Genomic DNA, 109,396 nt, shown 5'->3' on the forward strand with positions numbered 1-109,396 from the left:
GCCGGATACTGAGGCCCGCGCGGGCCTCAGTATCCGGCCGGGCGGACGAGTCCCGTCTCGTAGGCGTGGACCGCTGCCTGGGTGCGGTCGCGCAGGGACAGCTTGACGAGGATCCGGCTCACATGGGTCTTCACCGTCTGTTCGGCGACCACCAGGCGTACCGCGATCTCCGCGTTCGACAGTCCGTGCGCTATCAGGGACAGCACCTCCGTCTCGCGCTGCGTCAGGTCCCCGACCCGGTCCTTGAGGGGCGCGCGCGGGGCGTCGGTCAGCCGGGAGAACTCCGCTATCAGCCGCTTGGTGATGTTCGGGGCGAGCAGCGCCTCGCCGGCCGCCACGACCCGTACCGCATGCGCCAGTTCGGCCGCCGACGCGTCCTTCAGGAGGAAGCCGGACGCGCCCGCGCGCAGCGCCTCGTACACGTACTCGTCCAGGTCGAAGGTGGTCAGGACGAGGACCTTGACGGTGGCGCCGGGCTGCGCGGTGACGCGGCGGGTCGCCTCGATGCCGCCGAGTCCGGGCATCCGGATGTCCATCAGCACGATGTCGGGGGCCAGTTCGGCGACCTTGGCGACGGCGTCGAGGCCGTCCACGGCCTGACCCACGACCTCGATGCCGGGCTCGGCGTCGAGCAGCACGGTGAAGCCCTGGCGGACCATCATCTGGTCGTCTGCGATCAGTACGCGGATGGTCATGCGGGGTCCTCCAGGGGAAGCGTGGCGACCACTTCGTAACCGCCGTCGGCGGTGGGCCCGTTGGCGAAGTCTCCGCCCAGCATGACGGTACGTTCCCGCATGCCGAGCAGTCCGTGGCCGGCCCCCCGCGAGCGGGCGGCAGGGCGGTCGGGGGCGGTGTTGATGACGCGGACGGTGAGCGCCGCCGAGTGGTAGCCGGTCTCCACCCGCACGCGGGCTCCGGGCGCGTGACGCATCACGTTGCTCAGCGCCTCCTGGACGATGCGGAACGCCGAGAGTTCGACGCCCGGGGAGAGGGGCCGCCGCTCCCCCGTCGATTCGCTGACGACCGTGATCCCGGCGCCCCGTACGGTGCCGACCAGTTCGTCCAGCCGGTCGAGCGTGGGCTGCGGTGCGTGCCGCACGCCGTCGGCGAGACTGTCCTCCGTGCGCAGCACTCCCAGTACCCGGCGCAGTTCGGTGAGCGCGTCCACGGCGTTCTCCCGGATGGAGGCGAGGTTCTCCCGCAGCGCGTCGGGCGGGTCCTCGACCAGGTGCGGGGCGACCTGCGCCTGGATGGAGATCACGGTCATGTGATGGGCGACCACGTCGTGCAGTTCGCGGGCGATCCGGTTGCGCTCCTCCAGCAGGGTGCGCCGGGCACGTTCCTCCGCGGTCAGTTCCTCCTGGACGACCAACTGGCCGCGCGCCACCCGCATTCCGCGCAGCGAGGCGCCGAGCACCGTCGCGACGACGAAGAAGGGGACGGCCCGCTCGACGTCGTAGTTGTGCGCCTGGGTGGTGAAGGGGAGACAGGCCACTCCTGCCAGGAAGGTGATCAGCAGCGCCCGTACCGCGGTCCAGGGCCGCACCCGCGAGGCCACCAGGAACAGCACCGCGCTGTGCAGCGCGATGGCGGGGATGCTCCACGGGTAGAGCCTGTCCCGGCTGATCAGGGGCTCCCAGACGATGGCTCCGACGAGCATCAGGACGATCGAGGCCCACCAGGCCGGCATGGGCCGGGACATCGTCGCGACGAGCGCCGCCGACTGGAGCCCGGCGAGCAACAGGGCGTGCCAGGTGACCGCTTGGCCGTCCCCGCCGTTCACATTCATCACGGCAATGGTCGCCGCGAGCACCACCAGCACCATCCAGGCCACCGGCCGCCAGACCGGCCAGCCCGGATCTCCCATGCGCGGCAGCGGATCGGCGGCCCTCGTCCACATGTCCTCGCGCAGGGTGCGCGGCAGTCTCCGCACCGCGGTCACCAGTCGCTTACCGCTTACCGCCCCCGTCAGCTTCACCTGATCAAGCCTAGGCACTGCGCACCTCCGTTGTTCGGTCGGGGCGGGCCTCGCGGACCACCGTGGAGCGGCCGGGCCGCCCTTGTTCGTACGTACGGAAGGCCGCCCAGCACACCAGCAGGGCCACCGCGAACACCGGAAGCCAGACCAGTCTGGCGAGCACCCAGGCCGCCCCGTCCGGGACGGTGTGCAGTCCCGGCAGCGGCTCGTCGGCGAGCAGGCCGCTCGCGGTGACGGCCATCATGGCGGTCTGGTGCCAGAGGAAGACGGTCATCGCGGAGAGGTTGGCCAGGGCCACCACCGTCCACACGGCGGGCCGCGCGAGCACCCGCCGCAGGGGGCCGAGCATCAGGAGGGCCGCGCCGCACTGGGCGAGACCGAAGGTCACGGCGGCGAGCGTGGGCGGGTCGAGGTTGGAGACGGCGGCGCCGGGCACGCCGACCATGGACGCCGGGTAGCCGGCGAACAGGACGAGGAGCACGGTGGCGACGGCGCCCCCGGCCAGCAGCACCCAGCCCGTCGTACGTCCCCGAAGGCCGCCCCTGGCCCAGGCGGCGCCCAGGCAGTACGGGACCAGCCAGCCGGCGGCCACATTGATCCAGCCGAGCGCGGCGGGCGCGTCCGTACCGAATCTCAGCAGGTCGACGTGGAGCACGACCACGAGCGGCCACAGCGGGTGGATCCTCGCCACCAGCGGGGGGGCGGCGGTGAGGGCCGCGAAGACCAGCAGGAACCACAGCGGCGAGAGCACCAGCTTGCAGAGCGTGTACAGGGTGGAGTGGCCGACGCCGGCCGCCGTCATCGCGCCCGCCACCACCGCCCATACGGCCAGCAGTGCGGCGACCGGCCGGAACAGCCGGGCCAGCCGGGCGCCGAGCCACCGCCGGTAGGGCGTGCCACGGTCGCGGGCGGTTGCCCACCCCTGCGCGCCCATGCGTCCGCCGACCAGGAAGAACACGGCGAGGGTCTGGAACACCCAGGAGACGGGGATCAGTTGGGGCATGTACTGGAGCGGGCTCGCGGCCCGCACCGTGCCGCTGTCGGCGACCAGGGCGGTCACCAGCCAGTGTCCTGCGACCACTCCGAGGATGGCGAGGGCCCGCAGGGCGTCGACCGCGCGGTCGCGGCCGGGCGGGGTGGCGGCTTCGACGGTCCGTACGAGGTCACGCATGGCTGCGGTCCTCGCTCACGGCGCTCCCGTTCACGATCCCGGCCATGTTCCGCAGCGGTACGGAACCGGGCCTGAGGTAGTCGCTGTGGCCGCCGGAACCCGCGTCGAAGACCCTGGCCCCGAAGACGGGCGACACCGGGTCGGGCCCGAAGCCGAGGGTCACGAAGCCGAGGCCGAGCCGCACATGCGGGACGTCGGCGATCCAGTCGTCGGCGCTCCGGCCCGCCCAGACGGTGGCCGTGGTCCGCAGGCTGCCCGCGGTGTCGGCGCCGGTGCCCGGGCTGCCGTACAGGACGATGTCGGCGACCGGCAGGTCCGCCGCGGCGCGGGCGCAGACGACCGAACCGTAGGAGTGGCAGAGCAGCGTCGTGCGGGAAGTGGGACTGGCCGCGCTCAACTCCCGTACGAAGGAGGCAAGTCGGGGAGCAGCGCCGGCCGCGCTCCCGTCGCTGAGGATCTCGTGGCTCACCGTGCCCGGGGTCCGGTAGCCGAGCCAGGCGACGACCGCGGCGCCGTCGCCCAGTTCACGCAGGAGCGCTTCGGCGCCGGCTCGCAGTCGTCCGTACGAGTCGAGGCTCGTGTCCGAACCCGGCACGAGCACCGCGATGCGTCCGGCACGGGAGAGGTCGCCGAACACCTCGGTGGTCCGGCCCCCGTCGCGGCCGTCGAAGGAGAGGAACCGGCGGTCGGGCTCCGCCATGGTGCGCAGGACGGCGGCCCGTCGCCGGTCGCCGTGACCGGCCGCCGCCCGCTCGGCAGCCCGGATGCCTTCGCGCGTGGCGGCGTACCGCTCGTCGAGGGCCGCCGGGCCCACGGACCCGAGGGGGCCGAGGTCGGCCGGGGCGGGCGCGGGGACTGCCGCGGGCCCTGCCGCACCCGACACCGGCACCGCCACCGAGGCGGCGACGAGGGCGGCGAGGAGAGTGCGGCGCAGTCGGCTGGTGCGCGGGCGGCTCGACATGGAGGGTGGTCCTTCCGTACCGGATGCGGTGTGTGCTTCCGTTACCGAAGTTATGGATCACCCCTCGTGGTCGGCGTCCCGCTGGAGGGTGCACCTGCCAAGTAGCTCTCAGGTACTACGAGTAGGGGCCGGTCCGGCGGCTTCGCGTCCCGCCGCGTTCAGGGCCGTGCCCGTGCGGTAGAGCTCGACGAGCAGGGGCCGGAGCGCCGATCCGGCGGGCGTGAGGCGGTAACGGGAACGGACGGGGAAGCCGTTGAGCCGGTCGTGGGCCACCAGGCCACGCTGTTCGAGTACGCGCAGCCGCTCGGCGAGCACCTTGGCGCTGATCCGCGGCAGTCGCTCGCGCAGGCCGCCGAAGGAGTGCGGGCCGTGCATCAGTTCGCGCAGGACGAGTGTGGTCCAGCGGCCGGAGACCGCGGCCAGCGCGGTCTCCACCGGGCAGTCGGGGTCGGGTTCCCCGGTCCGTCCGGCCTCGTCGGGCACCAGCTCCTCGTCCCACACGGTGCGGGGCGCGGGGCCGGCCGCGTGGGTTTCCGTTTGGTGAGCCACGGAGCCGCCGGGTTGGCTGAGGTCATGAACATCGCATCGGACATCGGTGGTAGCCATGCCCCCACTGTTTCGCTGACCTCGCTCGCCGGGCAACACCCGGCGGTCTTCGCCGAGGCGTTCAACTCGGGCAGCGCGGAGGCGGTGACGCAGGTGTACGAGACGGGGGCGGCCTTCGTCCCGCTGCCCGGCGTACAGGTATCCGGCGACGAACTGCTGGCCGCCAACCGGGAGTTCCTGCGGCTCGGTCTGCCGATCAGCGTCCGCCCGCGCCATACGTACGTCGCCGACGACATCGCCCTGCTCATCGTCGACTGGACCATCGAAGGGCCGGGTCCCGACGGCGAGCCGGTGCGCATCGAGGGCACGGCGACGGACGTGGCCCGGCGCGGACCCGACGGGAAATGGCGCTATGTCATCGACAATCCCTTCGGTACGGCTCCGGCGGCCTGAGTACCCCGTTGTGGGGTGCTTACAGCGCCGCGTACACCGCGTCGACCAGTGCCATCTTGCGCGGGTCGTCGGCGATCCCAGGGCCCATCCGGTTCATGACGTAGCCGATCGCGACCCCGGCTTCGGGGTCGGCCATGCCGCAGGAGCCGCCCGCGCCGTCGTGGCCGAAGGCCCGCGGGTTGGGGCCGTAGGAGCGGTTCGGGCCGCTGAGCCAGAGACCGAGTCCGATCTCGGTGTCGTGGGCGAAGCCCGCACCCAGGACCAGGTCCCGGCAGCTCCCCTGGCCCTCGCGTACCCGCTCGGCCGCCTCCTCGGACAGGATGCGCCTGCCGTCGAGGCTGCCTCGCCCGGCGAGGATCCCGTACAGGGCGGCCACGGCGCGGGCCGTTCCGTGGCCGTTGGCCGCGGGGATCTCGGCGGCCCGCCACTCGCGGGTGTTCGCGGCTGCCGCGCCCGACGGCGGGTTGGCCAGTGAGGCGATGGCGAGCGGCTCCATCTGCGCGAAGAACGCGGACGCCGCACCCGTCACCGCCTTCGACTGGACCAGCTCGGCGACCCGGCCCTCCTCCTTCTCAGGGAGCCCGACGGTGAAGTCGATGCCGAGCGGTCCTGTGACCTCCTGGTGCAGGAAGGCGCCGGGCAGGAGTCCGGTGATCCGGCGGACGACCTCGCCGACCAGGAAGCCGTAGGTGAGCGCGTGATAGCCGGACCGGGCCCCCGGCTCCCACCAAGGCTCGGTCGCGGCCAGCCGGGCGGTGGTCAGCTCCCAGTCGTAGAGCTCGGCCAGGGTGTGCGGCTCCCGGAGTCCCGCCAGGCCCGCGCGGTGCGAGAGCAGGTCCCGTACGCGGACGGATTCCTTGCCCGCTGCGGCGAATTCCGGCCAGTACGCGGCGACCGGGGCATCGAGGTCGAGCAGGCCCCGGTCGACGAGGATGTGGGCGCAGAGCGCGGTCGGGCCCTTGGTCGTGGACCAGACGTTGACCAGGGTGTCCCGCTCCCAGGGGCGGGTACGGGCCTGGTCGGCCCAGCCTGCCCACAGGTCGGCCACGGGGGCGCCGTCGACGAGGACGGTGACGGCCGCGCCCAGCTCGTCGCGCTCCGCGAAGTTCTCCTCGAAGGCGGCACGCACGGCGGCGAATCCGTCCTGGCAGTGACCTTGGATCTGCGGCACGTCGGGCTCCTCGTCTCGCGCACAGCCTGCCGGCCTGAGTGAACCGCAACATACCGACTGGTCGGACCGACCGGAAGAGGCCGGCGCACTTTTCCGCTCAGCGTGACGCCGCTTCCAGGCTCAGGCTCCAGCGCCCCGCCACGCCGGTGAGCGTGACCGTGGACAGCGGACGGACGTCCACGTTCCAGTACGTGGCGGGCGGGGCCTTGAGCGCGTAGACGAGGGCGGCCCGCACGACCGAGGGTTCGGCGACCGCGACGATGAATCCGTCGCAGGCGGGACGGGTGTCGAGCCAGCCCCCTATCCGCGAGATGAAGGCCATCAGGGGCTCGCCGCCGTGCGGGGCCGAGCGCGGATCGGAGAGCCAGGCGTCGACCGCCGCCGGTTCCCGTGCGGTGACCTCGGCCAGGGTCCAGCCCCGCCAGCGGCCCATGTCGCAGTCGCGCAGCGCGGGCTGCGCCATCGGCGCGAAGCCGAGCGCGTCACCGGTGGCACGGCTGCGCGGGGTCGGCGAGCAGTAGCGCAGTTCGGCGGCGCCGAGCGGCAGGAGAGTGTGCGCGGCGAGCTGGATCTCGTGCCAGCCGGCGTGGTCGAGCGGACGGTCGTCGTCGAAGCGCTCGGCGAGCAGGGCGGAGCTGCGGGCCGCAGCGACCAGAGAGACTCGAACACTCATGGCCGCGATCGTGGAGCCGAACGCCACGCCGGTCAAGGGGGCGCCTCGCACGGCCCGGATCAGCTGGGCCGGACGAACATCCACTTCTCCAGGTCCGCGAGCGGCCGGAAACCGGCCTTCTCGTACACCCCGTGGGCATCGTCGGTGGCCAGCATCAGCCGGTGGACACCGGCCGCCGCGAGATGGTCGCGCACCGCGGTGGTGAGCCGGACACCGAGGCCGTGACCGCGGGCGGCGCGGTCGACGTACACGTCGCAGAGCCACCCGAAGGTGGCCTCGTCGGTCACCACCCGGGCGTAGGCGGCCTGCTCGCCCGAGCCGATCTCGTACGCACCGAAGTTGAGGGAACCCGCGATGGCACGGTCCTGGTGTGCGCGGGTGCGTCCGAGCGCCCAGTAGGCATCGGTGGAGAGCCAGTGGTGGACACGGGCGTGGTCCAGTCTGGCCGGGTCGGACGAGATCTCGTACTGGTGCTCGGAAACGCCGGTCATGGAGGGAGGCTATCGCCCGTCTCGCGGGCGATCGAGGAGTTCGTCGCAGGCGGTACGCAGCCTCCGTACGCCCTCGGTGATCTCTGCAGGACCCGAGACCGCCGCGAAGCTCAGCCGGATGCGGCCGGCCGGCGCCTCGGCGCAGAAGTAAGGGCGTCCGGGTGCGACAGCGACGCCCGCGCGCAGCGCCGCGGAGACGACCGCGGACTCCTCGGCGCCGGTCCAGGTGTCGGGGAGCCCGAGCCAGAGACTGCCGCCGCCGGACGGGATGCGCGGCAGGGCCAGTTCGGGCAGTTCCAGCCGGAGCGCCGCCGTCATCGCGGTGCGGCGGTCCTTGAGCGCGCTCGCGACGGCGCGCAGGTGGCGGCCCCAGGACGGGGAGCCGACGAGTTCGAGCGCGGCCTCCTGGAGCGGCCGGGGGACGAAGAAGCTGTCGACGACCTGGATGGCGCGCAGGCGTTCCAGTACGGGCCCGCGGGCGGCCAGGGCGCCGACGCGGAGGCTGGGCGATGTGACCTTGGTGAGGGAGCAGACATGGATGACGACGCCGTCCTCGTCCTGCGCCATGAGCGGCGCGGGCAGCGGTCCCGCGTCCTCGTGGACGAGGCGGCGGGCGAAGTCGTCCTCGACGACGAAGGCGCCCGCCTCGCGGGCGATCCGGACGACTTCGCCGCGGCGGTCGGGAGCCAGTACGGCGCCGGTCGGGTTCTGGAACAGCGGCTGGCAGACGAAGACGCGGGCGCCGGTCGCCCGGAAAGCGGCGGCGAGCAGGTCGGGGCGTACGCCGTCGGCGTCGCCGGGCACCGGCACGGGGCGCAGGCCGGTGGCGCGGGCCGCCGCCAGCATCCCCGGGTAGGTGGGCGACTCGACGAGGATGGGCGCGCCGGGCGGGGCGAGCGCCCGCAGGGCGGTGGAGAGGGCGCTCTGGCCGCCCGCGGTGATCAGTACGTCGGCCCCTGTCACCGTGGGGCCGATCTCGCGGGCGAACCAGGACCGCAGCTCGGGAAGCCCGTCCGTGGGCGGTCGGCCCCAGGCGCCGGGGCGGCGGCCGGCACGGGCCAGCGCGGCGGCCATGGCGCGCTCGGGCTGGAGCGAGGGGTGGAGGTAGCCGCCGTTGAACTCGATGACGCCGGGCGGCGGCGCGGCGAGCGTGACCAGGACACCGGAGGCGTCGACGGTGCGCGGCACCACCTCGGGGCCGTCGTCGGCGCTGAGCGACACCTCCTGCCAGGAGGTGTCGCCGGGCGGGCGTACGTCGGTACGGGGCTGCGCCCGGAAGGCGCCGGCACCGGGGCGTGTGACGACGAGCCCTTCGGCGGCGAGCTGCGCGATGGCCCGGGAGACGGTCACCGGGCTCACCCGGAAGCGCTCCACCAGAGCCCTACTCGACGGCAGCTTTCCACCTGGGGAGTAGCGGTTGACTTCACCGCGAAGAGATTCTGCCAGGTCGGCCACACTGCTACGCTCTTGCATGACAGTAGAGAATAGCGCTACTCACCGCACAGCGATAGCAGTTGGCTCCCCGGTCGACGATCCCGCAGGATCCGGAGCCGGAGCCGGCACGGGCCTCGCGGAGGACCGCGCCGCAGCCGCCGCGGACGGTCCGGCCGTCGGCGGCAGTGGGACCCTTCTCGCCGTGCTCGGCGTGGTCGCCTTCTCGCTGACCTTCCCCTCCACCGCCTGGGGCCTGGAAAGCTTCGGCCCGTGGTCGCTGGTCGCCCTGCGCAGCCTGCTCGCCGCGGCCATCGCGGGCGCCTTTCTGCTGGCCGGCCGCGTGCCGGTGCCCGAGCGCCGGCACTGGGCCGGCATCGCCGTCGTAGCGGGCGGTGTGGTGGTCGGCTTCCCGCTGCTGACCACGCTGGCGCTCCAGACCACCACCTCCTCGCACGCGGCCGTGGTGGTGGGCCTGCTGCCGCTGACCACTGCCGTGTTCTCCTCGCTGCGCACCGGCTCGCGCCCTCCGCGCGCGTTCTGGGCCGCCGCCCTGGCCGGCGCGGCCGTCGTCATCGCGTTCACCGTGCAGCAGAGCGGCGGGGCGCTCTCCGCCGGTGACCTCTATCTGTTCGGCGCCCTGCTCGTGTGCGCCGCGGGATACACCGAGGGCGGCAGGCTGGCCCGGGTCATGCCCGGGTGGCAGGTGATCGGCTGGGCCCTGATCCTCGCCCTGCCGCTCATGGTGGCGGGCGCCGCGATCGCCCTGCCCTTCGAACCGGTGCACCTGACGGCGCACGGCGTCATCGGCCTCGTCTGGGTGGCCGCGGGCTCCACCTTCGTCGGCCTGTACGTCTGGTACCGGGGCATGGCCGAGATCGGGGTGGCACGGGCCAGCCAGCTCCAGCTGGCGCAGCCGCTGCTGACCCTGGCGTGGTCGGCCCTGCTGCTCGGCGAGGAGATCCCGGCAGCCGCTCCGGTGGCCGCGGTGGCCGTGCTCGTCTGCATCGCGGTCACCCAGCGCGCAGGAGTCAAAGCCGCTCCGCGGTCATAGACTTGTCGATATGGCCAGCCACCCGTGAGGAGGCCACTCCCGATGGAGGCACACACCGGCGACCGGCTCCTGATCCACGGCAGGACCGTGGGACAGCACGACAGAGTCGCAGAGATCATCGAAGTGCTGGGTCCCGGGGGCGCGCCTCCGTACCGGCTTCGCTACGACGACGGACACGAATCGATCAAGTCCCCCGGCCCGGACTGTGTCGTGCGGCACACACCCCCGCAGGACGAGAAGCGGTAGAGCCGGGAAGAGACGCCGGGGACCTCCGAGTGGGGTCCCCGGCCCATGCCATGCCCGCGGTACGACCCCCAGGTCACGGGTCCCGGACCACGGAGTAACGTCGTGGGGTCGAGGCGGGCACCGGAACCGTACGGAAACCTGCGACACAGGGATCAGCGAAAGGCACGAGGTGACGGACTCTATGGCCGACATTGCACGCGTCGGAGTGGTGGGCTGTGGCCAGATGGGCGCGGGCATCGCGGAGGTGTGCGCCCGCAGCGGCCTTCAGGTCATGGTGGCCGAGACCACCGGCGAGGCGCTGGAGATCGGCCGCACCCGGCTGCACAACTCCCTCTCGAAGGCCGCCGAACGCGGCAAGATCACCGAGGAGGAGCGGGACGAGACGCTCGGCCGCCTCAGCTTCACCACCGACCTCGGTGAGTTCGCCGACCGCGATCTCGTCATCGAGGCGGTCGTCGAGAACGAGCAGGTCAAGACCGAGATCTTCCAGGTGCTCGACCAGGTGGTGACCCGGCAGGACGCGATCCTCGCCTCCAACACCTCGTCCATCCCCCTGGTGAAGCTGGCCGTCGCGACCTCGCGCCCGGACCAGGTCATCGGCATCCACTTCTTCAATCCGGCACCGGTGCAGAAGCTCGTCGAGCTGATCCCCGCGCTGACCACGTCCGACGAGACGGTGAAGCGCGCCGAGGCGCTGGTCCAGGACGTCCTGGGCAAGCACCCCATCCGCGCGCAGGACCGTTCCGGTTTCGTCGTCAACGCCCTGCTGATCCCGTATCTGCTCTCCGCGATCCGGATGTTCGAGTCGGGCATCGCCAGCCGCGAGGACATCGACAACGGCATGGAGATGGGCTGCGCCCACCCGATGGGCCCGCTCAAGCTCGCCGACCTGATCGGCCTGGACACCGTGGCCTCGGTCGCCGACTCGATGTACGCCGAATACAAGGAGCCGCTGTACGCCGCTCCGCCGCTGCTCCAGCGGATGGTGGACGCGGGCCGGCTCGGCCGCAAGACGAGCTCGGGCTTCTACCCGTACTCCTGAACGCAGCGCGTAACTCCTGAACGCGGCGCGTCCGTGAAGGGCCGGCCGGGACCTCCCGGCCGGCCCTTCGCGCGTTCCGTTTCCCCTCAGCCCAGCCGCATGTGATGAAGCATCAGCAGTCCGGCGGCCATGTTGGCCGCGGGGATCTCGCCGCGGGCGATCATGTCGGGCACCAGCTTGAGGGGGATCCATTCGCGGCGCGAGGACTCGAAGTCGTCCTGGGGATGACCGGTGTACGTGGCCTCCCGGGACCAGTAGAGATGGTGCCGGGCATCGATGAGCCCGTTGGCGGGCTCCACCGTCATCAGCGGCTCCAGCTCACCCGGGCGCCAGCCGGTCTCCTCCTCCATCTCGCGGGCGGCGGCGGATGCGAGGTCCTCGCCGTCCTCGACCACGCCCGCCGCGAGTTCCCAGCCCCAGCTGTCCGTGATGAAGCGATGGCGCCACAGCAGCAGCACCTCGTTGGCCTCGTTGACGACGGTCGCCGCCGCGACCGGGCGGAGCCGGATGACGAAGTGGTCGAGGTGCCGCCCGTCGGGGAGAGCGACATCTGCCAGATTGACCCGGAACCAACGGTTCTCGTACACCGTGTGCTCATTTAAGTTCATCCACTGCACAGTTCTGCCACCTTCCGACAAGTCCATGGCAATATCGGAGCAGGGACAGGCCGTCAGGGGAACCGACGGAGGGCCGTCGGGCGGAGCTCACAGAGGCACGCGGAGCGCTCCGTCGATGATCCCGGCCGCCTCTTCGGCATCGGCGCAGCCGCTCGCCACCAGGTGCTCACGGACCGCGCGGAGCCGGTCGCGCAGCCTTCGGGACTCCATGCCCCTGGCCCGTTCGGCCATTTCCGAGGCCGTGTGCGCCGCCCGGTCCGCCTCACCCTGAAGCAGCTCGATATGGGTGAGCATCGCCAGCCGGTGCACCTGCCCCCGGTCGTGCGCCGGGGAGCGTACGGCCGCCGCCGCGTGCTCCCGGGCACCCGCCAGATCCCCGAGGCCCAGAAGCGCTTCGGCCACCTGCACATTGACCAGGCCCGGCTGGACGTACCCCGTCTCGTCCGGTTCCCGGCCCGGGAGGATGCGGTCGGCCTCGGACTCCGCACGCCGGATGCAGGTGCGGGCGTTGTTCCCGTCGCCGAGATGCGCGTACGCCTTGGCCTGCATCGCGTACAGATCGGCCGCCAGCGCCGGTGTGATGTGGGTGCCCGCCGCCCGCAGCGCGGCCTCCGCGAAGGCGACGGACCGGCGGTATTCGGCCAGGAACAGGGACTGGTTGACCAGCAGGGCGATCACATAGCCGCCCAGCCCCCGGTCGCCGCTGGCCTTGGCGAGGCGCAGTGCCTGGTGGAAGTAGCGCTGGGCGAGACCGTGGGCGTCGGAGTCGTACGCACAGATGCCGGCGACGGCCACGAGTCCCCCGGTCGCGCGGTGCAGCTGGCGTCCCACCGGATCGCTGTAGCCGCTGCGCAGCAGCGGAGCCGTCTCCGCGTTGAGGAAGCCGACGATGCGCGAGCGGGTCGCGATGCCGCCGGCCTTCCGGTACATCTGCTCGTAGTGGGCGCGGGCCGCGCGGAGCATCACTATGTCCGCGGGGCTCACGCGCGCCGGGCCCGGCCGGGAGACATCGGCGTCCTCGGGCGGGTTCTCCCACTCCCAGACCGGCATCACCGCCGTCGTACCGGTGACCGCGGGAGCGGTGACGACGTGCGCGCGCTGCTGTTCGTCGGAGCGCCACAGCGCGGTGGCCCGCTCGACGAAGCCGGAGAGGGTGGAGCCGTGCACCACCGTGTTCCCGCCGGAGGGGCCCATGCCGATGTCGTCGAGGGTGAGCGCGCGGTGAAGCCGCGCCCCGAGGACGTCGCAGATCAGGTCGGGCACCTGCCCGCGCGGGCGCTGTCCCTTGAGCCAGCGGGCCACCGCGGTGTGCTCGTACCGCAGGTCCAGACCCCGGGACCGGCCGGCCTGATTGACATGACCGGCCAGACCGGCCCGGGACACGCCGGCCTCGTCGATCAGGGATTCGAGCAGGATGTTGGGCTCCATTGCCCCCCCAGTTACGCGTCGCACTGAGCCTAGTGCAGCACGATTCACACGGGGTGTGAACGGAATGCCCGAACCATCCTGCTGTGCGCTCTGTCGCGCCGTGGGGCGAATCGGTTGACTTGGCCGTCTCGCAAGAGGCGGCCGGGTCGTCGGCTCCCCCTCGTACAGTTCGACGACCCGCACCCGCGCCGTCCGCTCTGCCGACCTGCCCAACACTCCGTGGCAGCGCGGACGGCGCCGGATCGCACGACCCACTGCCCACGGGATCGGAGGGTGGCTGCGGGTCGGCCCGCAACCGGGTTCCCCCGGACCGGGCCAGGGCCCGTGTGCGGTCCCCCGCCTCTTGGCGAGCACAGAGGAGGGGCGTATCCGGTGGCCGGATACGCCCCTCCTGCTCACTGCCTGGTCCCGTCAGGGCACTACGCGCCGCGCAGCACCGCTCCGGTCCGCTCGGCGGCCAGGGCGACCGCCGCGTCGCGGGCCCGCGAGGCCTGATCGACGGTCAGCGTGCGGTCCGCGGCACGGAACCGCAGCGCGTACGCCAGGGACTTCTTGCCCTCACCGATCTGGTCGCCGGTGAAGACGTCGAACAGCCGCACCGATTCGAGGAGCTTGCCCGCGCCTTCGCGCAGCGCCCCCTCCACCTCGGCGGCGGTGACGTCCTGCCCGACGATCAGCGCGACGTCCTGGGTCGCCACCGGGAAGGTGGAGATCCGCGGCGCCTGGAGAGCGCCGTCGACGGCCTGCTCCAGGACGTCGAGCTCGACCTCCATGGCGCAGGTGCGCTCGGGCACGTGGAACTCCTTGACGACGCGCGGGTGGAGCTCACCCGCGTGCCCGAAGAGCGTCTCCTCGCCGTTCACCGTGACGTACAGCGCGGCGCAGCGGCCGGGGTGGAACGGCGCGTGCTGGTCGCTCCGGACGGTCAGCTCGACGCCCGCCTCGCGGGCGATCGTGCGGGCCGCCTCGATGGAGTCCGCCCAGTCGGCCGGGCGGCCCTTGCCCCACCAGCCGGCCTGCTCGCGGGCGCCCGCGAGGACGACGGCGGCGCGGCGCGGCTGACGCGGGAGCGCCGCGTCGAGTCCGGCGATCTCCTCGTCGGTGGGCCGACGGTCGACGGGCAGCCGGACGGCCTGCGTCTCGTGGCCGGTGGGCCGGAAGACCAGACCGGTCTCGAAGAGCGCGAGGTCGTGGCTGCCGCGGCCGTCGTTGCGCCGCAGTGCGCCGAGGAGACCGGGCAGCAGCGTGGTGCGCAGCGCCGGCTCCTCGTCGGAGATCGGGTTGACGAGCTTGACCGTACGGCGGCGGGCGTCGTCCTTGTCCAGGCCGAGCTGGTCGAGGACGGCGTCGCCGATGAACGGGTAGCTCAGCGCCTCGACGTAACCGGCGCCCGCGAGCGCCCGGCCGATGCGGCGGTGCAGCCGCTGACGGTCGGTGAGCCCGCGGCCCGACGGCGGCGTCGGCAGGGTCGACGGGAGGTTCTCGTAACCCTCCAGCCGGATGACCTCTTCGGCGAGGTCGTTCGGCTCGCCGAGGTCGGGGCGCCAGGACGGCACCGTGACGATCAGCTCGTCCTGCCCGTAGACGTCGCAGCCGACCTGCTGGAGGCGGCGTACGACGGTCTCGCGGCCGTAGCCGACACCGGCCACCCGGTCGGGGTGGTCGGCGGGCATGGCGATGGTGCGGGGCGCGGACGGGGCGCTGATCTCGGTGACGCCCGACTCGGCCGTGCCTCCGGCGAGGAGGACCAGCAGGTCGACGGTGCGCTGCGCCGCAGCGGCGGCGGCGGCCGGGTCGACACCGCGCTCGAAGCGCTTGGACGCCTCGGACGACAGCTTGTGGCGGCGCGCGGTGCGGGCGATCGAGATCGCGTCGAAGTGCGCGGCCTCGATGACGACCGAGGTGGTGGTGTGCTCACCGGCCGCCGCGTCGGCGATCTCGGTGTTGGCGCCGCCCATGACGCCCGCGAGGCCGATCGGCCCACGGTTGTCGGTGATGACGAGGTCCTCGGCGTCCAGGACCCGCACGGTGCCGTCGAGGGTCGTGAGCTTCTCGCCCTGCTGGGCGCGGCGCACCCCGATCGGCCCGTCGACGAGCGTCCGGTCGTAGGCGTGCAGCGGCTGGCCGACTTCGAGCATCACGTAGTTGGTGACGTCGACGGCGAGCGAGATCGGGCGCATCCCGGCCTTCTGCAGCCGGCGCTGCATCCAGATCGGGGAGCGGGCCTCGGGCTCCAGGCCGACGACGGTGCGTGCGGTGAAGCGGTCGCAGCCGATCGGGTCGGACACCTGCACCGCGTAGCCGAACGCGTTCGGCGCGGGTACGTCGAGGAGGGCCGGGTCGCGCAGCGGCAGCCCGTACGCGATGGCCGCCTCACGGGCGACACCGCGCATGGAGAGGCAGTAGCCCCGGTCCGGCGTGACGGCGATGTCGAGGACCTCGTCGACGAGCTCCAGGAGCTCGATCGCGTCGGTGCCGGCCTCGTGCTCCGGCGGCAGCACGATGATGCCGTGCGTTCCGTCGTCGCCCATGCCGAGCTCGTCGGTGGAGCAGATCATCCCGTGGGAGGTCTTGCCGTACGTCTCACGTGCGGCGATCGCGAAGTCGCCGGGCAGCACGGCGCCCGGGAGGACCACGACGACCTTGTCGCCGACGGAGAAGTTACGGGCTCCGCAGACGATCTCCTGCGGTTCACCGGTGCCGTTGGCCATGCCGACGTCGACCGTGCAGAAGCGGATGGGCTTCTTGAAGCCCTCCAGCTCCTCGATGGTCAGGACCTGTCCGACGGCCAGCGGGCCCTTGAGGCCGGCGCCGATCTGCTCGACGGTCTCGACCTCCAGACCCACGGCGACGAGCTTGGCCTGTACATCTCGGCCGGTCTCCGTCGCCGGCAGGTCGACGTACTCCCGCAGCCAGGAAAGCGGGACGCGCATCAGATCTCCATCCCGAACGGCCGGGTGAACCGGACGTCACCCTCGACCATGTCTCGCATGTCTTCGACGTTGTGGCGGAACATCAGCATCCGCTCGATGCCGAACCCGAAGGCGAATCCGCTGTACTTCTGGGGGTCGACACCGCAGGCGACGAGCACCTTGGGGTTGACCATGCCGCAGCCGCCGAGCTCGATCCAGCCCTCGCTGCCGCAGGTGCGGCAGGGGCGGTCCGGGTTGCCGACGGACTCGCCGCGGCAGACGTAGCAGACCATGTCCATCTCGGCGGACGGCTCGGTGAACGGGAAGAAGTTCGGCCGCAGCCGGGTCTTCATGTCCGGGCCGAAGAGCGCCTGGACCATGTGGTCGAGGGTGCCCTTGAGGTCGGCCATGGTGAGGCCCTCGTCGACGGCGAGCAGCTCGATCTGGTGGAAGACCGGGGTGTGCGTCGCGTCGAGCTCGTCGGTGCGGTAGACCCTGCCCGGGCAGACCACGTAGACGGGGGGCTTGCGGCTGAGCAGGGAGCGGGCCTGGACCGGCGAGGTGTGCGTACGCAGCACGATGCCGGACTCGTCACCCGTGGTCGCCTTGCCGTCGGGCGTGGTGCCCTGGACGAAGAAGGTGTCCTGCATCTGCCGGGCCGGGTGGTCGGGCACGAAGTTCAGGGCGTCGAAGTTGAACCACTCCGCCTCGACCTCGGGGCCTTCGGCGATCTCGTAGCCCATCCCCACGAAGACGTCGGCGACGCGCTCCATGATGGTGGTCAGCGGGTGGCGGGCGCCCGCCGGGGTGCGGTCGTACGGCAGCGTGACGTCGACTGCCTCCTCGACCAGGACCCGGGCGTCGCGCTCGGCCTCCAGCTCCGTCTGACGGGCGGCGAGCGCCTTGGAGACGGCGCCGCGGGCCTGGCCCACGCGCTTGCCCGCCTCGGCCTTGGCCTGCGGCGGCAGCGCGCCGATCTCGCGGTTGGCGAGCGACAGGGGTGAGGTACCACCGGTGTGCGCGGTCTTCGCCTGGGCGAGCGCGTCGAGGTCGCCCGCGGCGGCGAAGGCGGCGAACGCCTCGTCCCGCATGCGCTCGATCTCTTCCGGTTTCAGTGCCTCGACCTCGACTGGGTCGTACGACTTGTTCGGTGCCGACATCTCTTCCCGTGCTTCCGATTGGCTGATGGCGCGGCCCCGCTCGACGACTGGAGGACGCAAAGGTGCCAAAGGTCGAGTCTAAGGGGCCGCAGGAGGCGAAGAAGCCTGTGGGCTGCTCAGGCCAGGTAGGCCGGGGCGCTCACAGGCAGGATAAATCGGAACTCGGCGCCGCCGCCGGGCCCGCGGTCGACGGTGATCGTGCCGCCGTGCGCCTCGACGATGCCCTTGACGATGTACAGGCCCAGGCCGGTGCCGCCGCGCTTGCTCCCCCGCCAGAAGCGGGTGAAGACACGGCCCATCGACTCCTCGGGGATGCCGGGACCTTCGTCGCTCACGGTGACTGCCGTTCCTGTCTCGTCGCTCTTCGCCGGTGCGGGGGCGATCTCAATGGTGACGGTTCCCTCGCCGTGGCGCACCGCGTTTTCCAGGAGGTTGCCCAGGACCTGGTCGACCTTGTCGGGGTCGGCCCACAGCGCGGGCAACGGCTGCCGGGTGCGTACGAGGAAGCGCTCGGGCGCCTGGCCGTTCGCGGTGAGGGCGTGGATGTGGCGCTCGACGGCGGCGGCGATGTCCACGGGCTGGCGGCGCAGCTCCAGGCGGCCGGAGTCGATCCGGGAGATGTCGAGGAGTTCGGCGATGAGCCGGGTGACGCGGTTGGCGTCGGCGTCGACCGTCTCCAGCATCAGCCGCTTCTGGTCGTCGGTGAACCGTTCCCACTTGGCGAGCAGCGTCGCGGTGAAGCCCTTGACCGAGGTCAGCGGGGAGCGCAGCTCATGGGCGACGGTGGCGATCAGCTCGGCGTGGCTGAGCTCGGTACGGCGGCGGGCCTCGGTGCCCCGCAGGGAGACCACCAGGCGGCGCACCGGTCCGGTCGGGCTCTCCCGTACGTAGCGTGCGGAGACCAGGACCTCGCGCCCGCCGGGCAGGAGCAGGTTCCGTTCGGGCTGGCCGACGCGGATGGCGAGGCCGCCGTACGGGTCGGTCATGGTCCACCAGCGCCGGCCCTTGAGGTCTTCGAGCGGCAGCGCCTGTTCCAGCGGGCGGCCGAGTGCGGCGGCCCGCGGAGTGGCGGTGATCCGGGCCGCGGCGGCGTTGAAGCAGATGACCCTACCGGTCTCGTCGGCGACGACGAGACCGTCGGGCAGGTCGTCCGGGTCGATGGGTTCGCCGGTACCGATGACGGACTCGTCCTTCGTGGCGGGTTCTGCGGGTTCGGCGCGCACGACGGCCGTGTGTGTCTCCCGCGGCCTGCTCATGCCGACAGCCATATTCCCGTACCCCACCTCTCGAACCGGTGCAGTGGGCCCCCGAGTTCGTCACCCTACTAGTCGTCGGTGAACGAGCGACACCCTGCGGGGGCGCACTGCGTGGGTCCGCCGGTCGGCGGGGTACGGGACGGCCTGATTCAGCCGGTGACGGGCCGTCGGCTCAGACGGCTTCCTTCACGCGTTCCGCGGACGGGGCGGCTGCCTTGTCGCGCCGGTCCAGCGATCCGGCGGCGAAGGAACCGACGGTCGTGCAGGCGGCGATCGCCACCAGGAGCAGGGCCGCTCCCCAGGAGGCGCCGTTCGCCGCGCCGGTGAGGGACGTGGCGAGGAGCGGCACGAAGCCGGCCAGGACGCCCGCGAGGTTGTACGACATGGCCACGGCGCTGTAGCGGAACGCCTCGGGGAACATGCCGGAAACGACGGCGCCGATGGGGGCGTACGGAATCGAGAGCGCGCCGATCCCCAGTCCGACGCCGAGGTAGACCAGCCCCGGCTGCCCGGTGTCGACGAGCCAGAAGGCCGGGAAGGCGACGGCCATCGAGACGATGCCGCCGATGGCGCACACCTTCCAGGCGCCGATCCGGTCGGCGATGCGCCCGGCCACGACGAGCACGGCGATCTCGACGACCGAGCCGATGACGGTGGCGTTGAGCATCACGGACTTGTCGATGCCGAGCTCTTCGGTGCCGTACGAGATGATGAAGGTGGTCATCAGGAAGAAGCCGCCCACACCCAGCAGCGCGGCGCCGATGCCGACGATCATGCGGCCCCAGGTGCGGCGGAACGCCTCGATGAGCGGTGCGGGCTTGGGACCGTTCTTCTCCGCGTCGGCGAGCATGGCGTGGAAGACCGGGGACTCCTCGATGCGCAGCCGCATGTAGAGGGCGATGCCGAGCAGCGGGAACGCGGCGAGGAACGGCAGGCGCCAGCCCCAGGAGTAGAAGTCGTCGTCGGGCAGCATGCCGACGAGGGCGAAGGCGCCGGACGAGACCAGGGTGCCGACGGGCGAGCCGAGCTGCGGGATCGAGGAGTAGCTGCCGTGCTTCTCCTTCGGCGTGTGCTCCAGCGTGAGCAGCATGGCGCCGCTCCACTCGCCGCCGACCGAGATGCCCTGGAGGAAGCGGAGGAGGGCCAGGAGTACCGGGGCCCAGATGCCGATGGTGCCGTAGCTGGGCAGCAGGCCGATGCAGCCGGTGGTGACGCCCATCATCACGACGGTGATGATCAGGGCGACCTTGCGGCCGTAGCGGTCACCGATGTGGCCGAAAACGGCTGCTCCGATGGGCCGGGCGACGAAGCCCACCGCGAAGGTCACGAAGGAGGCGATGGTGCCCACGGCCGGGTCGAGCTCAGGGAAGAAGAGCCGGTTGAAGACCAGGGCTGCGGCGGTGCCGTACAGGAAGTAGTCGTACCACTCCAGGGCGGTACCGGTGAAGGCGGCGGTCAGCAGCCGCCGGATGTCCTTGATGTCGGGCGAGCTCACGCGTTCTCCTGGGGACGGAGGGCCTGGTGGCCTTGAGGGGACGGGGGAACTGGCTGTGCGTAGGGCCTGTCGTCGAACTGCCGTCGTCCGGCCGGAGGCCGGGCCGCCCGGCGTCTGGTGCGTGCGATCCCAAGGCGCCGGGATGTCCTCGTAGCGGAGCTACTAGGGCATTTCGGCAACGCCGGGAGCGTGCGTGCCAGGCGCCGGGCGGCAGGCGGCAGGTCGACGACAGGCCCTAGCGGGGGTCGTGAGGCCGTGCGGGTCGTGGACGGGATCGCCGCCGACGACGGTCGCGAGGACCTGGATGGCGCCGATCCGGTCCGGATCGGTGCGCAGCGGATCGGCGTCGAGAACGGTGAGGTCGGCGAGGTATCCGGGGGCGAGGCGTCCCTTGCGGTCGCCGAAGCCGGTGGCCCGGGCCGAGCCCTCGGTCCAGGCGCGCAGTGCGTCGAGCGCCGGGACGCGCTCGTCGGGGCCGTACGGCGCACCCGAGGCGGTGAGCCGCTGGACCATCGCCTGGATGGCGGGAAGCGGTGCGCCGGGGGCGACGGGCCGGTCGGAACTGCCGGGGACGGGCAGACCGAGGTCGAGGAGCGAGCGCAGCCGGTAGGACCAGGCGGTGCGCTCGGGGCCCAGCGAAGCGGCCATCGCGTCGCCGAACGCCGGCAGGAAGTTGTGCTGCGGTACGGGGACGGCGCCCAGCGAGGCGAACCGGTGGAGCTGGTCGGGGCGGACCACTCCGGCGTGCTCGACGCGGTGGTGGACTCCCGGGCGCGGAAGCTCCCGGTGGGCGCGCTCGAAGGCGTCGAGGGCCAGGTCGACCGCGCGGTCGCCGATGGCGTGGGCGGCGACGGTCCAGCCGGCCCGGTGGGCGGCCACGACGGTTTCGGTCATCGCGTCGGCGTCGCTCTGGAAGTAGCCGTTGGGGTTCCGCGCCTCGGCCTCGTTGTGCGGGCAGCCGCAGAAGGGTTCGCTGACCGCGGCGGTACGGCCGAGCAGCGAACCGTCGAGGAAGATCTTGACGGGTCCCAGGGAGAGCCGGTCGTCGCCGAATCCCGTACGTATCCCGAGGTCGAGGCCGAAGTCGATGGTGTCGTCGGCGTGCGAGACGAGCGGGTGCAGGACGTCGGACGCGGCCATCAGCTGGGCGCGGGTGTGCAGTCTGCCGGTGTCGCGCGCCAGCTGGTAGGCGGCGATCTCCACCGGGGTGTGGCCGATCCAGCCGCCGCCGATACCGGCCTCGGTGAAGCTGGTGATCCCCTCGGTGAGGTAGTGCCGGGTCGCCGCGTCCACCGCGTCGGCGACGGTCTCCACCGGGTACGGCAGGACGTGCCGCTGCACGAGGCGCTGGGCGGTCTCCTCCAGCAGCCCGTCGGGCCGCCCCTGCTCGTCCCGCGAGACCACTCCGCCGTCCGGGTCGGTGAAGAAGGGGTCCAGGACGCCCGCGAGACGCAGGACCGTGGTGTTGACGACGCAGGCGTGCCCGGAGGTGTGCTTCAGCCAGACGGGGCGCCCGCCCGCGGCCCGGTCGAGGGCGTCGCGGTGCGGGTAGTGCCCGCCGGTCCGGGTGTGGTCGAGTCCGGCGCCGATCACCCAGGCGTCGTCCGGCAGCGTGGCGGCGTACGCGGCGACGGCGTCGTACACCTCGTCGACGGTGCGGGCCGTGGAGACGTCGAGCTGGGTGAGGGTGAGGCCGAACCACGCGGTGTGGCAGTGGGCGTCGTTGAAGCCGGGCACCACCGTGGCTCCGCCCGCGTCGATGACCCGGTGGGCCGGGAGGTGCTCGACCTCCTCGTCGAGTCCGACGATCCGGCCGTGCAGCGCGCCGAGCGCGTGGGCGGTGGGCCGGGTGTCGTCGAGGGTCAGGATGCGGGCGTCGCGGATCAGCAGGTCGAGTTTCACGGGGCGGCTCTCAGGCGAGGTGGTGCAGCTGGGCCAGCGGCACGGCGTTGGCGGGTGCGGTACCGGTGGGGACACCGTCGACGAGGACGGGCGCCGGTTCGCGGGGCACCACGACCCGCGGCGTCGCGGTGTTGTGGAGCATGTCGGCCCGGGTGAGGCCGCGGGAGCCACGGATCGGTGCGTAGGTGAGCCCCTTGGGCAGCGCCGCGCGGGCGGCCCGGTCCTCCAGTGCGGCCTCTGCGACGAAGATACGGGAGAGCCTCGCGGGGGCCTGTCCGAGTGCGCCGAAGTAGGGCTTGTACGTACGCGGCTGCGTCAGCCGGGTCGATCCGGAGCCCGATCCGCTGTTGCCGTACGCCACGAATCCGGCCTTGATGACCAGCTCGGGCTTCGATCCGAAGTACGCGGGGTGCCAGAGCACCAGGTCGGCGAGGCGCCCCACCTGGGCGGTGCCGACCTCGTGGGAGAGGCCGTGGGCGATCGCCGGATTGAGGGTGATCTTGGCGAGGTAGCGCAGCGCCCGTTCGTTGGCGGAGTGCTCGACGCCGCCCTGTCCGTTGGCGAGCGCCTGGAGGTGGGCGAGCTGCCAGGTGCGGCGTACCGTCTCGGCGATGCGGCCCATGCCCATGGAGTCGGAGTTGACGATGGAGATCGCGCCGAGGTCGTGCAGGGCGTTCTCGGCGGCGATGGCATGGGCCCGGATGCGGCCCTTGGAGATCTCCACGTCGCTGGCGGAGTGGTGGTTCTGCCGGTGCACGGTCATCGTCATCGGGAAGAGCTCGCCGACGGTGTTCGGGGTGTACGGGATCGTCGGCGTCGTCGAGGACGGCAGGATGTTCGGCTCGGAGAGGATCTCCAGCAGATCGGGGTGCCCGCCGCCGCCCTCCACGTGGTAGGCGTGCACGGTCCGGCCCCGGGTGGAGCCGATGGTGTCGCGCAGATAGCCGGACTCGTTCATCGAGTCGGTGTGCAGGGCGACCGGCAGATCGGCGGCCTCGGCGGTGTCGAGGCAGTTGTCGATGATGCGCGGGGTGGCCCCGAAGTCCTCGTGGATCTTGAAGCCGCCGGCTCCGGCGAGCACGGACTCGTCGAGCAGCGTGCGGGAGCTGGAGGAGCCGCGCGCCAGGAACGCGATGTTGAGCGGGGTGCCCGTCCAGGAGCTCATCAGCGTGTGCAGGTTGTGGGCCGGGTTGCAGCCGATCTCCCAGACCCCGCCGAGGCCCATGCCGACGAGCGTGGTCACTCCGGCGGCGAGCGCGGCGGGCGCCACCTCGGGCGAGGAGAGGTGGACGTGGCTGTCGACGATGCCGGGGGTGGCGATCAGGCCCTCGCCGGGGACGACGGAGGTGTGCGAGTCGATGGCGTACTCGACGGGCATGATGTCCGGGTTCCCGACGCCGCCGACCGCGACGATCCGGCCGTCCTTGATGCCGATGTCGGTCTTGCGGATGCCGAGGACCGGGTCCATGAGGACGACCCCGGCGACCACCATGTCCAGGGCGGAGTCGCGGTCGGAGCGGGGCGAGGCCAGCAGCCCGTCGCGCACGGTCTTGCCGCAGCCGCCGAGCAGTTCGTCACCGGGCGTGCCGTCGTCGGCCTCCACCTCGACCCACAGCTCGGTGTCGCCGAGCCGGATGCGGTCGCCGGTGGTGGGTCCGTACAGAGCGTTGTACGTACGTCGGTCGATGCTGGTCATGCGCGCTCCTCGGACGGTGCGTGGTGCGGGTGGCGGGAGAGGGGGATCAGCGAGACCTCGCGGGACTCCCCCGGCTCGAAGGCGAGCGCGGTACCGGCCGCGACGTCCAGCCGCAGGCCCCGCGCCGCGACGCGGTCGAGCTCCAGGGCCTTGTTCACCTCGTGCAGCGGGTAGTGCGAGGAGACGAACACCGTGCGGTCACCGGTGTTGCGGACGGTGAGTGTGGTGCGGGGGCGCCCCTCGTTGATCAGCACCGGGTCGGGGGCGGTCCGTACGGCTCCGGGGGCGGTCGCCGGGGTACCCGGGCCGATCGGCCGGTCGACGGCGACGAGTGCGGTGCCGCTCGGGAAGAGCGCCTCGACCTGCACGGTGGTGACGATGTCGGGGACCCCGTCCATCACCTCCGCCTCGGTGAGCACGGAGCGGCCCACCTCGATGACCTCGTCCAGCGAGAGGCCGTCCCAGGCGGCTTCCAGCACCTCGTCGCAGATCAGGGCGATGGCCTCCGGAGTGTTGAGCCGTCGTCCACGGTCCCTGCGGCGGCGGGCCAGCTCGGCGACGGTGAACAGCTGGAGACGCTCCTGCTCGCGCGGCGTCAGATGCACTGCCAGGACCTCCTGGAGGGGACGGGCCCGCATGCGGTGTGCGGGATCGCCCCAGCTTCAAGGGCAACGAGCACAAATCCAACGTCGAAACATCACCCGTACAGCCCCCTACATTGGTCACATGCACACTCCGGTGACCAATTTCCCTCCACCGTCGCGTCGGATCGCGGAGCTGGCGGGCCAGTGCCTGGACAACATCGACGGTCTGATCGGCCAGTGGATGGAGGTGATCAACCCGGTACGCAGCGCCTATGCGGACCGGGTCCCCGACGCCGATTTCCGCAGCTCGGCCTGGCAGGCGTTCGAGCTGCTGCTGCGCACGGTCGCGCAGCTGCCCGTCCCCGCGCACATCGCCGGGGTCTCGGAACGGGTCGGTGAACAGCGCGCCCGCCAGGGCGTCCCGCTGGATTCGCTGCTGGAGGCGGCCCGGCTGGACTTCCGTGTGGTGTGGGCGGCGCTGGTGCAGCGGGCCGACGACACGGACATGGCGGATCTCGTGACGTCCGCGTACCACGTGTGGGAGGCCGTCGAGAGCCATGTCACCGGCATCATGACCGCGTACCAGCGCACGGTCCTGGAGATGGGCCGGCGTCAGGAGGACGAACGGCGGATGTGGTTCTCCCGGCTGCTGGAGAGCGAGGGCCGCCATCCGACGGTCGTACGCAACGCGGCACTGGCCCTGGGCTTCGACGCCGCCGGCAGCTTCCTCTGCGCGGCAGCCCCCGCGGCGGAGGGCTCAGGACTGCACCGGGCGGCGACGGCGCTGCGGGCGGCGGGCGCACCGGTCCAGTACCAGGCGGTCGGCGGGAACGCGGTGCTGGTGGTGGAGCTGGGCGGGCGGACGACCTGGCAGGCGGTGCTGGTACGTCTCGCGTCCACGCCCTGCGGGGTGTCGCCGCAGGCGGGCGGGCTGGCGGCGGTGCCGAGGGCCACGGTGCTGGCCATCGCGACGGCCCAGATGCTGCCGCCGGACGCGATGGCCCCGCGGCTGCTGGAGGACAGCTGGCTCGATGTGCTGGTGCGGCGGGCCGGGGATTTCGGCACGGACCTCGCCGCCGATGTCCTGGGCGGACTCGACTCCCCCGGAGTCTCAGCGGCGGAGACGGCACGCCTGCTGGAGACCGTCCGGGTCCATCTGCACGGCAGCGGCTCCATCGCGGACACGGCCACCGCGCTGTACTGCCACCGCAACACGGTCCAGCACCGGTTCGCCCGCTTCCACGAGCTGACCGGCCGCGATGTGCGGCGCCCGGACGACGCGGCGCTGGTGGCGGTCGCCCTGCGGGCGCGTGCCGTCGCGGCCGGCCAGGACGCCGGGCCTAGAGGTCCGTACGCCGGGGACGCTGGGCCCGCGCGGACGCGTACAGGCACACAGCCGCCGCCGTCGCGAGGTTGAGGCTCTCCGCCTTGCCGTGGATCGGCACCCGGACCACCGCGTCGGCCAGTGCCCGCGTCTCCTCGGGCAGCCCCCACGCCTCGTTGCCGAAGACCCAGGCGGTCGGCCCGCCCATGGTGCCGGCGTCCAGCTCGTCGTCGAGGTCGTCGTCGCCCGCACCGTCCGCGGCGAGAATGCGCACGCCCGCGTCCCGCAGTCCCCGCACCGCCTGCTCGACGGGCACACCCACGGCGACCGGCAGGTGGAACAGCGAACCGACGGACGCCCGCACCGACTTGGGGTTGTAGAGGTCCACGGACGCGTCGGTCAGCACGACCGCGTCGGCGCCCGCCGCGTCGGCGCAGCGCAGCACCGTACCGGCGTTCCCGGGGTCGCGGACGTTGGCGAGCACGGCGACCAGCTTCGGCTTCGCGGCGAGGATGTCCTCGAACGGCGAGTCGAGGAAGCGGCAGACGCCGATGAGGCCCTGCGGGGTGACGGTCTGCGACACATCGGCGAGTACGTCGCCGTCGGCGAGGTGGACCCGGGCCCCTGCGGCATGTGCGGCGTCGATGATGTCGGCGTACCGCTCGGCGGCCTCGACGGTGGCGAAGAGCTCGATCAGTGTCGGCTCACCGTCGCCGCCCCGGTGCTCCGCGGCCTCGCGCACGGCCTGCGGCCCCTCGGCGATGAACCTGCGCTCCTTGCCGCGGAAGTTTCGCTTGGCCAGCCGTCGGGCGGCCGTGACGCGCGGCGATCGCGAGGAGATCAGTTCGGGGGTGCCCATGGTCGGCGGCGAGCCTCTCTGCGTACGAGGGACGAAAAGCGGGGGTGCAACGCACCGGACCCGCAGACGGCTTGCGCCTGCGGGTCCGGCTCACATACCTGGAAGGACTGCCTGGATCAGGCGGCCTTCGGGGCGTTGACGTCGCTCGGGAGGGCCTTCTGGGCAACCTCGACGAGGGCGGCGAACGCGTTGGCGTCGTTGACCGCGAGCTCGGCCAGGATCTTGCGGTCCACCTCGATGTTGGCGGCCTTCAGACCCTGGATGAGGCGGTTGTACGTCATGCCGTTCTGGCGGGCAGCGGCGTTGATGCGCTGGATCCACAGCTGACGGAAGTCGCCCTTGCGCTTCTTGCGGTCGTTGTAGTTGTAGACCAGGGAGTGGGTGACCTGCTCCTTGGCCTTGCGGTACAGGCGCGAACGCTGACCGCGGTAACCCTTGGCGGCCTCGAGGATCGCCCGGCGCTTCTTGTGGGCGTTTACTGCCCGCTTGACGCGTGCCACTTGTTAACTCCTTGTAGCGGGGCCGTGGTTGTACTCACACGGCCCGGAAACGAATTGGTCCCGGTCGGATCGAGATCGCGCCCCCGGATCACCGGGGGCAGCGACTCACTTGCCGAGAAGCTTCTTGATCTTCTTGGCGTCGGCCGGAGCCACGACGACCGTGCCGGACAGCGAGCGGGTCTTCTTGGACGACTTGTGCTCGAGCAGGTGGCGCTTGCCGGCCTTCTCGCGGAGCACCTTGCCGGAGCCGGTGATCTTGAAGCGCTTGCTGGCACCGCTGTGCGTCTTGTTCTTCGGCATCGCGCCGTTCTCTCCTCGTCAGTGGCGCCCCTCTCGGTGCGGGCACCGGACTGCAGGGGCGTCAGATCTTTGGTGGATATTCCCGGGGGGACCTGGGGGCGCCTGGATGGCGGCCCCCAGAGGTCACGCCTCGGAAGGTGTCTCGGCCGGAGCCTCGGCCGCTTCGGCCGGAGCCTCGGCAGCACCCTCGGACTCGGCGTCGTGGGCGTAACCCTGACGCTCCGCCTTGCGGGCGGCCTGGGCCTCACGGGCCTCGGCCATCGCTTCGGTCTTCTTCTTGTGCGGGCCAAGAACCATGATCATGTTCCGGCCGTCCTGCTTCGGGTTGGACTCGATGAAACCGAGGTCCTCGACATCCGAAGCGAGACGCTGGAGCAGTCGGAAGCCCAGCTCGGGGCGGGACTGCTCACGACCACGGAACATGATCGTGATCTTGACCTTGTCACCCTGCTTGAGGAACCGGACGACGTGACCCTTTTTGGTGTCGTAGTCGTGCGGGTCGATCTTCGGCCGGAGCTTCATTTCCTTGATGACCGTGTGCGCCTGGTTCTTGCGCGCCTCACGGGCCTTCATGGCCGACTCGTACTTGAACTTCCCGTAGTCCATGAGCTTGCACACGGGGGGACGGGCTGTCGCCGCCACCTCGACCAGGTCGAGGTCATACTCCTGTGCGAGCTCCAGGGCCTTGGCAAGCGGAACAATCCCGACCTGCTCGCCGCTGGGACCGACAAGTCGCACCTCGGGAACGCGAATCCGGTCGTTGATGCGGGGCTCGGCGCTGATGGATCCTCCTCGGTAGCACCACGCGGACCGCCTGGCGGACAGCCGCGTAACGTTTTTCGAAAAGACCAACCGTGCCGGGATACGAAAAATGCCCCGGACGGGACACAGGCGGGGCTCCTGGAAATACCGGAACACCGCCGCGGTCAACCGCGGGGCGCATCGAGCGGCTCCATCGTCCGTACGGAACGATGGGCGCCACCTGACCGGTGACCCGCCGTCCCGGAGGACAGTCGGGTGGGAGATCGGAGCCTCCACTTGTGGGCCGAGCACATAGGTGTCCGGCCGGTCGTTACACAAGGTTAGCAGCTCCGGCGGGGTGCCGCTAACCCGTGAGGCGCCGCGGGCCCGGGGCGCCTCGGAGAGCGTCTCCCGCAGTCGGGTGCGCCGGAGCATGGCCTTATCGTGTGGGTCATGAGTGACGCGACCCCCCGCAGTGAATCCCCCGGCTTCGACGACATGGCCCGCGACATCGCGGAGGTCCCCGCGGTCGAGGTGATCGTGACGGTCGCCGTCAACCTGATGAGCGCCGCCGCCGTGAAGCTCGGTCTCACCGAGGACGGCGACCAGCACAAGGACCTCGACGAGGCCCGCAAGCTGGTGCACGCCCTGGCCGGCCTGCTGGACGCGAGCACCACCGAGATCAGCACCTTCCACGCGTCCCCGCTGCGTGACGGCCTGAAGTCGCTGCAGCTGGCGTTCCGCGAGGCTTCGTTCGTACCGGACGAGCCCGGCCAGGGCCCGGGTGAGAAGTACACGGGCCCGGTGTACGGCTAGTCCTTTACGGTCAGCCGCTTTTCCGAACGATCGACGACGCGAGCCCGCAGCCTGGTGACAGGCTGCGGGCTCGCGTCGCGTATGTCCGGGGTGCGCGCGGGTGGTCAGCGCGTGAACAGAGGGTCGCCCGGCGCGACGGCGCCGTCGGGCAGCAGCGCCAGGTCCAGTCCCCGCACCAGCCTGGCCCGCAGGTCCTCGCTGGCGGCCAGGGCTCCGGCCAGCCGCTGCGCGGCTTCGGCGGGAACGGCGTCCGGGGCGAGGACCACCGCGACGATACCGTCGGCCGGGCCGGGGCCGAGATGGGCGCGGATCACCGCGGGCTCGGCGGCGACGACGTCACGTACCGCCGCGACGACGGCCGGATCGTCGAGCGGGTCCGCGCTGGCGCGGTTCTCGGCGACGGCGCGCAGCGCGGAGCCGGTCAGTTCGAAGGCGACGGGGCCCGCGAGGTCGAGGACCACGGTGTCCGCCTTCTCGTGCGCGGCGGCCTGCAACGCCTGGTGCAGGGGTACGGCGACGGGGCGGGCCTCCGGGTCCCAGAGAGCCAGCGAGGCCGTCGAGGTGAAGGCGGGCAGAGCACGGCGGTCGCCCGCCTGCAGGGTGGGAACCGCCATGTCGCTGGTCTTCTCGCGCCGCAGCCCGTTCTCGTCCTCCTCCACCTCGCCGAGCACGGCGACGACAGGGACGAGGAGCCGGGCACCCAGGAGCGCTTCGAGGACCGGGCCGACGGCCTTCCGGTCCTGTGACCAGGCGGCGAGTGCCGCGGTCAGCTCGGGAGCGGCCGTGCCGTCGTCGTCGGAGAAACCGGAGTCCGGAATGTTCTTGAGTGCCACGTGACGAGCGTAGAGGGTCGGCCTTCCCGCCTCGGCCACAGGGCGTCCGTATCGTTCGCTTCGAGTCCGCCGGCCGGGGCGGCGACGAGCGAGGAGGCCGAGGTGGATCTCGACGCGGTGCTGGCCGAGGCGGTGGCGCCGCTCACCGGCGACGCCTCCCTGTCCGTGGCGGTGCTGGGCGGCGACACCATCGCGGCGTACGGGGACTCGACGACGTACGACACCGCGAGCATCGTCAAGGTGGATGTGCTGGCCGCCCTGCTGCTCCTGGCCCAGGACGAGGGGCGTGAGCTGAACGGCGCCGAGCTCGGGTACGCGGACGCGATGATCCGGCGCAGCGACAACACCTCGGCCACCAGGTTGTGGCAGGTGATCGGCGGTGCTGAAGGGCTCGACGCGGCCAACGCCCGGCTCGGGCTGAGCGGGACGACCGCCGCGCGGGCGTGGGGGCTGACGCAGACCACGGCCGCCGATCAGGTGCGGCTGCTCCGCGCGGTCTTCGGCCGGGATGGGGGTTCCGCGCTCTCGGCGGATTCGCGTGCGTACGTTCAGGAGCTGATGGGGGAGGTCGAGGCGGACCAGCAGTGGGGGGTCTCCGCCGCGGGTACCGGCTGGTCGCTGAAGAACGGCTGGATGCCGCGGACCACGACGGGGCTGTGGGACATCAACAGCATCGGACGGGTCTTCGCCGGTGGCCGCCCGTATCTGATCGCGGTGCTCTCCGAGGGGCACGCCACCAAGGAGGCGGGCATCACGCTCGTCGAGTCGGTGGCCGTCGCCGCCGTCGCGGCGGTCTGCGCGGTCAGCGACGCCCGCTGAGGCCCCGGCCTTCCCTGCTCCTCCACAGGACGACGGCCAGTGCCAGCAGCACCGCGCCGAGTCCGCCGGCGGTCGGGGCCAGCCAGTTCGCCGGGGCGTCGTCCTTCGGCTGTGGGGTGGGGCCGGCGCCGAAGTACTTCTTGCCGTAGCCGTTCGCGGCGGAGCCGGGGTTCCCCGCGGTACGGATGCGTGATCCGGCCTCGATCGCGGCGGCCGGGTCGACGAGGCCGTAGCCCCGGGCGTCGTCACGGCCGTCCGGCGGGGAGTTGCGTGCGGTGTCCGCGAGCAGCTTCTTGATCTGGGCGGGATTCAGCTCCGGGTGGGCCGCGCGGACCAGGGCGACGGCCCCGGAGACGAACGCGGAGGCGGCGGATGTGCCCCACTCGATGTAGTAGTGGCGGTCGGGGTTGGCGACGACGACGTCGACGCCGGGCGCGCTGACGGTGGCGTACCAGCGGCGGGTGGAGAACGCTGCGTGCGTGCCGTATTTGTCGACGGCCGCGACCGCGATCACGCCGGGGTAGGCGGCCGGGTACGAGACGCGGTCGCCCTTCTCGCCGCTGTTGCCCGCCGAGGCGACGACGGAGACGCCCTTGGCCAGGGCGTACTGGACGGCCGCGTCCTCGCTGGGCTCGGGGTGGGCGGACTTGCTGTCGTCGCCGAGCGAGAGGTTGATGACGTCGGCGCCCTGGTCGGCGGCCCAGCGGATGCCTTCCGCGAGGGCGGTGCCGCGTGATTCGCGGGCCTTGGTACGGGAGGGGTCGTTGGACTCAAGGATCACCCGGCCGGGCAGGATCTTCGCTCCGGGTGCGATACCGAGGACGCCGTTGCCCCGGCCGGGACCACTGCCCCGGCCCGCGATGATCCCTGCCATCGCGGTGCCGTGCAGGGCCCAGGCCTTGTCGCCGCGCTCGGCGCCGAAGCCGATCAGGTCCTTGCCGGGCAGGACCTGGCCCGCGAGGTCCGGGTGGCCGCCGTCGACGCCCGTGTCGAGGACGGCGACCGTGATGCCTTCGCCCTTGGTGGTCTGCCAGGCCCGGTCGGTGTGCAGCGCCGCGAGGCCCCATTGCTGGTCCCGGATGCCGTCGGCGTGGGCGGGCGCCGCGGGGAGCAGGGTGAACGCGGTCGCCGCGCAGACCACCGCGAGGGCCCGGCTGCGGTGTCCTGACGAGTGCCGGAGGCGGCGTGGGCGGCTCATTCCGGCCGCTCCACGCGTGCGGTGACGGTCCTGCGCAGACCGCGTTCCACGCGGTCCGCGACGCCCTTCGCCTCGTGGCCGAGCCCGGCCTGCGCGACGGCCGTGGCCGCGCCGGTGGCCATGGCCTCGGCGGCGGGCTGGGGTGCGGTGACCTGGCGCCCGTCGGCGAAGCCGGAGACGGCGAAGACGACGACCGGCACCTCGGTCAGTACGTGGACGGTCCAGCTGGCACGCTGCCGGTCGCCGAACCCGGCGGCGACGGTGCCCTCGGGGGCGTACGTGCGCGGCATCAGGTCGGCGCGCCTGTCGAGGCGCTGGCCGGTGAACCGGGCGTCCAGGGCGCGCATCCCCTCGGCGTCGGCCTCGGTGAAGACCATCCCGACGGTGACGACGCTGCTGTTGGTCGCGTCGGTGTAGGTGGCCCGCAGCATGCGTGTGCAGCCGACGGGGCGCAGCGTCTTCAGCAGCAGCGGATCGAGGCCCTTGGCGCAGCTGCTGTCCGGGGCGACGGCGACCCGGGTCCAGGACCGGTCCGTGGCGCCGGGTCCCGCGCCGTCGCCCTGGAGCGTGGCCGGGAAGAGGGTGCGGACGGGCACGCTGTGCCAGGCGGCGGCGCCCTCGCTGTACGCGGTACGGGCGCCGGGGTCGGCGGAGGAGTCGCCGGTCAGCCAGGTCCCGGTCACCGCGCCTCCGATCAGCCCGAGTCCGAGCACGACGCAGGCCGCGGCGCCCGCGGTCCGCGCGGGGTGGCGGGGCCGGACGGGACGCAGCCGGGTCGTGGTCTCCACGGGCGTCTCGGCGAAGGCGTACCGGTGCGGCGCGTACGCGTAGGGGTACGGGGAGGATCCGGGCGCGGCGGTGAGGTCCACGGCGCCGACGGGCCTGCGCCGCGTCACGGCGGGCGGCGGGCCACCGGGCATCGCGGGGCGCGGTCCGGCCGCCGGCTCGGCGGGAGGCACCCGGCGCAGCCGCGCGGTCGTCTCGGCGGGCGAGGGCCGAACGGGTGGAACCTGCCCGGGCGGCGGCTGGTTCGGGGGCAGGTGGGCGGGCGGCAGATGCGTGGGCGGCTGCTGCGCGGGGGGCTGCTGCGTGGAGGGCTGCCGCATGGGCGGCTGCTGAACGGGCGGCAGATGCGTGGGCGGCTGCTGCTCCAGCGGGGGCCGCGCAGAGGGCTGCTGCTCCAGCGGGGGCCGCGCGGGTGCGGCGGGCTGCCGGTGTACGGGGGTGGGCGGCGCGTTCCGGGGTGACGGGGGTTCCGGTGGCTGCGGCTGCGGCGGCGTGTCGCGGCGGGCCGCGGCCGGTGGGGGCGGGGCCATGGGCGGCGGGGTGGCCGGGCGGGGCGGCACGGGAGCGCGTTGCGCTTCGGTACTCATCCGGCCCCCTGGTTCGCGTCCTCGTACCGCCCGCGGACCGCCCTCACGGGCGGGCCCGTTGGTCAGCGCGTGACGGTCACTCTACGGGTTGGCGGCGGGCCGTTGGGAATGGACGCCGCTGCTCGGGGGATCTGCCCCGATCGTCCCCCTACCCAGCGGTACGACGGTCTGGCAAGCTGCGGCCATGACTGCCCGCGCCGCTGACCGGACCCGCTACAACCGGGCCACCGCCCACCTCGACGCCCCGCTCGCCGTGGTCGATCTGGAGGCGTTCGACGCCAACGCCGACGATCTGGTCGGCCGAGCGGCGGGGAAGCCGATCCGGGTGGCGAGCAAGTCGGTGCGCTGCCGGGCCCTCCTTGAGCGGGTCCTCGCGCGGCCCGGATTCGCCGGGATCATGTCGTTCACGCTGGCTGAGTCACTGTGGCTGGCGCGGGCCGGTTTCGAGGACGTACTGCTGGCCTATCCGTCCGCCGACCGGGCCGCCTTCGCCGAGCTGGCCGCTGATCCGAAGCTCGCCGGGGCCGTGACCGTGATGGTCGACGACCAGTCCCAGCTGGAGCTGATCGACGCGGCGCGGGCCGGCGGGCGGGAGGAGATCCGGGTCTGTCTGGAGCTGGACACCTCGCTGCGGCTGCTGGGCGGCCGGGTCAGGATCGGGGCGCTGCGCTCCCCTCTGCGCTCCCCCGCCCAACTGGCGGAGCTGGCCCGTTCAGTGGCCCGCAGGCCGGGTTTCCGGCTGGTGGGCCTGATGGCGTACGAGGGTCATGTCGCCGGGGTCGGCGACTCCGTCGCGGGACAGCCGCTGCGGTCACGGGCGGTGCGGCTGATGCAGTCCGCGGCCCGCAAGGAGCTCGCGGCGCGGCGGGCCGAGGTGGTGCGGGCGGTGCGTGCGGTCGCACCGGACCTGGAGTTCGTGAACGGCGGCGGCACCGGCAGCGTGCAGCACACGGCCGCCGAGTCCGCGGTGACCGAGATCGCGGCCGGGTCAGGGCTGTACGTGCCGCGGCTGTTCGACAACTACACGTCGTTCACGGGCCGTCCGGCGGCCCTGTTCGCGCAGCCGGTGGTCAGGCGGCCGGGTGTGGGCGTGGTGACGGTGCTCGGCGGCGGCTACCCGGCGTCCGGGGCGGCCGGCCGTGACCGGCTGCCCGTCCCGTATCTGCCGGAAGGGCTGCGCTACGACCCGCAGGAGGGTCCGGGCGAGGTGCAGACGCCGCTGCTGGGCTCCCCCGCCGACGATCTGCTGATCGGGGACAAGGTGTGGTTCCGGCACGCGAAGGCCGGTGAGCTGTGCGAGCGCTTCGACGAGCTCCAGCTGATCGAGGGCGACCGGATCACGGCGACCGTACCGACGTACCGCGGTGAGGGCCTGACCTTCCTCTGAGCCTGGGTCCCCGGTGGTTCAGGGGCCTACTGAGCTGCCCACTCCGCCGCTCGTCGCGCTGTCGCCGACCGGGCGGATGCCCTTGGTGATGGTGTCCATGAGCGTGACCGGCAGCTTGTCCTGGCCGGCGTCGAAGGCGAAGCGCACGATGACCGGCGTCTCACTGCCCACGGCCGAGGGGAAGACGAGCGACTGCACATAGCCGCCGGGTCCCTTGCCCGTGGTGACCTGCCAGCGAACGAGATAGCCGGTGCGTCCGGCCACGCTCACCGATGTGGACGCCAGTTCCTTGTGCGAGGTGATGCCGCCGTGGATGAGGTCGCCGAGGGAGTCCTCCTCGTACGCGTTGTCTGCGGCGGTCTTGATGTCCTCCTTGGCCAGCGCCTCGACGGAGGTGAGATCGGTGGAGCTCGCCGTACGGCTGGTGACCGTGCCGTGGTAGCAGAGGTTTCCCGAGTCGCCGGGGCACCGGTAGGAGAGGGACGTACGCATCGTCGTCGCGCCGTCGAGGGTGTTGTCGGGCTTCTCCCAGCCCTCGGGAACGGGCAGGGTGATCCCGTTGAGCTGGTCGACGAGCACCTTCGGGTCGTCCGACGGGGAGTCGCTCGGCGAGGGGCTGTCCTGGGTGGGGGAAGCCGGTCCGGAGGTGGTGGGCGCGGTCTGCGGCTCCGTATCGCCGCCGTCCCTGCCGAGCAGGACGGCCCCGGCGACTGCCGCACCGACGACGACCAGACCGGCCATGATCACGAGGGCGGTTTTGGTACTTCCGCCGGAGCGCCGCGGGGCTGATCCGAACTCCTGCGTGGCGTACGTCTGGTGCAGGGCGGGCGCGACGGCGCCGAGCGGGCGGGTGTGCGCGGTCCAGGCCGTGCCGTCCCACCAGCGCTCGGTGCCGGGTATCCCCGCGTCCGGATACCAGCCGGGCGGTGTCGCGTTGCTCATCCCCCCACTTTAGAGTCCGGGCTCCGGGGGCCTCCCGCTAGGCCGGAGTGACGTAGGCGCCGGAGATTCCGCCGTCGACGAGGAAGTCGGTGGCGTTGACGAACGAGGAGTCGTCGCTCGCCAGGAAGGCGACGGCTGCGGCGATCTCGGTCGCCTCGGCGAACCGGCCGAGGGGGATGTGGACGAGCCGTCGCGCCGCTCGCTCCGGGTCCTTGGCGAACAGCTCCTGGAGCAGCGGGGTGTTGACCGGGCCCGGGCACAGCGCGTTGACCCGGATGCCCTCGCGGGCGAACTGCACGCCGAGTTCGCGGGACATGGCGAGGACGCCGCCCTTGGACGCGGTGTACGAGATCTGGCTGGTCGCGGCCCCCATCCGGGCCACGAAGGACGCGGTGTTGATGATCGAGCCCCGGCCCTGGCGGCGCATGTAGGGAAGGGCGGCCTTGCAGCAGAGGTAGACGGAGGTGAGGTTGACGTCCTGGACGCGCTTCCAGGCGTCGAGGCCCGTGGTGAGGATGGAGTCGTCGTCGGGCGGGGAGATGCCCGCGTTGTTGAAGGCGATGTCGACGGAACCGTAGGTGTCGTACGCGGCCTTGAAGAGCGCCTCGACCTGCTCGGGGTCGGTGACGTCCACGCGTACGAACAGACCGCCGACCTCTTCGGCCGCCGCCTTGCCCGCCGTTTCGTCGATGTCGCCGCAGACGACGTGCGCGCCCTCCGATGCCAGTCGGCGGGCGGTGGCGAGGCCGATGCCGCTGCCCGCGCCGGTGATGACTGCCGTGCGGCCGACCAGACGGCGGCAGACAGGGGTGGTGTCGGTCATGGGTTCATGCCTCCGTGTTGATGAAGACGTTCTTGGTCTCGGTGAATGCGGCGAGGGCGTCGGGGCCGAGTTCGCGGCCGATGCCGGACTGGCGGTAGCCGCCGAAGGGGGTCGAGTAGCGGACGCTGGAGTGGGAGTTGACGGAGAGGTTGCCCGCCCGGACCCCCTGCGAGACGCGCAGCGCGCGGCCGATGTCGCGGGTCCAGATCGAGCCGGAGAGGCCGTACTCGGTGGCGTTGGCGAGGCGGATCGCGTGGTCCTCGTCGTCGAAGGGGAGGACGACGGCGACCGGGCCGAAGATCTCCTCCGTCGCGGCGGGCGAGTCGGGGGCGGCGCCGGTGAGGACGGTCGGCGGGAACCAGAAGCCGGGGCCGGAGGGTGCGCTGCCCCGGACGGCCGGTGCGCCGTCGGGGACGTAGGACCGTACGCGGTCCAGCTGGGCCCTGGAGATCAGCGGGCCCATCTGGGTCTTCTCGTCCGACGGATCGCCGACGACGACCGACTCGACGGCGGGAGTGAGCAGGGCGAGGAAGCGGTCGTACGCGTCGCGCTGGACGAGGATGCGGGTGCGGGCGCAGCAGTCCTGGCCGGAGTTGTCGAGGAAGGACATGGGCGCGGCGGCGGCTGCCGCTTCGAGGTCGGCGTCGGCGAAGACGATGTTGGGGCTCTTGCCGCCGAGTTCGAGGGTGACCTGCTTCACCTGGGCGGCGCAGCTCGCCATGATCTGTCTGCCGACACGGGTGGAGCCCGTGAAGACGATCTTCGCGACGTCGGGGTGCTCGACCAGGGCTGCTCCCGTCACGTCACCGGCGCCGGGCAGCACCTGGAAGAGGTGCTCGGGAAGTCCTGCTTCCAGGGCGAGTTCGGCGAGGCGCAGGGCGGTGAGGGGGGTGGTCTCGGCGGGCTTGAGGAGTACGGCGTTGCCCGCGGCGAGGGCGGGGGCCGTGCCCCATGCGGCGATCGGCATGGGGAAGTTCCAGGGGGCGATCACGCCGATGACGCCGAGGGGTTCGAGGAGGGTGATGTCGAGGCCGCCGGCGACGGGGATCTGACGGCCGGTGAGGCGCTCCACTCCCCCGGCCGCGTAGTCGAGCAGGTCGCGGACGTTGCCCGCCTCCCAGCGGGCGTTGCCGAGGGTGTGCCCGGCCTCGCGGACCTCCAGCCGGGCCAGCTCCTCGATGTGTCCGTCGACGACGGTGGCGAACCGCCGCAGCAGCCGGGCCCGGTCGGCGGGGGCGGCGGCCGCCCATCCGCGCTGCGCCCGCCGGGCCCGTACGACCGCCGCGTCGACCTGGACGTGGCTGGTGGTGGGGATGGTGGCGATGACTTCTTCGGTCGCCGGGTTGAGGATGTCGAGCACGCTAGGGCCTTTCGTTTGGATCAGGTCGGATCAGGGAGCGGGGTCTGGTGCGTGCAGCTGCAAGGCGGAGGATTGAGGCAACGCGGAGCGTTGGTGATTGACGACAACGCCGCAGATGCGCGTGCCAGACCCCGCGAGCCCGACATGATCCAAACGAAAGGCCCTAGAGCCTTTCGAACGACCTGCGGAGTTCCCAGTCGGTGACGGCGGCGTCGAAGGCTTCCAGTTCGACGCGGGCCATGTTGCGGTAGTGGTCGACGACCTCGTCGCCGAACGCGGCCCGGGCTGCTTCGCTGCCCTCCCAGAGTGCGGCGGCGTCGCGGAGGGTGGTGGGTACGTGCTCGTAGTCGCCCGTGTAGGCGTTGCCGTCGCAGGCGTCGGGGAGTTCGAGCTTCCGCTCGATTCCGTGGAGGCCGGCGGCGACGAGTCCTGCGACTGCGAGGTACGGGTTGACGTCGCCGCCGGGCAGCCGGTTCTCGAACCGCATCGAGCGGCCGTGTCCGACGACGCGCAGGGAGCAGGTGCGGTTGTCGTGGCCCCAGGCGACGGCGGTCGGGGCGAAGGAGCCCGGCTGGAAGCGCTTGTACGAGTTGATGTTCGGCGCGTAGAGGAGGGAGAACTCGCGCAGGGCGGCGAGCTGCCCGGCGAGGAAGTGGCGCATGAGCGGAGACATGTCCCCGTTCTCGCCCGCCATGACGCTCCGGCCGTCCGCGTCCTGGAGGGAGAGGTGGATGTGGCAGGAGTTGCCCTCGCGCTCGTTGAACTTGGCCATGAAGGTGAGCGCGACCCCTTCCTGGGCGGCGATCTCCTTGGAGCCGGTCTTGTAGATGGCGTGCTGGTCGCAGGTGACCAGGGCCTCGTCGTACCGGAATACGATCTCGTGCTGGCCGGGGTTGCACTCGCCCTTGGCGGACTCGACGGTCAGGCCCGCGGCTGCCATCTCGTTACGGATGCGGCGCAGGAGGGGCTCGATGCGGCCGGTGCCGAGGACGGAGTAGTCGACGTTGTACTGGTTGACCGGCGTCAGGTCGCGGTAGTTGCGGTCCCAGGCCTGCTCGTAGGTGTCCTTGAAGACGATGAATTCGAGCTCGGTGCCGACGTGGGCGGTGAGGCCGTGGCCGGCGAGGCGTTCCAGCTGGCGGCGGAGGATCTGGCGCGGCGCGGCGACGACGGGTGAGCCGTCCTCCCAGGCGAGGTCGGCCATGACCATGGCGGTGCCCTCGTTCCAGGGGACTCTGCGCAGTGTGGTGAGGTCGGGGCGCATGGCGAAGTCGCCGTACCCGTTGTCCCAGGAGGCCATGGCGTATCCGTCGACGGTGTTCATGTCGGGGTCGACGGCGAGCAGGTAGTTGCAGCCCTCGGTGCCGTGTTCGGCGACCTCGTCGAGGAAGAAGTGGGCGGCGAACCGCTTGCCCTGCAGCCTTCCCTGCATGTCGGGGAAGGCCAGGACGACGGTGTCGATCTCACCGCTCCTGACGAGGACGCGCAGCTCCTCGATGCCGAGCGGGGGTGTTCGGTCTGCCACTGGGAACTCTCCTCCTTGGGTCAGCCGGAAGACTTAAGGTATGGGAATGAACCATTGATGGGAAGGGAATCGGGACGTGGCCGAGGAAACCGGCGGGAACGGATCCATCGACCGGCTGACACCCGTGCTGCGGCCGGTCCGCGCGGGCAACGGGTTCGAGGAGGCGCTGGAGCAGATCCTCCAGGTGGTCAGGCTCGGCCTGGTGTCCGGCGGCGAGCGGCTGCCCGCGGAGCGAGAACTGGCCGAACTGCTCGGGATCAGCCGGGTCACCCTGCGCGAGGTGCTGAAGGTCCTCCAGGACCAGGGCCTGGTGGAGAGCCGGCGCGGGAGGTACGGAGGCACGTTCGTACTGCCCCGCACCGGCGCGGCGGGCGAGGACGAGCTGCGCCGCAGGGTGGCGGCGGTCGACATCGAGGACGTGCTGCGCTTCCGGGAGGTGCTGGAGTCCGGGGCGGCCGGGCTGTGCGCCACGCGCGGGCTCGACGACGAGGGCGCGGAGCGGCTGCGTACGGCTCTGAAGGCGACCCACGAAGCACCTCTGCCCGACTACCGCAGGCGCGACACCCTGCTCCACCTGACGCTTGCCGAACTTTCCGGCTCCCCCTCGCTCACCGCGCAGTACGCGGCGGTCCGCGCCACGGTGAACGACCTGCTGGACTGCATACCCCTGCTCGTACGCAATCTGGAGCACGCGCAGCATCAGCACACGGCCCTCGTCGAGGCCGTGCTCGACGGGGACGAGGAGGCCGCGCGGGCGGTGATGCGCGAGCACTGCGCGGGCACCGCGGCGCTGCTGCGGGGATTCCTGACCTGACCGCGACACCACCTTGCGCGGCGCCCCATGAACCGCAAAGGTATGCCTCAACACCATTGAACTGGGCCGCTGCGGAGTCGGCGGGCCGGAGGGACCGCATCATGTCCGAACCTCTCATCGGCGTCACGACCTATCTGGAGCCCGCGGCCCGCTGGGGCGTCTGGGAGCTGCCAGCGGCCCTGCTCCCCGCCGCGTATCCGCGGCTGGTCCAGCGCTGCGGCGCGCTGGCCGTCCTGCTCCCGCCGGACGCGCCCGCGAGGGCAGCGAGCACCGTGGCCCGGCTGGACGGCCTGGTCATCGCGGGCGGCGCGGACGTCGAACCCGGGCTGTACGGCGCGGAGCGCGACGCCAGGACCGGCCCCGCGGCCCGCGAACGCGACGCCTGGGAACTGGCCCTGCTGCGTGCCGCGCTGGAGTCCGGCACCCCGGTGCTGGGGATCTGCCGCGGCATGCAACTGCTGAACGTGGCGCTGGGCGGCACCCTGATCCAGCACATCGACGGACACACCGGCCCGCCCGGTACGACCGGCGTCCTGGGCGAGCACACGGTGAAGCCGGTGCCGGGGACCCGGTACGCGTCGGTCGTGACCGAGGAGTCCGCGGTGCCCACCTACCACCACCAGGCCGTGGACCGGCTCGCTCCGGGTCTCGTGGTGTCCGCGTACGCGGCTGACGGCACGGTCGAGGCGGTCGAACTACCTGGTGAGCAGTGGGTGCTCGGGGTGCAGTGGCACCCCGAGATGGGCACGGACCCGCGGGTGATGCGGGCGCTGGTGGCCGCCGCTTCGGCGGCCGCTACGACTCCAGAGGACACCGTCGCGCGGGCCGGCGGCGGCCTGCGCTGAAGCGGCGCCCTACGCCTGGTGCCCCGTCAGCGAGAGCAGGTCGCGGGCCGGGCCCGTGGGGCGGTGGCCTGTGGGCCAGACCGCGCGGAGCTGGCGCCGCAGCCGTACGCCCGCGATGGGGACAGGGACCAGGCGGCGGGCGGACAGCTCCTCGCCGAGCGCCAGTTCGCTCAGTACGCAGGGGCCCGCGCCGCTCTCCGCCGCACCCTTCACCGCCGTGGTCGAGGAGAGTTCGAGGAGCGGCTGCGCCAGGCCGCCGTGGGCGGCGAGTGCGGCGTCGAGGACCTGGCGGGTGCCGGAGCCGTACTCGCGCAGGATGAGCGGGGTCGCGGCCAGTTCCCCGGCGGTCAGAGGGGTGCGGCGGCGGGCCCAGGGGTGGCTGGGGGCGACCACGACGACGAGGCGGTCGTGGGCGATGACCGTACCGTCGAGACCTTCCGGTATCGAGAGGCCCTCCACGAATCCCAGATCGGCCTCGCCGCCGAGCAGGCGCTGCGCGACGGCTGCGGAGTTGCCGGCCAGCAGCGACACCGCCGTATCAGGACGTTCGGCGCGCAGTGCGATCAGCCAGCCCGGGAGCAGGTACTCGGCGATGGTCATGCTGGCCGCGACCCGCAGCCGGGAGTCCCGCCGGTCGCGCAGCGCCTGCGCGCCCGCGTCGAACGCCTCCGCCGCCTCGACGATCCTGCGGGCCCAGTCCGTGACGAGTGCCCCCGCGTCGGTCAGCCGGGAGCCGCGGGGCGAGCGGTCCAGGAGGGCGACCCCGAGCTGCCGCTCCATCGTGCGGACGCGGCTGGAGGCCGCGGGCTGGGTGATACCGACGTCGCGTGCCGCGCGCCCGAGGCTGCCGTGGCGGGCGACGGCGAGAAGCAGTTCCAGCGCGCCCAGGTCGGGAACCCGGTGGGACAGGGGTGTGTGCTGATCGCTGGACATAAAGGCAGCTTATGACCTCATAGGGCAGGACTCCCTGGTGGGGGACGCCGTACACCACCAGAATCGTGGCATGGCCATCTATCCGCAGACCCAGTCCCGCGCCGGTGTGTACCGCCCGGCCGCCCTCCGGCTCCCGGCCCTGCGGCACTTCGGCCCCAACTGGTACGCGACCGTCATGGGCACCGCGATCGTGGCGAGCGCGGGCGTCGCTCTGCCGGTGGACATCCCCGGGCTGCGGGCCGCCTGCACGGTCGTGTGGGCGCTCTCGGCGGTGCTGCTCGCCGTCGTCCTCGTGGCCCGCGCGGGCCACTGGCTGCTCCACCGCGACCAGGCACGCGCCCACCTCCTGGACCCGGCGGTCGCGCCGTTCTACGGCTGTCTCTCCATGGCGCTGCTCGCGGTCGGCGGAGCCACGATGGTGGTCGGCCAGGATGTGATCGGGCACGGGGCCGCCGTCGCCGTGGACACGGTGCTGTTCGTCCTCGGCACGGTGATCGGGCTCGTCACCGCGGTCGCGATCCCGTATCTGATGGTCGTACGCCACCGGCCTGCCCCCGGTACGGCCTCGCCGGTCTGGCTGCTTCCGCTGGTGGCGCCCATGGTCTCGGCGGCGCTCGGTCCGCTGCTGGTGCCAGAGCTGCCCGCCGGACAGTGGCGTGAGGCGCTGCTGCTGGCCTGCTACGCGATGTTCGGTCTTTCCCTGCTGGCGACGCTGGTGGTGCTGCCGCTGGTGTTCGGCCGACTGCTGCACCACGGGCCGCTGCCCCTCGCCCTGACGCCCACGCTGTTCCTGGTGCTCGGCCCGCTGGGGCAGTCGACGACCGCGGTCAATCAGCTAGCCGATGCGGCGCCGGGGGCGATCGGGGCCCCGTACGCCTCCGCCTTCGCCGCGTTCGCCGTGCTGTACGGGGTGCCCGTGATGGGGTTCGCGCTGTTGTGGCTGGCGCTGGCCGGGGCGATGGTCGTGCGGGCGGTGCGGGGCGGGATGACGTTCACGATGACCTGGTGGGGCTTCACCTTCCCGGTCGGTACGTGTGTCACCGGCGCCGCCGGGCTGGCCAGGCACACCGGGCTCGCGGCCTTCACCTGGCTGGCCGTCGCGCTGTACGTGTTCCTCGTGGTGGCCTGGGCGGTGGCCGCGGTCCGGACGCTGCGGGGGCTGGCCGGCGGAACGCTGCTGCCGGTGGCGGTCCGTACCGCGTAAGGGACGTGTCGTCAGCGGCGGGGGTCGAAGGTGGCGTCCACATGCTCCGCGACCGCGACGACGAGCAGTCTCGTGCCGGGTACGGTCGCGCGCCAGCGGTGCCGCACCCCGCCGGAGAGGAACAGCGTGTCGCCTCGGTCGAGCCGGTACGCCTGCCCCTCGGCCTCCACCTCGGCGGCGCCCTCCACCACGTACATCACCTCGTCGTTGCGGTGCTGGAACTCGCGCCCGAGGTCCTGCTCGCCGGTGAACTCCAGGGCGCTGAGCTGATGTCGGCCGCGCACCACTCTGCGTACCCCGTCGCCCTCGCCCGCGCGTACGACGTCCACGGCGCGCGCCGAGTCGGCGGCGGCCCGCAGCCGGGCGGTCGTGGTCTCCAGGGCTTCCGCGACGCGGTCCAGGGACTTGGCGCTCGGCCGGGCCCGTTCGTTCTCGATCTGGCTCAGAAAGGGCACGGACAGTCCGCTGCGCCCGGCGACCGCGGACAGCGTGAGCCCGAGGCTCCTGCGCCGTCGGCGGACCGCGGCACCTACCCGCGGTGTGTCCTTGTCGTCCATGTCCGGCTCCCTCCCGCCTGGCCATCCTCCCGGCTGCCAGCACCCTACGCATGTCGTTCACGGTATGGCGCCGAAGCGAATGGAGGGAAACCTACCGGGGAGTGACCGGGAGTACACCGAAAGGGACGGCCCCGGTGCGATACCGGGGCCGTCCCTTTCGTGTACTGCGGGGCGCGATCAGCTGCCGACGGGCGTCAGCTCGTCGATCACTTCCGGATTGGCATCCATCCAGTTACGGGCGGATTCCTTCTCCTTGCCCGCACCGCCCTTCTGGATCTCCACCTCGAGCGAGGCGAGCTGCGCCTCGCTGAGCTTGAACTCCTTGAGCCAGCCGGTCAGCTCGGGGAAGTCCTTGGCGAAGTCCTTCTTGGCGACCGTGTGGATCTGCTCGCCCTCGCCCCAGGCACCCTTCGGGTCCTTGAGCTTCTTCAGGTCGTGCTTGCCGTAGGCCCAGTGCGGCGACCACAGGGTCACCACGACGGGCTCCTTCTTCTTGATCGACCGGTTGAGCTCGGCCAGCATCGAGGAGGTGCTTGAGGAGACGACCTCGTACTCGCCCTCGATCCCGTACTCCTTGAGGACCTTCTTGTTCAGCGTGCCCATCATCCCGGCGCTCGACTCGATGCCGATGATCTTGCCGTTGAACTTCTTGCCCTGGCCCTTGAGGTCGTCGAGCGAGTCGATGCCCTTCACGTACGAGGGGACGCTCAGTTCCAGCGAGGTCGGCCCGTACCAGGAACCGAGATCGGTGAGGTTGTCCTTGTACCGGTCCCAGTAGTCCTTGTGCGTGGTCGGCAGCCAGGAGTCGAACTGGACGTCCATCTGCCCCTGCGCGAGACCCGTGTACAGGGGGCCGGGGTCGAGCTGCTTGACCGTCGTCCTGTAGCCGCGGTCCTCCAGCATGTTCTGCCAGAGGTACGTGCTGGCGATGGCCTCGTCCCACGGGAAGTAGCCCATGTTGACCGTCTTGCCCGCGTCCTTGCCCTGCGCCGAGCCTCCGGCACCGGCGGGGAGCGGGGCGAGCTTGTCGACGAGGCCCGGGTTCTTCTTCAGCCAGGCGCGGACGCCGTCCTGCTCCTTGCCCTGGCCCGCTGCCTGGATCTCGTTCTCCAGGCCGGTGAGCTGCTCCTCGGTGAGCTTGAACTTCTTCAGCCAGTCGGCGACCGCGGGTGCCTTCTTGGCGAAGCCCTTGTGCGCGACGGTGTGGATGTTCTCGCCCTTGCCCCAGGCACCCTTGGGGTCCTTGAGCTTCTTCAGGTCGTGCTTGCCGTAGGCCCAGTGCGGCGACCACAGGGTCACCACGACGGGCTCCTTCTTCTTGATGGAGGCGTTCAGCTCGGCCAGCATCGAGGAGGTGCTCGAGGAGACGACCTCGTACTCGCCGTCGATCCCGTACTCCTTGAGGACCTTCTCGTTCAGCGTGCCCATCATCCCGGCACTGGCCTCGATGCCGATGATCTTGCCGTTGAACTTCTTGCCCTGGCCCTTGAGGTCATCGAGCGAGTCGATGCCCTTCACGTACGAGGGAACCGTCAGCTCCAGCGAAGTGGGGCCGTACCAGGAACCGAGGTCGTCCAGCTGGTCGCTGTACTTGTCCCAGTAGTCCTTGTGCGTGGTCGGCAGCCAGGAGTCCGTCTGGAAGTCGACGTCGCCGCGGGCGACACCGGAGTAGAGCGGACCGGCGTCGAGCTGCTTGATGCCGGTCGTGTAGCCGCGCTGCTCCAGGAGTTCCTTCCAGAGGAAGGTGGAGGCGATGCCCTCGTCCCAGGGGATGTAGCCCAGGTTGATCTTCTGGCCCTGGCCGACGTTCGTACCGGCCGCCTGAGCGGTCTTCCCCTTGTCGGAGCCCACGAAGTTCAGGCCGCCCGCGACGAGCGCCAGGACGACCACGCCGACCGTCGCGACCGCGGTACCCGGCTTGTAGTGCGCGAACGCGAGACGTCGCGCACCGGCCGCCGCCTTGGCCGCGGCACGGCGGCCGAGCGGGGAGACCCGCTCGTTGAGCGCTCCGGTCATCCGGTCCAGGTACATGGCGAGGATGACGACGGCGATACCGCTCTCGGCGGCCAGGCCGACCTGGAGCTGGGTGATCGCGGCGTACACCTTCTCGCCGAGACCGCCGGCTCCGGCCATACCGCCGATGACGACCATCGACAGCGCCAGCATGATGACCTGGTTGATACCGGCCATGATCGTCGGCAGGGCGAGGGGCAGCTGCACCCGGGTCAGGGTGTGCTTGGGCGAGGTGCCGAACGCCTCGGCCGCCTCGACCAGTTCGCTGTCCACCTGGCGGATGCCGAGCTCGGTCATGCGTACGCCCGGGGGCATCGCGAACACGATGGTGGCGATCACGCCGGGGGTGACGCCGACGCCGAAGAACATGACGCCGGGGATCAGATAGACGAAGGCCGGCATCGTCTGCATGACGTCGAGCACGGGCCGCAGAGTGGCGCTGACCTTGTTGTTGCGCGCGGCCCAGATACCCATGGGCACGGCGATCACGATGGTGATGACCGCTGCCACGACGACCAGCGACAGCGTGGCCATCGCCTCGTCCCAGAGGGCGAGGGAGTCGATCAGGGCGAAGCCCACGAAGGTGAGCACCGCCGGGATCACACCGCGCAGCCAGAAGGCTATGACGGCGAAGATGCCCGCCATGAGCAGCGGTTCACCGCCGCTGAGCACCGCGTTGACGCCGTCGTACATGCCGCCGAGGACGGCCTTGATGGCGTCGAAGATCCAGGTGAGGTTCGACTGGAGCCAGTCGACCGCGTTCTCGACCCATTCGCCGAAGGTGAACCTAGGCACCGGCGGTCACCTTCTTGACGTCACGCGGAGCGGGGAGCACCGTCTCGATCTGCGGTTCCTCGCCGAGGGCGGCGAGGAGCCGGTTGCGGGGTACGACGCCGATGACGTCGCCCTCCGCGTCGGTGACCGCGACCGCGACACCACTGGTGGAGCAGGGGGTGAAGAGCTCGGCGATCGGCGTCTCGGCGGACACCGTCGCGGGCGCCTCGGCCAGCAGGTCCTCGTCGGAGCGGCCCGCTTCGGGCTTCTCCATGATCGAACCGGCGGTGAGCACGCGCGAGCGGTCGACGTCCTGGATGAACGACGCGACGTAGTCGTTGGCCGGACGGACCAGGATGTCCTCGGCGGTGCCCTGCTGGACGATCTTCCCGTCACGCATCACGGCGATCCGGTCACCGAGGCGCATGGCCTCGTTGAGGTCGTGCGTGATGAAGACGATGGTCTTCTTGAGCCGCTTCTGCAGTTCGAGGAGCTGGGACTGCATATCGCGGCGGATCAGCGGGTCCAGGGCGCTGAAGGACTCGTCCATCAGCAGCAGGTCCGCGTCCGTGGCGAGCGCGCGGGCCAGGCCGACCCGCTGCTGCATACCGCCGGACAGCTCGTCGGGCCAGGACTTCTCCCAGCCGGCGAGGCCGGTCATCTCCAGCGCCTCGGCTGCGCGCTTCTCACGCTCGGCGCGCGGCACACCCTGGACTTCCAGGCCGTACGCGGCGTTCTCCAGGACGCTCCTGTGCGGGAAAAGCGCGAAGTGCTGGAACACCATGCTGATCTTGGAGGAGCGGACCTTGCGCAGCTCTCGGGGGCTCAGGGCGGTCAGGTCCTGACCGTCGAAGAGCACACGTCCGGCTGTGGGGTCGAGCAGTCCGTTGAGCATCCGCAGCAACGTGGACTTGCCGGACCCGGACAGACCCATCACGACAAAGATCTGGCCCGGTTCCACGGTGAACGATGCGTCGATCACCGCTGCGGTCGTTCCGTCGGCGCGCAGCTCGTCGCGGTCCGTGCCGCTCTCGAGCTTCTGCACGGCTTGATCGGGTCGTCTGCCGAACACCTTGTACAGGTGCTCAGCTTGCAGCCTTGACACATACACCTCACGCGTTGAACCGAAAACGGTCTGCCACCCCCGCCGGCAGACCGTGGAGCGGTGCGGATTCGGTCCGCACTGCACGTGCACTAGGGCCTGTCCGGCCCTAGTTGAAAATGCGACGTGGTCCGCTCCGATGGCGCGCCTGCCCGCACTTACGTAACCCAAACACGAGAGTGACCCAGTTCACTTTTAATCCCGGTTCATCCGGGAACCGCACAGCACCGGCCGCTCACCGCGCGTGTCAGTGGTGTGCGGCATCATCGGGGTGTGACGCGACGCCTGATGCTCCTCGACACCGCTTCCCTCTACTACCGCGCCTATTTCGGTGTACCGGACTCGGTGCGCGCACCGGACGGCACCCCGGTGAACGCCGTGCGCGGGCTGCTCGACTTCATCGGACGCCTGGTGCAGGACCACCGGCCGGACGAGCTGGTCGCCTGCATGGACGCCGACTGGCGGCCTCACTGGCGCGTCGAGCTGATCCCCACGTACAAGGCGCACCGGGTGGCCGTGGAGACCCCCGCGGGCCTGGCCGACGAGGAGGACACCCCCGACACGCTGGCCCCGCAGGTCCCGATCATCGAGGACGTCCTCGACGCCCTCGGGATCGCCCGGGTCGGCGTCGCTCCGTACGAGGCGGACGACGTGATCGGCACGCTGACCGGCCTGGCGAAGGGCCCCGTGGACATCGTCACGGGCGACCGGGACCTCTACCAGCTGGTCGACGACGCCCGGGAGGTGCGGGTGCTCTACCCGCTCAAGGGCGTCGGCTCGCTCCAGATCACCGACGAGGCGTGGCTGCGCGAGAAGTACGGCGTGGACGGCGCCGGCTATGTCGATCTGGCCCTGCTGCGGGGCGACCCGAGCGACGGCCTGCCGGGCGTCCCCGGCATCGGCGAGAAGACGGCCGCCAAGCTGCTCGACGCCTTCGGCGACCTGGCCGGGATCATGGCCGCGGTCGACGACCCCGCCGCCAGGCTGACCCCCTCGCAGCGCAAGCGGCTGGACGAGGCGCGGGAGTACGTGGCGGTCGCGCCGAAGGTCGTCCGGGTCGCCGGGGACGTACCCCTGCCCTCGTTCGATCCGGCGCTGCCGCGCGAGCCGCACGACCCGGCCGCCCTCGAAGCACTCGCGGAGCAGTGGGGGCTCGGCGGCGCACTGATGCGCCTGCTCTCCACACTGCGGAGCTGAGGTGCTAACTTAGGTAAGCCTAAGTATTCGGAACCCAGGGAGACCCTCGTGGCAGAACGACCGGCACGCCAGGCACCCAAGGCGCAAGGGGCCCAGGTCCTGCGCACCGAGCAGATCACTCCGCACATGGTGCGCGTGGTGCTCGGTGGTGACGGTCTTGCCGACTTCGCACTCTCCGGGTTCACCGACCACTACATCAAGCTGTGCTTCGCACCCGAGGGCGCGGAGTACGCACACCCCTTCGACATGGCCGCGATCCGCGAGGAGTTCCCCCGCGAGCTGTGGCCGACCACCCGCACCTACACGGTGCGCACCTGGGACCCGGCCACGCGCGAGCTGACGGTCGACTTCGTGGTGCATGGCGACGAGGGCCTCGCGGGACCGTGGGCGATGCGCGCCGCACCGGGCGACCAGGTGACGTTCCTGGGCCCCGGCGGGGGCTACGGACCGGACCCGTCGGCGGACTGGCACCTGCTGGCAGGTGACGAGAGCGCCCTGCCGGCGATCGCCGCGACCCTGGAGCAGATGCCGGCGGGCGCGGTGGTCCACGCGTTCGTCGAGGTGACGGACGCCTCGGAGGAGCAGAAGATCGTCACGCCCGACGGTGTCTCCGTCACCTGGCTGCACCGCGGTGACCGCCCGGTCGGCGAGGCCCTGACGGCGGCGGTGAAGTCCCTGGACTTCCCCGCGGGCGAGGTCAGTGCGTTCGTGCACGGTGAGGCGGGGTTCGTGAAGGACATCCGCCGCCATCTGCGCCTGGAGCGGCAGATCCCGCTCCCGCAGCTGTCGATCTCCGGTTACTGGCGCGCGGGCCAGAGCGACGACGCCTGGCGCGCGGTCAAGCGCGAGTGGAACGAGCAGGTGGAGCGCGAGCAGGAGAGCGCCGCGTAACACGCAGACACAGGAACCCCGGTCACCGTCCTCGACGGTGACCGGGGTTCAGCCGTTCCCGGGCCCCTTCTCCCCACCGAACGCCCGCGCCGACGCGTCCACGTGTGCGAGCCGTCGCAGCGCGCTGAACATCGCCTCGCCCAGCACCGTGCCGACGACCACGCTCTCCACCAGTTCCTCCCGCGCCACCCGCCGCCCGACGTAGTCCAGGTCGGCACGGGCGACCGGCTCGGCGGCGTCGGCGTAGGCGTCGAGCAGTTCGACGAATCCCCCGTGCCCGGCCCGCCGCAGCGCGGCCAGCACCGCGGCGAGGGTCTCAGCGGCGGGGCTCGCCGCATCGACGTGCCAGCCGCGCCGCTCCAGCAGTTCGGCCACGTCCTCGCGCGCGTCCTCCAGCTCGGGCCCCGGATCGCCCCCTTCCAGCGCCGCGATCCGCCTCGCCGCGACACCCAGCACCTTGTGCACGGGCTGCTCGGGGTCGTCGATCGAGTGGAGTACGTCCCCGATCGCGGAGAGCGAGAGTCCGCCGACATCGAGCAGGGCACGGATCAGCTTCAGCCTGCGCTCGTGCCCCGAGTCGTACGTCGCCTGATTCGGGCTGGTCAACTGCCCCGCGGGCAGCAGCCCTTCCCGTACATAGAACTTGATCGTCGGTACCGGAACGCCCGACCTGCGACTCAACTCACCGATGCGCACAGCGTGTTCTTCCTTCCGCCCTTGCCAACTACGGAGCCCATAGTAGATAGTTCCACTACCGGATAGCAGACAGTTCCACTATCCATAGTGACTCTTGATCCTCAACGGGGGTATCCCTATGACGTCCTGGCGTTCCTGGCACCGTTCCTTAGTCCTCTTCGCCGCGGCGATGGCCGTGATGGCGTTCGTCTCCGGCATAGGACTCCTCGTCGACGACCGGGTCCTCGCGGGCTCGGCGATCTGGGCCAAGCCCTTCAAATTCGCCATCTCGTTGGCGGTGTACGCGCTCTCGCTCGCCTGGATGCTGACTCTGCTCACGCGCGGCCGTCGCATCGGCCGGTGGGCCGGGAACGTGGTCGCGCTGACCAGCCTGGTGGAGATGGTGCTCATCACCGTCCAGGTGGTCCGCGGAAGGCGCATCCACTTCAACCACGCCACCCCGTTCGACTCCTCCCTGTACGACGCCATGGCCGTCACCGTCGTCATCCTCTGGACCGGCACCCTCGTCATCGCGATCCTGCTGATGCGCTCCCGGATCGCGGACCGTGCCTCGGCCTGGGCGATCCGTGCGGGCGTCGTCCTCGCCCTCATCGGAGCCGGCCTCGGCTTCCTGATGACGCAGCCGACCGCCGAGCAGAAGGCGGCGGGCGACCTCGACACGGCGGATGTGATCGGCGCCCACGCGGTCGGCGTACCGGACGGCGGACCCTCGATGCCCCTCACCGGCTGGTCGACGACCGGCGGCGACCTGCGCATCCCGCACTTCGTCGGCATGCACGCACTCCAGCTGCTCCCGCTCCTCGTACTGGTGCTGGTCGCGTCGGCGACCCGCCTCCCCCGGCTGGCCGACCCACGGGTCCGGCTGCGCCTGGTGCTCGTCGCCTCCGGTGCGTACGCGGCCGTCGTCGCCCTGCTCACCTGGCAGGCGCTGCGCGGTCAGCCGCTGATCCACCCGGACGGAGCGACGCTCACCGCGGCGGCCCTGATCCTCGGCGTCACCGCCGGGGGCGTGTACGCGGCGCTGCGCCCGTCGCCCGCGACTTCCGCGGGCGATCCCACCCCCGCCGACAAGGAGTTCGTGGCATGACCGGTGCACTCTTCGAAATCACGTTCCTGCTGGCCGCCCCCTTCTGGCTGCTCATGATCTTCGCGCCCCACCGGCGCGTCACCGCGCGTATCGCCGCCTCCCCGCTGACGGTCCTGCCGGTGCTGGCCGTCTACATCGCGATGGCTGTGCCGGTCTTCCCCGAACTGTGGACCGCGGTGCGCAGCCCCGATATCGACACGTTCCGCGATCTGACGGCCCTCGCGAACGGCGCCGGCGCGATCTGGGCGCAGGTCATCGCCTGGGACCTGCTGCTGGGGCAGTGGATGTACCTGGAAGGGCGGCGACTGAACATCTCTCCGCTGGTGATGGGCCCGCTGCTGGTACTGACGATTCTGCTCTCGCCGTTCGGCCTCCTGGTCTACCTGACCCTGCGTGCGGCCAGGACCCGGGCAGGGAATCGGCTCCCCGGCAGTGAGCCGGTCGCGCACGGCCTCGCGGATTCTCCGGTGCGTGGAAGAATTTCCACCGATTGACCAATCCACGTGGCCGACGGCTCCGAATCACGTGTGCGAACTGTTGTGCCGTCTTGGAGGAAGCCCGCGTGAAAGAAGCAGTGCACATCAGCGGAGCCCCTGAGGCGGGGCCCGATCTGCAAGAGCTCCTGGTGATGGCCGCCCGCGGAGACCAGAATGCCTTCGCCTCGGTGTACGACGCCGTCTGCGGACCCGTGCTCGGGCTGGTGCGCAGTGTGCTCCGCGACCCCGCGCAGTCCGAAGAGGTGGCGCAGGAGGTCCTGGTGGAGGTGTGGCGCACGGCGCCCCGCTTCCGGCCCGACCGCGGCAGCGCCATGAACTGGGTACTGACGCTCGCGCACCGCCGTGCCGTCGACCGGGTCCGCTCGGCGCAGGCCTCGGCGGCCCGCGAGCACAAGGCCGCTCTGCTGGACCGTACGCCCGACTTCGACGAGGTCGCGGAACAGGTCGAGACCCGGCTCGAACGCGAGCAGGTCCGGCGCTGTCTGCGGACCCTCTCCGAACTGCAACGTCAGTCCGTGACCCTGGCCTACTACCAGGGCCTCACCTACCGCGAGGTGTCGGAGCTGCTCTCCGTACCTCTCGGAACGATCAAGACACGACTGCGTGACGGGCTGATCCGGCTGCGCGACTGCCTGGGGGTGAACGCATGAGCACGCCCGAGCTGCACACGCTGACCGGGGCCTACGCCCTGCACGCACTGCCGGACGACGAACGGCACGAGTTCGAAAGGCACCTGGTGGTCTGCGAGGCATGCGCCCAGGAGGTACGGGAGCTGTCCGCGACCGCCGCCCGGCTGGGTCTCGCGGTGTCCCGGACGCCGTCCGCCGGAATGCGCGCCCGGGTGCTGGGCGAGATCACGACGGTACGCCAGGAGCCGCCGCCGCACGGCCGGCTCGCCCGCTCCACCGGGGCCGGCGACCGGGTCCGCCGCCGGACCCAGTTCGTGCTCGCGGCCTGCATCGCCGCCGCCGCGGCGTTCGGCGGGGTCGCGGTGTGGCAGAACCAGGTGGCCCAGGACGCCCGCCAGGAGGCGAACCAGGCCGAGCAGCGGAGCGAACAGCTGGTCCAGGTGCTCGCGGCTCCGGACGCGAAGACCACTTCGGGCGCGCTGAAGGACGGTGCGCGGGGCACCGTCGTCGTCTCGCAGAGCGCGAACCGGGCGGTGTTCCTCGCTTCGGGGATGGAGCGGCCACCGGCCGGCTCGGTGTACCAGCTGTGGTTCGACGAGGGCGGCACCATGCGGTCCGCGGGTCTGATGAACCCGTCCCAAACGGACGAGGCGGTCCTGATGGAGGGACCGGTCGACCAGGCGTCCGGCATGGGCATCACCGTCGAACCCGCCGGGGGGTCCGAGCAGCCGACCACGGCGCCGCTGGCTCTGATGAGCCTGCCGGCCTGAGGTCGTCACTCGATCGGCTGACTGACCAATCCGCGCGCCGAGCGGGACCGAATCACCTGTGTGAGAACAGATCGGGACGATTCGCAGCCGCACGGGGCCTCCGGGTCCCGGCGATCCCGCTGGGCACGCGCAGCCTTCGCCGCGCTCAGCGGTCTGATCGCCGGGTTCAGCGCCCTGTGCGTCGCGGAACTGGTCGCGGCTGTCGTACGTCCCGAGGCGGGTCCGGTCACCGCGGTGGGCGGTGCGGTCATCGACCGCACTCCCTCGGCGGTCAAGGACTTCGCCATCCGCAACTTCGGGACCAACGACAAGCTGGTGCTCCAGCTCGGCATCGTCGCGCTGCTGGCGGTCTTCGCCATGACGGTGGGGGTACTGGCGCTGCGGCACCGGCGGCTCGGCTCTGCGGCCGTACTGATCTTCGGTGTGGTCGGGGCAGTGGCGGCGGTAGGACGGCCCGAGGGCCGGCCCGCCGACGCCCTGCCGTCGGTGGTGGGTGCCCTGGTTGCCGCAGGAGTGCTGTATCTCCTGGTCGGACGGCTTGCCCCGAAGGCCCTTCCGTCTCCCGCGGCTGGGGAGACGGAGGTCCGGGCGTACCAGGGCACCTTCGATCGTCGAGGCTTCATCATCGCGGCGACCGCCGCCGCGGCGGCCTCGGCGGGTGCCGGATACCTGGGGCGCCGGGTCACCGCGTCCGTACAGGCGGGGGCGTCGGCCTCACGTGGCGCGATCACCCTTCCGGTTCCCGGTTCTGCGGCGCCCGCCGTACCCCGCGGCGCCGATCTCGGCATCCGGGGGCTGAGCTCCTTCGTCACGTCGAACAAGAGCTTCTACCGGGTGGACACCGCCCTGGTCGTGCCGCGCGTCGACGCCCGCAGGTGGCGGCTGCGCATCCACGGCAAGGGCGTGAGCAACCCCCTCACCGTCGACTTCGAGGACCTGCTCCAACGGGAGCTGATCGAGCGTGACATCACGCTGACCTGCGTCTCCAACGAGGTCGGCGGTCCCTACATCGGCAACGCCCGCTGGATCGGCGTACGACTGGCCGATCTGCTGCGCGAGGCCGGGGTGAAGCCCCCGTCGAAGGGCGGGAGGGCCGACCAGATCGTGGCCCGGTCGGTCGACGGCATGACGATCGGCACACCGGTCGAGGACGTCATGGACGGCCGCGACGCGATGCTCGCCCTCGGGATGAACGGCGAGCCGCTTCCCTTCAGCCACGGCTTCCCCGTCCGGATGCTCGTACCCGGTCTGTACGGCTATGTGTCCGCCTGCAAATGGATCAAGGACATCGAGCTGACGACCTTCGACTCGTACGACGCGTACTGGGTCAAGCGGAGCTGGTCGCGCCGGGCCCCGGTCAAGACCCAGTCGCGGATCGACACCCCGCGCCCCTTCGCCTCCCCCAAGCCGGGCACGGTGCCCGTCGCCGGGGTCGCCTGGGCCCAGCACCGGGGCATCGCCCGGGTGGAGGTGCGCGTCGACCGGGGCGAGTGGAACACCGCCCGGCTGGCCGCCGAGGACAGCAGGGACACCTGGCGCCAGTGGGTGTGGGAGTGGCCGGCCACGTCCGGCAACCACACCCTCGAAGTCCGCGCGACGGACCGCACGGGCGCCACCCAGACCGACAAGCGGGTCAGCACCGTGCCCAACGGCGCGACCGGCTGGCATTCGGTGGTGGTCGACGTGTCCTGAATCTCCGTCACCCTCATCCGCACTGTGCACGCCCCAGCAACGCAAACAACAGAATCCGAACCAGGAGAACGTCATGAACACCCTCCACTTCCGCCGTGCAGCCGTCGCCGTGTCCGCCGCAGCCGTGCTGCCGCTCGCTCTGACGGCCTGCTCCAGCGACACGAAGGACTCGGCGGCCGGCTCCACGCCCGCCGCGGCAGCGTCGTCCGCCACGGCCAACACGGACGAACCGTTCGGCCCGGGCTGCGCGTCCGTGCCGGCGGACGGGGCGGGCTCGTTCGACGGCATGGCGAAGGACCCGGTCGCGACGGCCGCGTCGAACAACCCGGAGCTCTCCACGCTGGTCACCGCCGTCAAGCAGGCGGGCCTGGTCGACACCCTGAACAACGCGGAGAACATCACGGTGTTCGCGCCGACCAACGACGCCTTCGCCAAGATCCCGAAGGCCGACCTCGACAAGGTCCTCGCCGACAAGGCGATGCTCACCAAGATCCTCACCTACCACGTCGTGGGCGAGAAGCTGACGCCGAAGCAGCTGGAGAAGGGCTCCTTCGACACGCTGGAGAAGAGCACCCTCACCACCTCCGGCTCGGGCGTGAAGTACACCGTCAACGACTCGGCGAAGGTGGTCTGCGGCAATGTCCCGACGGCCAACGCCACGGTCTACATCATCGACTCCGTGCTGATGCCCCCGAAGTAGCCCACCACCGCTTCCGCCCGGGACCTGACGACGACCTCCGGCCCCGGGCGGAGCCACGTGAGCACTTCGGTGCCGCGCGGACACGGCCGCGTGACGCCCGCGAAACAGCCCGTCCCTAATTTCTGTCGCCCGACAGGAAATCGGCGACAGGGGCTCATATGACTGCCACCGCACCACCAGGAGTACGGCAGGACGAGGCAGGGACCGGCCGGCGCGACTCGGGCGCGCTGGCCGGTTTCGGCTACCAGCAGGAGTTGCACCGGACCATGGGGCGGTACGCCTCGTTCGCCGCCGGGTTCTCCTTCATCTCCGTCCTCACCACGGTCTTCCAGTTCTTCGCGTTCGGCTTCTCGTTCGGCGGCGCCGCCTTCTTCTGGACCTGGCCCGCGGTACTCGCCGGGCAGCTCCTGGTCGCCGCCTGTTTCGCCGAACTCGCCGCCCGCTACCCGTTGTCGGGCGCGATCTACCAGTGGGCGACGCGGCTGAGCAATCCCGCGTTCGGCTGGTTCGCGGGCTGGATCATGGTGATCGGGCAGATCGTCGTGGTCGCCGCCGCGGCGCTGGCACTCCAGGTGGTGCTCCCCGCGATCTGGCCGGGCTTCCAGTTGCTGGGCGGCGACCCGGCACCGACCACCCCGACAGGCGCGGCCAACGCCGCCCTCCTCGCCGTGGTCATGCTCGCGCTCACCACCACGGTGAATCTGCTCGACAACCGGATCATGTCGGCCGTCAACCGGATCGGGGTCACGGCCGAGATCATCGGAGCCGTACTCATCGTCATACTCCTGTTCACACACGCCGAGCGAGACCCCGGCATCACGCTGCACACCGGCGGCGAGGGCGGCGCGATCGGTGCGCTGCTGGTCGGTTCGTTCACGGCGGCGTACGTCCTGATCGGATTCGACAGCGCGGGCGAGATGAGCGAGGAGACCCGCTCCCCGCGCCGCACAGCCCCCCGCACGATCCTGCTCGCCCTGGCGGCGGCGGGCGTTCTCGGCGGACTGCTGGTCCTGGGCGGGATCCTGGCAGCGCCGGACCTCACCGACGGCAGGCTGGCCACGGAGGGACTCCCCTACGTGCTGACCAGCAGCCTCGGCGACGGAGTCGGCCGCGCACTGCTCGCCGATGTCGCGGTGGCCATCGCCGTGGCCACCCTCGCCATCCAGACATCCGGGTCCCGGATGCTCTTCTCGATGGCGCGGGACGGCGTACTGCCCTGCTCGGCGCTGCTGTCAAAGGTCTCTCCCCGCACCGGCATGCCCGCCGCGCCCGCCCTGCTGGTCGGTGCGGCGGCTGCCGCGCTCGGCCTGCTCAACCTCGCGTCACCGGAGGCGTTCCTCGCGATCGGCACCACCTGCATCGCGATGCTCTATCTCGCGTACACGATGGTCACGGGCCCGATGCTGTGGCGAAGACTGCGCAACACCCCCCTCGCCCCGCCGGACGCCCCGCTCCACGACGAGACGGGCCGCCCGCTCTTCTCCCTGGGCCGCTGGGGCCTGCCGGTCAACGCACTGGCCTTCCTGTACGGAGTCGGCATGACGGTCAACCTGGCCTGGCCAAGAGCAGCGGTGTACGACCCGGCGGGCGGCCACTGGTACTTCCAGTGGTTCACGGTGCTGTTCCTGACGGTGACCGTGGCCCTCGGGGCGGTCTGGCGGACCTTTCGGGGGCGGAAGGATGACCCGGCTCAGCGGTGACGAGGTCACGGCAGTGGATTCGAATCCATAGGTCGACTCAATATCTACACATAAGGGAAAAGTAAGCGCAGAATGGGCAACATAGGCGCCCACCGCGCACACTCATCCGGCGGTCGGGCCCGCAGGACCGAAGGGACGAATCTCATGAGCAACGTCTCGCACACCGGGAGTGACATTCGCGCTCACCCCGATGTCTCCGAAATGCAAGCACGGTACGACCGCATGCTCGGCGGCCGTGACGTGGCCCTCGTGGACGCACCGGTACTCCTGGTCGGTCTGTACTGCGCCGTCTCGCCATGGGTGCTCCACTTCACGGCGAGCCAGCCCGCTCTGGTGGCGCACAACCTCGTCCTGGGCATCGCGATCGCGGTGCTGGCACTCGGGTTCACCGTGATGCCGGAGCGGATGTACGGACTGAGCTGGGCGATCTGCGCGATCGGTGCCTGGCTCATCGTGTCGACGTGGATCGTGGGCACCAGCCCAGACGCCGGGGTCGTGCTCAACAACGTCATCGTCGGCGCTCTGACCGTCCTGCTGGGCATGGCCTGCGCAGGCACGGCGATGAGAAGCAACAACAAGAAGACCTGATCGAGGAGGGTCGCCGGACAGCTGAACAGGTGTGGCCGCGGACCGGACACGGGATGTCAGGACCGCGGCCACAGCCCTGTCAGGCCCGGCGGCCCGCGCTACCGCCCGCGGCTCCGGCGATGCGCAGCGCCGCGTCCGCCGTCGCCTCGGCGAACGCCGCCACCGGACGCTCCGGGTCCGAGCGGTGCACCAGGATCACGCCCTCGATCAGGCCGAAGACCAGATCGGTGCGCAGTTCGGCCTCTCCCCTGTCGAACGCCGCGCCCGCCTCCGTGGCCGCCAGCAACTGCCCGTACGCCTCCTTCAGTTCCGCCCGCACCCGGTGGAAGCCGGCGAACCGCTCGGCACGCACCTCGGGCAGTACGTACAGCGCGCCCAGGTTGTACGGGCCTCCGCACAGCAGCGCCACGTCCGAGCGGCACAGCTCCCACAGGCGCGCCTCCGCGGACGCTTCGTCATCGGCGAGAAGCCGCCGGGCCAGCGCGAGCGACGGAGTGACCGTCGACTCCAGGAGTTCCGCGAGCAGATCCTCCTTGCCCGCCACGTAGTGGTACATCGTGGCCTGCCGCATGCCCGCCCGTTCGGCCACGGCCCTGGTGGTGGTCGCCGCGTAACCGCGCGTGGTGAACAGTTCGGCGGCGGCGGTCAGCAGTTCCTCGCGCGGGGACAGCCCGCTGTCGGGCCGCTGCTGTGCGCGCGGCCGGCCGACGCGTCTCCCGGTGGTGGACATGGGGCGATCGTCGCACATCCCCCTCCCCGCCCGATCTTGGTGAGCAGGCGGTAACTCCCCCGCAACGGACGGGCAATGGCCTCGACTCCACCGCGCCCTAATTTCTGTCGGGCGACAGAAACCATCGGAGGTCAGCCATGGCGACAGCGACGACATACGGGGCCCGGGACCACGCCCGCGCCCAGCACGGCACCCGGACCGAGGCCATGCCCGTGGTCCCCGCGGGCGACTGGCCCGCGGTGCTTCCCGGCACACCGGTCTGGGCCGAGACCGTCGCGGGCGGCAACTACACCCACCGCGTCCTCGCCCGCGGTACGGAACTGCGGCTCACCGACCTCGCGGGCGACGCCTGCGCACACCTGCTCCTCTTCGTCGACGGGCGCCCCTGGGAACGGCTCAACACCGCCGACACGGTCAAGGTGCAGTGGAACGCCTACCTGGGCGCCGGCCGGCTGCTCCTCTCCGACCAGGGACGCGTGCTCGCCTCGGTGACCGCCGACTCCTCGGGCCGCCACGACGCGCTGTGCGGCACCTCGTCGCTGCGGCGCAACACCGCGCGGTACGGCGACGGGACGCCGCAGTCGGACTCCCCCGCCGGACGGGAGCTCCTGAAGCTCGCCGCCGCCAAGCACGGCCTGGAGCCGCGCGATCTGCCGCCCTCGCTCTCCTTCTTCCAGGGCGTGGAGGTACGGGAGGACGGCGCCCTGGACTTCACCGGCTCGGCCGGACCCGGTACGGCGGTGACCCTCCGCGCGGAGCAGGACCTGACCGTACTGATCGCGAACGTGCCCCACCCGCTGGACCCGCGCCCCGCCTACACCAGCACCCCGCTGGAGGTGCTGGCCTGGCGGGCCCGGCCCACGGAGCCGGGCGACCCCCTCTGGGACGCCACCCCGGAGGGCCACCGGGCCTTCCTGAACACCCTCGACTTCCTCACCGCCAGGGGGCTCGCATGACCACCGTCCGTTCCACGACCGTCATTCCGGCCCGCGCCGCCTGGTCCTCGGTCGTCCGCGCCGGCGAGGCGCTCACCCTCACCGACCTCCACGGCAACCAGGCCGTCGACTTCCTCGTGTACGACGCCCACGACACGGCCGTCCGCTACAGCGCCCCGGACACGATCCACGCCCAGGGCGGCATCTTCCTCACGACCGGCAGCGTCCTCATGTCCGGTGAGCACACCCCGCTGATGACGGTCACCGAGGACACCTGCGGACGCCACGACACGCTCGGCGGCGCCTGTTCCAAGGAGTCCAACACCCTGCGCTACGGCCACCACACCTGGTCGCAGCACGCCTGCGTGGACAACTTCCTGGCGGAGGGCGCCCGGCACGGCCTCGGCAAGCGCGACCTCGTGTCCAACATCAACTGGTACATGAACGTGCCGGTGGAGAAGGACGGCACGCTCGGCATCGTGGACGGCCTCTCGGCCCCCGGGCTGAAGGTCACCCTGCGCGCCGAGACGGACGTCCTGGTCCTGGTCTCCAACTGCCCGCAGATCAACAACCCGTGCAACGGCTTCGAGCCCACAGCGGTCGAGGCCACCATCACCGGCGGGGCGGCCCGATGACCACCTTCGACACCCTGCTGGTCGCCAATCGCGGCGAGATCGCGGTCCGCATCATCCGCACCGCCCGGCGCCTCGGCCTGCGTACCGTCGCCGTCTACTCCGACGCCGACCGCGCCGCACCCCACGTACGCCTCGCCGACGAGGCCGTACGCCTGGGTCCCGCGCCCGCCAAGGAGTCGTACCTCGACGCCGATCTGGTGCTCAAGGCCGCCAAGGACACCGGGGCCGGAGCCATCCACCCCGGCTACGGATTCCTCTCCGAGGACGCGGAGTTCGCCCGGCGCTGCGAGGACGCGGGCATCGTCTTCGTCGGCCCGACCGCCGCGCAGCTGGAACTGTTCGGTGCCAAGCACACCGCTCGCGCCGCCGCCCAGGAAGCGGGTGTTCCGCTCGCCCCCGGGACGGGTCTGCTGTCCGGTCCCGAGCCGGCACTCGCCGCGGCGGAGACCATCGGCTACCCGGTGATGCTCAAGGCGACCGGAGGCGGTGGCGGTATCGGTATGTCGGCATGCCGGTCCGCCGCCGAACTGACCGACGCCTGGGAGCGGGTACAGCGCGTGGCGGCGGCCTCCTTCTCCTCCGCCGGCGTCTTCCTGGAGCGGCTCGTCGAGCACGCCCGCCATGTCGAGGTCCAGGTCTTCGGAGACGGGCAGGGCAGGGTCGTCACCTTCGGCGACCGCGACTGCTCCCTCCAGCGCCGCAACCAGAAGGTCCTGGAGGAGGCCCCGGCCCCCGGCCTCCCCGACCACATCCGCACTCAACTCGCCGCCTCCGCCCGCGAGCTGTGCGCCTCGGTCGGCTACCGCTCGGCCGGCACGGTGGAGTTCGTGTACGACGCCACACGCGAGGAGGCGTACTTCCTGGAGGTCAACACCCGCCTCCAGGTGGAGCACCCGGTCACCGAGGAGATCTTCGGCGTCGACCTCGTCGAGTGGATGCTGCGGCTGGCCCAGGGCGACACGGATGTCGTACGGGAGCCGGGCGCCCAGCGCGGCCATGCCGTCGAGGCACGCGTCTACGCCGAGGACCCCTCCCGTGACCACCGGCCCGGCGCGGGTCTGCTGACCCGGGTCGCGTTCCCCGATGGCGGTGGCGTACGTGTGGACACCTGGGTCGAGACGGGTACGGAGGTGACGACGTCGTACGACCCGATGCTGGCCAAGGTCATCGTGCACGGCGACGACCGCGCCGATGCGCTCGCCCGCCTCGACTCCGCGCTCGCGGCGACCCGGATCGACGGCATCGAGACGAATCTGGGCCTGGTCAGGGCCGCACTCGCCGACGACCGGGTCCGGGCCGCCACCCACTCCACGGCCACGCTCGCCACGGTCACCGACCCGACGCCGCGGATCGAGGTGGTGTCCGGCGGCACCCTCACAACGGTGCAGGACTGGCCGGGCCGCACCGGCTACTGGCAGGTCGGCGTACCGCCGTCGGGCCCGATGGACGACCTCTCCTTCCGGCTCGGCAACACGGCCCTCGGCAACGAAGCGGGCGCGCCCGGCCTCGAATGCACCCTCCAGGGCCCCACCCTGCGCTTCACCCACCCGACGACGGTCTGCGTCACCGGCGCCCCCGCCCCGGTGACGGTCGACGGTGAGCCGGTGGCGCAGTGGGAGCCGCTGACCGTCCCGGCGGGCGCCACTCTCGCCATCGGCACACCTGCCGAGCACGGCCTGCGTACGTACGTCCTGTTCGCGGGCGGCGGCCTGAACGTGCCTGATTTCCTGGGCAGTTCGGCGACCTTCACCCTCGGCGGCTTCGGTGGTCACGGCGGCCGGGCCCTGCGCACGGGCGACGTCCTGCACGGCGGCACTGCGGACCGCACCGGCACTCCCGTCGCGCCCGCCGACCGCCCGTGCATCGGCTCCGCGTGGCGGATCGGCGCGGCCGAAGGCCCGCACGCCGCACCGGAGTTCTTCACCGAGCAGGACATCCTCGACTTCTACGCCGCCGACTGGAAGGTCCACTTCAACTCAGCCAGGACCGGCGTCCGGCTGATCGGCCCCAAGCCGCGCTGGGCCCGCACCGACGGCGGCGAGGCGGGCCTCCACCCCTCCAACATCCACGACACCCCGTATTCGGTGGGCGCCGTCGACTACACGGGCGACATGCCGGTCCTGCTCGGCCCCGACGGCCCGTCGCTCGGCGGCTTCGTCTGCCCGGCCACGGTGGTGACGGGCGAGCGCTGGAAGCTGGGCCAGCTGCGCCCTGGCGACACGGTCCGCTTCGCACCGGTGACCGTCACGGGCGCGCCCCGCCCCGAGATCGTCGACGGCGGCATCCTCTTCCAGGACGCCACCCGCACGTACCGCCGCAGCGGCGACGACAACGTCCTGGTCGAGTACGGCCCGATGCAGCTGGACCTCGCCCTGCGCATGCGGGTCCACGCGCTCATGGAGGCGCTGACGGCGAAGTCCGTTCCCGGCATCACCGGCCTCACCCCCGGTATCCGCTCCCTCCAGATCCAGACGGACCCGAAGGTCCTGTCCCAGGACCATCTTCTGGACCTGCTGCACCGAGTCGAGGCGGCCCTTCCGCCCACCGACGCCCTGGTGGTCCCTTCCCGCACCGTGCATCTCCCGCTGTCCTGGGACGATCCGGCGACCCGCGAGGCCATCGCCCGCTACATGGCGGGCGTCAGGGACGACGCGCCCTGGTGCCCGTGGAACATCGAGTTCATCCGCCGGGTCAACGGCCTGGACACGGTCGACGACGTGTACCGCACGGTCTTCGACGCGGAGTATCTGGTGCTCGGCCTCGGCGACGTGTACCTGGGCGCACCGGTCGCGACCCCCCTGGACCCACGCCACCGGCTCGTCACCACCAAGTACAACCCGGCCCGCACCTGGACCGCCGAGAACTCGGTGGGCATCGGCGGCGCCTACCTCTGCGTCTACGGGATGGAGGGCCCGGGCGGCTACCAGTTCGTGGGCCGTACGACGCAGGTGTGGTCGGGCTGGCAGCAGCGCGGTGCCTTCGAGGCGGGCTCTCCGTGGCTGCTGCGGTTCTTCGACCGCATCAAGTGGTATCCGGTCGAGGCCGACGAACTGCTGGAGCTGCGCGCGGACATCATCTCCGGCCGTTTCGTACCGAAGATCGAGGAGGGCGAGTTCTCGCTTGCGGAGTACGAGGCGTTCCTCGCCGGGAACGCCGCGTCGATCGCCGCGTTCCGCGCCACGCAGAGCACGGCGTTCTCGGCCGAGCGGTCGGCCTGGGAAGCGGCGGGCGAATTCACCCGCGCCGATGCGGCGTCCGAACCGGCACCCCCACCGGCCGAAGTGACCGTGCCCCCCGGCAGCCACCTGCTGGAGGCCGAATTCGCCGCATCCGTATGGCAGCTGAACGTGGCTCAAGGAGACACGGTGACGGCGGGGCAGCCGCTCCTGGCCCTGGAGGCGATGAAGATGGAATCCCGCGTGCACGCCCCGGCGGCGGGCACGGTCACCCGGATCCTCACCCGGCCGGGCGCCCAGGTCGAGCCCGGCACCCCACTCCTCATCCTCACGCCCTGACACACCCCTCCCCCGGAAGGAGCACGATGCACCACGCCACACTCAGCCGCGTCCGCACGGCGTACGCCCGCATCGAGGCGGTGGACCGCCCCGAGATCTGGATCGGTCTGCGCCCGCTCGCCGACGTGGAGGCGGAAGCCGTCACGATCGACGCCCTTCTGGCCACCGGCGAACAACTTCCCCTCGCCGGGCGGCTCCTGGCGGTGAAGGGCAACATCGACGTGGCCGGCCTGCCGACCACCGCGGGCTGCCCGTCCTACGCCTACGAGCCCACCGTCGACGCTCCCGCCGTGGCGCGGCTGCGCGCCGCCGGAGCACTGGTGATCGGCACGACGAACCTCGACCAGTTCGCCACCGGCCTGGTCGGGACCCGCTCCCCGTACGGCGCGGTCCGCAGCGCCCACGATCCCGACCGGATCAGCGGCGGCTCCAGCTCCGGTTCGGCGGTGGCGGTCGCCCTCGGCATCGCGGACCTCGCGCTCGGCACGGACACGGCGGGCTCGGGCCGTGTCCCCGCCGCGTTCAACGGCATCGTCGGCCTGAAGCCGACCCCCGGCCTGGTCCCCACCGACGGCGTGGTCCCCGCCTGCGCGAGCCTGGACTGCGTGACCGTCTTCGCCCGTACGCTCTCTGAGGCCGAACAGGCCCTGGCGCTGATGGCCACCCCCGTCCCCCGCCTCATCCCCGCCCCCGCCCGAACACCGGGCCCTTGGCGCATCGCCGTCCCGCCCACCGCTCAGCTCGGCGACCTGGCCCCCGGCTGGGCGGAGGCGTACGAGGCTGCGGCCGACCGGCTACGGGCAGCGGGCGCGACCCTCCAACCCCTGGACCTGGCCCCGTTCCTGGAAGCCGCCGCCATGCTCTACGAGGGGGCATTCGTCGCCGAGCGCTACACCGCGGTGGGCGCGTTCATCGACCGCACGCCGACAGCCCCCGACCTCGACCCCACGGTGGCGGGCATCATCACAGCGGCCCGCGACATCCCGGCCCACCGCCTCTTCGCCGACCAGGCGAAACTGGCACGCCTCCGGACCGCCGCCACGGCCGCCTTCTCCGACGCGGACGCGCTCCTGCTCCCCACCACGACCACCCATCCGACGATCGCCGAGGTGTCCGCCGACCCCCTGGGCACGAACGCCGCACTGGGCCGCTTCACCAACTCCACCAACCTGTTCGGCCAGTGCGCGGTGGCCGTACCGTCCGGCGAGGTCGACGGCCTCCCCTTCGGCGTGATGCTGATCGGCCCTGCCCACACCGACGAACGCCTGGCCCGCCTGGCCGCACTCCTCACCCCACGGGTCCGCCTGGCAGTGGTCGGCGCACACCTGACGGGCGAACCCCTCAACCCCCAACTGCTCGCCCTCGGGGCCCGCTTGATCCGCACAACAACAACAGCCCCGCTCTACCGCCTGCACGCCCTGCCCACCACCCCGCCCAAGCCGGGCCTGGAGTACGTGGGCGAGGGCGGCTCCCCCATCGAAACGGAACTCTGGGAACTCCCAGCCGAGGGCCTGGGCCACCTGACGGCCGCGCTCCCCCACCCCATGACCCTGGGCTGCGTGGACCTGACGGACGGCACATCGGCGGCAGGCTTCCTGTGCGAGCCGTACGCGGTGCGGGAAGCGAAGGACATCACGTCGTACGGGGGCTGGCGCGCGTATCGTGCGCATTGACCGCCAGCGCACTTCAGCCCGCCAGACCGCGATCCCCCAGCCGTCCGGCGTTTGAGGACCGGGGTCCGGGGCAGAGCCCCGGTTTCGGGAAGGGGCGGGTAGGGGAACAGGCCCGCCGCAGGCGCCCCCGCCCCGCACCCTTCCCCTCTCACCCCACCGAGCTGTAAGCCACCACACCCCGCAACACCGCATCAACGGCCTTGTGCGCGTTCTTGGCCACCGACGTCCCACCCTCACGCGGCGCCGCAGCAGCAATCTGCCCCAGCACATCGATCACCTGCTTGCACCACCGCACGAAATCGCCCGCAGGCATCCCCGCCTCGCCCAGCACCTCGTCCAACGTCCGCCCGGAGGCCCACATATAGACCGCCCAGGCGAACCCGAGGTCAGGTTCACGCTGTCCGACCCCCTCCGCCTGATTGATCTTGAAGTCTTCCTCCAGGGCGTCGAGACGGCCCCAGATCCGGACCATCTCGGCCATCGCCGTCTTCGCCGGCCCACTCGGCAGCTTCGGGGCCACCGCGTCGTCCGCCTGCCGCGACTCGTACACCAACGCCGATACGCACGCCGCGAGTTCGGCCGGGTTCAGCCCTTCCCAGACGCCGTCCCGCAGGCACTCGCTGGCGAGCAGATCGAGCTCACCGTAGAGGCGGGCCAGCCTGCGGCCGTTCGGCGTGACCTCGTTGCCCCGCAGATAGTCCAGCTCGGTGAGGAGCGCCACGATCCGGTCGAAGGTCCGGGCGATCGTGTTCGTCCGCCCCTCGATCCGGTTCTCCAACTGCTTCGTGTCACGCTGCAGCCGGTGATACCGCTCCGCCCACCGCGCATGGTCCTCACGCTCGTCGCACCCATGACAAGGGTGCGCGCGCAGTGCCGTCCGCAGCCGGGCGATCTCGCGGTCGTCGGCAGCGGCGGCCCGCTCCTTGCGGTGCCGGTCGGGCACCAGATGCCCGGCCTTCGTGCGCAGCGCGGACGCCAGATCGCGCCGGGACTGGGGCGAGCGCGGGTTGAACGACTTCGGCACCCGCATCCGGTCCAGTGCCTCCACCGGCACCGGAAAGTCGATCGAGGCCAGCCGCTTGACCTGCCGTTCGGCGGTCAGCACCAGCGGCCGGGGCCCGTCGTGGTACTCCAGCCCCCGGTGCCCGTTGGCCCGCCCGGCGGGCAGCCCCGGATCGAGGACGAGTGCCAGCCCGGCGAACTTGCCGGTCGGCACATGAATCACGTCGCCCGGCTTCAGCTTCTCCAGGGACGATGCCGCGGCGACCCGCCGCTGTGCCGCACCCTGCTTGGCCAGTTCCGTCTCGCGGTCCTTGAGGTCGCGCCGCATTCGCGCGTACTCCTCGAAGTCACCGAGGTGGCACGTCATGCCCTCCCGATAACCCTCCAGGCCCTCCTCGTTGCGCTGGACCTGCCGGGAGATCCCGACGACCGACCGGTCGGCCTGGAACTGCGCGAACGAGGTCTCCAGCAGCTCACGCGACCGGTGCCGCCCGAACTGGTGCACAAGGTTCACAGCCATGTTGTACGAGGGCCGGAAGCTGGACCGGAGCGGATACGTACGCGTACCCGCGAGCCCGGCGAGGCCGCCCGGGTCCATGCCGCGCTGCCACAGCACCACCGCATGACCCTCGACGTCGATCCCGCGCCGCCCGGCCCGGCCGGTCAGCTGCGTGTACTCACCGGGGGTGATGTCGGCGTGCTGCTCGCCGTTCCACTTGACCAGCTTCTCCAGGATCACCGAACGCGCCGGCATGTTGATCCCCAGCGCCAGCGTCTCCGTCGCGAAGACCGCCTTGACGAGCCCGCGTACGAACAGCTCCTCGACGACCTCCTTGAACGTCGGCAGCATGCCCGCGTGGTGCGCGGCGATGCCCCGCTCCAGCCCTTCGATCCATTCGTAGTAGCCGAGGACATGAAGGTCCTCACCCGGGATGGAAGCGGTCCGCTCCTCGACGATCTCCCGGACCAGCCGGCGCTTGTTCTCGTCGTTCAGCCGCAGCCCGGCCTGCATGCACTGCTGCACGGCGGCCTCGCAGCCCGCCCGGCTGAAGATGAAGGTGATGGCCGGAAGTAGCCCCTCGTGGTCCAGCCGGTCGATGACCTCGGGCCTCGACGGGGTCCAGATCCGGCTGCGCTGACGCCGCTCGCGCTCCCGGTCCGCCTCGCGCACCATCTTGCCGCGGCGCCGGTCGCGGGGGTTGTACCCCGACTGGTTCTCCAAGCGCGCGAGCCGGACGAGGTCCGGGTTGACCTCGCGTCGGCCCGTGCCCCGGCCGCCGTGATCGGTCTCCTCCTCGAAGAGGTCGTACATCCGGCGCCCGGCCAGCACGTGCTGCCAGAGCGGCACGGGGCGGTGCTCGGAGACGATCACCTCGGTGTCGCCGCGGACGGTGTCCAGCCAGTCACCGAACTCCTCGGCGTTGGACACGGTCGCCGAGAGGGACACCAGAGTCACGGACTCCGGCAGATGGATGATCACTTCCTCCCACACCGCGCCGCGGAAGCGGTCGGAGAGGTAGTGCACCTCGTCCATCACGACATAGCCGAGGCCGGTCAGGGACTGCGAGCCCGCGTACAGCATGTTCCGCAGGACCTCGGTGGTCATGACGACCACGGGTGCCTCGGAATTGACGCTGTTGTCGCCGGTCAGCAGGCCGACCTTGTCCGCCCCGTAGCGCCGGACGAGGTCGGCGAACTTCTGGTTGGACAGCGCCTTGATCGGGGTGGTGTAGAAGCACTTGCGGCCCTGCTGGAGCGCGAGATGCACGGCGAACTCGCCGACGATCGTCTTGCCCGAACCGGTGGGCGCCGCGACCAGCACCCCCTTGCCCGCCTCCAGGGCTTCGCACGCCTCGACCTGATAGGGGTCGAGACCGAATTCGTACATCTCGCGGAAGGGCCCGAGGGCCGTGGCCTGCTCGGCCGCACGAACGCGAGAAGCCTGGTATCGCTCAGCTGGTGAGAGGTCCTCTGTCATCTTGATACGAGCCTACCCGCCACCTCTGACAGTCAGGCGATCTTTATTTCACCGGGCAGAGAACCCTCACCGCGCCGGGCACACAGGTCGCCGTGAGCGGCAGTGCGCCCATCGGTTCACCGTCCGCGTAGGCGGTGACACCCGCCGCCACCAGCTCGATCGAGGAGACCCGGTGCACGGTGACCTTGGGATGGCTGAGGTGCGTTCCCTTGTACACCCTGGGAAACACCTTCAGCAGGGTGGCCCGGCTGCAGTCCCCGACCACGGTCACGTCGAACAGCCCGTCGTCCATGACCGCGTCCGCGCAGATCCGCATGCCACCGCCGTACGTGGACCCGTTGCCGACCGCGATGAGCGTCGCCTCGATCTCCCGCACGTCGCCCCCGTCCAGCCGCATGCGGTACGGGATCGGCTTGAACGCCGCCAGTTCGGCGAGGATCGCCAGGTCGTACTTGAACCGGCCGCCGACCCACCGCATCCGGTTGCCCCGGTCGTTCACCCGTGAGTCGAAGCCTGAGGCGAGCACGGACCCGAACCACCGCTCGCCGACCCGCCCGAGGTCGATGTCCCGGACGTGGTTCTCCTTGAGCGCCCGCGCCGCGAGCCGCCCCGCGGCGGCCGGGTCGCGAATCGGCAGCCCGAGCGCCCGCGCGAAGTCGTTCCCGGTACCGACGGCGACGACGCCGAGCGGAGTCGTGGTCCCGGCGACGGCCTGAAGGGCGAGGGACACCATCCCGTCCCCGCCGACGGCGATGACGGCCCCGGTTCCCGCAGCCACGGCCTCGCGCGCCCGGCACAGTGCGTCGTCGGCGTCCTCACCGAGGACCGTACGGACGGAGAATCCGGCGTCCCGCAACGCGGAAGCGGCCGGCTGCGCGGCATGCGCGCCCCGGCCGCGTCCTGCGGTGGGATTGACGAAAAGGGTGATCTCGCTGGTCACCCGCCGGACCTTACAAGGTCAGGTGATGTCGTCGTAACCGTTGAGCCGCTGCGACCGCGCACCGTCCGTCTCCCCGGTGGCCTGCTCCGGCAACGGGGTACGGGAGGCGGACACCACTTCGGGAGTGAGGTCAAGCTTCGACGCCTCGTCGTCGTCGAGCTCGGCGTCGGGGTTGTTCCGGCGCTTGCGCTTGTCGTTGAGGAGGGAGAAGCCGGTCGCGATGAAGTAAAGGACGGCCAGCGGTCCCGCGAGGAGCAGCATGGACAGCGGTTCACCACCGGGGGTGGCGATGGCAGCGAAACCGGTGAGGCCGATGATCATTCCCCGCCACCAGCCGAGCATCCGCTTGCCGGAGACGATGCCCGTCATGTTCAACGCGATGAGGAGAAGGGGAAGCTCGAAGGCCAGACCGAAGACGATCACCATGCGGGTGAGAAGGTCCAGGTAGCTGTCGAGCCCGATCTGGTTCTGAACGTCGCTCGGGGTGAAACCGAGCATGATCTCGGCAGTCTGCGGCAGGATCGAGTACGCCAGGTATCCACCGGCGAGGAACAGCGGTGCCCCGATGACCGCGAAGCCGTAGGCGTACCGCTTCTCACCCTTGTGCAACCCGGGGGCCACGAAGGCCCACAGCTGGTACAGCCAGACCGGGGCGGCCAGCAGCACACCCGACATCAGGGCGACCTTCAGCGCGTTGGTGAAGGGGCCCATCAGGGTGTCGGTCTTGAGCAGCGCGCACGGATTGCCGTTCTTGGCAACGACCACCGCACCTTCACAGCCCACCGAGCTGATGAGGGGTCGCAGCAGGAAGTCGTAAATCTCCTTCTGGAAGAACGCAGCCACGATCGTCACCGCGACAATCGCCAGTACGGCCTTCAGCAGCCGGTTACGCAGCTCACGCAGGTGATCGAGGAGGGGCATGCGCCCCTCTTCGTCCTTCTCCTGCTTGCGGGCAGACTTGAGCAACCCACTTCCCTCGTCTCGTGCGGCAGCTGTCGGTGGAGCCCGTCAGCTGTCAGCTCTGGGTGGTGGGCTTGGCCTCGCTGACCGGGCGGGAGCTGGTGACATCTCCGGGAGCGGCCTGAATGGTGCGCGCGGGGGTCGCCGCCTGCGGAGTCTGGTCCGCGACGGTCTCCGTCGTGGGCGCCGCGGGATCCGCGTCGTCCTTCTTCATCGCCTTGGCCTCGCTCTTGAGGATGCGAGCGGACTTGCCGAGCGAACGCGCCATGTCAGGAAGCTTCTTGGCACCGAAGAGAAGCAGGATGACAGCGATGATCAGAACGATCTCGAGGGGCTTCAGATTGCCGATCATGTGCGACTTCCTTCTCACTGAGGCGACTGGAGGCTGGGCTCGCTACCCGTTCGATCGGACATAGGTCCGATCTGTGCGCTGGGAGCGATCGTATCCCGCAGGGGTAAACGTGAGGCAATGCCCGTGCATACTCCCTGTTGCGACCCGCACCTCCCTGCCTGGGCCGACACCAGCAGCGTACCCTCCGAACTTCCGAAACAGGAGGCCGCGCCCGTTCTATCGCAGGGCCTCACCGGTCGCGGCGAGACCGTCTGCCGCACGTTCGAGATCCTCTGCCGCGCGATTGATCCGCTGCGTGGTGGCGGAGACCTGGCGGCCCAGCCGCTGGGCCTCGATGAAGACCTTGACGGCCAGTACGCCGAGAACGGCGATCCCCAGAAACCCCAGGGCGATGGCGAGCATGGGCCAGAACATGCGGCGGTGCCTCGATGTCGTCGTGTTCTACAGGGCGGTATGGAGGCGCAGCGTACGCACCCCTCCACCGGTGAGGAGTTCGATGATGCGCTCCCCCGCGGGCTTACGGACGGCGGTGCCGCACTCGGGGCAGGTGAACGAGTAGAACGTGGTGCGGCTGCTGGCGCCGATCGCGAGACGCAGTGCGCCCGCCGCGAGCTCGAAGCGCTCGCGGCAGTCGGGGCAGGCGGCCCTGAACCGGACGGCGGCGGGCACCGGTACCGGGACCGGCGCGGTGACCGGCCCGGTCGCCACATTCGACAGCACGGACATCTGCTCCATTTTCTCTCCGCCCGCCGCTCAGGCCACGTCTTCGTACGCGGCGAGGGCGTCCCGGGCGGCCTCGCGGGCACTCCGTGCGAGCTCCGGCGGTGACACGATGCGCCCTTCCCCGCCGAGTCGCAGTGCGAGCCGGCGCAACGAGGCCGGGTCGGGGGTGCGCAGCACGATCCGCAGACCACCGTCGGCAAGCTCGTCCGCGCTGTCGTGCGGGTAGTACTCGGCGACCCACCGGCCGCCGGGCCCCACCTCGATCACGACCTCCGGGTCCTCGGCCGCCGGCTGCACAAGGCCCTCCGAGAGGTCCCGCAGTTCCAGCTCCGGCGGGGCGGCCGGGGCGTCCAGGAGGCGGATCTCGGCGACCCGGTCCAGCCGGAACGTACGCCGGGCCTCGGAGAGCCTGCACCACCCCTCCATGTACGTGTGGCCTACGGCGAACAGCCGGATCGGGTCCACCTCGCGCTCGGTGAGCTCGTCGCGGGCCGGGGAGTAGTAGCGCAGCCAGAGCCGCCGCCGCTCGGAGATCGCCCGGTCCACATCGGCGAAGACCCCGCCCTCGGCCTCGAAGGTGACCGAGAGCCGCGAGCTGGCGGCACCCACCTCACCGGCCGCGGTCTCCAGCTTTGCCGTAGCGCGGACCAGCGCGAGCCGGTCGCTCTCGCGCAGCCCCGGCAGGGTGGCCACGGCGCGCGCCGCGACCAGCAGGGCGGTGGCCTCGTCCGAGGCGAGGCGCAGGGGCTCGGCGACGTCGTCCGGGTTGTGCCACCAGATCCGGTCGCCGTCGGTGTCGATGTCGAGGAGGTCCCCGCCCCGGAAGCTCGTCCCGCACATGGGGAGCACGTCCAGGTCGGAGATCAGCTCGTCCTCGGTGATACCGAAGGCCCTGGCGACGTCCTGGACGTGGGCGCCGGGGCGCTCACGCAGATAGGTCACCAGGGAGAGCATCCGGCGGGTCTGGTCGATCGCGTTCGTGGCCATGAGCTACGGGTCCCCCTCAGTCCTTGGCCACGGCGCGCAGCCGGTCCACCACATCGGCCCGCAGATCGGCGGGTTCCGTCACGACGACGTCCGGTCCGAATTCGACGAGCCAGGCATCGAGCCCGTGTCCGTACGGAATCTCCAACTCGTCCCAGCCGTTCCCGAGTTCCCGGACCGATATCGCCCGGGAGCGCAGCGGATAGCCGGAGCCGGCCCGCAGCCTGATCATCGCGGTCCTGGTGGCGGTCTCGCCCGCCCAGCTCTCCACGGTCTCCCGTACGGTCACCACGTCCGGCACCTGGGCGGTGAACGCCCCGGCGCGCGAGCGGACCCGGCCGGTGATCCGGGAGAGCCGGAAGACCCGCTCGGCACCGCGGTCACGGTCCCAGCCGGCCAGATACCAGTGGCCGCGCCAGCACTCCAGGGTCCAGGGCTCGACCTGGCGCTGCTCGTGGCGGGCGGCGTTGCCCTTGCGGTAGTCGAAGGTGACCGGGCGGCGGTCACGGCAGGCGAGCATCAGCGGCTCGAACGCGGCCTCATGAACCGGAATACGGGGTTCGAGGGCGCTGTGCACCTCATAGGCGTCCTCGGCCTCCGGCATGCCCGCGGCCCGCAGCTTCTGCAGGGCGCCGCTGGCCGCTCCGGCGAGGCGGGCCTGCTGCCACACCTTGGCTGCCAGGCCGAGGGCCGCGGCCTCCTCGGCGTCCAGGGTGATGGGAGGCAGCCGGTTGCTGTCACGCCGGGCGAGATAGCCCGTCTCGGCGTCCAGGTTCTCCACGGTCTCGATGACCAGACCGAGTTCGCGCAGATCGTCCTTGTCGCGCTCGAACATCCGGTTGAAGGAGTCGTCGGTACCCGCTTCCAGATACGCCTCGATGGACTCGCGGAGCTCGCGCTTGCTGAGCGGGCGCCGGGTACCCAGCAGGCACAGCGCCAGGTTCATCAATCGCTCGGCCTTGGCAATCGCCATCGACGCCCTTTCTCTACGTGCTCTCCGACCCTCGACCGTACCGCCCCGGGGTGTCCGGACAAAAGCGAGGGCCCGTGCCTCACGGCACGGGCCCTCGATCACGCACGACTGTGGATCAGACGCCCATCAGGTCGCAGACGAAGATCAGCGTCTCGCCCGGGGCGATGGCGCCGCCGCCGGCGCCGCGGTCACCGTACGCGAGGTGCGCGGGGATGATCAGCTGGCGACGGCCGCCGACCTTCATGCCCTGCACGCCCTGGTCCCAGCCCGCGATGACCTGACCGGCACCGAGCTGGAACTTGAGCGGAGTCCCGCGGTTCCACGAAGCGTCGAACTCCTCGCCGGTGGAGTAGGCCACGCCCACGTAGTGGACGGAGACGGTCTGGCCGGCCTGGGCCACCGCGCCCTCGCCCTCCCAGATGTCCTTGATCTCCAGGTCGACCGGCGGCTCGCCACCCGGGAAGTCGATCTCGGGCTTCTCGATGCTCACTGAATTGCTCCTCTAAATGATGAACTGGGCAACCGGGACAGTCTTACATCTTCGCCAGGATGTCGACTGCGAACACCAGCGTCGAATTGGCGGGGATGCTCTGCTGCGCCTTGTCACCGAACGCCTGGTCCGGCGGGATGACGAGCAGCACGCGGCTGCCGACCTTCTTGTCGATCAGACCGTCCTTGAGCCCATTGAGCATGATCTGGGCCAGCGGGAAGGTCTGCGTCTTGCCCTGGTCGTAGGTGCTGTCGAACTTCTTGCCGCCCTTCCACAGCAGACCCACGTAGTTCACGACGACGCTGTCGGTCTCCTTGATGACCTCGCCGTCCGACTCCAGGATGTAGTTGGAGACGAGCTTCTTGGGCGGGTCGCTCTTGGGGACCGTGACGGTCGGCGCCTTGCCGTCGGTCTTGGTGCCCACCTTCGGCAGATCGATGTTGTCCTGCGCGACCTCGGAGCCCTTGGCGGAGGCCGGGATCTGCGTCGCCTTCAGGATGTCGATGACGAAGACGAGGGTGGAGTTGGGCTTGATGTCGCCCTGGCCCTGCGCGCCGTAACCGAGCTCCGGCGGGATGACCAGCTCGACGCGGCTGCCGACCTTCTGACCGACCAGGCCCTTGTCCCAGCCCTGGATGACCATGCCCGCACCGAGCGTCAGATCGAACGGCTGCTTGCGGTCGAAGCTGTTGTCGAACGGCTTGGTGGAGTCCCACGACTGTCCGAGGTAGTTGACCTGGATCGCGTCGCCGTTCTTGAGCTTCGCGCCGTCACCCTCACTGATGACCTCGGTCTGCAGCTCCTTGGGCGGGTCGCCCTCGCCCTTCGCGAGAGTGGGCTTCTCGCCGAACTTCGCGCCTGCGGTGATCGCGGGCATTCCGTTCTTGGACGAGGCGGAATCGGAGCCCTTTTCGTCGCCACAGGCCGCTGTCGACAGCAGCAGGAGGGGGACGACCAGAAGGCCGGCAAGTCGGCGCACAAGTTCCTCAGATCTCAGACGGCACGTTTGGTTGAGTCCCCGACACTCTAGGGCGTACACAGGGCCCCGTACGAGGAACGTACGGGGCCCTGTCGTCACCATGAATGCCCGGGTGTCCTGCGCCCGGTCACATACCCGCGATCAGTTTCTCCACGCGGTCGTCCACGGACCGGAAGGGGTCCTTGCACAACACAGTGCGCTGCGCCTGGTCGTTGAGCTTGAGGTGGACCCAGTCGACGGTGAAGTCCCGTCGCTGCTCCTGGGCCCTGCGGATGAAGTCCCCGCGCAGCCGCGCCCTGGTGGTCTGCGGGGGCACGGACTTGCCCTCGAAGATCTTCAGGTCGTTGCAGATGCGGGCCACCTGCCCCTTGCGTTCGAGCAGGTAGTAGAGGCCTCGGCGGCGGTGGATGTCGTGGTAGGCGAGGTCTATCTGAGCGACCCGCGGATTCGACATGGTCATGTTGTGCTTGGCCCGGTACCGCTCGATGAGCTTGTACTTCATCACCCAGTCGATCTCGGTGCCGATCCGGTCGAGGTCCTCGGCCTCGATCGCGTCGAGGGTGCGGCCCCACAGTTCGAGTACCTGGTCGACGGTGCCGGTGCGGATGCCCCGGCGCTCGACGAAGTCGACCGCCTTCTCGTAGTACTCGCGCTGCACCTCGATGGCCGAGGCCTCACGGCCGCTGGCCAGGCGCACCTTGCGCTGTCCGGTGATGTCGTGGCTGACCTCGCGGATCGCCCGGATCGGGTTCTCCAGGGTCAGGTCGCGCATCACGGTGCCCGCTTCGATCATGCGGAGCACCAGGTCGGTCGCGCCGACCTTGAGCAGCATGGTCGTCTCGGACATGTTGGAGTCGCCGACGATGACGTGGAGGCGGCGGTACCGCTCGGCGTCGGCGTGCGGTTCGTCCCTGGTGTTGATGATCGGCCGCGAGCGGGTCGTCGCGGAACTGACACCCTCCCAGATGTGCTCGGCACGCTGGCTCACGCAGTAGACCGCCCCGCGCGGAGTCTGCAGCACCTTGCCGGCACCACAGATCAACTGCCTGGTGACGAGGAACGGAATGAGGATGTCCGCGAGCCGGGAGAATTCTCCGTGCCGGGCCACGAGGTAGTTCTCGTGGCACCCGTAGGAGTTTCCCGCAGAGTCGGTGTTGTTCTTGAAGAGATAGACGTCGCCCGCGATTCCCTCCTCGTGCAGGCGGCGTTCGGCGTCGACGAGCAGGCCTTCGAGAATGCGCTCGCCTGCCTTGTCGTGCGTGACCAGCTCGGTCACGTTGTCGCATTCGGGGGTTGCATATTCCGGATGCGATCCCACGTCGAGGTAGAGGCGGGCGCCGTTCCGCAGGAAGACATTGCTGCTGCGGCCCCATGACACAACACGGCGGAAGAGGTAGCGCGCCACTTCGTCAGGTGACAGCCGGCGCTGTCCCCTGAACGTGCACGTGACGCCGTACTCGTTCTCCAGCCCGAAAATGCGGCGGTCCATGACTGAACATTACGCCTTATGGCCTGAGCTGAAACCGGGTTCGGCAGCACCGTTTCGATCATTTTCCGATCCCGCCACAACCGTGGGCCTGCGCACGGGAACTGCGAGGACCCTTCCGGTGGCCAGCAGAACCGCCAGCGCGGCCACTCCGCCCGCCCCGGCGACGGCGAAACTCCACGCCGTCCCGCCGAGCTCGACGGCCGGTCCCGCCACCGCCGTTCCGGCCGCCGCGCCTACGCCGAACGTGGTGACGAGCCAGGAGAACGCCTCCGTGACCGTGCCGCGCGGCGCGTGCCGGTCGACGACGATGAACGAGCACGCGATCGCGGGCGCGAGGAACACCCCGGCGAGTGCGGCGAGACCGGTCATGGCGGGTACGCCCGGGGTGAGCATCAACGGCAGGTAGCCCAGCGCGAGAAGGGCGACGATGACGCGCAGCCGCCGCTCGGGGGCGCCGGCCCACTGCCGGGCCCCGTAGGCCACGCCGCCGATCAGCGCCCCGAGGCCGAGGGCCGCCATCAGCCAGCCGTACACGGACGCGTTGCCGTGGTCGTCGGCGTACGCGACACCCGCCACCGTGATCGAGCCGAGGGCCAGCCCCACGAAGAAGAAGGAACCGAGCAGGGCGAGCAGTCCCGGCGAGCGCAGCGCGCCGAGCCAGTGCGCCTCGCGGGGCGCCGAGCGCCATGTACGGGAGGGCTCCGAAAGGACGACGGACAGGGCTCCGAGCACTCCTATCGCGTTGATGACGAGGAGTGCCACGGAGGGCGACCAGAGCGCGACGAGCACCGTCACGAGCAGCGGGCCCACGGTGAACATCACTTCCTGGGCCACGGCGTCCATGGCGTACGCCCGGTGCACCCGGTCCTCGCGCCCCAGGACCGTGGGCCACAGGGCACGCAGACCGCCTTCCAGCGGCGGTGTGAAGACTCCGGCGATGACCACGGCCAGGTAGGCCAGTGGGAGCGGGTCGAGGCCCACGAGAGCGAACAGGGCCATGCCGAGCGCGGAGAGCACGGCGGCGGGGAGCTGGATGCGCGGCTGGCCGTGGAGGTCGACGGCACGGCCGAGCAGGGGCTGCCCGACGGCGGTGGCGAGCCCGTAGGCGGCGGCGAGCGCTCCGGCCAGCGTGTAGCTGCCGCCCTCGGCGCGGGTGAACAGGACGATCGCGATATGGGCGGTGCCGCTCGGCAGCCGCCCCACGAGGGTCCCCGTCAGCAGCCGCGTCGCGTGCCGCGCCCGGAGGACGTCCAGATATCCCGCGGCCATTCCTGCCCCTCTCCCTCGGACGGGCTTTCGACCCGCCAGAGGTTTTACGTATAACGTCGAGGCTCATACGTACCATGTGCTCAGTCCCAGGTCCACCACGCGGTACCCGGGCACCACGGCACCACCATGAGCACGGAGGCCCGAGTGACCAGCGCGCAGCAGCCCGCCCCGGCGCGTCCCACCAGCCGGGACGTGGCACGGGCGGCGGGCGTCTCCCAGGCCACCGTCTCCCTGGTGCTCGGCGACAAGTGGCGCGGCAGAGTGTCGGAGACCACAGCCGGGCGGGTACGGGACAGCGCGGCGGAGCTCGGCTACCGGCCGAACCTCGCGGCCCGCAGCCTCCGCCTCGGCAGCACCCGGACCGCGCTCCTCGTGGTCCCGGCCCTCACCAACGAGTTCTTCGCCCGGGTCTACACGGGCGCGGCCGGTGTCGCCGCCGCGCACGACTTCGGGGTCGTGCTCTATCCGTCACCCGACGGCACCGGGCCCGCCAGGGACCCCTTCGCCTCGGCCCGCGCCTCCCTCGACGGCGTGATCGCCTCGTCCATGGCCGCGGAGGCCGTGGGCGCGCTCCGCGGGGCCGGACTGCCGCTGGTGATGCTGGACAGCGACCCGGCCGGTCCGGGCGCCGCCGCGCACGTGAACCTCGATATCGCGGACGGCATGCGCCAGGTGACGGAACATCTGCTGGGCCTCGGCCACCGCAGGTTCGTCCATCTCGCTTCGGCCGTGGACACCTGGACCTTCGCGATCCGCGCGCGGGCGCTGCACGACACCCTGCGTGGTGTGCCCGACGCGGCCGTACGCACCGTCCCGGCCGCGCTGGACGTCACGGCCGGCCGGGAAGCCGTGGAGCAGGCCCTGGCGGCCCCCGGAGACCGGCCCACGGCCATCATCTGCGACGACGACATCCTGGCCGCCGGTGCCTGCAAGGCGGTCCGCAGACGCGGGCTGCGGGTGCCCGACGACATCTCCGTGACCGGCTTCGACGACCTCGCGCTGGCGACCGCCGTGGAGCCGGAGCTCACCACGGTGCGGCTGCCCGCCGAGCAGGTGGGCGAGCGAGGCATGACGGCGCTGCTGGCCGTCCTGGACGGCCGGGCGGCGGAGCCGGGCAGTCTGCCCGTGCACCTGGTGGTGCGCGGCTCCACCGCCCGGGCCGCAGGCACCCGCTCATGACCGTGCCCCGCACCGCCTGTCGTGGCGGTACGGGGCACGGAAACGGAGCCTGGTGCGGGGCGGGCTAGTCCTCGGCGGGCGGTTCCGTGGTCCCGCCGGAGCCCTTGGTCCCGGTGGCACCGTCGGTCCCGGTCGCCGTGCCGGTGGAGTCGGCGCCTTCGTCGTCGGAGGGAGCGTCCGTCGGAGCCCCGGCACCGTCCGCGTCCAGCAGGCGCTTCAGTTGCCGTCCGACGATCCGCTTGAACTTGCGCTGCTGCGGCCTCGTACGGTCCAGGACCGCGACCTCCAGCCGTTCCGCGGGGATCTCCCGCTCGCCGCCGTTGGGCTCACGTGAGAGCGCCTGGACGGCCAGCTTGAGCGCCTCGGCGAGCGTCATACCCTCGCGGTGGCGCTGGTCCAGGAAGCTGCTGATCTGTTCCGAGTTCCCGCCGACCGCGACCGAGCCGTGCTCGTCCACGATCGAGCCGTCGTGCGGCAGCCGGTAGATCTGATCGCCCTCGGGCAGCGCGCCGACCTCGGCGACCACCAGCTCCACCTCGTACGGCTTCTCGGCCGCGCTGGAGAAGATGGTGCCCAGCGTCTGCGCGTAGACGTTGGCCAGACCACGAGCCGTCACATCGTCGCGGTCGTAGGTGTATCCACGCAGATCCGCGTAGCGCACACCCCCGATGCGGAGGTTCTCGTACTCGTTGTACTTACCGGCGGCGGCGAAACCGATCCGGTCATAGATCTCGCTGAACTTGTGCAGTGCACGGGACGGGTTCTCGCCGACGAACACAATGCCGTCGGCGTACTGCAGCACAACCAGGCTGCGACCACGGGCGATGCCCTTCCGGGCGTATTCCGCCCGGTCGGCCATGGCCTGCTGAGGTGAGACATAGAACGGCGTCGACACCGGCTATCCGTCCCTTTCTGTCAGTGACGAGTGCATCGAAGAAGCTGGGAGGCCGGTCAGAGCAGCGCGGCGCGCGGCCCGTCGGGCTGTTCCATGCGGCGCTCCAGGACCGCGCGGGCGATCTCGGCGGATTCCACGTCGGTCAGCCTCCGGAATCCCTCGTCGGTGATGACGGTGACGATCGGATAGATCCGGCGTGCCACATCCGGTCCCCCGGTCGCCGAGTCGTCGTCCGCCGCGTCGTACAGCGCCTGGACCACCAGGGTCAGCGTCTGCTGCTCCGTCAGGTCGTCGCGGTAGAGCTTCTTCATCGATCCCCGGGCGAAGATCGAGCCGGAGCCGGTGGCCGCGTAGCCCGATTCCTCGGAACGGCCGCCCGTGACGTCGTACGAGAAGATCCGGCCCTTCTCGCGGTCGACGTCGAAGCCCGCGAAGAGCGGGACGACGGCGAGGCCCTGCATGGCCATCGCCAGATTGCTGCGGATCATCGTGGAGAGGCGGTTGGCCTTGCCCTCCAGGGAGAGCGTGGCGCCCTCGACCTTCTCGAAGTGCTCCAGCTCCAGCTGGAACAGCTTGACCATCTCCACGGCCAGACCCGCCGTACCGGCGATGCCCACCGCCGAGTACTCGTCGGCCGGGAAGACCTTCTCGATATCGCGCTGCGCGATCATGTTCCCCATGGTCGCCCGCCGGTCACCGGCGAGCACCACGCCACCGGGGAACGACGCCGCGACGATGGTCGTCCCGTGCGGCGCCTGGACGGCCCCCTGGAGGGGCGGCAGGCTCCGCTTGCCGGGCAGCATGTCGGGTGAGTGGTCGGACAGGAAGTCCATGAACGAGGACGAACCCGGCGTCAGGAAGGCAGCTGGTAGACGCCCGGTGCTACGAGTGTTGGCTTCCACGCGTTTCCCTCCAGGTATGCGATGGCCCTGCGCAAGGAGTCAGGATCATCCCCCAACTTGCCGATGGCCGAATTGCAGTTGAAGCAGTACGTCCCGGACCCTACCCGTCCTGTGGTGGTGATCCACATGGAGTTGCAGTCCGGGACGCACTTTCCACCCCGTTCACATGCGTGGACTACTGTCCACCCTTCTGAACGAAGGAGCGGACGAAGTCCTCCGCGTTCTCCTCGAGAACGTCGTCGATCTCGTCCAGTACCGAGTCGACGTCGTCGCTCAGCTTCTCCTGTCGCTCCGCGAGGTCCTCGGAGACCTGCGCGTCCTGCGCCTGCTCCTCGGTCTCCTCTGTGGAGCGCGTCGCCTTCTGCTGTCCGCCGCCGGTGTCCTTGGTCGCCATATAGCTCACCCCGCTCGGTTCGAAGCACTTGATCAGACCCTACCCATGGGGTCCGACATTGGCCCGGTACTTGTCTCAACGTCCGGAGGTCATCGGAATGATTCCCAGCCTGCGGCCCTTTCAGCCGCCCGAAAGCACCCGGACCAGCTCTTCCGCGGTACGGCAGCGGTCCAGGAGGTCCTTGACGTGTTCGCGCGTCCCGCGCAGCGGCTCCATGGTGGGCACCCGCTGCAGGGAGTCGTGGTCGGGAAGGTCGAAGATGACCGAGTCCCAGGAGGCCGCGGCGACGTCGTCCGCGTACTGCTCCAGGCACCGGCCCCGGAAATACGCCCTGGTGTCCTCGGGCGGCTTCGTACGGGCCCTCTCGACGTCGCTCTCGTCCAGGAGGCGCTTCATCTTCCCGCGGGCCGCCAGACGGTTGTAGAGGCCCTTGTCGGCCCGTACGTCGGCGTACTGGAGGTCCACCAGGTGCAGGCGCGGCGCGTCCCAGTCGAGGCTGTCGCGGCGCCGGTAGCCCTCCATGAGCTCCTTCTTCGCGACCCAGTCCAGCTCGCCGGAGAGGCTCATCGGATCGTTCTCCAGCCGGTTGAGCGTGTCCTCCCAGCGGATCAGGACGTCCTTGGTCTGCTCGTCGGCGTCCGCGCCGTACCTCTCGTCGACGTACTTGCGGCCCAGCTCGAAGTACTCCATCTGGAGCTGGACAGCGGTGAGTGTCCGGCCGCTGCGCAGCGTGATCAGCTGTTTCAGCGAGGGGTCGTGGGAGACCTGGTGCAGGGTGCGCACCGGCTGGTCGACGGCGAGGTCGACGTTGATGAAGCCGTCCTCGATCATCGACAGGATCAGCGCCGTGGTGCCGAGCTTCAGATACGTCGAGATCTCCGACAGGTTCGCGTCGCCGATGATCACGTGCAGCCGGCGGTACTTCTCGGCGTCGGAGTGGGGTTCGTCGCGGGTGTTGATGATGGGGCGCTTGAGCGTGGTCTCCAGGCCCACCTCGACCTCGAAGTAGTCGGCACGCTGGCTGAGCTGGAAGCCGTGCTCATGGCCGTCCTGGCCGATGCCGACCCGGCCCGCGCCCGTGACGACCTGCCGGGAGACGAAGAAGGGGGTGAGGTGGCGCACGATGTCCGAGAACGGGGTCTCCCGCTTCATCAGGTAGTTCTCGTGCGTGCCGTACGAGGCGCCCTTGTTGTCGGTGTTGTTCTTGTAGAGGTGGATCGGCTGGGCGCCCGGGATCGCGGCGGCCCGCTCGGCGGCCTCCGCCATGATCCGTTCGCCGGCCTTGTCCCAGAGCACCGCGTCGCGCGGGTTGGTGATCTCGGGTGAGCTGTATTCGGGGTGCGCGTGGTCGACGTACAGCCGGGCACCGTTGGTGAGGATGACATTGGCGAGGCCGATGTCCTCGTCGGTGAGCTGGCTCGAGTCGGCCGTCTCGCGGGCGAGGTCGAAGCCTCGCGCGTCGCGCAGCGGATTCTCCTCCTCGAAGTCCCAGCGGGCGCGGCGCGCCCGGTGCATCGCCGCCGCGTACGCGTTGACGATCTGGGACGAGGTGAGCATGGCATTGGCGTTGGGATGGCCGGGGACGGAGATCCCGTACTCGGTCTCGATGCCCATTACTCGCCGTACGGTCATGCGGCCCTCCTTGCCCGGCGGCGCTCCCCTCCGGGAGCGGCGCTCAAGTACCGCTGCTTGTCCGGTGGGTGTGCGGTGCCCGTCCCCGCACTGCGCGACTCGGCGGTACGGCAGAGCCTAGAGCGCCATTGCGCCGGTGGGGAGATCAATTACGTCATTGCTCCGATACGGCCGGAGCCGCCGGTAAAACAACCGGCTGCGGATGCCCGGCCGGGCATCCGCAGCCGGTCTGCGTTTTACAGGTACTGCCCGGTATTTGCCACTGTGTCGATGGAGCGTCCGGTGTCCGCGCCCTGCTTTCCGGTGACAAGTGTGCGGATGAAGACGATCCGCTCACCCTTCTTTCCGGAAATCCTGGCCCAGTCGTCGGGGTTGGTCGTGTTGGGCAGGTCCTCGTTCTCCTTGAACTCGTCCACGCATGCCTGGAGGAGATGGGAGACCCGAAGGCCCTTTTGGCCGTGTTCGAGGAATGCCTTGATGGCCATCTTCTTTGCCCGGTCGACGATGTTCTGAATCATCGCTCCGGAGTTGAAGTCCTTGAAGTACAGGACTTCCTTGTCACCGTTGGCATAGGTGACCTCGAGGAAGCGGTTCTCCTCGGACTCGGTGTACATCCTCTCCACGACGGACTGGATCATGGCGTGGGCAGCGGCCGGCTTGGAGCCGGTGTGCTCGGCCAGATCGTCCGCGTGGAGCGGCAGCGAAGGCGTCAGGTACTTCGCGAAGATGTCCCTCGCGGCCTCCGCGTCCGGACGCTCGATCTTGATCTTCACATCGAGACGGCCGGGCCGCAGGATGGCGGGGTCGATCATGTCCTCGCGGTTGGAGGCGCCGATGACGATGACGTTCTCCAGACCCTCCACACCGTCGATCTCGGCGAGCAGCTGGGGGACGATGGTGTTCTCCACGTCCGAGCTGACACCGGAACCACGGGTGCGGAAGAGGGATTCCATCTCGTCGAAGAAGACGATGACGGGGGTGCCCTCGCTCGCCTTCTCCCGGGCACGCTGGAAGACCAGGCGGATGTGCCGCTCGGTCTCGCCGACGTACTTGTTGAGGAGCTCGGGGCCCTTGATATTGAGGAAGTAGCTCTTCCCCGTGGGCTGTCCGGTGACCTCGGCGACCTTCTTGGCCAGGGAGTTGGCCACGGCCTTGGCGATCAGAGTCTTGCCGCAGCCGGGCGGACCGTAGAGCAGGATGCCCTTCGGCGGACGGAGTTCGTGCTCCTTGAAGAGGTCGGGGTGGAGGTACGGAAGCTCGACCGCGTCGCGGATCAGCTCGATCTGGTCGCCCAGGCCGCCGATCTTGTCGTAGTCGATGTCCGGGACCTCTTCGAGGACCAGCTCCTCGACCTCGCTCTTCGGGACCACCTCGTAGACGTACCCGGACCTGGGTTCCAGCAGCAGGGCGTCGCCGGGCCGGATGGTGATGTCCAGCAGAGGCTCGGCGAGCCGCACCACCCGTTCCTCGTCGGTGTGCCCGACCACCAGGGCCCGTTCGCCGTCCTCGAGGATTTCCTTGAGGGTGACGATGTCCCCGGCACGCTCGTACGCCATGGCCTCGACCACGTTGAGCGCTTCGTTGAGCATGACTTCCTGACCTCGTCTGAGGTCGTCGAGTTCGACACTGGGGCTGACGTTCACCCGGAGCTTGCGGCCCCCGGTGAAGATGTCGCAGGTGTCGTCCTCGTTGGACTGCAGGAAGACACCGAAGCCGGCCGGCGGCTGTGCGAGCCGGTCGACCTCCTCCTTGAGAGCCACGATCTGGTCTCGGGCCTCGCGGAGCGTATTGGCGAGCCGCTCGTTCTGTGCGGACACGCCGGCCAGATTGGTCTGCAACTCGACGATCCGCTCTTCGAGAATCCTCGTATGACGCGGAGAGTCGGCGAGCTTACGTCGCAGGACGGCGATTTCCTGCTCGAGATAGGCAACCTGGCCGGCTGGGTCTTCTGACCCCCGCCCGGGCCGGATGCCGCGGTTGATGTCGTCGTCGTGGGCTGCCACGGTCCTCACCTCCTCCAAGGGGAGCTGGACGCTTCCTGACCCTACCTGGGTGGGTGATGATTGAAACCCCTAGATCACAAAGACTGCGGGGCGTGTCCGATCTTCACCCTTGCGCTCTCCCTCACGCCAAGGGAATACCCACTTTGAGCACCGGAAAGCGGCCGGTTGTATCGTCGAAGCGTTCAACACCCGTCAGGGCTGGCTCCATTTGGTTCAGATACGCAGGGAACGGCAGGACACATGACCGTGCAGCAGGACGTCCCGGGCGACAGCGGGAAGCAGGATCTGGAGGTCTGGATCGACCAGGACCTCTGCACGGGCGACGGCATCTGTGTGCAGTACGCACCCGAGGTGTTCGAGCTGGACATCGATGGTCTGGCGTACGTGAAGAGCGGGGAGGACGAGCTCCTCCAGGACAAGGGCGCCACGACGCCGGTGCCGCTGCCGCTCCTCCAGGACGTGGTGGATTCGGCCAAGGAGTGCCCCGGCGACTGTATTCATGTACGACGCGTTTCGGACAACGTCGAAGTTTTTGGTCCGGACGCGGAGTAACCGCTCAGACACTGTGGGCGAGGTCCTGGCCGGACCTCACGAAGGCGTTGCCCTTCCACTGCCAGCTGGCCTTCTCCTCCTGGTCGGGGCAGCAGCGCGGCACGGCCATCGAGGAGTATCCGAGCAGCGTCGCCGAGACGATTCCGTCGCGCACGGCGAAGCCGGTGACCGTCGTCCTTTCAGCGGGGTCCACCAGGGTCGCGACGACCCTGGGTGCGGCCCCGCTTCCCTGTGTCAGGACGTAGACGCCGCTGGGCGGTGTGCCCGAGCCGGCGTCGCAGTGGACCACGGCCACGGTCTCGGGGCGGCCGTCGCCGTCCAGGTCTCCGGGGGCCTCGTCCGCGACCACGTTCTTCGCGCCGCCGCAGTCGAGCGGATAGGTCGCGGCTGCCGCGTCGGGGGCGGCCACGGGGGCGCCGGCGGGCCGGGAGCCGGAGGCGTGGCCCGAGGCGGTGGCGGTGGCCGTGTCGGGCTGGAGCAGGCCCGCGAAGGCGACGACGGCGGCCATCGCCGCGGCCGTGGCGAGCCAGTGCACCGGCTTGGTGTCGGTGTGCGCGAGGTCCGGGAGCGCGGAGGTCTGCACGCGGTATATCTCCTGTGGTTCCTGGGGGGCCTGGGAAGGCGGTGCCGACCGGACGTCGGCGGGTGGGGGGTGGCCAGCATCGTGCCACACCTCACACGGCAGCGGAACGGTGGGGTCGGCCCCGGATCGCCGGGGCAACGAAAAGGCGCCGCTGCCGAGTTCCCGGGTCGGTCCGGAGAACTCGGCGGCGGCGCCCAAGCGTTGTGCGGGGTCAGGCGCGGGAGGAGGTGCTGCCCGGACCGTCGTAGTCGTCGCCGTAGGCGCCCTTGGAGGGGCGACGGCGGCGCAGCGGGGGCTCGACGCCGTCCGCGAGGCGGCGGGCGGTGACGAGGAAGCCGGTGTGGCCGATCATCCGGTGGTCGGGCCGGACGGCCAGACCCTCGACGTGCCAGTTTCGGATCATCGATTCCCAGGGCTGCGGTTCGGCGAAGCAGCCGATCTCACGGATGGACTCGACGGTCCGCGAGAGCTGGGTGGTGGTCGCGACGTAGGCGCAGAGGATGCCGCCGGGCACGAGCGCCTTGGAGACGGCTTCCAGGCACTCCCAGGGGGCAAGCATGTCCAGGACGACCCGGTCGACCTCGGTGTCCGAGAGGTTGTCCTGGAGGTCGCCGACGGTGAGCTGCCAGGCGGGGTGCGGGGAGCCGAAGTAGCGCTCGACGTTCTGCTGGGCGATCTCGGCGAAGTCCTCGCGGCGCTCGTAGGAGTGCAGCATGCCCTGCTCGCCGATGGCGCGCAGGAGGAAGGTGCTGAGCGCACCCGATCCGACGCCGGCCTCCACGACGCGGGCGCCGGGGAAGATGTCCGCGAAGGCCAGGATCTGCCCCGCGTCCTTCGGGTAGACCACGGCGGCACCGCGGGGCATGGACAGGACGTAGTCGGGGAGCAGGGGGCGCAGCGCGAGGTAGGCGACGTTTCCCGTGGTGCGGACAACACTGCCCTCGGGAGCACCGATCAGCTCGTCGTGCGGGAAAGAACCCTTGTGGGTGTGGAAATTCTTTCCGGCTTCGAGCGTGAAGGTGTAGTGGCGTCCCTTGGGGTCGGTGAGCTGTACCTGGTCCCCGACCTTGAAGGGCCCACGACGGCGGGCGGCACCGGTCGGTTCAGACATGTGGCCAGCGTACCGGTGTTTCCAGGGGCTCCGACCGCCCGGCAGGGGGCACGGCCGGGTATCAGGCTCCCGGGCGGGCCATCGCGGCGACGAAAGCGCGTTCGACGTCAGCGGTGGACAGGACTCCGTAGATCTCGCCGGTCTCCTCGACGACGAGGTATTCGGTGGCCGGTGTCGCCTTGAGGCGGTCCAGGAGGGCTTCGCCGGCGAGTTCGGCGGGGATCCTCATGCCGTCGGTGAGGTCCTGGGCGAGGCCGCTGACGGCGACCCAGGGGCGGCGGTGCTCGGGGACGCCGACGATGGCGGCCTCGCGGACCACGCCCTTGGGGTTGCCCTGTCCGTCGACGACGACGAGGGCGCGGGCTCCCGCCTCGTTGGCCCGGCGCAGGGCCTCGGAGAGGGGCGTGGCGGACTCGACGGGGACGGCGCGCCGGGTGAGGGTGCGGGCACGCAGGTCGGGGAGGTGCTCGCGGAGGCGGGCCATGCGCAGGCTGTTTCCGGCGCCCGTCCAGATGATCCCGGCGAGGATGGCGGCGAGCAGGGCGTCGGTGACGGTCTCCACGCCGGTGATCTCTTCGGTGGCGTTGCCGAGGGCTCCGGTGTGGGTGAGGAGCGGGAGCCCGATGAGGACGGCCACGGCGAGGCCCCGGCCGACCCAGGCGGCGGCGATGGTGCCGCTCATGGGCTTGCCGGTGATCTTCCACACCACGGCGCGCAGCATGCGTCCGCCGTCGAGCGGGAGGCCCGGGAGCAGGTTGAAGGCGGCGACGAGGAGGTTGGAGATCATCAGCCCGGCGAGGAGCACGCCAGGGACGGTGGGGGGATCGACGAACTGCATACCGGCGTAGAAGACACCGGCGAGTACGAGGGAGAGGAGCGGGCCGACGAAGGCGAGGACGAACTCGCGGCCGGGGGTCTCGGACTCCTTCTCGATCTCGGAGACGCCGCCGAAGAACTGGAGCTGGATGCGCCGGACCGGGAGCTTGTAGCGCAGCGCCGCCACCGTGTGGGCGAGCTCGTGGACGAGCACGGAGGCGTAGAAGGCGATGGCGAAGAAGAGCGAGACCAGGTAGCGGGTGTTCCCGAGCTCGGGCAGGACCCGCTCCAGCTGGCCGCCGAACACCCAGGTGATGAGCGCCGCGACGATGAACCAGCTGGGCGCCACGTAGACCGGCACGCCGAAGGGGCGGCCCATGAGGATGCCGCCACCCGGATCCGCCGGGCGCTGCGGCTTGCCCTTGTCGGGTCCGGCGCCCGGGTCGGTGCCCTCTGCGCCTCGCTGCGGCTGCCCGCTGTCGCCGCTCTCGTCCACGGGGTCCCTTCGGTTGGTGGCCTTTGCCACGATCATGCAGTGTGCGAGGGTCTGTCGTCGATGGTATTCCGCTCGCTGTCAGTGGCGGGCCGTAGGGTCTGCGACATGACCTCCGTACCCCGGCCGCCTCAGCCGCCCAACTCGTTGTCGCCGTCGCGGGCGAGCGATTTCATGCAGTGTCCCCTGCTGTACCGCTTCCGGGTCATCGACAGGCTTCCCGAGAAGCCCAGTGAGGCGGCTACCCGGGGCACGCTGGTCCACGCCGTCCTGGAGCGTCTCTTCGACGACCCGGCCGTGGACCGGACCGCGCCGCGGGCCCGGGCGATGATTCCCGGCCAGTGGGACCGGCTGCTGGAGTCGAAGCCGGAGCTGACCGAGCTGTTCCGGGACGACGCGGAGGGCGAGCGCCTTTCGCGGTGGCTGGGCGAGGCGGAGCAGTTGGTGGAGCGGTGGTTCTCGCTGGAGGACCCGACGCGCCTGGAGCCCGCCGAGCGGGAGCTGTTCGTCGAGACGGAGCTGGAGTCCGGGCTGCGGCTGCGCGGGGTGATCGACCGGATCGATGTGGCGCCCACGGGCGAGGTCCGGATCGTCGACTACAAGACGGGCAAGGCACCGCGTCCGGAGTACGCGGAGGGTGCGCTGTTCCAGATGAAGTTCTACGCACTCGTGATCTGGCGGCTGAAAAGAGTGGTTCCGCGGCGCCTCCAGCTGGTCTATCTGGGCAGCGGCGACGTCCTCACGTACGACCCCGTCGAGGCGGACCTGGAGCGGGTGGAGCGCAAGCTGCTGGCGCTCTGGGAGGCGATCCGGGAGGCGACGGAGAGCGGCGAGTGGCGGCCCCGGCCGACGAAGCTGTGCGGCTGGTGCGACCACCGCGCCGTCTGTCCGGAATTCGGCGGTACTCCCCCGGTCTACCCCTTGTCGGTGCGCCCGGCGGAGTCGGAGGAGGACGCCCAGGGCAGAATGGGACCGGTCCGGGCCGAGGCCGGCCAACCGGTGGCCCTCGAAGGCCCTTAAGGAGATTTCGTGGCGATCCGCGTCCTTCTGGTCGATGACCAACCGCTGCTGCGCACCGGCTTCCGGATGATCCTGGAGGCGGAGGGGGATCTCGCGGTGGTCGGCGAGGCCGGTGACGGTCTCCAGGCCATCGATCAGGTGCGGGCGCTGCAGCCCGATGTCGTGCTGATGGATATCCGGATGCCCAGGATGGACGGGGTCGAGGCGACCCGTCAGATCACCGGTCCGGGCCGTGACGGTCCGGCGAAGGTGCTGGTGCTGACCACGTTCGACCTCGATGAGTACGTGGTGGAGGCGCTGCGCGCGGGAGCAAGTGGCTTCCTGCTCAAGGACGCTCCGGCCAATGAGCTGGTGCAGGCGATCCGGGTGGTCGCGGCGGGAGAGGCGATGCTGGCGCCCAGCATCACACGCCGGCTGCTCGACAAGTACGCGGACCATCTGCCGTCGGGCGAGGAGGCGGTTCCGGACGCCCTGCACACGCTGACGGACCGTGAGGTCGAGGTGCTGAAGCTGGTGGCGCGCGGGCTGTCGAACGCGGAGATCGCCGCCGACCTGTTCGTGAGCGAGACGACCGTCAAGACGCATGTGGGTCATGTGCTGACGAAGCTGGGGCTGCGCGACCGCGTCCAGGCCGCCGTGTACGCGTACGAGAGCGGCCTGGTGCGCCCCGGCGCCCAGTGAGCGGTTCGGGGAACGGGATGCCGGTCCGGGGCTCGTGCCCCGGACCGGATTTCTGTTGTCAGACGGTGCGGCGGCCCAGTTCCCAGAGCTGGAGGTCGGCGGATGAGTTGACCGCCCATTCCACTCCGGTGAGGCCCTCGCGGGAGGCGATGTACTGCTTGCCCTGCCAGATCGGGAGTACGGGAACGTCGTTGGCGACGATGTCCTGGAGCTTCTCGAAGGTCTTCGAGGCGGCGCCGCGGTCGGCCTCGCGACGGGACTGCGGGATGAGGGTGTTCTCCGCAGCGGCCGAGCGGTAGGGCGAGTTGAGGAAGTCGTTCTTGTCCAGGAACGGCGCCGTGTAGTTGTCCGGGTCCGGGAAGTCCGGGAACCAGCCCATGCCGTACACGTCGTAGTCGCCGCGCATCTGCGCCGGGCGGTACTCCGCCCAGGGAGTGCCCTTGACGGTCACGTCGAACAGCTTCGAATCGTTGAGCTGCCGCTTCAGCGTCTCGAACTCGGTGGCGGTCGCGGGACCGTAATGGTCCGTCGTGTAGTGCAGCGTGAACTTCACCGGCGTATCGATGCCGGCCGCGCGCAGGGTGGCCGCGGCCTTGGCGGTGTCGGGCTCGCCGTACTTGTTGAAGAACGAGTTGGTGTGGCCGGTGATGCTGGACGGGATCAGCGAGTACAGGGGCTCGGCGGTCGTGCCGTACACCTTGCTCGCGATGGCGCCCCGGTCGATGATCATGGCCATGGCCTGGCGGACGGCCTTGCTCTTCACCGAGGGGGCTTCGGTGTTGAAGCCGAGGTAGCTGATGGCGAGGCCGGGCATCTCGGTGAGCTTGACGCCGTCCTTCGGCTTCAGGAGCATCTGGCCCGCCTGCTCGGGCGACATGGTGCGGGTCATCATGTCGACCTTCTTGTCGTCCAGCGCCTTGCCCATGGCGGCGGCGTCCGGGAACAGGTCCAGTTCGACCTTGTCGTTGAGGACGTCCAGGTCGCCCTTGTACTTCGGGTTCCTGGTGAAGACGACCTTGACGACCTGGTTGTTCTCGACCTCGGGCTTCATGGTGTACGGGCCCGAGCCGTCGACCTGGAAGCCCTCGCGGGCGCTCTTCGCCGGGTACTTGCTCTGCGGGACGATGCCCGCGGCCGGGGTGGCGAGCTTGTACGGGAAGGTGGCGTCCGGGGTGCGCAGGTGGAAGACGATCTGGTCCTCGCCCTTGGTCTCGATCATGTCGACGTTGTCGAGCAGACCGGCAGGGCCGTTGCCGGACTTGATGTCGATGACGCGCTGGATGGAGTACCGCACGTCCTCGGCAGTGAGCGGCTTGCCGTCAGCGAAGGTGAGCCCGTTGCGCAGGGTGCAGCGGTAGCTCTCGTTCTCCGTGTCCGTGAAGACGCAGCTCTTGGCGGCGTCGGGCACGGGCTCACCGCCGCCGCGCGGCACGTGCATGAGGGTCTGCACGGTCTGCCGCAGGACGTTCCAGACGCCCGCTTCGTAGCCGATGGCCGGGTCGAGCGGCGCCGGGTTGTCCTTGGAGGCGATGAACTGGTCCGTGGTGCCGACGACGATGGCGTCCTTGCCCTCGTCCCCACCGTCCGTCACGCCGCAGGCGGCGAGTACGGGCGCGAGCAGGCCGACCACGGCCGGCAGCACCAGCGTCTTGCGGTTCATCGAGCGTTCTCCCTCATTCCGGTATGTGAGAAAACGAGATTAGTAGGGATAGTCGCGGGTGCCTGACCGGTGGATGCTCGTCACACAATCCGCCCGTCTCCGGAATTGACAGCGAATCGAATTCTCCGGCCGATGCGGTATCGCGCACGGCGTGACGATTGGGTACCACTCCGTGCGTGAATCAGACATACCGCCATATCTCGGGGGTGGAGAAATCACCCATCGAGCGACAAGATTCACAGTCGAGTCGTTTTCGACATGTTGACATGGACCTGATTCATCCACACATGGAGGCGATGAAAAGCGCACGTCCTGTCACCGAGAGTTTTTCCGTACATTCACAAGAACACTCTCGGTGCATGAATCAGAGGATTCCCGTGACCAGGCCCCGGAGGAATGCGAGATCGACATCTTCGAGGGAACCCACGACGACCCTTCCCGAGGCAGGTGCGATCGGCGCGACGGACGGCACCGCCACCACCCGGCAGCCCGCGGCCTCGGCGGCGGCGACCCCGGTCGCGGTGTCCTCGACGACCGCGCAGCGCAGCGGGTCCACCGCGAAACCGGATGCGGCGGTCAGATAGGGCTCCGGGTGGGGCTTGGTGCGGGAGACCTCGTCTCCCGCGACCGTGAGGCCGAAGTGGTGGTGGCCGACCGAGTCCAGCACCCGGTCGATGATGCGCCGGTGCGAGGCAGAGACCAGGGCGGTGGGCACCTCGTGCGCCACGAGCTCGGCGAGCAGCCGTGCCGCGCCGGGCATCAGCGGCACACCGCGGTCGATGCGGGCCTCGAAGGAGTCGTTGAGCAGCACCGTGAGCTCGTCCAGCCTGATGTCCGCGCCGGTCGCATCGATGAGATAGCCCGCACTGCGGCTCATCGGACCGCCCACGACGACATCGCGCCAGGCCTCGTCGAGCCGGTGTCCGAGGCCCGCGAAGACCTCCACCTCGGCATCCCACCAGAATCCCTCGGTGTCGACCAGGGTGCCGTCCATGTCGAGAAAGACGGCCTGCAGCGTAAGGCCTTCGGCCGTGCGAGTCAGGGACGCGGGGACCGTACTGGTCATCCGTACTCCTCCGTGAGGGACGAGAAGGCCGACCGCCATTCCCGAAGGGGAACGGCGACCGGCCTGCACTGGACCGACCAGTCTACGACTTGCCCGGCCGTGACGCGCGTACAGAGGCTTACCGCGCGTTGAAGTACTTCGCCTCGGGGTGGTGGATGACCAGCGCGTCCGTCGACTGCTCGGGGTGCAGCTGGAACTCCTCGGAGAGCTTGACCCCGATCCGCTCCGGCTCCAGGAGCTCGGCGATCTTCGCCCGGTCGTCCAGATCGGGGCAGGCGCCGTAGCCGAGGGAGAAGCGCGCGCCGCGGTACTTCAGCGCGAACATGTCCTCGACGTCTGCCGGGTCCTCGCCGCCGAAGCCGAGCTCACCGCGGACCCGGGCGTGCCAGTACTCGGCCAGCGCCTCGGCGAGCTGGACGGACAGCCCGTGCAGCTCCAGATAGTCGCGGTAGGAGTTGGTCCCGAAGAGTTCGGCCGTGGCCTCGCCGATCTTCGAGCCGACGGTGACGACCTGGAGGCCGATCACGTCCCGCTCGCCGGACTCCTCCGGGCGGAAGAAGTCCGCGAGGCAAAGGCGGCGGCCCCGGCGCTGGCGCGGGAAGGTGAAGCGGGTGCGCTCCGAGCCGTCCTCGTGGAGCAGGATCAGGTCGTCGCCCTTGGACACGCAGGGGAAGTAGCCGTAGACGACGGCGGCCTCCAGCATGTTCTCGGTGTGGAGCTTGTCGAGCCAGCCGCGCAGGTGCGGGCGTCCCTCGGTCTCGACCAGTTCCTCGTACGTGGGACCGTCACCGGCACGGGACTGCTTGAGGCCCCACTGGCCCTTGAAGAGCGCGCCCTCGTCCAGCCAGGAGGCGTACTCCTTGAGCGGGATCCCCTTGATGACCCGGGTGCCCCAGAAGGGCGGCTCGGGGACCGGGTTGTCGGTGGCCACGTCGGAGCGGACACCCGTCTCGGGCTCCTCGACCTCCAGGACGGCGGTTTCCTTCCTGGCGACCCGGCGCTGCTTGAGCTCCGGGAGCACCGCGCCTGGGACACCGCGCTTGATGCCGATCAGGGCGTCCATGAGCCGCAGCCCCTCGAACGCGTCGCGGGCGTAGCGGACCTCGCCCTCGTAGATCTCGTGGAGGTCCTGCTCCACGTAGGCCCTGGTGAGGGCGGCCCCGCCCAGGATGACCGGGAAGTCCGCGGCCATCTTGCGCTGGTTGAGCTCCTCCAGGTTCTCCTTCATGATCACGGTCGACTTCACCAGGAGTCCCGACATGCCGATGACATCGGCCCGGTGCTCCTCGGCGGCCTCCAGGATCGCGGAGACGGGCTGCTTGATGCCGAGGTTGACCACGTTGAAGCCGTTGTTGGTGAGGATGATGTCGACGAGGTTCTTGCCGATGTCGTGGACGTCGCCGCGCACGGTGGCCAGCACGATGGTGCCCTTGCCCTCCGCGTCGGACTTCTCCATGTGCGGCTCCAGGTGGGCGACCGCGTTCTTCATGACCTCGGCGGACTGGAGCACGAACGGCAGCTGCATCTGGCCGGAGCCGAAGAGTTCGCCGACGACCTTCATGCCCTCCAGGAGGGTGTCGTTGACGATGTCGAGGGCCGGGCGGGTCTGCAGGGCCTCGTCGAGGTCGGCCTGGAGGCCGTTCTTCTCGCCGTCGATGATGCGGCGCTGGAGGCGTTCGTCCAGCGGGAGGGCGAGGAGTTCCTCGGCGCGGCCCTCCTTCATCGACTTCATGTTGACGCCCTCGAAGAGCTCCATGAGCTTCTGCAGGGGGTCGTAACCCTCGGCGCGGCGGTCGTAGATCAGGTCGAGGGCGACCTTGACCTGCTCCTCCTCCAGGCGTGCGATCGGCAGGATCTTGGACGCGTGCACGATCGCGGAGTCCAGTCCGGCCTTGACGCACTCGTCGAGGAAGACGGAGTTCAGGACGACGCGGGCGGCCGGGTTGAGGCCGAAGGAGATGTTGGACAGGCCGAGCGTGGTCTGTACGTCGGGGCGGCGCCGCTTGAGTTCGCGGATGGCCTCGATGGTGGCGATGCCGTCCTTGCGGGACTCCTCCTGACCGGTACAGATGGTGAAGGTCAGGGTGTCGATGAGGATGTCCGACTCGTGGACGCCCCAGTTGCCCGTGAGGTCCTCGATGAGCCGCTCGGCGATGGCGACCTTGTGCTCGGGCGTGCGGGCCTGGCCCTCCTCGTCGATGGTCAGCGCGATCAGCGCGGCGCCGTGCTCCTGCGCCAGCGCGGTGACCTTGGCGAAGCGGGACTCGGGGCCGTCGCCGTCCTCGTAGTTGACGGAGTTGATGACGGCACGGCCACCCAGCTTCTCCAGGCCGGCGCGGATGACCTCGACCTCGGTGGAGTCGAGCACGATGGGGAGCGTGGAAGCGGTGGCGAAGAGCCCGGCCAGCTTCTCCATGTCGGCGACGCCGTCCCGGCCCACGTAGTCGACACAGAGGTCGAGCATGTGCGCGCCCTCGCGGATCTGGTCGCGGGCCATCTCCACGCAGTCGTCCCAGCGGGCTTCCAGCATGGCCTCGCGGAACTTCTTCGAACCGTTGGCGTTGGTGCGCTCGCCGATCGCCATGTACGAGGTGTCCTGGCGGAAGGACACGGTCTGGTAGAGCGAGGAGGCACCCGGCTCGGGGCGCGGCTCACGCGCACCCGGGCTCATGCCGCGGACCCGCTCGACGACCTGGCGCATGTGCTCGGGCGTCGAGCCGCAGCATCCGCCGACGAGCTGGAGGCCGTAGTCCCGTACGAAGTTCTCCTGCGCGTCGGCCATCTCGGGCGGGGTCAGCGGGAAGTGCGCGCCGTTCTTGGTCAGCACGGGCAGACCGGCGTTCGGCATGCACATCAGGGGCGTACGCGAGTGGCGGGCCAGATAGCGCAGGTGCTCGCTCATCTCGGCCGGGCCGGTCGAGCAGTTCAGCCCGATCAGGTCGATGCCCAGCGGTTCCAGGGCGGTCAGCGCGGCGCCGATCTCGGAGCCGAGCAGCATGACGCCGGTCGTCTCGAAGGCGAGCGAGCAGATCAGGGGTACGTCCATGCCCAGGGCGTCCATCGCCCGCCGTGCGCCGATCAGGCTCGACTTCGTCTGCAGCAGGTCCTGCGTGGTCTCCACGATCAGGGCGTCGGCGCCGCCGGCGAGGAGGCCTTCGGCGTTCTGCTGGTAGCCGTCGCGCAGGATGTCGTACGCGATGTGGCCGAGGGTGGGCAGCTTGGTCCCCGGGCCGATGGAGCCGAGGACCCAGCGCGGGCGGCCGTCCTTTGCGGCGAACTCGTCCGCGACCTCGCGTGCGATACGGGCGCCCGCCTCGGACAGCTCGACGATCCGGTCGGCGATCTCGTACTCGTTGGCCGCGGAGTGGTTCGCACCGAAGGTGTTCGTCTCGACGCAGTCCACGCCGACCGCGAAATACTCCTCGTGCACGGAGCGGACGATGTCCGGGCGGGTCACGTTGAGGATCTCGTTGCAGCCTTCGAGGTTCTCGAAGTCCGCGAGGGTGGGGTCCTGTGCCTGGAGCATCGTGCCCATGGCACCGTCCGCCACCACCACACGCGTGGCGAGCGCCTCGCGGAGGGCTGCGGTTCGGTTCCGGCTGTCAGCGGAAGGGGTCGGCGACGAGGCCATGGATGTTCTCCCTGGGATGCGACGGCTGTCGGCTTTGCGGCCTTCCTGTGGAGGGCGCACCCGGCCAGCGTAGCCGGGAGGTGCCGGAGCCCGTCGCGGCGTCCCACGGGGCGGACTGCATGCTGTGCGGGGGCAACTGGGCCGGTGCGGTGGTGCCGACTTTCCGGGCGCCCGGGCATAGGTCGACATCGACCGATAGTGTTCAGCATTGTCGAACCACAGTGGAGGAGTACGGCGCGATGGCCAAGAACATCCAGTCGCTGGAGCGGGCGGCAGCGATGCTGCGGCTGCTGGCGGGCGGCGAGCGCCGGCTCGGACTGTCCGACATCTCTTCCTCACTGGGGCTGGCCAAAGGCACCGCGCACGGCATTCTGCGCACCCTCCAGCACGAGGGCTTCGTCGAACAGGACGCGGCGTCCGGCCGTTATCAGCTCGGCGCGGAGCTGCTGCGCCTGGGCAACAGCTATCTGGACGTCCACGAGCTGCGGGCCCGCGCCCTGGTGTGGACCGACGATCTGGCGCGCTCCAGCGGCGAGAGCGTCCACCTGGGCGTCCTGCACCAGCACGGCATCCTCATCGTCCACCACGTCTTCCGGCCCGACGACAGCCGCCAGGTGCTGGAGGTGGGCGCCATGCAGCCGCTGCACTCCACGGCCCTGGGCAAGGTGCTGTCCGCGTACGACCCGGTGGCGCACAGCGAGGCCGTCGAGGTGGAGCGCAAGCCGTTCACGCCGCGCACGGTGACCGAGGCGGACGAGTTCGAGTCGCTGCTCGAACTCATCCGGGCGCGGGGCTGGGCGTCCGACGTGGAGGAGACCTGGGAAGGGGTGGCCGCCGTGGCGGCGCCCATCCACGACCGGCGGCGGATGCCGGTCGGCGCCGTGGCCGTCACAGGGGCCGTGGAGCGGGTCTGCCCGGACGGCGAGCTGCGCCCCGAGCTGATCGCGGCCGTGCGGGACTGCGCCCGCGCCGTATCCCGGGATCTGGGCGCCGGGCGCTTCTGAGCACCCGGGCGGTCCGTCGGTAACGATCGGGTCCTGCACTCGGTCGTATGTGCCACAACCCTTGACGTTGCATTCACCCGGGGGAAACACTGCCGTTCATCGGTCGGCATTGCCGAACACCTAACGGCAATACGCGTTAGGGTGTGACAGTGCCAAGGGCCGGTCAGCCCGCACAGCTGGGTACCCACACAGCGTGGATACCCAACTTGGGCGCGAACCACCGGAGGACCCCGGTGTTCGCCTTCCCCTGGACGATGGACAAAGGAGTCACGGGTGTCCAGCTCCGACATCTTCATCGGCGAGACCATCGGTACCGCCGTTCTCATCCTGCTCGGCGGCGGTGTCTGTGCCGCCGTCACGCTCAAGCGTTCAAAGGCGCAGAACGCCGGCTGGCTGGCCATCACCTTCGGGTGGGGCTTCGCCGTGCTGACGGCCGCCTATCTGGCCGGCAGCGTCTCCGGCGCGCACCTCAACCCGGCGGTGACGATCGGCCTCGCCATCGAGGGCGGCACCGCATGGGGCGACGTACCGCTGTACTTCGCCTCGCAGCTGCTCGGCGCGATGATCGGCGCCGTACTGGTCTGGGCGGTGTACTACGGGCAGTTCCACGCCCACCTCACCGACCCCGAGATCGTGGGCGCGCAGCCCGCGGTGGAGGGCATGGTCGACCAGTCGGCCGCCCCGAAGGCCGGCCCTGTACTGGGCATCTTCTCCACGGGCCCGGAGATCCGGAACGCCGTGCAGAACGTCGTCACCGAGGTCATCGCCACCGTCGTACTGGTGCTGGCGATCCTGACGCAGGGCCTCAACAACGAGGGCAACGGCCTCGGCACTCTCGGCGCGCTCATCACGTCGCTGGTAGTCGTCGGAATCGGTCTCTCGCTCGGCGGGCCGACCGGATACGCGATCAACCCGGTTCGCGACCTCGGTCCGCGTATCGTGCACGCGCTGCTGCCGCTGCCGAACAAGGGCGGATCCGACTGGGGCTACGCCTGGGTACCGATCGTCGGACCGCTCATAGGCGGCGCGATCGCCGGCGGTCTCTACAACGTCGCCTTCGCGTGAGCCGCAGAGCTCAGAGCCGTATCCCTCAGAACCACACAGACCTCCGGGAGCACACCGTGACCGAAGCACACACCACCGGGAGCCATGGCACCGGGCCGTTCATCGCGGCCATCGACCAGGGCACCACCTCCAGCCGCTGCATCGTCTTCGACACGGACGGCCGGATCGTCTCCGTCGACCAGAAGGAGCACGAGCAGATCTTCCCGAAGCCGGGCTGGGTCGAGCACGACGCGGCCGAGATCTGGCGGAACGTCCAGGAGGTCGTCGCCGGCGCCGTCTCCAAGGCGGGCATCACCTCCGCCGACGTCAAGGCGATCGGCATCACCAACCAGCGCGAGACGACGCTGCTCTGGGACAAGAACACCGGCGAGCCCGTACACAACGCCCTCGTCTGGCAGGACACCCGCACCGACGCGCTCTGCAAGGAGCTCGGCCGCAACGTCGGGCAGGACCGTTTCCGCCGCGAGACCGGCCTGCCGCTCGCCTCGTACTTCGCCGGACCCAAGGTCCGCTGGCTCCTCGACAACGTCGAGGGGCTGCGCGAGCGCGCCGAGCGGGGCGACATCCTCTTCGGGACCATGGACTCCTGGGTCATCTGGAACCTGACCGGCGGTACGGACGGCGGCGTGCACGTCACCGACGTCACCAACGCCTCGCGCACCCTCCTGATGAACCTGCACTCGATGCAGTGGGACGAGAAGATCCTCCAGTCGATGGACATCCCGGCAGCCGTGCTGCCGGAGATCCGCTCGTCGGCCGAGGTGTACGGACACGCCAAGGGCGGCGTCCTGGACGGCATCCCGGTGGCGTCCGCGCTCGGCGACCAGCAGGCCGCGCTGTTCGGCCAGACCTGTTTCGCGCAGGGCGAGGCCAAGTCCACGTACGGCACCGGCACCTTCATGCTGATGAACACCGGTCACACGCCCGTCAACTCGTACAACGGGCTCCTCACGACCGTCGGATACCGCATCGGCGACCAGAAGCCGGTGTACGCGCTCGAAGGCTCCATCGCCGTCACCGGCTCCCTGGTGCAGTGGATGCGCGACCAAATGGGCCTGATCAAGTCCGCCGCCGAGATCGAGACCCTGGCCTCGTCGGTCGAGGACAACGGCGGCGCGTACTTCGTGCCCGCCTTCTCCGGTCTCTTCGCCCCGTACTGGCGCCCCGACGCCCGGGGCGTCATCGCCGGTCTGACCCGCTACGTCACCAAGGCGCACATCGCCCGCGCCGTCCTCGAGGCCACCGCCTGGCAGACCCGCGAGATCAGCGACGCCATGACGAAGGACTCGGGCGTCGAGCTCACCGCGCTCAAGGTCGACGGCGGAATGACCTCCAACAACCTGCTGATGCAGACCCTCGCCGACTTCCTGGACGCACCCGTGGTGCGGCCCATGGTCGCCGAGACCACCTGCCTCGGCGCGGCCTACGCCGCCGGCCTCGCCGTCGGCTTCTGGCCGGACACCGACGCCCTGCGCGCCAACTGGCGCCGCGCCGCCGAGTGGACCCCCCGCATGGACGCGGACACCCGCGACCGGGAGTACAAGAGCTGGCTCAAGGCCGTGGAACGTTCCATGGGCTGGCTCGACGAAGACACTGTCGAGGAGTAAGCGATATGACCACCCTGCAGAGCGTCCCCGCCCTCGGGACGCATCCGGCCTCCGGCTCCCTTCCGAGCCGCGCCGAGACCCGGGAGCAGCTTTCCAAGGCGACGTACGACCTCCTGGTGATCGGCGGCGGCATCCTGGGCATCTCCACCGCCTGGCACGCCGCGCAGTCCGGACTGCGGGTGGCACTGGTGGACGCCGGCGACTTCGCCGGCGCCACCTCCTCCGCCTCCTCCAAGCTGCTCCACGGCGGTCTGCGCTACCTGCAGACCGGCGCGGTGAAGCTGGTGGCGGAGAACCACTTCGAGCGGCGCGCCGTCTCCCGCCAGGTCGCGCCGCACCTGGCCAATCCGCTCACCTTCTACCTGCCGGTCTACAAGGGCGGCCCGCACGGCGCCGCCAAGCTCGGTGCGGGCGTCTTCGCCTACTCGGCGCTGTCCGCGTTCGGTGACGGTGTCGGCCATGTGATCAGCCCGGCGAAGGCCCAGCGCGATGTGCCGGAGCTGCGTACGGACAACCTGAAGGCCGTCGCCGTCTACGGCGACGACCAGATGAACGACGCCCGGATGGCGCTGATGACCGTGCGCGCGGCCGTCGAGGCGGGCGCGACCGTCCTCAACCACGCCGCGGTCACCGGACTGCGGTTCACCAGGGGCCGGGTGACGGGCGCCGAACTGCGGGACAGCACCGACGGTACGGAGTTCGGCGTGAGCGCCCGCCTCGTGCTGAACGCCACCGGCCCGTGGGTGGACCACCTCCGCAATATGGAGGACCCGAACGCGGCTCCTTCGATCCGGCTCTCCAAGGGCGCGCACCTGGTGCTGAAGCGCACCCGCCCCTGGAAGGCCGCCCTCGCCACCCCGATCGACAAGTACCGGATCACGTTCGCCCTGCCGTGGGAGGACATGCTGCTGCTCGGTACGACGGACGAGGAGTACGAGGGTGATCCGGCGGATGTCGCGGTGACCGAGAAGGACACCGCGCAGATCCTGGACGAGGCGGCGTTCTCCATCCGCGACCAGCAGCTGTCGCGCGATCTGATCACGTACTCCTTCGCCGGTCTGCGGGTCCTGCCCGGCGGTCCCGGTGACACGTCCAAGGCCAAGCGCGAGACGGTCGTGACGGAGGGCCGAGGCGGGATGCTCTCGGTCGCGGGCGGCAAGTGGACGACGTTCCGCCACATCGGCCGTACGGTGATGAACAAGCTGGCCGCGCTGCCGGGGCAGCCGCTCGCGGACGACATGGAGCCGATGGCCCGGCTGCCACGGAAGCTCCCGCTGCCCGGCATCGCCAACCCCAACGCGGTCGCGCACCGGCTGATGATCGACGGCGGTACGCCCGGCCCGCGGATGGCGGCCGACACGGCCAGGCACCTCGCCACGCACTACGGCTCGCTGTCCTTCGACATCGCGCGGCTCGCCAACGAGAACCCGGACCTGGCCCGGCGCATCCACCCGGACGCCCCGGAGATCTGGGCGCAGGTCGTCTACGCCCGTGACCACGAGTGGGCCGAGACGGCCGACGACGTACTGCGCCGCCGCACGACGCTGACGATCCGTGGGCTGGCGACGGACGGGATCAGGGCCGAGGTGGAGGGTCTGCTCGCCGACAAGGGCTGATCCGCGGGGTTCGTACGGGGGTGGCTTCCACGGGGGGAGCCACCCCCGTACGCGTACCCGCGTGAGCAGCGCAACAGCTGCGGCAGGGACCCCTCGATCGGGTGCGCGGACCCCCATAATGGAGGAAGACATCGGATGTCTGAATCCAGTCCGAATCCAGGAGGACCGTCATGGCTGTCACCGACGAGGCGATCGAGAAGATCAAGGGAATGATCGTCTCAGGTGCTCTGGGGCCCGGTGACCGGCTCCCCAAGGAGAGCGAACTCGCCGCGGAACTCGGGCTGTCCCGCAACTCCCTCCGGGAGGCGGTACGCGCCCTGTCACTGATCCGCATCCTCGACGTGCGCCAGGGCGACGGCACGTACGTCACCAGCCTTGACCCCCAACTCCTCCTGGAGGCACTGAGTTTCGTGGTGGACTTCCATCGCGACGACACCGTGCTGGAGTTCCTCGCGGTGCGCCGGATCCTCGAACCGGCCGCCACGGCGATGGCCGCGGGGCAGATCAGCGAGGACCAGCTGGATCTGCTGGGCGCGCAGCTCGACGCCCTGGGCGAGAAGCCGTCGGTGGAGGAACTGGTCGCCGCCGACCTGGAGTTCCACCGCGGCATCGTGCAGTCGTCCGGCAACTCGGTGCTCTGCTCGCTCCTCGACGGACTCTCCGGGCCGACCACGAGGGCGCGGGTCTGGCGCGGTCTGACGCAGGAGGACGCCGTCAGCCGCACCCTGCACGAGCACCGGGCGATCCTCGCCGCGCTGCGCGACAGGGACGCGGAGGCGGCACGGGCCTGGGCGACCGTCCATGTGGCGAGCGTGGAGCAGTGGCTGCGCTCGACCCTGTGACACGCGTACGGGCCACCTTGTGACACACGCGTACGGGCCGGGGGCGATGTGCCGCCCCCGGCCCGTACGTACGGTGTCCGCTCAATCCTGCTTCTCACCGCTCGCGAAGCGCGAGATGACCAGGGCGACGATGATGATCGCACCGTTGAGGAACTGGTTCCACAGCGCCGGGACCCCACCGAGGGTCATCACGTTGACCACCAGCTGGAGCGTCAGTACGCCGGTCAGCGCGCCGAACAGGGTGCCGCGACCGCCCTTGAGGCTGATGCCGCCGATGACCGCGGCGGCGAACACCTGGAAGATCCAGCCGTTGCCCTGGGTGGCCGCGACCGACCCGTAGTGGCCTGTGTAGAGGATGCCCGCGAAGGCGGCCAGCAGACCGCCGACGGCCAGCACGATCCAGGTGATCCGGTCGACCCGGATGCCGGCCGCGCGTGCCGCCTCCGGGTTGCCGCCGATGGCGTACAGCGAGCGTCCGTGGCGCAGCCAGGCCAGCGCCGAGCCGCCGATCGCGAACAGGGCCAGACAGATCCAGACCGCGGCCGGGGCGCCGAGCCACTCGCTCTTGCCCAGGTAGCGGAAGGACTCCGGGACGTCGGTGATCGACTTGCCCTCGGTGATGCCGATGTGGAGGCCGCGCAGCATGGTGAGCATGCCGAGCGTGGCGATGAAGCCGTTGACCCGCAGCTTCAGGATCAGGAAGCCGTTGATCACGCCGACGAGCAGTCCGACGAGCAGACAGAGCGGGATCGCCGACCAGGCCGGGAAGAGTTCGAGCCCCGCGAACCGGCCGCCGTCGGTGGGCAGGACCAGCCACATGGCGACCACCGGCGCGATGCCGATCGTCGATTCCAGGGACAGGTCCATCCGGCCGCAGATCAGGATCAGCGCCTGCGCGAGCACGAGCAGGCTGAGCTCGGAGGACTGCTGGACGACGCTGATCAGGTTGTTGGAGGTGAGGAAGACCGGCGAGACGATGAAGCCGATCACCATCAGGACCAGGATCACCGGCACCAGGGAGAAGTCGCTCCACCTGATCAGCTGGAGCCTGCTGCGCGGACTCCCTTCCTTCGCCCCGCTCATGACGTCATCGGCCGTGGCCGGCCGTATGGTCCCGGTCATTCCCTTTCCCCCACACCTTCCATGGCGGCGACGAGTTCCCCGTCGGTCCACCCGCTTGCGAATGTTGCGACGACCCGCCCGTGGAACAGGGCGAGCACCCGGTCGCAGACCCGCAGATCGTCCAGCTCGTCCGAGATGATGACTGCGGCGTTTCCTTCGTCGGCGACCCTGCGGACCACACCGAGCAGCGAGTCCTTGGACTTGACGTCCACGCCCGCGGTGGGCCGGACCGCGACCAGCGCGCTCGGCCTGCGGGCCAGCGCGCGGGCGACCACCACCTTCTGCTGGTTGCCGCCGGACAGCCCGGAGACGGGCTGCTCGGGCCCCTGCGTCTTGATGTCCAGCGAGGCGATCATCGACTGGGCGAACCGGCGGGTCCGGGAGGGCAGTACGGTCCCCCACGGCCCCAGCTGGTCGGTGACCGTGAGCGTGGCGTTCTCGGCGACGCTCCGGTCCAGCACAAGACCCTGGTCGTGCCGGTCCTCGGGGATGTACCCGATGCCGGCGTCGAGGGCGTGCGGGACGCTCCCGGGCCGAACGGTCCTCCCGTGTACGGAGATGGTGCCTCCGCTCGCCTTGCGCATCCCGGCCAGCGTCTCGCCGAGCGCCGTGTTGCCGCTGGCCGCGGAGCCGGCGAGGCCGAGGACCTCACCGGGCCGCACCTGGAGGTCCAGCGGCTCGAACTGACCCTCCAGGGTGAGCTGTTCGGTACGCAGGACGGGTGCGGCCGACTCGTCCCGTACCCGCTCCCCGGCTCCGGCGGCGTGCCAGACGGACGCGCCGCCGCCCTGCTCACCGGTCATGGCGGCCACCAGTTCCGCCTTGCCGACGTCCGCGACCGGGGCGGTCAGGACATGGCGGGCGTCGCGGTAGACGGTGACGGCGGTGCAGAGTTCGTACACCTCCTGCAAGTGGTGGGAGATGAACAGGAACGCCACTCCCTGGCTCTGCAGTTCGCGCAGCTTGTCGAAGAGCCGGCCGATGCCCCGGGCGTCCAGCTGCGCGGTCGGCTCGTCGAGGACGATCAGCCGGGCGCCGAAGGACAGCGCCCGGGCGATCTCGACGAACTGCCGCTGCTCGACGGCGAGATCCCGTGCCCGTGTGCTGGGGTCGACCTGCACCCCGTACTCGGCGAGCAGGTCCGCCGCGCGCTTGCGGAGCCTGCCCCAGCTGATCCAGCGGGAGTCCTCGTCGAAGCGGTTGAGGAAGAGGTTCTCGGCGACGGTCAGATCGGGGACGACCATGGACTTCTGGTAGACGCAGGCGATCCTGGACTGCCAGGCCATGGTGTCCCCGAAGGCGGGCGCGGGCTCCCCGCCGAACGTGACCGTGCCCGCGTCCGCCTTGTGGAGTCCGGTGAGCACGCTGACGAGCGTGGACTTGCCGGCGCCGTTGCGGCCGACGAGCGCGTGCGACTCACCGGGCAGCACGGTGAGCTTCACGCCGTCGAGCGCGACGGTCTGCCCGAAGCGTTTGACGATGCCTGCCGCCTCTACGGCCGGTGGAGGTGCGTGTTCCATGGCTAGCTCTTCTTCTCCAGCTGGTTGGCCCACAGCGCCGGGTCGTCGACGTTCTCCTTGGTCACCAGGGGCGCGGGCAGCTGGTCCTCGAGACCGCCCGGGATCTTGATGATGGTGGAGTCGTGGTCGGTCGGACCCTCCTTGAAGGTCTTTCCGGCCAGGGCCGCCTCCGCGTAGAACAGCGCGTACTTGGCGTAGAGGTCGGCGGGCTGGGAGATCGTCGCGTCGATCTTCCCGGACCTGATCGCGTCGAACTCCTCCGGGATGCCGTCGTTGGAGATGATCGTGATGTGTCCGGGCGTCCCGACCGGCTTCAGGAGCTTCTTCTGCTCCAGGAGGGCGAGGGTGGGCTGGAGGAACACCCCGCCGGCCTGCATGTAGATGCCGTTGATGTCGGGGTGTGCGGCCAGGGTCGACTGAAGCTTGGCGGAGGCCACGTCGCCCTTCCAGTCGGTGGCCAGCTCGAAGACCTCGATGTCCGGGAAGTCCTTGTCCATGCACGACTTGAACGCCTCGGAGCGGTCGCGTCCGTTGATCGATGACAGGTCGCCCTGGAATTCGACGACCTTGCCCTTGCCCTTCAGCTGCTCGCCGAGGTACTTGCAGGCGTTGGCGCCGTACGCCTTGTTGTCGGCCCGGACGACCATGTAGATGTCGCCCTTGTCGGGGCGGGTGTCGACACTGACGGCCGGGATCTTCTTCTCGTTCAGCGTGTTCAGCGTCTCGGCTATCGCGCCGGTGTCCTGCGGGGCCATCACGACGGCCTTGGCGCCCTGGTCGGTGAAGGTCTGGACGTTGGCGACGAGCTTGCCGATGTCGTTCTGCGAGTTGGTCAGGGGCAGCGCCTCGACCTTCCCGTCCTTGACGCCCTTCTCGATGTACTGCTGGTAGGAGTTCCAGAAGTCGCTGTCGCTGCGCGGCAGGTCGATGCCGACCTTGCCACCGCCGTTGCCGCTGTCGGTGGACTCGCGGTTGCAGCCCGCCAGGGCGGTCACGGCCAGCAGTACGGCGCAGGCCGCCGCACTCGTCGTACGCACTCTCATTTGGGGTCCCGTCCTTCGTGGAGTACCGGCTCGATGGTTCTGTTGCCAAGCGTGGGGTGGTGCGGCTCTGGGGAAGCAGGCCGGTTGTCAGTCGGCCGCGGGGCGCAGTCTCAGGCCCTGCATCCCGCCGTCGACGGCGAGTGCGGTGCCTGTGACGGAGGCGGCGGACGGTCCTGCGAGGTACACGATCGCCGCCGCGACCTCGTCCGCCGATACCAGCCGGCCCAGGGGCTGGCGGGCGTTGAGGGCGGCCCGTTCGGCGGCCGGGTCGTCGGCGCTGTCGAGGAGCCGCCCGATCCACGGGGTGTCCGCGGTGCCGGGGTTGACGCAGTTGACCCGGACGCCTTCGCGTACGTGGTCGGCCGCCATGGCGAGGGTCAGCGAGAGCACGGCCCCCTTGCTCGCGCTGTAGAGCGCGCGCTGCGGCAGGCCGGCCGTGGCGGCGATGGAGCAGGTGTGGGTGATCGAGACGGCTCCGGGGCGGTCCGCCGCGGCGCGGCGCAGATGCGGCAGGGCGTGGCGGGCGGTGCGGACCATGCCGAGGACGTTGATGTCCAGGACGCGCGTCCACTCCTCGTCGGTGTTGTCCTCGACGCCGCCGATGGAGCCGACGCCCGCGTTGGACACGAGGGTGTGCAGGCCGCCCAGCTCGGCCGCGGCCCGGTCGACGGCTTCCCGTACGGCCGCGTCGTCGGTCACGTCGGCCTTGAGCGCGAGGACTCCGTCGGGTGCGCCCGCGGTCTCCCGGTCCAGTACGGCGACCCTCGCGCCGCGCTCCAGGAGCAGGGTCGCGACGGCGGCCCCGATCCCGGATGCCCCGCCCGTGACCAGGGCGGACATCCCGTCGAATTCCAGTGGACCGGTCATCGGGCGTTCTCCTCACAAGTGCGGCGGGCCTGCCAGACGGGGCCCTCGGGATAGCGGTGTTCGGCGATCGAGGCGGGGAGCATCCGCGCGGAGAATCCGGGCGAGCGCGGCGCCAGGTACCGGCCGCCCTCGATCACGGTGGGGTCGGCGAAGTGTTCGTGGAGATGGTCGACGTACTCGATCACGCGGTCCTCCCAGGTCCCGGAGACCGCCACATAGTCGAACATCGAGAGATGCTGCACCAGTTCACAGAGCCCCACACCGCCGGCGTGCGGGCAGACCGGGACGCCGTACTTGGCGGCGAGCAGCAGGATCGCCAGGTTCTCGTTGACGCCCGCGACGCGTGCGGCGTCGATCTGTACGAAGTCGACGGCGCCCGCCTGGAGCAGTTGCTTGAACACGACCCGGTTGGCGACGTGTTCGCCGGTGGCGACCTTGACGGGCTGTCCGGCCCGCACGGCGGCGTGGCCGAGCACGTCGTCCGGGCTGGTGGGTTCCTCGATCCAGTGCGGGTCGTACGGCGCGAGGGCCTTCATCCACTCCACCGCGTCGGCCACGTCCCAGCGCTGGTTGGCGTCGACGGCGATCCGGATGCCGGGGCCGACCGCGTCGCGGGCGAGCGACATCCTGCGTACGTCGTCACCGAGATCGGCGCCGACCTTCAGCTTGATCTGCGTGAAGCCGTCGGCCACGGCCTCCTTCGAGAGCCGTACCAGCTTGTCGTCCTCGTACCCGAGCCAGCCGGGGGAGGTCGTGTACGCGGGATAGCCCTGGGCGAGCAGGCGGTCCGTGCGCTCGGCGCGGCCCGGTTCGGCGGCCCGCAGGATGGCGAGGGCCTCCTCGGGCGTGAGCGCGTCGCTGAGGTAGCGGAAGTCGACGAGGGAGACGAGCTCCTCCGGCGTCATCCCGGCGAGGAACTGCCAGACGGGTCGGCCCGCGCACTTCGCCGCCAGGTCCCAGGCGGCGTTGACGACCGCGCCGACCGCCATGTGCATCACGCCCTTCTCGGGGCCCAGCCAGCGCAGTTGGGAGTCCTGCGTGAGCTCCCGGTACAGCGCCCCGAGGTCGGCGGCGGTACGCGGGGCCGGGCGCCCCACGACGTACGGACGCAGCGCCTCGATGGCCGCTGCCATGATCTCGTTGCCGCGTCCGATGGTGAAGCAGAAGCCGTGCCCCTCGGCGCGGTCGCCTGGCTGGTCGGTGCGCAGGACGACGTACGCGGCGGAGTAGTCGGGGTCGGGGTTCATGGCGTCCGAGCCGTCCAGCTGTTCCGAGGTGGGAAAGCGGATGTCGTGAACCTCGAAATCCGTGACGGTCTGACTCATGTGCGCCCCCAGGGGAATAACATCGGACCTCTTGCGTGTCATCCGATGTATAGCGCCGCACTTGGCCCAAAGTCCAGGGTTCGAACGGAATTCGGTCAACACAGCTCGGATGAATCGCGGAGCTGATGCCCTGATTCGACCGATGATGCACCCCCACGGTCAAGGTTCACCCGCCCGTGCCCGGGGACTGCGGTGAGACGGTCCGGAAGCCGTAAGGTTGGCTCGTACACAAGGGAACTTCGGAAGGGGGTCTGGGTGATCGAGCTCGAGGGGGTACCCGAGCTGGTCGACCCGGTCATGGTGGCCGCGTTCGAGGGCTGGAACGACGCCGGTGACGCCGCCTCCACAGCCGTCGCGCATCTGGACCGGGAGTGGAAGGGCGAGGTGTTCGCGGCGCTCGACGCCGAGGACTACTACGACTTCCAGGTCAACCGGCCCACGGTGTGGCTGGACGGCGGGGTGCGCAAGATCACCTGGCCCACCACCCGTCTCTCCGTGATCCGCGTCGGCGGCGACAAGCCCCGCGATCTGGTCCTGGTCCGCGGCATCGAACCGTCGATGCGCTGGCGTTCGTTCTGCAACGAGATCCTGGGATTCGCCCATGAGTTGGGCGTCGAGATGGTGGTCATCCTCGGCGCGCTGCTCGGCGACACCCCGCACACCCGGCCGGTGCCGGTCAGCGGTGTGACCTCCGACCCGGATCTGGCCAGGACGATGGACCTGGAGGAGACCCGGTACGAGGGCCCGACCGGCATCGTCGGCATTCTCCAGGAAGCCTGCACGCACGCGGGCGTGCCCGCGGTGAGTCTGTGGGCGGCGGTGCCGCACTATGTGTCGCAGCCGCCCAACCCGAAGGCGACGCTCGCCCTGCTGAACCGCCTGGAGGACCTGATCGGTCTGCGGATCCCGCTGGGTGAACTGCCCGAGGACGCGCGTGCCTGGCAGCTCGGCGTCGACCAACTGGCCGCCGAGGACAGCGAGGTCGCCGAGTACGTGCAGACGCTGGAGGAGGCCCGCGACACCGCGGAGCTGCCCGAGGCGTCCGGCGAGGCCATCGCCCGGGAGTTCGAGCGGTATCTGCGGCGCAGGGACGGCGGTCCGGGGCAGGGTCCTGGCGGCCACGCGACGGAGAGCGGCGACGTCTCCTATCTGCGGGACACGTCGAGCGGTCGCACCAGGCCGCCCAAACCGCCGCGTCCGGAGACCGGGCCGGAGAACGGTCCCGGTGGCGGTCCCGGTGGCGTACGCCCGCCGTCGCCCGACACCCCCGATACCCCCGGCGCGTCCGGGGACGACGGAGACACCGGAGCCGACGGAGACACCTCGGAGGACTGACCGGCCGGATACCGGCGGCAGCCGAGCACAAGGGGCGCCGGGCGGGAAC

At 70.5% G+C, this 109,396-nt stretch carries 98 protein-coding genes and 1 pseudogene; 35 read left to right on the top strand and 64 right to left on the bottom strand.

Annotation, left to right across the window (positions count from 1 at the left end; all coding sequences use genetic code 11):
• Nucleotides 1-26: 26 nt before the first annotated feature.
• The 5 genes from ACWGO0_RS20365 to ACWGO0_RS20385 form a co-directional block, all read right to left on the bottom strand.
• A complete protein-coding gene (locus ACWGO0_RS20365) occupies nt 27-695 on the bottom strand; it encodes a response regulator (protein ID WP_453536539.1) in 669 nt (222 codons plus the stop codon).
• Nucleotides 692-1,978, bottom strand: coding sequence for a histidine kinase (locus tag ACWGO0_RS20370; protein ID WP_453536542.1), 1,287 nt, complete (start codon nt 1,976-1,978; stop codon nt 692-694). Before ACWGO0_RS20370 ends, ACWGO0_RS20365 begins: the two co-directional genes overlap by 4 nt.
• Nucleotides 1,979-1,988: 10 nt before the next feature.
• Nucleotides 1,989-3,149 (bottom strand): acyltransferase family protein, encoded by a 1,161-nt coding sequence (locus ACWGO0_RS20375; protein WP_453536545.1) that lies wholly within the window; start codon nt 3,147-3,149, stop codon nt 1,989-1,991.
• Entirely contained in the window at nt 3,142-4,110 is a 969-nt protein-coding gene (locus ACWGO0_RS20380) for an alpha/beta hydrolase (RefSeq protein ID WP_453536548.1), read from the bottom strand. The genes ACWGO0_RS20375 and ACWGO0_RS20380 overlap by 8 nt, the downstream gene beginning before the upstream one ends.
• A gap of 108 nt (nt 4,111-4,218) precedes the next feature.
• Complete coding sequence (locus ACWGO0_RS20385; protein WP_453536550.1) at nt 4,219-4,659, bottom strand: winged helix-turn-helix transcriptional regulator; 441 nt, start codon at nt 4,657-4,659, stop codon at nt 4,219-4,221.
• Between the two features lie 24 nt (nt 4,660-4,683).
• On the opposite strand from ACWGO0_RS20385, the gene ACWGO0_RS20390 reads away from it, so the two are divergent.
• Nucleotides 4,684-5,109 carry a YybH family protein gene (locus tag ACWGO0_RS20390; protein WP_453536553.1) on the top strand — a complete coding sequence of 142 codons (426 nt, stop codon included), beginning with the start codon at nt 4,684-4,686 and terminating at the stop codon, nt 5,107-5,109.
• Between the two features lie 19 nt (nt 5,110-5,128).
• Here the strand turns inward: ACWGO0_RS20390 and ACWGO0_RS20395 are convergent, their stop codons facing one another.
• From ACWGO0_RS20395 to ACWGO0_RS20410, 4 genes are all read right to left on the bottom strand, one after another.
• Nucleotides 5,129-6,280 (bottom strand): serine hydrolase domain-containing protein, encoded by a 1,152-nt coding sequence (locus tag ACWGO0_RS20395; protein ID WP_453536556.1) that lies wholly within the window; start codon nt 6,278-6,280, stop codon nt 5,129-5,131.
• Nucleotides 6,281-6,377: 97 nt separating this feature from the next.
• Nucleotides 6,378-6,953, bottom strand: coding sequence for a histidine phosphatase family protein (locus tag ACWGO0_RS20400; RefSeq protein WP_453536558.1), 576 nt, complete (start codon nt 6,951-6,953; stop codon nt 6,378-6,380).
• 59 nt (nt 6,954-7,012) lie between these two features.
• The gene (locus ACWGO0_RS20405) at nt 7,013-7,444 is read right to left on the bottom strand and encodes a GNAT family N-acetyltransferase (protein WP_453536560.1); all 432 of its coding nucleotides are present in this window, start codon (nt 7,442-7,444) and stop codon (nt 7,013-7,015) included.
• 9 nt (nt 7,445-7,453) lie between these two features.
• Nucleotides 7,454-8,917 (bottom strand): aminotransferase-like domain-containing protein, encoded by a 1,464-nt coding sequence (locus tag ACWGO0_RS20410; RefSeq protein ID WP_453536563.1) that lies wholly within the window; start codon nt 8,915-8,917, stop codon nt 7,454-7,456.
• On the opposite strand from ACWGO0_RS20410, the gene ACWGO0_RS20415 reads away from it, so the two are divergent.
• From ACWGO0_RS20415 to ACWGO0_RS20425, 3 genes are all read left to right on the top strand, one after another.
• Nucleotides 8,916-9,929: a DMT family transporter gene (locus ACWGO0_RS20415; RefSeq protein WP_453536566.1), complete on the top strand. Its 1,014-nt coding sequence runs from the start codon at nt 8,916-8,918 to the stop codon at nt 9,927-9,929. The two genes, ACWGO0_RS20410 and ACWGO0_RS20415, sit on opposite strands and share 2 nt — an antisense overlap.
• A 42-nt stretch (nt 9,930-9,971) precedes the next feature.
• Nucleotides 9,972-10,175 (top strand): DUF1918 domain-containing protein, encoded by a 204-nt coding sequence (locus tag ACWGO0_RS20420; protein WP_453536569.1) that lies wholly within the window; start codon nt 9,972-9,974, stop codon nt 10,173-10,175.
• A 181-nt stretch (nt 10,176-10,356) separates the two neighbouring features.
• Nucleotides 10,357-11,217, top strand: coding sequence for a 3-hydroxybutyryl-CoA dehydrogenase (locus ACWGO0_RS20425; protein ID WP_453536572.1), 861 nt, complete (start codon nt 10,357-10,359; stop codon nt 11,215-11,217).
• 86 nt (nt 11,218-11,303) lie between these two features.
• Here ACWGO0_RS20425 and ACWGO0_RS20430 read toward each other — a convergent pair whose 3' ends face one another.
• The 9 genes from ACWGO0_RS20430 to ureA form a co-directional block, all read right to left on the bottom strand.
• Nucleotides 11,304-11,834, bottom strand: coding sequence for an NUDIX hydrolase (locus ACWGO0_RS20430; protein WP_453536575.1), 531 nt, complete (start codon nt 11,832-11,834; stop codon nt 11,304-11,306).
• An 87-nt stretch (nt 11,835-11,921) separates the two neighbouring features.
• Complete coding sequence (locus tag ACWGO0_RS20435) at nt 11,922-13,262, bottom strand: transcriptional regulator (protein ID WP_453536577.1); 1,341 nt, start codon at nt 13,260-13,262, stop codon at nt 11,922-11,924.
• Nucleotides 13,263-13,681: 419 nt separating this feature from the next.
• Nucleotides 13,682-16,195, bottom strand: coding sequence for a phenylalanine--tRNA ligase subunit beta (gene pheT / locus ACWGO0_RS20440; protein ID WP_453536580.1), 2,514 nt, complete (start codon nt 16,193-16,195; stop codon nt 13,682-13,684).
• Nucleotides 16,195-17,334: a phenylalanine--tRNA ligase subunit alpha gene (gene pheS, locus ACWGO0_RS20445; RefSeq protein WP_453536583.1), complete on the bottom strand. Its 1,140-nt coding sequence runs from the start codon at nt 17,332-17,334 to the stop codon at nt 16,195-16,197. Before pheS ends, pheT begins: the two co-directional genes overlap by 1 nt.
• A gap of 116 nt (nt 17,335-17,450) precedes the next feature.
• A complete protein-coding gene (locus tag ACWGO0_RS20450; protein ID WP_453536586.1) occupies nt 17,451-18,602 on the bottom strand; it encodes an ATP-binding protein in 1,152 nt (383 codons plus the stop codon).
• Nucleotides 18,603-18,762: 160 nt separating this feature from the next.
• A complete protein-coding gene (locus tag ACWGO0_RS20455; protein ID WP_453536589.1) occupies nt 18,763-20,085 on the bottom strand; it encodes an MFS transporter in 1,323 nt (440 codons plus the stop codon).
• A 162-nt stretch (nt 20,086-20,247) separates the two neighbouring features.
• The gene (locus ACWGO0_RS20460) at nt 20,248-21,987 is read right to left on the bottom strand and encodes an amidohydrolase (protein ID WP_453536592.1); all 1,740 of its coding nucleotides are present in this window, start codon (nt 21,985-21,987) and stop codon (nt 20,248-20,250) included.
• A gap of 10 nt (nt 21,988-21,997) precedes the next feature.
• On the bottom strand, nt 21,998-23,683 hold the full coding sequence (locus tag ACWGO0_RS20465) for an urease subunit alpha (protein ID WP_453536595.1): 1,686 nt from the start codon (nt 23,681-23,683) through the stop codon (nt 21,998-22,000).
• Complete coding sequence (ureA, locus tag ACWGO0_RS20470) at nt 23,680-24,321, bottom strand: urease subunit gamma (RefSeq protein ID WP_453536598.1); 642 nt, start codon at nt 24,319-24,321, stop codon at nt 23,680-23,682. The genes ACWGO0_RS20465 and ureA overlap by 4 nt, the downstream gene beginning before the upstream one ends.
• Nucleotides 24,322-24,409: 88 nt before the next feature.
• Between ureA and ACWGO0_RS20475 the strand changes: the two genes are divergently transcribed.
• Nucleotides 24,410-25,684 carry a PucR family transcriptional regulator gene (locus ACWGO0_RS20475; RefSeq protein ID WP_453536601.1) on the top strand — a complete coding sequence of 425 codons (1,275 nt, stop codon included), beginning with the start codon at nt 24,410-24,412 and terminating at the stop codon, nt 25,682-25,684.
• On the opposite strand, the gene ACWGO0_RS20480 is transcribed toward ACWGO0_RS20475, so the two are convergent.
• From ACWGO0_RS20480 to infC, 4 genes are all read right to left on the bottom strand, one after another.
• Nucleotides 25,608-26,450 (bottom strand): TrmH family RNA methyltransferase, encoded by an 843-nt coding sequence (locus tag ACWGO0_RS20480; RefSeq protein WP_453536604.1) that lies wholly within the window; start codon nt 26,448-26,450, stop codon nt 25,608-25,610. The genes ACWGO0_RS20475 and ACWGO0_RS20480 overlap by 77 nt on opposite strands.
• Nucleotides 26,451-26,566: 116 nt before the next feature.
• Nucleotides 26,567-26,950, bottom strand: a complete 384-nt coding sequence (gene rplT, locus ACWGO0_RS20485) for a 50S ribosomal protein L20 (RefSeq protein ID WP_007457565.1) — start codon at nt 26,948-26,950, stop codon at nt 26,567-26,569.
• A gap of 105 nt (nt 26,951-27,055) precedes the next feature.
• On the bottom strand, nt 27,056-27,250 hold the full coding sequence (gene rpmI, locus ACWGO0_RS20490; RefSeq protein ID WP_173311612.1) for a 50S ribosomal protein L35: 195 nt from the start codon (nt 27,248-27,250) through the stop codon (nt 27,056-27,058).
• 123 nt (nt 27,251-27,373) lie between these two features.
• Complete coding sequence (infC, locus tag ACWGO0_RS20495; RefSeq protein WP_453536789.1) at nt 27,374-28,075, bottom strand: translation initiation factor IF-3; 702 nt, start codon at nt 28,073-28,075, stop codon at nt 27,374-27,376.
• Between the two features lie 369 nt (nt 28,076-28,444).
• Here infC and ACWGO0_RS20500 point away from each other — a divergent pair, with 369 nt between their 5' ends.
• Entirely contained in the window at nt 28,445-28,807 is a 363-nt protein-coding gene (locus tag ACWGO0_RS20500) for a DUF1844 domain-containing protein (protein WP_453536607.1), read from the top strand.
• A 104-nt stretch (nt 28,808-28,911) separates the two neighbouring features.
• Here ACWGO0_RS20500 and ACWGO0_RS20505 read toward each other — a convergent pair whose 3' ends face one another.
• A complete protein-coding gene (locus tag ACWGO0_RS20505) occupies nt 28,912-29,640 on the bottom strand; it encodes an SseB family protein (RefSeq protein WP_453536609.1) in 729 nt (242 codons plus the stop codon).
• Here ACWGO0_RS20505 and ACWGO0_RS20510 point away from each other — a divergent pair, their 5' ends adjacent.
• Nucleotides 29,641-30,459 (top strand): serine hydrolase, encoded by an 819-nt coding sequence (locus tag ACWGO0_RS20510; protein ID WP_453536612.1) that lies wholly within the window; start codon nt 29,641-29,643, stop codon nt 30,457-30,459.
• Here ACWGO0_RS20510 and mycP read toward each other — a convergent pair.
• Both mycP and ACWGO0_RS20520 read right to left on the bottom strand, forming a co-directional pair.
• A complete protein-coding gene (gene mycP / locus ACWGO0_RS20515; protein WP_453536615.1) occupies nt 30,443-31,657 on the bottom strand; it encodes a type VII secretion-associated serine protease mycosin in 1,215 nt (404 codons plus the stop codon). The genes ACWGO0_RS20510 and mycP overlap by 17 nt on opposite strands.
• Nucleotides 31,654-32,526: a hypothetical protein gene (locus ACWGO0_RS20520; RefSeq protein ID WP_453536792.1), complete on the bottom strand. Its 873-nt coding sequence runs from the start codon at nt 32,524-32,526 to the stop codon at nt 31,654-31,656. Before ACWGO0_RS20520 ends, mycP begins: the two co-directional genes overlap by 4 nt.
• Before the next feature lie 688 nt (nt 32,527-33,214).
• On the opposite strand from ACWGO0_RS20520, the gene ACWGO0_RS20525 reads away from it, so the two are divergent.
• Nucleotides 33,215-34,417, top strand: coding sequence for an amino acid deaminase/aldolase (locus ACWGO0_RS20525; RefSeq protein ID WP_453536618.1), 1,203 nt, complete (start codon nt 33,215-33,217; stop codon nt 34,415-34,417).
• 18 nt (nt 34,418-34,435) lie between these two features.
• On the opposite strand, the gene ACWGO0_RS20530 is transcribed toward ACWGO0_RS20525, so the two are convergent.
• The 4 genes from ACWGO0_RS20530 to ACWGO0_RS20545 all read right to left on the bottom strand — a co-directional run bounded on the left by ACWGO0_RS20530 (nt 34,436) and on the right by ACWGO0_RS20545 (nt 39,067).
• Nucleotides 34,436-35,359: a DUF2510 domain-containing protein gene (locus ACWGO0_RS20530; RefSeq protein WP_453536620.1), complete on the bottom strand. Its 924-nt coding sequence runs from the start codon at nt 35,357-35,359 to the stop codon at nt 34,436-34,438.
• Nucleotides 35,360-35,396: 37 nt separating this feature from the next.
• Nucleotides 35,397-36,182: a 3-oxoacyl-ACP reductase gene (locus tag ACWGO0_RS20535; RefSeq protein WP_453536623.1), complete on the bottom strand. Its 786-nt coding sequence runs from the start codon at nt 36,180-36,182 to the stop codon at nt 35,397-35,399.
• 4 nt (nt 36,183-36,186) lie between these two features.
• On the bottom strand, nt 36,187-37,542 hold the full coding sequence (locus ACWGO0_RS20540) for an aldehyde dehydrogenase family protein (protein ID WP_453536626.1): 1,356 nt from the start codon (nt 37,540-37,542) through the stop codon (nt 36,187-36,189).
• Nucleotides 37,543-37,705: 163 nt separating this feature from the next.
• Nucleotides 37,706-39,067 carry a glutamine synthetase family protein gene (locus ACWGO0_RS20545; RefSeq protein WP_453536629.1) on the bottom strand — a complete coding sequence of 454 codons (1,362 nt, stop codon included), beginning with the start codon at nt 39,065-39,067 and terminating at the stop codon, nt 37,706-37,708.
• A gap of 76 nt (nt 39,068-39,143) precedes the next feature.
• Between ACWGO0_RS20545 and ACWGO0_RS20550 the strand changes: the two genes are divergently transcribed.
• Nucleotides 39,144-39,881, top strand: a complete 738-nt coding sequence (locus tag ACWGO0_RS20550; protein WP_453536632.1) for a FadR/GntR family transcriptional regulator — start codon at nt 39,144-39,146, stop codon at nt 39,879-39,881.
• A 101-nt stretch (nt 39,882-39,982) separates the two neighbouring features.
• A complete protein-coding gene (locus ACWGO0_RS20555; RefSeq protein ID WP_453536635.1) occupies nt 39,983-40,726 on the top strand; it encodes a gamma-glutamyl-gamma-aminobutyrate hydrolase family protein in 744 nt (247 codons plus the stop codon).
• Between the two features lie 9 nt (nt 40,727-40,735).
• On the opposite strand, the gene ACWGO0_RS20560 is transcribed toward ACWGO0_RS20555, so the two are convergent.
• Nucleotides 40,736-41,659, bottom strand: a complete 924-nt coding sequence (locus tag ACWGO0_RS20560) for a LysR family transcriptional regulator (protein ID WP_453536638.1) — start codon at nt 41,657-41,659, stop codon at nt 40,736-40,738.
• A gap of 70 nt (nt 41,660-41,729) precedes the next feature.
• Here ACWGO0_RS20560 and ACWGO0_RS20565 point away from each other — a divergent pair, with 70 nt between their 5' ends.
• A complete protein-coding gene (locus ACWGO0_RS20565; protein ID WP_453536640.1) occupies nt 41,730-42,863 on the top strand; it encodes a TDT family transporter in 1,134 nt (377 codons plus the stop codon).
• 11 nt (nt 42,864-42,874) lie between these two features.
• On the opposite strand, the gene ACWGO0_RS20570 is transcribed toward ACWGO0_RS20565, so the two are convergent.
• The 3 genes from ACWGO0_RS20570 to ACWGO0_RS20580 form a co-directional block, all read right to left on the bottom strand.
• Entirely contained in the window at nt 42,875-43,420 is a 546-nt protein-coding gene (locus tag ACWGO0_RS20570) for a helix-turn-helix domain-containing protein (RefSeq protein ID WP_453536642.1), read from the bottom strand.
• Between the two features lie 177 nt (nt 43,421-43,597).
• Nucleotides 43,598-46,228 carry an ABC transporter permease/substrate binding protein gene (locus ACWGO0_RS20575; protein ID WP_453536645.1) on the bottom strand — a complete coding sequence of 877 codons (2,631 nt, stop codon included), beginning with the start codon at nt 46,226-46,228 and terminating at the stop codon, nt 43,598-43,600.
• Complete coding sequence (locus ACWGO0_RS20580; protein ID WP_453536647.1) at nt 46,221-47,312, bottom strand: quaternary amine ABC transporter ATP-binding protein; 1,092 nt, start codon at nt 47,310-47,312, stop codon at nt 46,221-46,223. Before ACWGO0_RS20580 ends, ACWGO0_RS20575 begins: the two co-directional genes overlap by 8 nt.
• 285 nt (nt 47,313-47,597) lie before the next feature.
• Between ACWGO0_RS20580 and ACWGO0_RS20585 the strand changes: the two genes are divergently transcribed.
• Nucleotides 47,598-48,506 carry a 5'-3' exonuclease gene (locus ACWGO0_RS20585; protein WP_453536795.1) on the top strand — a complete coding sequence of 303 codons (909 nt, stop codon included), beginning with the start codon at nt 47,598-47,600 and terminating at the stop codon, nt 48,504-48,506.
• Nucleotides 48,507-48,554: 48 nt separating this feature from the next.
• Nucleotides 48,555-49,397, top strand: a complete 843-nt coding sequence (locus tag ACWGO0_RS20590; RefSeq protein ID WP_453536650.1) for a siderophore-interacting protein — start codon at nt 48,555-48,557, stop codon at nt 49,395-49,397.
• A 48-nt stretch (nt 49,398-49,445) separates the two neighbouring features.
• Here the strand turns inward: ACWGO0_RS20590 and ACWGO0_RS20595 are convergent, their stop codons facing one another.
• Entirely contained in the window at nt 49,446-50,093 is a 648-nt protein-coding gene (locus ACWGO0_RS20595; protein ID WP_453536653.1) for a MerR family transcriptional regulator, read from the bottom strand.
• 118 nt (nt 50,094-50,211) lie between these two features.
• Here ACWGO0_RS20595 and ACWGO0_RS20600 point away from each other — a divergent pair, with 118 nt between their 5' ends.
• The 8 genes from ACWGO0_RS20600 to ACWGO0_RS20635 all read left to right on the top strand — a co-directional run bounded on the left by ACWGO0_RS20600 (nt 50,212) and on the right by ACWGO0_RS20635 (nt 57,756).
• Nucleotides 50,212-51,180: a hypothetical protein gene (locus tag ACWGO0_RS20600; protein WP_453536656.1), complete on the top strand. Its 969-nt coding sequence runs from the start codon at nt 50,212-50,214 to the stop codon at nt 51,178-51,180.
• Nucleotides 51,177-51,674, top strand: coding sequence for an ABA4-like family protein (locus tag ACWGO0_RS20605; RefSeq protein ID WP_453536659.1), 498 nt, complete (start codon nt 51,177-51,179; stop codon nt 51,672-51,674). Before ACWGO0_RS20600 ends, ACWGO0_RS20605 begins: the two co-directional genes overlap by 4 nt.
• A gap of 68 nt (nt 51,675-51,742) precedes the next feature.
• On the top strand, nt 51,743-52,327 hold the full coding sequence (locus tag ACWGO0_RS20610; RefSeq protein ID WP_453536662.1) for a sigma-70 family RNA polymerase sigma factor: 585 nt from the start codon (nt 51,743-51,745) through the stop codon (nt 52,325-52,327).
• On the top strand, nt 52,324-53,076 hold the full coding sequence (locus ACWGO0_RS20615; protein ID WP_453536665.1) for an anti-sigma factor: 753 nt from the start codon (nt 52,324-52,326) through the stop codon (nt 53,074-53,076). Before ACWGO0_RS20610 ends, ACWGO0_RS20615 begins: the two co-directional genes overlap by 4 nt.
• Before the next feature lie 153 nt (nt 53,077-53,229).
• Entirely contained in the window at nt 53,230-54,768 is a 1,539-nt protein-coding gene (locus ACWGO0_RS20620; protein WP_453536798.1) for a molybdopterin-dependent oxidoreductase, read from the top strand.
• 73 nt (nt 54,769-54,841) lie between these two features.
• Nucleotides 54,842-55,468, top strand: a complete 627-nt coding sequence (locus tag ACWGO0_RS20625; protein WP_453536668.1) for a fasciclin domain-containing protein — start codon at nt 54,842-54,844, stop codon at nt 55,466-55,468.
• Between the two features lie 158 nt (nt 55,469-55,626).
• Nucleotides 55,627-57,168, top strand: coding sequence for an amino acid permease (locus ACWGO0_RS20630; protein WP_453536671.1), 1,542 nt, complete (start codon nt 55,627-55,629; stop codon nt 57,166-57,168).
• Between the two features lie 144 nt (nt 57,169-57,312).
• Complete coding sequence (locus ACWGO0_RS20635; RefSeq protein WP_453536674.1) at nt 57,313-57,756, top strand: SPW repeat protein; 444 nt, start codon at nt 57,313-57,315, stop codon at nt 57,754-57,756.
• 79 nt (nt 57,757-57,835) lie between these two features.
• Here the strand turns inward: ACWGO0_RS20635 and ACWGO0_RS20640 are convergent, their stop codons facing one another.
• Nucleotides 57,836-58,486, bottom strand: coding sequence for a TetR/AcrR family transcriptional regulator (locus ACWGO0_RS20640; RefSeq protein WP_453536677.1), 651 nt, complete (start codon nt 58,484-58,486; stop codon nt 57,836-57,838).
• 137 nt (nt 58,487-58,623) lie between these two features.
• Between ACWGO0_RS20640 and ACWGO0_RS20645 the strand changes: the two genes are divergently transcribed.
• From ACWGO0_RS20645 to atzF, 4 genes are read left to right on the top strand one after another with little or no spacing between them, the layout of a single operon-like run.
• Complete coding sequence (locus ACWGO0_RS20645) at nt 58,624-59,442, top strand: urea amidolyase associated protein UAAP1 (RefSeq protein ID WP_453536680.1); 819 nt, start codon at nt 58,624-58,626, stop codon at nt 59,440-59,442.
• Nucleotides 59,439-60,056: an urea amidolyase associated protein UAAP2 gene (locus ACWGO0_RS20650; protein ID WP_453536683.1), complete on the top strand. Its 618-nt coding sequence runs from the start codon at nt 59,439-59,441 to the stop codon at nt 60,054-60,056. The genes ACWGO0_RS20645 and ACWGO0_RS20650 overlap by 4 nt, the downstream gene beginning before the upstream one ends.
• On the top strand, nt 60,053-63,571 hold the full coding sequence (locus tag ACWGO0_RS20655) for a 5-oxoprolinase/urea amidolyase family protein (RefSeq protein ID WP_453536686.1): 3,519 nt from the start codon (nt 60,053-60,055) through the stop codon (nt 63,569-63,571). Before ACWGO0_RS20650 ends, ACWGO0_RS20655 begins: the two co-directional genes overlap by 4 nt.
• 26 nt (nt 63,572-63,597) lie before the next feature.
• The gene (gene atzF / locus ACWGO0_RS20660) at nt 63,598-65,244 is read left to right on the top strand and encodes an allophanate hydrolase (protein WP_453536688.1); all 1,647 of its coding nucleotides are present in this window, start codon (nt 63,598-63,600) and stop codon (nt 65,242-65,244) included.
• 148 nt (nt 65,245-65,392) lie between these two features.
• Here atzF and ACWGO0_RS20665 read toward each other — a convergent pair whose 3' ends face one another.
• The 12 genes from ACWGO0_RS20665 to ACWGO0_RS20720 all read right to left on the bottom strand — a co-directional run bounded on the left by ACWGO0_RS20665 (nt 65,393) and on the right by ACWGO0_RS20720 (nt 77,383).
• Entirely contained in the window at nt 65,393-68,224 is a 2,832-nt protein-coding gene (locus ACWGO0_RS20665) for a DEAD/DEAH box helicase (RefSeq protein ID WP_453536691.1), read from the bottom strand.
• A gap of 43 nt (nt 68,225-68,267) precedes the next feature.
• On the bottom strand, nt 68,268-69,164 hold the full coding sequence (locus ACWGO0_RS20670) for a diacylglycerol kinase (protein ID WP_453536694.1): 897 nt from the start codon (nt 69,162-69,164) through the stop codon (nt 68,268-68,270).
• An 18-nt stretch (nt 69,165-69,182) separates the two neighbouring features.
• Entirely contained in the window at nt 69,183-70,130 is a 948-nt protein-coding gene (tatC, locus tag ACWGO0_RS20675; protein WP_453536697.1) for a twin-arginine translocase subunit TatC, read from the bottom strand.
• A gap of 49 nt (nt 70,131-70,179) precedes the next feature.
• Nucleotides 70,180-70,476 (bottom strand): Sec-independent protein translocase subunit TatA, encoded by a 297-nt coding sequence (gene tatA / locus ACWGO0_RS20680; protein ID WP_453536700.1) that lies wholly within the window; start codon nt 70,474-70,476, stop codon nt 70,180-70,182.
• Between the two features lie 216 nt (nt 70,477-70,692).
• On the bottom strand, nt 70,693-70,890 hold the full coding sequence (locus ACWGO0_RS20685) for a hypothetical protein (RefSeq protein WP_453536703.1): 198 nt from the start codon (nt 70,888-70,890) through the stop codon (nt 70,693-70,695).
• Nucleotides 70,891-70,917: 27 nt separating this feature from the next.
• Entirely contained in the window at nt 70,918-71,211 is a 294-nt protein-coding gene (locus ACWGO0_RS20690) for a hypothetical protein (RefSeq protein ID WP_453536705.1), read from the bottom strand.
• 18 nt (nt 71,212-71,229) lie between these two features.
• Nucleotides 71,230-72,186 (bottom strand): helix-turn-helix transcriptional regulator, encoded by a 957-nt coding sequence (locus ACWGO0_RS20695; protein WP_453536708.1) that lies wholly within the window; start codon nt 72,184-72,186, stop codon nt 71,230-71,232.
• Between the two features lie 16 nt (nt 72,187-72,202).
• On the bottom strand, nt 72,203-73,156 hold the full coding sequence (locus ACWGO0_RS20700; protein ID WP_453536711.1) for a helix-turn-helix transcriptional regulator: 954 nt from the start codon (nt 73,154-73,156) through the stop codon (nt 72,203-72,205).
• Between the two features lie 115 nt (nt 73,157-73,271).
• On the bottom strand, nt 73,272-73,646 hold the full coding sequence (locus ACWGO0_RS20705; RefSeq protein WP_453536714.1) for an FKBP-type peptidyl-prolyl cis-trans isomerase: 375 nt from the start codon (nt 73,644-73,646) through the stop codon (nt 73,272-73,274).
• 43 nt (nt 73,647-73,689) lie between these two features.
• Complete coding sequence (locus ACWGO0_RS20710; RefSeq protein WP_453536717.1) at nt 73,690-74,625, bottom strand: FKBP-type peptidyl-prolyl cis-trans isomerase; 936 nt, start codon at nt 74,623-74,625, stop codon at nt 73,690-73,692.
• A 127-nt stretch (nt 74,626-74,752) separates the two neighbouring features.
• Entirely contained in the window at nt 74,753-76,114 is a 1,362-nt protein-coding gene (pafA, locus tag ACWGO0_RS20715; RefSeq protein ID WP_185301781.1) for a Pup--protein ligase, read from the bottom strand.
• Between the two features lie 9 nt (nt 76,115-76,123).
• Nucleotides 76,124-77,383 carry an MFS transporter gene (locus tag ACWGO0_RS20720; RefSeq protein WP_453536721.1) on the bottom strand — a complete coding sequence of 420 codons (1,260 nt, stop codon included), beginning with the start codon at nt 77,381-77,383 and terminating at the stop codon, nt 76,124-76,126.
• Between the two features lie 144 nt (nt 77,384-77,527).
• Here ACWGO0_RS20720 and ACWGO0_RS20725 point away from each other — a divergent pair, with 144 nt between their 5' ends.
• Entirely contained in the window at nt 77,528-78,562 is a 1,035-nt protein-coding gene (locus ACWGO0_RS20725) for a LacI family DNA-binding transcriptional regulator (RefSeq protein WP_453536801.1), read from the top strand.
• 64 nt (nt 78,563-78,626) lie between these two features.
• Here ACWGO0_RS20725 and prcA read toward each other — a convergent pair whose 3' ends face one another.
• From prcA to arc, 6 genes and pseudogenes are all read right to left on the bottom strand, one after another.
• Nucleotides 78,627-79,457: a proteasome subunit alpha gene (prcA, locus tag ACWGO0_RS20730; RefSeq protein ID WP_453536724.1), complete on the bottom strand. Its 831-nt coding sequence runs from the start codon at nt 79,455-79,457 to the stop codon at nt 78,627-78,629.
• Nucleotides 79,458-79,513: 56 nt separating this feature from the next.
• Nucleotides 79,514-80,359: a proteasome subunit beta gene (prcB, locus tag ACWGO0_RS20735; RefSeq protein ID WP_453536727.1), complete on the bottom strand. Its 846-nt coding sequence runs from the start codon at nt 80,357-80,359 to the stop codon at nt 79,514-79,516.
• Nucleotides 80,311-80,488 (bottom strand): annotated as a pseudogene (locus ACWGO0_RS20740) (endonuclease domain-containing protein); the annotation flags it as partial. The pseudogene ACWGO0_RS20740 and the gene prcB, both read right to left, overlap by 49 nt.
• 46 nt (nt 80,489-80,534) lie before the next feature.
• Nucleotides 80,535-80,753, bottom strand: a complete 219-nt coding sequence (locus ACWGO0_RS20745) for a ubiquitin-like protein Pup (RefSeq protein ID WP_453536730.1) — start codon at nt 80,751-80,753, stop codon at nt 80,535-80,537.
• Nucleotides 80,754-80,873: 120 nt separating this feature from the next.
• Nucleotides 80,874-82,385 carry a depupylase/deamidase Dop gene (dop, locus tag ACWGO0_RS20750; protein ID WP_453536733.1) on the bottom strand — a complete coding sequence of 504 codons (1,512 nt, stop codon included), beginning with the start codon at nt 82,383-82,385 and terminating at the stop codon, nt 80,874-80,876.
• A gap of 236 nt (nt 82,386-82,621) precedes the next feature.
• Complete coding sequence (arc, locus tag ACWGO0_RS20755; protein ID WP_453536736.1) at nt 82,622-84,388, bottom strand: proteasome ATPase; 1,767 nt, start codon at nt 84,386-84,388, stop codon at nt 82,622-82,624.
• Nucleotides 84,389-84,628: 240 nt separating this feature from the next.
• Between arc and ACWGO0_RS20760 the strand changes: the two genes are divergently transcribed.
• Complete coding sequence (locus ACWGO0_RS20760) at nt 84,629-84,940, top strand: ferredoxin (RefSeq protein ID WP_453536739.1); 312 nt, start codon at nt 84,629-84,631, stop codon at nt 84,938-84,940.
• A 4-nt stretch (nt 84,941-84,944) separates the two neighbouring features.
• Here the strand turns inward: ACWGO0_RS20760 and ACWGO0_RS20765 are convergent, their stop codons facing one another.
• The 3 genes from ACWGO0_RS20765 to ACWGO0_RS20775 all read right to left on the bottom strand — a co-directional run bounded on the left by ACWGO0_RS20765 (nt 84,945) and on the right by ACWGO0_RS20775 (nt 87,946).
• Nucleotides 84,945-85,523 (bottom strand): hypothetical protein, encoded by a 579-nt coding sequence (locus ACWGO0_RS20765; protein ID WP_453536742.1) that lies wholly within the window; start codon nt 85,521-85,523, stop codon nt 84,945-84,947.
• 211 nt (nt 85,524-85,734) lie between these two features.
• Nucleotides 85,735-86,634: a tRNA (adenine-N1)-methyltransferase gene (locus ACWGO0_RS20770; RefSeq protein WP_453536745.1), complete on the bottom strand. Its 900-nt coding sequence runs from the start codon at nt 86,632-86,634 to the stop codon at nt 85,735-85,737.
• Between the two features lie 61 nt (nt 86,635-86,695).
• Nucleotides 86,696-87,946, bottom strand: a complete 1,251-nt coding sequence (locus ACWGO0_RS20775; protein WP_453536803.1) for a site-2 protease family protein — start codon at nt 87,944-87,946, stop codon at nt 86,696-86,698.
• Between the two features lie 171 nt (nt 87,947-88,117).
• On the opposite strand from ACWGO0_RS20775, the gene ACWGO0_RS20780 reads away from it, so the two are divergent.
• Together ACWGO0_RS20780 and ACWGO0_RS20785 are read left to right on the top strand one after the other, a co-directional pair.
• Nucleotides 88,118-88,963 (top strand): RecB family exonuclease, encoded by an 846-nt coding sequence (locus ACWGO0_RS20780; protein ID WP_453536806.1) that lies wholly within the window; start codon nt 88,118-88,120, stop codon nt 88,961-88,963.
• Nucleotides 88,964-88,972: 9 nt separating this feature from the next.
• Nucleotides 88,973-89,644, top strand: coding sequence for a response regulator (locus ACWGO0_RS20785; RefSeq protein WP_173311727.1), 672 nt, complete (start codon nt 88,973-88,975; stop codon nt 89,642-89,644).
• Between the two features lie 58 nt (nt 89,645-89,702).
• Here the strand turns inward: ACWGO0_RS20785 and ACWGO0_RS20790 are convergent, their stop codons facing one another.
• The 3 genes from ACWGO0_RS20790 to metH all read right to left on the bottom strand — a co-directional run bounded on the left by ACWGO0_RS20790 (nt 89,703) and on the right by metH (nt 96,001).
• Entirely contained in the window at nt 89,703-91,304 is a 1,602-nt protein-coding gene (locus ACWGO0_RS20790) for an ABC transporter substrate-binding protein (RefSeq protein ID WP_453536748.1), read from the bottom strand.
• A 364-nt stretch (nt 91,305-91,668) separates the two neighbouring features.
• A complete protein-coding gene (locus tag ACWGO0_RS20795; protein ID WP_453536751.1) occupies nt 91,669-92,370 on the bottom strand; it encodes an HAD family hydrolase in 702 nt (233 codons plus the stop codon).
• Nucleotides 92,371-92,488: 118 nt separating this feature from the next.
• On the bottom strand, nt 92,489-96,001 hold the full coding sequence (gene metH, locus ACWGO0_RS20800; protein ID WP_453536754.1) for a methionine synthase: 3,513 nt from the start codon (nt 95,999-96,001) through the stop codon (nt 92,489-92,491).
• A 239-nt stretch (nt 96,002-96,240) separates the two neighbouring features.
• On the opposite strand from metH, the gene ACWGO0_RS20805 reads away from it, so the two are divergent.
• The 5 genes from ACWGO0_RS20805 (at nt 96,241) to ACWGO0_RS20825 (ending at nt 102,135) form a co-directional block, all read left to right on the top strand.
• Nucleotides 96,241-97,005, top strand: a complete 765-nt coding sequence (locus tag ACWGO0_RS20805; protein ID WP_453536757.1) for an IclR family transcriptional regulator — start codon at nt 96,241-96,243, stop codon at nt 97,003-97,005.
• A gap of 273 nt (nt 97,006-97,278) precedes the next feature.
• Complete coding sequence (locus ACWGO0_RS20810) at nt 97,279-98,070, top strand: MIP/aquaporin family protein (RefSeq protein ID WP_453536760.1); 792 nt, start codon at nt 97,279-97,281, stop codon at nt 98,068-98,070.
• Nucleotides 98,071-98,126: 56 nt separating this feature from the next.
• Nucleotides 98,127-99,677, top strand: coding sequence for a glycerol kinase GlpK (gene glpK, locus ACWGO0_RS20815; protein WP_453536763.1), 1,551 nt, complete (start codon nt 98,127-98,129; stop codon nt 99,675-99,677).
• Nucleotides 99,678-99,682: 5 nt separating this feature from the next.
• Nucleotides 99,683-101,293 (top strand): FAD-dependent oxidoreductase, encoded by a 1,611-nt coding sequence (locus ACWGO0_RS20820; RefSeq protein WP_453536766.1) that lies wholly within the window; start codon nt 99,683-99,685, stop codon nt 101,291-101,293.
• A 170-nt stretch (nt 101,294-101,463) separates the two neighbouring features.
• On the top strand, nt 101,464-102,135 hold the full coding sequence (locus ACWGO0_RS20825) for a FadR/GntR family transcriptional regulator (RefSeq protein WP_453536769.1): 672 nt from the start codon (nt 101,464-101,466) through the stop codon (nt 102,133-102,135).
• Nucleotides 102,136-102,216: 81 nt separating this feature from the next.
• Here the strand turns inward: ACWGO0_RS20825 and ACWGO0_RS20830 are convergent, their stop codons facing one another.
• From ACWGO0_RS20830 to ACWGO0_RS20850, 5 genes are all read right to left on the bottom strand, one after another.
• Nucleotides 102,217-103,257: an ABC transporter permease gene (locus tag ACWGO0_RS20830; RefSeq protein WP_453536772.1), complete on the bottom strand. Its 1,041-nt coding sequence runs from the start codon at nt 103,255-103,257 to the stop codon at nt 102,217-102,219.
• Nucleotides 103,254-104,777, bottom strand: a complete 1,524-nt coding sequence (locus tag ACWGO0_RS20835) for a sugar ABC transporter ATP-binding protein (RefSeq protein ID WP_453536775.1) — start codon at nt 104,775-104,777, stop codon at nt 103,254-103,256. The genes ACWGO0_RS20830 and ACWGO0_RS20835 overlap by 4 nt, the downstream gene beginning before the upstream one ends.
• Before the next feature lie 2 nt (nt 104,778-104,779).
• On the bottom strand, nt 104,780-105,820 hold the full coding sequence (locus tag ACWGO0_RS20840) for a sugar ABC transporter substrate-binding protein (RefSeq protein WP_453536777.1): 1,041 nt from the start codon (nt 105,818-105,820) through the stop codon (nt 104,780-104,782).
• Between the two features lie 87 nt (nt 105,821-105,907).
• Entirely contained in the window at nt 105,908-106,687 is a 780-nt protein-coding gene (locus ACWGO0_RS20845; RefSeq protein ID WP_453536780.1) for an SDR family NAD(P)-dependent oxidoreductase, read from the bottom strand.
• On the bottom strand, nt 106,684-108,012 hold the full coding sequence (locus ACWGO0_RS20850; RefSeq protein ID WP_453536783.1) for an L-fuconate dehydratase: 1,329 nt from the start codon (nt 108,010-108,012) through the stop codon (nt 106,684-106,686). The genes ACWGO0_RS20845 and ACWGO0_RS20850 overlap by 4 nt, the downstream gene beginning before the upstream one ends.
• Before the next feature lie 255 nt (nt 108,013-108,267).
• Here ACWGO0_RS20850 and ACWGO0_RS20855 point away from each other — a divergent pair, with 255 nt between their 5' ends.
• Nucleotides 108,268-109,347 (top strand): PAC2 family protein, encoded by a 1,080-nt coding sequence (locus ACWGO0_RS20855; RefSeq protein ID WP_453536786.1) that lies wholly within the window; start codon nt 108,268-108,270, stop codon nt 109,345-109,347.
• Nucleotides 109,348-109,396 lie beyond the last annotated feature (49 nt).

The organism is Streptomyces sp. NPDC055749 (assembly GCF_053617235.1).

Excerpts from the sequence above, each read along its gene's own strand:
- ACWGO0_RS20365 (WP_453536539.1), bottom strand. The coding sequence starts at position 695 with ATGACCATCCGCGTACTGATCGCAGACGACCAGATGATGGTCCGCCAG.
- ACWGO0_RS20375 (WP_453536545.1), bottom strand. The coding sequence starts at position 3,149 with ATGCGTGACCTCGTACGGACCGTCGAAGCCGCCACCCCGCCCGGCCGC.
- ACWGO0_RS20380 (WP_453536548.1), bottom strand. The coding sequence starts at position 4,110 with ATGTCGAGCCGCCCGCGCACCAGCCGACTGCGCCGCACTCTCCTCGCC.
- ACWGO0_RS20390 (WP_453536553.1), top strand. The coding sequence starts at position 4,684 with ATGAACATCGCATCGGACATCGGTGGTAGCCATGCCCCCACTGTTTCG.
- ACWGO0_RS20400 (WP_453536558.1), bottom strand. The coding sequence starts at position 6,953 with ATGAGTGTTCGAGTCTCTCTGGTCGCTGCGGCCCGCAGCTCCGCCCTG.
- ACWGO0_RS20405 (WP_453536560.1), bottom strand. The coding sequence starts at position 7,444 with ATGACCGGCGTTTCCGAGCACCAGTACGAGATCTCGTCCGACCCGGCC.
- ACWGO0_RS20415 (WP_453536566.1), top strand. The coding sequence starts at position 8,916 with ATGACAGTAGAGAATAGCGCTACTCACCGCACAGCGATAGCAGTTGGC.
- ACWGO0_RS20410 (WP_453536563.1), bottom strand. The coding sequence starts at position 8,917 with ATGCAAGAGCGTAGCAGTGTGGCCGACCTGGCAGAATCTCTTCGCGGT.
- ACWGO0_RS20420 (WP_453536569.1), top strand. The coding sequence starts at position 9,972 with ATGGAGGCACACACCGGCGACCGGCTCCTGATCCACGGCAGGACCGTG.
- ACWGO0_RS20425 (WP_453536572.1), top strand. The coding sequence starts at position 10,357 with ATGGCCGACATTGCACGCGTCGGAGTGGTGGGCTGTGGCCAGATGGGC.
- ACWGO0_RS20435 (WP_453536577.1), bottom strand. The coding sequence starts at position 13,262 with ATGGAGCCCAACATCCTGCTCGAATCCCTGATCGACGAGGCCGGCGTG.
- pheT (WP_453536580.1), bottom strand. The coding sequence starts at position 16,195 with ATGCGCGTCCCGCTTTCCTGGCTGCGGGAGTACGTCGACCTGCCGGCG.
- pheS (WP_453536583.1), bottom strand. The coding sequence starts at position 17,334 with ATGTCGGCACCGAACAAGTCGTACGACCCAGTCGAGGTCGAGGCACTG.
- ACWGO0_RS20450 (WP_453536586.1), bottom strand. The coding sequence starts at position 18,602 with ATGGCTGTCGGCATGAGCAGGCCGCGGGAGACACACACGGCCGTCGTG.
- ACWGO0_RS20465 (WP_453536595.1), bottom strand. The coding sequence starts at position 23,683 with ATGACCAGCATCGACCGACGTACGTACAACGCTCTGTACGGACCCACC.
- ureA (WP_453536598.1), bottom strand. The coding sequence starts at position 24,321 with ATGCGGGCCCGTCCCCTCCAGGAGGTCCTGGCAGTGCATCTGACGCCG.
- ACWGO0_RS20475 (WP_453536601.1), top strand. The coding sequence starts at position 24,410 with ATGCACACTCCGGTGACCAATTTCCCTCCACCGTCGCGTCGGATCGCG.
- ACWGO0_RS20480 (WP_453536604.1), bottom strand. The coding sequence starts at position 26,450 with ATGGGCACCCCCGAACTGATCTCCTCGCGATCGCCGCGCGTCACGGCC.
- rpmI (WP_173311612.1), bottom strand. The coding sequence starts at position 27,250 with ATGCCGAAGAACAAGACGCACAGCGGTGCCAGCAAGCGCTTCAAGATC.
- ACWGO0_RS20500 (WP_453536607.1), top strand. The coding sequence starts at position 28,445 with ATGAGTGACGCGACCCCCCGCAGTGAATCCCCCGGCTTCGACGACATG.
- mycP (WP_453536615.1), bottom strand. The coding sequence starts at position 31,657 with ATGAGCCGCCCACGCCGCCTCCGGCACTCGTCAGGACACCGCAGCCGG.
- ACWGO0_RS20525 (WP_453536618.1), top strand. The coding sequence starts at position 33,215 with ATGACTGCCCGCGCCGCTGACCGGACCCGCTACAACCGGGCCACCGCC.
- ACWGO0_RS20530 (WP_453536620.1), bottom strand. The coding sequence starts at position 35,359 with ATGAGCAACGCGACACCGCCCGGCTGGTATCCGGACGCGGGGATACCC.
- ACWGO0_RS20535 (WP_453536623.1), bottom strand. The coding sequence starts at position 36,182 with ATGACCGACACCACCCCTGTCTGCCGCCGTCTGGTCGGCCGCACGGCA.
- ACWGO0_RS20555 (WP_453536635.1), top strand. The coding sequence starts at position 39,983 with ATGTCCGAACCTCTCATCGGCGTCACGACCTATCTGGAGCCCGCGGCC.
- ACWGO0_RS20560 (WP_453536638.1), bottom strand. The coding sequence starts at position 41,659 with ATGTCCAGCGATCAGCACACACCCCTGTCCCACCGGGTTCCCGACCTG.
- ACWGO0_RS20565 (WP_453536640.1), top strand. The coding sequence starts at position 41,730 with ATGGCCATCTATCCGCAGACCCAGTCCCGCGCCGGTGTGTACCGCCCG.
- ACWGO0_RS20570 (WP_453536642.1), bottom strand. The coding sequence starts at position 43,420 with ATGGACGACAAGGACACACCGCGGGTAGGTGCCGCGGTCCGCCGACGG.
- ACWGO0_RS20585 (WP_453536795.1), top strand. The coding sequence starts at position 47,598 with ATGCTCCTCGACACCGCTTCCCTCTACTACCGCGCCTATTTCGGTGTA.
- ACWGO0_RS20600 (WP_453536656.1), top strand. The coding sequence starts at position 50,212 with ATGACGTCCTGGCGTTCCTGGCACCGTTCCTTAGTCCTCTTCGCCGCG.
- ACWGO0_RS20605 (WP_453536659.1), top strand. The coding sequence starts at position 51,177 with ATGACCGGTGCACTCTTCGAAATCACGTTCCTGCTGGCCGCCCCCTTC.
- ACWGO0_RS20615 (WP_453536665.1), top strand. The coding sequence starts at position 52,324 with ATGAGCACGCCCGAGCTGCACACGCTGACCGGGGCCTACGCCCTGCAC.
- ACWGO0_RS20625 (WP_453536668.1), top strand. The coding sequence starts at position 54,842 with ATGAACACCCTCCACTTCCGCCGTGCAGCCGTCGCCGTGTCCGCCGCA.
- ACWGO0_RS20630 (WP_453536671.1), top strand. The coding sequence starts at position 55,627 with ATGACTGCCACCGCACCACCAGGAGTACGGCAGGACGAGGCAGGGACC.
- ACWGO0_RS20635 (WP_453536674.1), top strand. The coding sequence starts at position 57,313 with ATGAGCAACGTCTCGCACACCGGGAGTGACATTCGCGCTCACCCCGAT.
- ACWGO0_RS20640 (WP_453536677.1), bottom strand. The coding sequence starts at position 58,486 with ATGTCCACCACCGGGAGACGCGTCGGCCGGCCGCGCGCACAGCAGCGG.
- ACWGO0_RS20645 (WP_453536680.1), top strand. The coding sequence starts at position 58,624 with ATGGCGACAGCGACGACATACGGGGCCCGGGACCACGCCCGCGCCCAG.
- ACWGO0_RS20650 (WP_453536683.1), top strand. The coding sequence starts at position 59,439 with ATGACCACCGTCCGTTCCACGACCGTCATTCCGGCCCGCGCCGCCTGG.
- ACWGO0_RS20655 (WP_453536686.1), top strand. The coding sequence starts at position 60,053 with ATGACCACCTTCGACACCCTGCTGGTCGCCAATCGCGGCGAGATCGCG.
- atzF (WP_453536688.1), top strand. The coding sequence starts at position 63,598 with ATGCACCACGCCACACTCAGCCGCGTCCGCACGGCGTACGCCCGCATC.
- ACWGO0_RS20665 (WP_453536691.1), bottom strand. The coding sequence starts at position 68,224 with ATGACAGAGGACCTCTCACCAGCTGAGCGATACCAGGCTTCTCGCGTT.
- tatA (WP_453536700.1), bottom strand. The coding sequence starts at position 70,476 with ATGATCGGCAATCTGAAGCCCCTCGAGATCGTTCTGATCATCGCTGTC.
- ACWGO0_RS20685 (WP_453536703.1), bottom strand. The coding sequence starts at position 70,890 with ATGTTCTGGCCCATGCTCGCCATCGCCCTGGGGTTTCTGGGGATCGCC.
- ACWGO0_RS20690 (WP_453536705.1), bottom strand. The coding sequence starts at position 71,211 with ATGGAGCAGATGTCCGTGCTGTCGAATGTGGCGACCGGGCCGGTCACC.
- ACWGO0_RS20695 (WP_453536708.1), bottom strand. The coding sequence starts at position 72,186 with ATGGCCACGAACGCGATCGACCAGACCCGCCGGATGCTCTCCCTGGTG.
- ACWGO0_RS20700 (WP_453536711.1), bottom strand. The coding sequence starts at position 73,156 with ATGGCGATTGCCAAGGCCGAGCGATTGATGAACCTGGCGCTGTGCCTG.
- pafA (WP_185301781.1), bottom strand. The coding sequence starts at position 76,114 with ATGGACCGCCGCATTTTCGGGCTGGAGAACGAGTACGGCGTCACGTGC.
- ACWGO0_RS20720 (WP_453536721.1), bottom strand. The coding sequence starts at position 77,383 with ATGGCCGCGGGATATCTGGACGTCCTCCGGGCGCGGCACGCGACGCGG.
- ACWGO0_RS20745 (WP_453536730.1), bottom strand. The coding sequence starts at position 80,753 with ATGGCGACCAAGGACACCGGCGGCGGACAGCAGAAGGCGACGCGCTCC.
- dop (WP_453536733.1), bottom strand. The coding sequence starts at position 82,385 with ATGACCGTACGGCGAGTAATGGGCATCGAGACCGAGTACGGGATCTCC.
- ACWGO0_RS20760 (WP_453536739.1), top strand. The coding sequence starts at position 84,629 with ATGACCGTGCAGCAGGACGTCCCGGGCGACAGCGGGAAGCAGGATCTG.
- ACWGO0_RS20770 (WP_453536745.1), bottom strand. The coding sequence starts at position 86,634 with ATGTCTGAACCGACCGGTGCCGCCCGCCGTCGTGGGCCCTTCAAGGTC.
- ACWGO0_RS20780 (WP_453536806.1), top strand. The coding sequence starts at position 88,118 with ATGCAGTGTCCCCTGCTGTACCGCTTCCGGGTCATCGACAGGCTTCCC.
- ACWGO0_RS20790 (WP_453536748.1), bottom strand. The coding sequence starts at position 91,304 with ATGAACCGCAAGACGCTGGTGCTGCCGGCCGTGGTCGGCCTGCTCGCG.
- ACWGO0_RS20795 (WP_453536751.1), bottom strand. The coding sequence starts at position 92,370 with ATGACCAGTACGGTCCCCGCGTCCCTGACTCGCACGGCCGAAGGCCTT.
- metH (WP_453536754.1), bottom strand. The coding sequence starts at position 96,001 with ATGGCCTCGTCGCCGACCCCTTCCGCTGACAGCCGGAACCGAACCGCA.
- ACWGO0_RS20805 (WP_453536757.1), top strand. The coding sequence starts at position 96,241 with ATGGCCAAGAACATCCAGTCGCTGGAGCGGGCGGCAGCGATGCTGCGG.
- ACWGO0_RS20820 (WP_453536766.1), top strand. The coding sequence starts at position 99,683 with ATGACCACCCTGCAGAGCGTCCCCGCCCTCGGGACGCATCCGGCCTCC.
- ACWGO0_RS20825 (WP_453536769.1), top strand. The coding sequence starts at position 101,464 with ATGGCTGTCACCGACGAGGCGATCGAGAAGATCAAGGGAATGATCGTC.
- ACWGO0_RS20830 (WP_453536772.1), bottom strand. The coding sequence starts at position 103,257 with ATGACCGGGACCATACGGCCGGCCACGGCCGATGACGTCATGAGCGGG.
- ACWGO0_RS20835 (WP_453536775.1), bottom strand. The coding sequence starts at position 104,777 with ATGGAACACGCACCTCCACCGGCCGTAGAGGCGGCAGGCATCGTCAAA.
- ACWGO0_RS20840 (WP_453536777.1), bottom strand. The coding sequence starts at position 105,820 with ATGAGAGTGCGTACGACGAGTGCGGCGGCCTGCGCCGTACTGCTGGCC.
- ACWGO0_RS20845 (WP_453536780.1), bottom strand. The coding sequence starts at position 106,687 with ATGACCGGTCCACTGGAATTCGACGGGATGTCCGCCCTGGTCACGGGC.
- ACWGO0_RS20850 (WP_453536783.1), bottom strand. The coding sequence starts at position 108,012 with ATGAGTCAGACCGTCACGGATTTCGAGGTTCACGACATCCGCTTTCCC.